Annotated in this window: 99 protein-coding genes (2 of these 99 only partly in view); 30 read left to right on the top strand and 69 right to left on the bottom strand. The window is 65.4% G+C overall.

From position 1 onward, the window contains the following. Window positions 1-221: the beginning of a TetR/AcrR family transcriptional regulator gene (locus tag G370_RS0115120; protein ID WP_019661352.1), read on the bottom strand. Its footprint begins 391 nt before the window's first position; only the first 221 of its 612 coding nucleotides appear in the window; the start codon lies at window positions 219-221; its stop codon lies beyond the left edge, outside the window. Between the two features lie 104 nt (window positions 222-325). On the opposite strand from G370_RS0115120, the gene G370_RS0115115 reads away from it, so the two are divergent. Beyond that, the gene (locus tag G370_RS0115115; RefSeq protein ID WP_019661351.1) at window positions 326-1,402 is read left to right on the top strand and encodes an MBL fold metallo-hydrolase; all 1,077 of its coding nucleotides are present in this window, start codon (window positions 326-328) and stop codon (window positions 1,400-1,402) included. 165 nt (window positions 1,403-1,567) lie between these two features. Next, window positions 1,568-4,687, top strand: coding sequence for a discoidin domain-containing protein (locus tag G370_RS0115110; RefSeq protein WP_019661350.1), 3,120 nt, complete (start codon window positions 1,568-1,570; stop codon window positions 4,685-4,687). Window positions 4,688-4,746: 59 nt separating this feature from the next. On the opposite strand, the gene G370_RS0115105 is transcribed toward G370_RS0115110, so the two are convergent. From G370_RS0115105 to G370_RS0115060, 9 genes are all read right to left on the bottom strand, one after another. Continuing rightward, window positions 4,747-5,724 carry an ABC transporter substrate-binding protein gene (locus G370_RS0115105; RefSeq protein WP_019338456.1) on the bottom strand — a complete coding sequence of 326 codons (978 nt, stop codon included), beginning with the start codon at window positions 5,722-5,724 and terminating at the stop codon, window positions 4,747-4,749. Between the two features lie 16 nt (window positions 5,725-5,740). Next, the gene (locus G370_RS1000000122000) at window positions 5,741-7,486 is read right to left on the bottom strand and encodes an amino acid ABC transporter permease/ATP-binding protein (protein ID WP_019661349.1); all 1,746 of its coding nucleotides are present in this window, start codon (window positions 7,484-7,486) and stop codon (window positions 5,741-5,743) included. Continuing rightward, window positions 7,483-8,034 (bottom strand): GNAT family N-acetyltransferase, encoded by a 552-nt coding sequence (locus tag G370_RS0115090; protein ID WP_019661348.1) that lies wholly within the window; start codon window positions 8,032-8,034, stop codon window positions 7,483-7,485. The genes G370_RS1000000122000 and G370_RS0115090 overlap by 4 nt, the downstream gene beginning before the upstream one ends. Further along, window positions 8,031-9,251 (bottom strand): M20 aminoacylase family protein, encoded by a 1,221-nt coding sequence (locus G370_RS0115085; protein ID WP_019661347.1) that lies wholly within the window; start codon window positions 9,249-9,251, stop codon window positions 8,031-8,033. Before G370_RS0115085 ends, G370_RS0115090 begins: the two co-directional genes overlap by 4 nt. 4 nt (window positions 9,252-9,255) lie before the next feature. Continuing rightward, window positions 9,256-10,599, bottom strand: coding sequence for an LLM class flavin-dependent oxidoreductase (locus G370_RS0115080; RefSeq protein ID WP_019661346.1), 1,344 nt, complete (start codon window positions 10,597-10,599; stop codon window positions 9,256-9,258). Between the two features lie 18 nt (window positions 10,600-10,617). Beyond that, the gene (locus G370_RS0115075) at window positions 10,618-11,595 is read right to left on the bottom strand and encodes an MsnO8 family LLM class oxidoreductase (protein ID WP_019661345.1); all 978 of its coding nucleotides are present in this window, start codon (window positions 11,593-11,595) and stop codon (window positions 10,618-10,620) included. Window positions 11,596-11,609: 14 nt separating this feature from the next. Next, window positions 11,610-11,972: a DUF3088 family protein gene (locus tag G370_RS0115070; RefSeq protein WP_010484654.1), complete on the bottom strand. Its 363-nt coding sequence runs from the start codon at window positions 11,970-11,972 to the stop codon at window positions 11,610-11,612. A gap of 157 nt (window positions 11,973-12,129) precedes the next feature. Then, window positions 12,130-12,711: an FMN reductase gene (msuE, locus tag G370_RS0115065; protein ID WP_019661344.1), complete on the bottom strand. Its 582-nt coding sequence runs from the start codon at window positions 12,709-12,711 to the stop codon at window positions 12,130-12,132. Between the two features lie 81 nt (window positions 12,712-12,792). Continuing rightward, window positions 12,793-15,369: a TonB-dependent receptor plug domain-containing protein gene (locus tag G370_RS0115060; protein WP_019661343.1), complete on the bottom strand. Its 2,577-nt coding sequence runs from the start codon at window positions 15,367-15,369 to the stop codon at window positions 12,793-12,795. A 337-nt stretch (window positions 15,370-15,706) separates the two neighbouring features. Between G370_RS0115060 and G370_RS0115055 the strand changes: the two genes are divergently transcribed. Further along, window positions 15,707-16,708, top strand: coding sequence for a helix-turn-helix domain-containing protein (locus tag G370_RS0115055; protein WP_019661342.1), 1,002 nt, complete (start codon window positions 15,707-15,709; stop codon window positions 16,706-16,708). 94 nt (window positions 16,709-16,802) lie between these two features. Beyond that, window positions 16,803-17,246, top strand: coding sequence for a BLUF domain-containing protein (locus G370_RS0115050; protein WP_019661341.1), 444 nt, complete (start codon window positions 16,803-16,805; stop codon window positions 17,244-17,246). Window positions 17,247-17,331: 85 nt separating this feature from the next. On the opposite strand, the gene G370_RS1000000121930 is transcribed toward G370_RS0115050, so the two are convergent. After that, complete coding sequence (locus G370_RS1000000121930) at window positions 17,332-17,469, bottom strand: hypothetical protein (protein ID WP_245541233.1); 138 nt, start codon at window positions 17,467-17,469, stop codon at window positions 17,332-17,334. On the opposite strand from G370_RS1000000121930, the gene G370_RS0115045 reads away from it, so the two are divergent. Then, window positions 17,419-17,778 carry a chemotaxis protein CheW gene (locus G370_RS0115045; RefSeq protein WP_245541230.1) on the top strand — a complete coding sequence of 120 codons (360 nt, stop codon included), beginning with the start codon at window positions 17,419-17,421 and terminating at the stop codon, window positions 17,776-17,778. The two genes, G370_RS1000000121930 and G370_RS0115045, sit on opposite strands and share 51 nt — an antisense overlap. Window positions 17,779-17,789: 11 nt before the next feature. On the opposite strand, the gene G370_RS0115040 is transcribed toward G370_RS0115045, so the two are convergent. Together G370_RS0115040 and G370_RS0115035 are read right to left on the bottom strand one after the other, a co-directional pair. After that, window positions 17,790-18,290: a hypothetical protein gene (locus G370_RS0115040; protein WP_019661339.1), complete on the bottom strand. Its 501-nt coding sequence runs from the start codon at window positions 18,288-18,290 to the stop codon at window positions 17,790-17,792. A 92-nt stretch (window positions 18,291-18,382) separates the two neighbouring features. Beyond that, window positions 18,383-18,970, bottom strand: a complete 588-nt coding sequence (locus G370_RS0115035; RefSeq protein WP_019661338.1) for a TetR/AcrR family transcriptional regulator — start codon at window positions 18,968-18,970, stop codon at window positions 18,383-18,385. Between the two features lie 235 nt (window positions 18,971-19,205). Here G370_RS0115035 and G370_RS0115030 point away from each other — a divergent pair, with 235 nt between their 5' ends. Genes G370_RS0115030 through G370_RS0115020 form a run of 3 tightly spaced genes read left to right on the top strand, consistent with a single transcriptional unit; the run spans window position 19,206 to window position 20,448 of the window. After that, window positions 19,206-19,661: an SRPBCC family protein gene (locus tag G370_RS0115030; protein WP_019661337.1), complete on the top strand. Its 456-nt coding sequence runs from the start codon at window positions 19,206-19,208 to the stop codon at window positions 19,659-19,661. An 11-nt stretch (window positions 19,662-19,672) separates the two neighbouring features. After that, window positions 19,673-19,987 carry an ArsR/SmtB family transcription factor gene (locus tag G370_RS0115025; protein ID WP_005416268.1) on the top strand — a complete coding sequence of 105 codons (315 nt, stop codon included), beginning with the start codon at window positions 19,673-19,675 and terminating at the stop codon, window positions 19,985-19,987. A 2-nt stretch (window positions 19,988-19,989) separates the two neighbouring features. Beyond that, window positions 19,990-20,448: an SRPBCC family protein gene (locus G370_RS0115020; RefSeq protein ID WP_026347174.1), complete on the top strand. Its 459-nt coding sequence runs from the start codon at window positions 19,990-19,992 to the stop codon at window positions 20,446-20,448. Window positions 20,449-20,559: 111 nt separating this feature from the next. Here G370_RS0115020 and G370_RS0115015 read toward each other — a convergent pair whose 3' ends face one another. After that, window positions 20,560-20,979 carry a hypothetical protein gene (locus tag G370_RS0115015; protein WP_019661335.1) on the bottom strand — a complete coding sequence of 140 codons (420 nt, stop codon included), beginning with the start codon at window positions 20,977-20,979 and terminating at the stop codon, window positions 20,560-20,562. A 103-nt stretch (window positions 20,980-21,082) separates the two neighbouring features. Further along, entirely contained in the window at window positions 21,083-23,311 is a 2,229-nt protein-coding gene (locus G370_RS1000000121660) for an RHS repeat-associated core domain-containing protein (protein WP_154081349.1), read from the bottom strand. Window positions 23,312-23,869: 558 nt separating this feature from the next. Between G370_RS1000000121660 and G370_RS0115010 the strand changes: the two genes are divergently transcribed. Next, window positions 23,870-24,634 carry a COG4705 family protein gene (locus G370_RS0115010; protein WP_026347173.1) on the top strand — a complete coding sequence of 255 codons (765 nt, stop codon included), beginning with the start codon at window positions 23,870-23,872 and terminating at the stop codon, window positions 24,632-24,634. Here the strand turns inward: G370_RS0115010 and G370_RS0115005 are convergent. The 4 genes from G370_RS0115005 to G370_RS0114975 form a co-directional block, all read right to left on the bottom strand. Beyond that, window positions 24,631-25,413 carry a 3-hydroxybutyrate dehydrogenase gene (locus G370_RS0115005; RefSeq protein WP_019661333.1) on the bottom strand — a complete coding sequence of 261 codons (783 nt, stop codon included), beginning with the start codon at window positions 25,411-25,413 and terminating at the stop codon, window positions 24,631-24,633. The two genes, G370_RS0115010 and G370_RS0115005, sit on opposite strands and share 4 nt — an antisense overlap. Window positions 25,414-26,771: 1,358 nt before the next feature. Further along, entirely contained in the window at window positions 26,772-27,251 is a 480-nt protein-coding gene (locus G370_RS0114985) for a hypothetical protein (RefSeq protein ID WP_245541225.1), read from the bottom strand. A 79-nt stretch (window positions 27,252-27,330) separates the two neighbouring features. Next, window positions 27,331-28,062, bottom strand: a complete 732-nt coding sequence (locus G370_RS0114980; RefSeq protein WP_019661328.1) for a hypothetical protein — start codon at window positions 28,060-28,062, stop codon at window positions 27,331-27,333. 98 nt (window positions 28,063-28,160) lie between these two features. After that, window positions 28,161-29,000 (bottom strand): type 1 glutamine amidotransferase domain-containing protein, encoded by an 840-nt coding sequence (locus G370_RS0114975; protein WP_019661327.1) that lies wholly within the window; start codon window positions 28,998-29,000, stop codon window positions 28,161-28,163. A gap of 96 nt (window positions 29,001-29,096) precedes the next feature. Between G370_RS0114975 and G370_RS0114970 the strand changes: the two genes are divergently transcribed. Next, on the top strand, window positions 29,097-30,014 hold the full coding sequence (locus tag G370_RS0114970) for a LysR family transcriptional regulator (protein ID WP_019661326.1): 918 nt from the start codon (window positions 29,097-29,099) through the stop codon (window positions 30,012-30,014). A 552-nt stretch (window positions 30,015-30,566) separates the two neighbouring features. Then, window positions 30,567-30,923: a hypothetical protein gene (locus tag G370_RS0114965; protein WP_026347172.1), complete on the top strand. Its 357-nt coding sequence runs from the start codon at window positions 30,567-30,569 to the stop codon at window positions 30,921-30,923. Between the two features lie 154 nt (window positions 30,924-31,077). Here the strand turns inward: G370_RS0114965 and G370_RS1000000121650 are convergent, their stop codons facing one another. From G370_RS1000000121650 to ndk, 19 genes are all read right to left on the bottom strand, one after another. Beyond that, entirely contained in the window at window positions 31,078-31,380 is a 303-nt protein-coding gene (locus G370_RS1000000121650; RefSeq protein ID WP_154081347.1) for a hypothetical protein, read from the bottom strand. 104 nt (window positions 31,381-31,484) lie between these two features. Next, entirely contained in the window at window positions 31,485-32,549 is a 1,065-nt protein-coding gene (locus tag G370_RS1000000121645; RefSeq protein WP_154081346.1) for a hypothetical protein, read from the bottom strand. Next, window positions 32,549-34,414, bottom strand: coding sequence for a restriction system-associated AAA family ATPase (locus G370_RS0114955; RefSeq protein WP_019661323.1), 1,866 nt, complete (start codon window positions 34,412-34,414; stop codon window positions 32,549-32,551). Before G370_RS0114955 ends, G370_RS1000000121645 begins: the two co-directional genes overlap by 1 nt. Continuing rightward, window positions 34,411-35,940 (bottom strand): restriction endonuclease subunit S, encoded by a 1,530-nt coding sequence (locus tag G370_RS1000000121825; RefSeq protein WP_220095894.1) that lies wholly within the window; start codon window positions 35,938-35,940, stop codon window positions 34,411-34,413. Before G370_RS1000000121825 ends, G370_RS0114955 begins: the two co-directional genes overlap by 4 nt. Continuing rightward, window positions 35,937-37,601, bottom strand: coding sequence for a type I restriction-modification system subunit M (locus G370_RS0114945; protein WP_019661320.1), 1,665 nt, complete (start codon window positions 37,599-37,601; stop codon window positions 35,937-35,939). Before G370_RS0114945 ends, G370_RS1000000121825 begins: the two co-directional genes overlap by 4 nt. Before the next feature lie 15 nt (window positions 37,602-37,616). Further along, on the bottom strand, window positions 37,617-40,415 hold the full coding sequence (locus tag G370_RS0114940) for a type I restriction endonuclease subunit R (protein WP_026347170.1): 2,799 nt from the start codon (window positions 40,413-40,415) through the stop codon (window positions 37,617-37,619). A 153-nt stretch (window positions 40,416-40,568) separates the two neighbouring features. Continuing rightward, window positions 40,569-42,134: a glutamine-hydrolyzing GMP synthase gene (guaA, locus tag G370_RS0114935; RefSeq protein ID WP_019661318.1), complete on the bottom strand. Its 1,566-nt coding sequence runs from the start codon at window positions 42,132-42,134 to the stop codon at window positions 40,569-40,571. Further along, window positions 42,131-42,592 carry a hypothetical protein gene (locus tag G370_RS0114930; RefSeq protein ID WP_019661317.1) on the bottom strand — a complete coding sequence of 154 codons (462 nt, stop codon included), beginning with the start codon at window positions 42,590-42,592 and terminating at the stop codon, window positions 42,131-42,133. Before G370_RS0114930 ends, guaA begins: the two co-directional genes overlap by 4 nt. 107 nt (window positions 42,593-42,699) lie before the next feature. After that, window positions 42,700-44,157 carry an IMP dehydrogenase gene (gene guaB / locus G370_RS0114925; protein WP_026347169.1) on the bottom strand — a complete coding sequence of 486 codons (1,458 nt, stop codon included), beginning with the start codon at window positions 44,155-44,157 and terminating at the stop codon, window positions 42,700-42,702. A gap of 460 nt (window positions 44,158-44,617) precedes the next feature. After that, window positions 44,618-45,493, bottom strand: coding sequence for a bifunctional methylenetetrahydrofolate dehydrogenase/methenyltetrahydrofolate cyclohydrolase FolD (gene folD, locus G370_RS0114920; RefSeq protein WP_019661315.1), 876 nt, complete (start codon window positions 45,491-45,493; stop codon window positions 44,618-44,620). Window positions 45,494-45,661: 168 nt separating this feature from the next. Continuing rightward, a complete protein-coding gene (locus G370_RS0114915; RefSeq protein ID WP_019661314.1) occupies window positions 45,662-47,494 on the bottom strand; it encodes a monovalent cation:proton antiporter-2 (CPA2) family protein in 1,833 nt (610 codons plus the stop codon). 323 nt (window positions 47,495-47,817) lie between these two features. Further along, a complete protein-coding gene (moeB, locus tag G370_RS0114910) occupies window positions 47,818-48,954 on the bottom strand; it encodes a molybdopterin-synthase adenylyltransferase MoeB (RefSeq protein ID WP_026347168.1) in 1,137 nt (378 codons plus the stop codon). Window positions 48,955-49,129: 175 nt separating this feature from the next. Continuing rightward, a complete protein-coding gene (der, locus tag G370_RS0114905; protein ID WP_019661312.1) occupies window positions 49,130-50,527 on the bottom strand; it encodes a ribosome biogenesis GTPase Der in 1,398 nt (465 codons plus the stop codon). Window positions 50,528-50,542: 15 nt separating this feature from the next. Next, window positions 50,543-51,751, bottom strand: coding sequence for an outer membrane protein assembly factor BamB (bamB, locus tag G370_RS0114900; RefSeq protein ID WP_019661311.1), 1,209 nt, complete (start codon window positions 51,749-51,751; stop codon window positions 50,543-50,545). Then, window positions 51,751-52,389 carry a YfgM family protein gene (locus tag G370_RS0114895; RefSeq protein ID WP_019661310.1) on the bottom strand — a complete coding sequence of 213 codons (639 nt, stop codon included), beginning with the start codon at window positions 52,387-52,389 and terminating at the stop codon, window positions 51,751-51,753. Before G370_RS0114895 ends, bamB begins: the two co-directional genes overlap by 1 nt. 65 nt (window positions 52,390-52,454) lie before the next feature. Continuing rightward, window positions 52,455-53,327, bottom strand: a complete 873-nt coding sequence (locus G370_RS0114890) for a RodZ domain-containing protein (protein WP_019661309.1) — start codon at window positions 53,325-53,327, stop codon at window positions 52,455-52,457. 18 nt (window positions 53,328-53,345) lie between these two features. Continuing rightward, window positions 53,346-54,131: a type IV pilus biogenesis/stability protein PilW gene (pilW, locus tag G370_RS0114885; protein WP_019661308.1), complete on the bottom strand. Its 786-nt coding sequence runs from the start codon at window positions 54,129-54,131 to the stop codon at window positions 53,346-53,348. After that, window positions 54,118-55,323 (bottom strand): dual-specificity RNA methyltransferase RlmN, encoded by a 1,206-nt coding sequence (gene rlmN / locus G370_RS0114880; protein WP_019661307.1) that lies wholly within the window; start codon window positions 55,321-55,323, stop codon window positions 54,118-54,120. Before rlmN ends, pilW begins: the two co-directional genes overlap by 14 nt. A 10-nt stretch (window positions 55,324-55,333) precedes the next feature. After that, on the bottom strand, window positions 55,334-55,759 hold the full coding sequence (ndk, locus tag G370_RS0114875) for a nucleoside-diphosphate kinase (protein ID WP_005409295.1): 426 nt from the start codon (window positions 55,757-55,759) through the stop codon (window positions 55,334-55,336). 346 nt (window positions 55,760-56,105) lie between these two features. Between ndk and G370_RS0114870 the strand changes: the two genes are divergently transcribed. The 3 genes from G370_RS0114870 to G370_RS0114860 all read left to right on the top strand — a co-directional run bounded on the left by G370_RS0114870 (window position 56,106) and on the right by G370_RS0114860 (window position 60,454). Beyond that, a complete protein-coding gene (locus tag G370_RS0114870; RefSeq protein ID WP_019661306.1) occupies window positions 56,106-56,759 on the top strand; it encodes a TetR/AcrR family transcriptional regulator in 654 nt (217 codons plus the stop codon). Between the two features lie 39 nt (window positions 56,760-56,798). Beyond that, window positions 56,799-59,171: a 3-hydroxyacyl-CoA dehydrogenase/enoyl-CoA hydratase family protein gene (locus G370_RS0114865; protein WP_019661305.1), complete on the top strand. Its 2,373-nt coding sequence runs from the start codon at window positions 56,799-56,801 to the stop codon at window positions 59,169-59,171. 74 nt (window positions 59,172-59,245) lie between these two features. Then, window positions 59,246-60,454, top strand: coding sequence for an acetyl-CoA C-acyltransferase (locus G370_RS0114860; RefSeq protein WP_019661304.1), 1,209 nt, complete (start codon window positions 59,246-59,248; stop codon window positions 60,452-60,454). Between the two features lie 550 nt (window positions 60,455-61,004). Here G370_RS0114860 and galU read toward each other — a convergent pair. The 8 genes from galU to cmk all read right to left on the bottom strand — a co-directional run bounded on the left by galU (window position 61,005) and on the right by cmk (window position 69,291). Continuing rightward, window positions 61,005-61,883: a UTP--glucose-1-phosphate uridylyltransferase GalU gene (gene galU, locus G370_RS0114855; protein ID WP_019661303.1), complete on the bottom strand. Its 879-nt coding sequence runs from the start codon at window positions 61,881-61,883 to the stop codon at window positions 61,005-61,007. After that, window positions 61,880-63,793: a polysaccharide biosynthesis protein gene (locus tag G370_RS0114850; RefSeq protein ID WP_019661302.1), complete on the bottom strand. Its 1,914-nt coding sequence runs from the start codon at window positions 63,791-63,793 to the stop codon at window positions 61,880-61,882. Before G370_RS0114850 ends, galU begins: the two co-directional genes overlap by 4 nt. A gap of 3 nt (window positions 63,794-63,796) precedes the next feature. Next, a complete protein-coding gene (locus G370_RS0114845) occupies window positions 63,797-64,786 on the bottom strand; it encodes an MraY family glycosyltransferase (protein WP_019661301.1) in 990 nt (329 codons plus the stop codon). A gap of 3 nt (window positions 64,787-64,789) precedes the next feature. Next, window positions 64,790-65,968, bottom strand: a complete 1,179-nt coding sequence (gene lapB / locus G370_RS0114840) for a lipopolysaccharide assembly protein LapB (RefSeq protein ID WP_019661300.1) — start codon at window positions 65,966-65,968, stop codon at window positions 64,790-64,792. Between the two features lie 6 nt (window positions 65,969-65,974). Next, the gene (locus tag G370_RS0114835) at window positions 65,975-66,259 is read right to left on the bottom strand and encodes a LapA family protein (RefSeq protein WP_019661299.1); all 285 of its coding nucleotides are present in this window, start codon (window positions 66,257-66,259) and stop codon (window positions 65,975-65,977) included. Between the two features lie 77 nt (window positions 66,260-66,336). Next, a complete protein-coding gene (locus tag G370_RS0114830) occupies window positions 66,337-66,642 on the bottom strand; it encodes an integration host factor subunit beta (protein WP_005409286.1) in 306 nt (101 codons plus the stop codon). 87 nt (window positions 66,643-66,729) lie between these two features. After that, window positions 66,730-68,415 carry a 30S ribosomal protein S1 gene (gene rpsA, locus G370_RS0114825; protein ID WP_005416230.1) on the bottom strand — a complete coding sequence of 562 codons (1,686 nt, stop codon included), beginning with the start codon at window positions 68,413-68,415 and terminating at the stop codon, window positions 66,730-66,732. A gap of 198 nt (window positions 68,416-68,613) precedes the next feature. Further along, window positions 68,614-69,291 (bottom strand): (d)CMP kinase, encoded by a 678-nt coding sequence (gene cmk, locus G370_RS0114820; RefSeq protein ID WP_019661298.1) that lies wholly within the window; start codon window positions 69,289-69,291, stop codon window positions 68,614-68,616. A 197-nt stretch (window positions 69,292-69,488) separates the two neighbouring features. Between cmk and ykgO the strand changes: the two genes are divergently transcribed. From ykgO to G370_RS0114790, 6 genes are all read left to right on the top strand, one after another. Further along, window positions 69,489-69,614, top strand: a complete 126-nt coding sequence (gene ykgO / locus G370_RS0114815) for a type B 50S ribosomal protein L36 (RefSeq protein WP_005409283.1) — start codon at window positions 69,489-69,491, stop codon at window positions 69,612-69,614. Window positions 69,615-69,789: 175 nt separating this feature from the next. After that, window positions 69,790-70,089, top strand: coding sequence for a hypothetical protein (locus G370_RS0114810; RefSeq protein WP_227837998.1), 300 nt, complete (start codon window positions 69,790-69,792; stop codon window positions 70,087-70,089). Window positions 70,090-70,128: 39 nt separating this feature from the next. Continuing rightward, window positions 70,129-71,166 carry an agmatine deiminase family protein gene (locus G370_RS0114805; protein ID WP_019661297.1) on the top strand — a complete coding sequence of 346 codons (1,038 nt, stop codon included), beginning with the start codon at window positions 70,129-70,131 and terminating at the stop codon, window positions 71,164-71,166. A gap of 164 nt (window positions 71,167-71,330) precedes the next feature. After that, window positions 71,331-72,218: a carbon-nitrogen hydrolase gene (locus G370_RS0114800; RefSeq protein ID WP_019661296.1), complete on the top strand. Its 888-nt coding sequence runs from the start codon at window positions 71,331-71,333 to the stop codon at window positions 72,216-72,218. A gap of 13 nt (window positions 72,219-72,231) precedes the next feature. Next, window positions 72,232-72,762 (top strand): GNAT family N-acetyltransferase, encoded by a 531-nt coding sequence (locus tag G370_RS0114795; RefSeq protein WP_019661295.1) that lies wholly within the window; start codon window positions 72,232-72,234, stop codon window positions 72,760-72,762. Window positions 72,763-72,766: 4 nt separating this feature from the next. Next, window positions 72,767-73,987, top strand: a complete 1,221-nt coding sequence (locus G370_RS0114790; protein ID WP_019661294.1) for a TraB/GumN family protein — start codon at window positions 72,767-72,769, stop codon at window positions 73,985-73,987. 255 nt (window positions 73,988-74,242) lie between these two features. Here G370_RS0114790 and G370_RS0114785 read toward each other — a convergent pair whose 3' ends face one another. From G370_RS0114785 to G370_RS0114775, 3 genes are read right to left on the bottom strand one after another with little or no spacing between them, the layout of a single operon-like run. Beyond that, window positions 74,243-77,329, bottom strand: a complete 3,087-nt coding sequence (locus tag G370_RS0114785) for an efflux RND transporter permease subunit (RefSeq protein WP_019661293.1) — start codon at window positions 77,327-77,329, stop codon at window positions 74,243-74,245. Continuing rightward, the gene (locus G370_RS0114780) at window positions 77,326-80,787 is read right to left on the bottom strand and encodes an efflux RND transporter permease subunit (protein WP_154081354.1); all 3,462 of its coding nucleotides are present in this window, start codon (window positions 80,785-80,787) and stop codon (window positions 77,326-77,328) included. Before G370_RS0114780 ends, G370_RS0114785 begins: the two co-directional genes overlap by 4 nt. Before the next feature lie 56 nt (window positions 80,788-80,843). Then, the gene (locus G370_RS0114775) at window positions 80,844-81,995 is read right to left on the bottom strand and encodes an efflux RND transporter periplasmic adaptor subunit (RefSeq protein WP_019661291.1); all 1,152 of its coding nucleotides are present in this window, start codon (window positions 81,993-81,995) and stop codon (window positions 80,844-80,846) included. A 205-nt stretch (window positions 81,996-82,200) separates the two neighbouring features. On the opposite strand from G370_RS0114775, the gene G370_RS0114770 reads away from it, so the two are divergent. Further along, on the top strand, window positions 82,201-82,596 hold the full coding sequence (locus G370_RS0114770; protein WP_019661290.1) for a c-type cytochrome: 396 nt from the start codon (window positions 82,201-82,203) through the stop codon (window positions 82,594-82,596). A 9-nt stretch (window positions 82,597-82,605) separates the two neighbouring features. Continuing rightward, the gene (locus G370_RS0114765; protein ID WP_019661289.1) at window positions 82,606-83,067 is read left to right on the top strand and encodes a c-type cytochrome; all 462 of its coding nucleotides are present in this window, start codon (window positions 82,606-82,608) and stop codon (window positions 83,065-83,067) included. Window positions 83,068-83,220: 153 nt separating this feature from the next. On the opposite strand, the gene G370_RS0114760 is transcribed toward G370_RS0114765, so the two are convergent. Together G370_RS0114760 and G370_RS0114755 are read right to left on the bottom strand one after the other, a co-directional pair. Next, the gene (locus tag G370_RS0114760) at window positions 83,221-85,104 is read right to left on the bottom strand and encodes an ATP-binding cassette domain-containing protein (protein WP_019661288.1); all 1,884 of its coding nucleotides are present in this window, start codon (window positions 85,102-85,104) and stop codon (window positions 83,221-83,223) included. Window positions 85,105-85,514: 410 nt separating this feature from the next. Beyond that, entirely contained in the window at window positions 85,515-86,390 is an 876-nt protein-coding gene (locus G370_RS0114755) for a LysR family transcriptional regulator (protein WP_019661287.1), read from the bottom strand. 102 nt (window positions 86,391-86,492) lie between these two features. Here G370_RS0114755 and G370_RS0114750 point away from each other — a divergent pair, with 102 nt between their 5' ends. After that, on the top strand, window positions 86,493-87,572 hold the full coding sequence (locus G370_RS0114750) for a YeiH family protein (RefSeq protein WP_019661286.1): 1,080 nt from the start codon (window positions 86,493-86,495) through the stop codon (window positions 87,570-87,572). Between the two features lie 155 nt (window positions 87,573-87,727). Beyond that, window positions 87,728-89,104 (top strand): ATP-dependent RNA helicase DbpA, encoded by a 1,377-nt coding sequence (gene dbpA / locus G370_RS0114745; protein WP_019661285.1) that lies wholly within the window; start codon window positions 87,728-87,730, stop codon window positions 89,102-89,104. 78 nt (window positions 89,105-89,182) lie between these two features. Here the strand turns inward: dbpA and G370_RS0114740 are convergent, their stop codons facing one another. Next, on the bottom strand, window positions 89,183-89,722 hold the full coding sequence (locus G370_RS0114740) for an adenine phosphoribosyltransferase (RefSeq protein ID WP_019661284.1): 540 nt from the start codon (window positions 89,720-89,722) through the stop codon (window positions 89,183-89,185). A 298-nt stretch (window positions 89,723-90,020) separates the two neighbouring features. Between G370_RS0114740 and G370_RS0114735 the strand changes: the two genes are divergently transcribed. Further along, window positions 90,021-92,444, top strand: coding sequence for a membrane-bound PQQ-dependent dehydrogenase, glucose/quinate/shikimate family (locus G370_RS0114735; RefSeq protein WP_019661283.1), 2,424 nt, complete (start codon window positions 90,021-90,023; stop codon window positions 92,442-92,444). A gap of 101 nt (window positions 92,445-92,545) precedes the next feature. Next, the gene (locus tag G370_RS0114730) at window positions 92,546-93,400 is read left to right on the top strand and encodes an IclR family transcriptional regulator domain-containing protein (protein ID WP_026347165.1); all 855 of its coding nucleotides are present in this window, start codon (window positions 92,546-92,548) and stop codon (window positions 93,398-93,400) included. A 76-nt stretch (window positions 93,401-93,476) separates the two neighbouring features. On the opposite strand, the gene pcaC is transcribed toward G370_RS0114730, so the two are convergent. The 15 genes from pcaC to G370_RS0114655 all read right to left on the bottom strand — a co-directional run bounded on the left by pcaC (window position 93,477) and on the right by G370_RS0114655 (window position 108,367). Next, window positions 93,477-93,863: a 4-carboxymuconolactone decarboxylase gene (gene pcaC / locus G370_RS0114725; protein WP_019661281.1), complete on the bottom strand. Its 387-nt coding sequence runs from the start codon at window positions 93,861-93,863 to the stop codon at window positions 93,477-93,479. A gap of 22 nt (window positions 93,864-93,885) precedes the next feature. Next, window positions 93,886-94,671, bottom strand: coding sequence for a 3-oxoadipate enol-lactonase (pcaD, locus tag G370_RS0114720; protein WP_019661280.1), 786 nt, complete (start codon window positions 94,669-94,671; stop codon window positions 93,886-93,888). A 26-nt stretch (window positions 94,672-94,697) separates the two neighbouring features. Continuing rightward, window positions 94,698-96,041, bottom strand: coding sequence for a 3-carboxy-cis,cis-muconate cycloisomerase (locus tag G370_RS0114715; RefSeq protein WP_019661279.1), 1,344 nt, complete (start codon window positions 96,039-96,041; stop codon window positions 94,698-94,700). A gap of 90 nt (window positions 96,042-96,131) precedes the next feature. Then, the gene (gene pcaG / locus G370_RS0114710) at window positions 96,132-96,695 is read right to left on the bottom strand and encodes a protocatechuate 3,4-dioxygenase subunit alpha (RefSeq protein WP_019661278.1); all 564 of its coding nucleotides are present in this window, start codon (window positions 96,693-96,695) and stop codon (window positions 96,132-96,134) included. Window positions 96,696-96,699: 4 nt separating this feature from the next. Then, window positions 96,700-97,410, bottom strand: a complete 711-nt coding sequence (pcaH, locus tag G370_RS0114705) for a protocatechuate 3,4-dioxygenase subunit beta (RefSeq protein WP_019661277.1) — start codon at window positions 97,408-97,410, stop codon at window positions 96,700-96,702. Window positions 97,411-97,479: 69 nt separating this feature from the next. Then, a complete protein-coding gene (pcaF, locus tag G370_RS0114700) occupies window positions 97,480-98,694 on the bottom strand; it encodes a 3-oxoadipyl-CoA thiolase (RefSeq protein ID WP_019661276.1) in 1,215 nt (404 codons plus the stop codon). Window position 98,695: 1 nt separating this feature from the next. Then, entirely contained in the window at window positions 98,696-99,343 is a 648-nt protein-coding gene (locus G370_RS0114695) for a 3-oxoacid CoA-transferase subunit B (RefSeq protein ID WP_019661275.1), read from the bottom strand. Beyond that, on the bottom strand, window positions 99,340-100,020 hold the full coding sequence (locus G370_RS0114690; protein WP_019661274.1) for a 3-oxoacid CoA-transferase subunit A: 681 nt from the start codon (window positions 100,018-100,020) through the stop codon (window positions 99,340-99,342). Before G370_RS0114690 ends, G370_RS0114695 begins: the two co-directional genes overlap by 4 nt. A gap of 172 nt (window positions 100,021-100,192) precedes the next feature. Continuing rightward, a complete protein-coding gene (locus tag G370_RS0114685) occupies window positions 100,193-101,512 on the bottom strand; it encodes an MFS transporter (protein ID WP_026347163.1) in 1,320 nt (439 codons plus the stop codon). Between the two features lie 52 nt (window positions 101,513-101,564). Then, on the bottom strand, window positions 101,565-102,416 hold the full coding sequence (gene aroD, locus G370_RS0114680) for a type I 3-dehydroquinate dehydratase (RefSeq protein WP_245541223.1): 852 nt from the start codon (window positions 102,414-102,416) through the stop codon (window positions 101,565-101,567). Window positions 102,417-102,451: 35 nt separating this feature from the next. Next, complete coding sequence (locus tag G370_RS0114675) at window positions 102,452-103,753, bottom strand: carbohydrate porin (RefSeq protein WP_019661271.1); 1,302 nt, start codon at window positions 103,751-103,753, stop codon at window positions 102,452-102,454. Between the two features lie 22 nt (window positions 103,754-103,775). After that, window positions 103,776-105,287 (bottom strand): right-handed parallel beta-helix repeat-containing protein, encoded by a 1,512-nt coding sequence (locus G370_RS0114670; protein WP_019661270.1) that lies wholly within the window; start codon window positions 105,285-105,287, stop codon window positions 103,776-103,778. A gap of 422 nt (window positions 105,288-105,709) precedes the next feature. Then, entirely contained in the window at window positions 105,710-107,275 is a 1,566-nt protein-coding gene (locus G370_RS0114665; RefSeq protein WP_019661269.1) for a protein adenylyltransferase SelO, read from the bottom strand. A 32-nt stretch (window positions 107,276-107,307) separates the two neighbouring features. Then, a complete protein-coding gene (locus tag G370_RS0114660) occupies window positions 107,308-107,997 on the bottom strand; it encodes a glutathione S-transferase family protein (RefSeq protein WP_019661268.1) in 690 nt (229 codons plus the stop codon). A gap of 160 nt (window positions 107,998-108,157) precedes the next feature. Next, a complete protein-coding gene (locus G370_RS0114655; protein ID WP_004153307.1) occupies window positions 108,158-108,367 on the bottom strand; it encodes a cold-shock protein in 210 nt (69 codons plus the stop codon). Between the two features lie 301 nt (window positions 108,368-108,668). On the opposite strand from G370_RS0114655, the gene G370_RS0114650 reads away from it, so the two are divergent. After that, window positions 108,669-109,157 carry a YaiI/YqxD family protein gene (locus tag G370_RS0114650; RefSeq protein ID WP_019661267.1) on the top strand — a complete coding sequence of 163 codons (489 nt, stop codon included), beginning with the start codon at window positions 108,669-108,671 and terminating at the stop codon, window positions 109,155-109,157. Between the two features lie 6 nt (window positions 109,158-109,163). Here the strand turns inward: G370_RS0114650 and G370_RS0114645 are convergent, their stop codons facing one another. Beyond that, a complete protein-coding gene (locus tag G370_RS0114645) occupies window positions 109,164-110,042 on the bottom strand; it encodes a pseudouridine synthase (RefSeq protein WP_019661266.1) in 879 nt (292 codons plus the stop codon). A 123-nt stretch (window positions 110,043-110,165) separates the two neighbouring features. On the opposite strand from G370_RS0114645, the gene G370_RS0114640 reads away from it, so the two are divergent. The 3 genes from G370_RS0114640 to G370_RS0114630 all read left to right on the top strand — a co-directional run bounded on the left by G370_RS0114640 (window position 110,166) and on the right by G370_RS0114630 (window position 114,056). Beyond that, complete coding sequence (locus tag G370_RS0114640) at window positions 110,166-110,714, top strand: YaeQ family protein (protein WP_019661265.1); 549 nt, start codon at window positions 110,166-110,168, stop codon at window positions 110,712-110,714. Further along, window positions 110,711-111,895: a BaiN/RdsA family NAD(P)/FAD-dependent oxidoreductase gene (locus tag G370_RS0114635; protein ID WP_019661264.1), complete on the top strand. Its 1,185-nt coding sequence runs from the start codon at window positions 110,711-110,713 to the stop codon at window positions 111,893-111,895. Before G370_RS0114640 ends, G370_RS0114635 begins: the two co-directional genes overlap by 4 nt. Window positions 111,896-111,986: 91 nt before the next feature. After that, the gene (locus tag G370_RS0114630; protein ID WP_026347160.1) at window positions 111,987-114,056 is read left to right on the top strand and encodes an EAL domain-containing response regulator; all 2,070 of its coding nucleotides are present in this window, start codon (window positions 111,987-111,989) and stop codon (window positions 114,054-114,056) included. A gap of 113 nt (window positions 114,057-114,169) precedes the next feature. Here G370_RS0114630 and fabV read toward each other — a convergent pair whose 3' ends face one another. Beyond that, window positions 114,170-115,343: the 3' portion of an enoyl-ACP reductase FabV gene (gene fabV, locus G370_RS0114625; protein ID WP_019661262.1), read on the bottom strand. 86 nt of this gene lie beyond the right edge of the window; the window shows 1,174 of its 1,260 coding nt (coding positions 87-1,260); the start codon falls outside the window, past its right edge; its stop codon occupies window positions 114,170-114,172.

Here is a 115,343-nt window from a genome sequence, read left to right as displayed (position 1 = left end):
TCGCTGGCCACGCTGCGTTCCCACAACTCCTCCAGGATCATCGAAAACAACGCTTCCTTGCTCGGGAAATGGTTGTAGACGGTGCGCTTGGAGACCCCCGCCGCCTCTGCAATGCGGTCCATGCTGGTCGCCTCGTAGCCCGATGCACGGAACTCCTCCACCGCCGCGCGCACGATGGCATCGCGTTTACGGTCGGTCAGGCGTTGCGGGGCACGGGGCATGGCGGGAACCGGATAACTGAACGGACGCCACCATTTTACACCCATCAGTGTACTTTTGAAAAAGACGAAACTACACTGTGCAGTGTACCCAGCGGACGTCACCCATGAAGCGCCTGCTCCTTGTCCTCCTGCTTGGAATCCTCGCTGTGACCGCCTACACCTTCTGCAAGTCCTGGTCCCTCCCCGACTTCCCCGATTCGCCGCAGTACCGTGATGGCAAGTTCCGCAATGCCCTGCCCCGTCCGGCGATGGGCCTGCGCGACGGTGCGGAGATCTGGTGGACGTTCCTGTTCAACAAGCCCAAGGGCACCGTCCCGGCCCACCCCATTCCGGTGCAGCCGCTGGACCGCGCCACGCTGGACGCCGCACCGGACCGCAGCCTGTTCCGGCTGGGGCACTCCACGATCCTGCTGAAGCTGCGTGGCCAGTACTGGCTGACCGATCCGGTGTTCTCCGAGCGCGCCTCGCCGGTGCAGTGGTTGGGCCCGGCCCGCTTCCATGCGCCACCGATCAGCATCGACGCGCTGCCGCCGATAGCCGGTGTGATCCTCTCGCACAACCACTATGACCATCTCGACCATGCCGCGGTAATGCAGCTGGCCGGCAAGACCGCGCGCTTCATCGCCCCGCTCGGCGTCGGCGATCAGCTGATTGCCTGGGGTGTGGACGCCAGCAAGGTCGAACAGCTGGACTGGTGGCAATCGACCGAGGCCAGCGGCCTGCGCCTGACCGCCACCCCGGGCCAGCACTTCTCCGGCCGCGGCCTGGGCGACAGCGACCGCAGCCTGTGGGCGTCGTGGGTGATCCAGGACGACGACTTCCGCATCTTCTTCAGCGGCGACACCGGCTACTTCGACGGCTTCAAGGCCATCGGCGAGAAGTACGGCCCGTTCGACCTGACCATGATCGAGACCGGCGCCTATGATCCGCGCTGGGCGTTCGTGCACATGCAGCCGGAACAGACGCTGCAGGCGCACCTCGACCTGCGCGGCAAGTGGCTGCTGCCGATCCACAACGGCACCTTCGACCTGGCCCTGCACGCATGGCAGCAGCCGTTCGAGCGCATCACCGCATTGGCGGCCGCAAAGAACGTGCCGGTGGCTACGCCGATGATGGGCGAAGCGCTGGACATGCAGGCGCCGCAGGCGGGTACGCGCTGGTGGGAGACGGTGGAGTTGTAACGTGCGGTGCGCTTGACCTGCCGGAAACCATGTAGAGCCGAGCCATGCTCGGCTGCGTCAACCACAGAAGCGGCCTGCGACGCTGCAGTGCGTCATGTAACCGATTACATCCCTTGCTAGCGTAGCGCTCGCCCGATACCGGCCGAACCTGCGAGGCTGTACGTAATGACATTGCGCGCCGAACGCTACAAGGTCTCCCGCTCAGCCATTCCATGGCGAGCTGCCGCCACCCTGCTGTTGGCCGCCCTCGCCGCTGCCGCACAGGCACAGCCCCTTCCCCCGCGCAGCCAATGGCAGGCCAGCAGTTCCTCGCAGCAGGTGCCAGCGATGGCGATCAGCCACCTGATCGACGGCGACCCGAAGACCGTCACCGGCGGCGCCTTCAGCCCCGGCCACTGGTTCCAGATCGATCTGGGCACGCCAACCCGGCTGGCTGGTGCACGACTCACCTGGGATGTCTCCAACCCGGAAGGGTATTCACTGCAGACCTCAATGGATGGTAAGCAGTGGCAGACCGCGTACACGATGGCCGATTCACTGGGCGATGTGGAAACGCTGTACTTCGCGCCGCGGCAGGCGCGCTATCTACGACTGGCCAGTCCGCAGCGCACCTCCGACTGGGGTGTGTCGATCTTCGAGATGGAGCCGCTGGACAGCACACTCAGCGCACGCATCGCCGATGTCGATGCAACACAGGCAGCCGCGCTCTGGCAAGGCGGCGGCACCATTGCGGTTCCGACCGGAAAAGGTGGATCCCATGCGCTCGAGATCACGCTGCCGCAGGCTCAATCCTCGGCTGGCCTGGTGGTCGACTGGGCCGATGGCGCGCGCGGCGCTGCACGACTGCAGGCGCAGGATGCACAGGGCCGCTGGCAGGACGTCGCACACGATGCACAGGCGGCCAATCATCGGCAAAGCTGGCTGGCTGCTGACACGGCACAACCCCTGCGTGCGTTCCGGCTGAGCGTGGACGGCCCCGCACCGCAGGTCGCGCGACTGCGCCTGCTCGGGCCAAAGGCGGTAATGACGCCGATGAAGCGATACCAGATCACCGCCAGCGGCGCTCAGCGCGCGTTGTTCCCGGCATCGCTGCAGATGCAGCAGACCTACTGGACCGCCGTCGGTGTGCACGCAGGACGACAGAAATCGATCTTCGACGAATACGGCAATCTGGAAGCCTTCAAGGGCGCGCCGCTGGTGCAGCCGATCTGGCGTGGCGCTGACGGGCGTGCCGCTGGCGCGGCAGGACAGCCGATACAGCACGCGTTGCGGGATGGCTGGAAGCCGATGCCCTCCGCCATCTGGTCACCGCAGCCCGGCCTGGAGCTGCGCAGCGAGGTATTCGCCATCGAGCGCGACGGCCAGCCGGTAACGTTCTTGCGGCATCGCCTGCACAACACGGGCAGCGCCAGGATCGAAGGCACGCTCAGCCTGGTCGTGCGCCCGATGCAGATGAATCCGCCGTGGCAGAACGGCGGGCTGTCACCGATCCGCGATGTGACCATCGATGGGCAGGCGGTGCGCATCAATGGACGCACGCTGCTGCAGTCGCTCACGCCGGTGGCTGCGTCCGGCGCGGCGCCGTTCGGCAAGGATGGCGCAACGGAAATCACCGCGACCCTCGCTGCCGGCCAGCTGCCCTCCACGCAACAGGCGCGCGACGACGAGGGTCTTGCCTCGGCTGCGTTGAACTACCGCGTCTCGTTGGCGCCGGGAACCAGTGATGCCGTCGTGGTCGCGTTCCCGTTGGGCACCGCCCCCGCCGATGCCAATGGCGTGTTGCCCCAAGCGCCTGCGCTGGATCTGACCACGCTGCCCCGCGATGCCAATGCGGCGTTTGATTCACTGGCCACGCAGGCCTCCGCCGACTGGCAGGCACGGCTGGGCCGGGTCGGCCTGCGCCTGCCCGATCCCTCACTGGTCGACATGCTGCGCGCGCAGGCCGCCTACATGCTGATCAACCAGACCGGCCCGGCGATGCAACCCGGCCCGCGCAACTACAACCGTTCCTTCATCCGCGACGGCATGGCCACCTCGGCGGTGCTGCTGCGCATGGGCGAAGCCAAGGTCGCGCGCGACTACCTGGCCTGGTACAGCGAACACGGCGTGCATGCCAACGGCCTGGTCTCGCCTATCCTCAACGACGATGGCAGCGTCAACACCGGCTTTGGTTCGGACATCGAATACGACAGCCAGGGCCAGTACGTGGCGCTGGTGGCCGATGTCGCGCGCCTCGATGGCGGACCCGAATCGGTACGCGCCTATCTGCCGAAAGTGAAGGCAGCGCTGCGCTTCCTGCAGGAACTGCGCGAACGCACGCTGGCGCCCGGCTACAAGGCCGACCAGCCAGCGCCGGAGCGCTTCGCGGGCATTCTTGCGCCGTCGATCAGCCATGAGGGTTATCCGTCTCCCACCCACAGCTACTGGGACGACTATTGGGGCCTGAAGGGCTGGCACGACGGCGCGTGGCTGGCCGAATCGCTGGGCGACCACGAGACCGCAGCGTGGGCACGCGAACAGTACAAACTGCTTTACGACGCGCTGCATGCCTCGATCCGGGCGACGATGGCGTGGAAGGGCATCGACTTCATTCCCTCCTCGGCCGACCTGGGCGATGGCGATCCCACCGGCGTTTCGATCGCACTGGACCCGACCGGCGCACAGAGCGTGTTGCCCGCCGAGGCGCTGCGGACCACCTTCGCGCGCTACCTGGAGGACGTCCGCAAGCGCAGCCAGCCCGGTGCGCTGTACGCGTACACACCGTACGAGATCCGCAATGTGCTGAGCTATGTGCACCTGGGCCAGCCGCAGGTGGCCGATGAGCTGCTGCAGGGACTGCTGCATGATCGGCGCCCGCTTGAGTGGCAGGTGCTGGCTGAGGTCGTGCACTCACGCCTGCGTTTTCCGCGTTACCTGGGCGACATGCCGCATACCTGGATTGGTGCCGAGTACGGCCGCACGCTGTTCGGCATGCTGATGCGCGAGGACGATGATGCCCTCTCACTGCTGCCGGGCACGCCACCGTCTTGGGTGGCTGGCGATGGGTTGGCGGTCGAACGCCTGCCGACAGCGTATGGCACGTTGCAGATGCAGGCGCGGCAACGCGACGGGGTGCTGACGGTGGCGCTTGGTGAGGGGCTGCGCAGCGGGACGGCGGTGAAGGTCTGGTGGCCGGAGCGCACCATGCCGAAGACGGTGCGTGTGGATGGACGTAGCGTTTCCGACTTCGATGCCGAGGGTGTGCGGCTGGTGAAACCGTTCCGGACACTGGAGGCGCGTTGGTAGAGCAGCCGAGCATGGCTCGGCTCTACAAAGACGGAGGTAGCGCCGGGCCACGCCCGGCGTCATTGCAGCGTCGGCAACCCCGGCGGATTGGTCTGCGACTGCGGCACCGCCTCCTCGGCCACATTCCATCGCTTCAGCGCCTGCGCATAGGTGCCGCTGCCGATCTGGGTATTCAGCGCCTGCGTCACCGCGTCGGCCAGGCCGCTGCCCTTACGGGTGGTCACCGAAATCGCCGCAGCGTTCGGCCATCCCCCTGGGAACAGGCCAACACGCCGCACCTTGCCATCGCGTGCCGAATACGCGCCGGTGGCATTGGGCTCGAACGAGACATCGGCGCGGCCGGTGATCACCGCCAAGCGGCCGACCACCGCGTCGTCGAAGTACTGGTACTCCACCGGCTTCAGGCCGGCAGCGATGTTCTGCTGGTCCCACTGGCGCAGGATCTGGTCCTGGTTGGTGCTGGCGCCCACCACCACCTTCAGCCCGGCGACGTCGGCGGGCTTTTCGATCTTCTGTATCGGCCCATCGGCGCGCGTGTAGATGCCCAGCAGGTCGTAGCGATAACTGGAGAAATCGAACTTCTTCTTGCGCTCCTCGGTGACCGTCACATTGGAGAGCACCGCATCGTACTTGCCCGATTCCAGCCCCAGCGGCCAGTCAGGCCAGGCCACCGGTACGATCACCAGCTTCAGGCCCAGCCCATCGGCGATCAGCCGCGCGATGTCCGGCTCGATGCCGACCACGTCCTTGCTGTCGGCACCATAGTCGGCCAGCGGCAGCTGCCCCGGATGAGTGGCCACGGTGAACGTACCGGGGGTGACGAAGCGATAGTCGGCCGGGATCAACGCCTGAGCCTTCGGGTCAAACGTGCCCTTCAGCACGGCCGTGTTCGCACCGGCCAGACTGGTCGCGGCCACGGCGCCGGCATCCGGTGCCTGGCGCACGCGCGAATAGACGATGCCGGCGATGCCGATGACCAGCACGCCCACGATCAACAGGGTGCTGCGCGAGGGGCGACGGGGTGCTGCAGGGCTCATGGTGTTCCTTCCAGGGCTATAGGGTCTTGGCCAGGAAATCGGCGGTGCGTTGCTGGCGCGGGCGCTCGAACAACGCCTCGGGCGTGCCCTGCTCGATCACCCGCCCCTGGTCCATCATCACCACGTGGTCGGCCACGCGGCGGGCGAAACTCAGCTCATGGGTGACGATCACCAGCGTGGTGCCGGAACGGGCCAGCTCCTCGATCACGCTGAGTACTTCAGCCACCAGTTCCGGGTCCAGTGCCGAGGTCGGTTCATCGAACAGCAGCACCTTCGGTTGCAGCGCCAGTGCGCGGGCGATCGCGATGCGCTGCTGCTGGCCACCGGACAGCTGGCGTGGGAAGGCATCGGCCTTGTCGGCCAGGCCGACCCGCTCCAGCAGTGTGCGCGCCTGCTGCTCGGCCTGCGCGCGCGATACACCACGTACCGCGATCGGTGCCTCGATGATGTTCTCCAGCGCGGTCAGATGCGGGAACAGGTTGAAGCCCTGGAACACCATGCCCACCTCGGCACGCCGACGGCGGATCTCGCGCTCGGGAAGTTCGTACAACGTGTCACCCTCGCGGCGGTAACCGATCAGCTGGCCGCCGACATTCACGTAACCACTGTCCGCGCGTTCCAGGTGGTTGATCAACCGCAGCAGCGTGGATTTCCCGGCACCGGACGGGCCGATCAGCACCGTCACGCTGCCGGCGCGCAGGTCCAGGCTCACGTCTTCCAGCACCGGCTGATCGCCGAACACCTTGCCCACGCCATGCAGCGATATCGCCGCACCCTCGCCCGCTTCCACCTGGGTGGCGATGCGCGGGCGGTTGGCCACGCGCGGCGCAGCATCACTGGATGTCCGCACCGGTGACGACACCCGCGACACCGAGCGCTCGCGCTGCAGCTGGCCGCGCGCGAAGCGCTGTTCCACGCGCCGCTGCAGCAGTGAAAGTACGGTCAGGATCACCAGGTACCAGACCGTGGCCACCATCAGCAGCGGCACCACTTCCAGGTTGCGCCGATAGATCACCTGTACGGTGTAGAACAGCTCCGGCAGCGCCAGCACGTAGACCACCGAGGTGCTCTTGGCGAGGCCGATCACATCGTTGAACGCCGCCGGCAGGATCGAACGCATCGCCTGCGGCAGGATGATGCGGCGCACCTGGCGGCCACGCGGCAGGCCGAGCGCGGCCGCGGCCTCGTACTGGCCGTGGTCAACCGAGAGAATGCCACCGCGGATCACCTCGGCCGAGAACGCTGCCTGGTTCAGGGTCAGGCCCAGCACCGCGGCGGTGAACACACCGATCAGCTGCGTGGTCGGGTACGAGAACAGGCTGATGCCGGTGAACGGCACGCCCAGTTCGATGGTGCTGTACAGATAGCCCAGGTTGTTCAACAGCAACAACAGCACGAGTAGCGGAATCGAGCGGAACAACCACACATAGCCCCACGACACCGCCGACAGCAGCGGCGAGCCGGAGACGCGTGCCAGCGCGAGCAGCGTACCCAGCACGAAGCCGAGGCCGGTACCGAGCGCGGTCAGCAGTAGCGTGCGACCCAGGCCTTCCAGCACCGGGCGTGCGAAGAACCACTCGGCGAAGGTGCCCCAGCCCCAGCGCGGATTGCCCAGCACGGACTGCAGCCCGATCAGGATCAGCGCCAGTGCCAGCACCGTGCCGAACACCTGCAGCGGATGCCGGGCCGGCACGATCTTCAGTGCCGGTCCGGGCGCCGGACGAGCGGCGATGCCCTCCAGCGCGGTCGACGGTGTGCTCATGCGTGGGCTCCGTGCAGCGGTACCTGTGCAGGGGTAACGACAGGCGTCGTCGCCCGCAGGTGCTTCTCGAACGGCAGATGCGCAACCGTTTCCGGGTCGGCCTCCAGATCGAACAACGCGGTGTAGCCGTGGCTCAGGTACAGGCCAACAGCTTCAGGCTGGCGGAAGCCGGTCGTCAGGAACACCCTCCGGTACCCTTGCCGCGCCGCCTGCTCTTCCAGCTCCTGCAGCACGCGCCGCGCAATGCCCTGGCGACGCAGCCCGGGCAGTGTCCAGATGCGCTTGAATTCGGCGGTATCCGGATCGCGGTGCGGCATGAACGCACCGCCGGAAATCGCCACCCCGTCGCGCAGCAGCAGCACGAAGGCGCCCACCGGGGCCGCAAAGGCCTGCGCCGGGTAGCGCTGCAGCTCCTCGCGAGCGCTGCCACCGATGCGTCGGCGCACGTCGGCATAGCGGGTGTCGTACTCCTGTTCCAGGCCGTCGAACAGCGGCCGCGCCAGCGGATCATCCACCGAGGTATAGAGGAAGCGTTCGCTGCTGCTCATGCCACGTCCTTCACCAGATAGTCTTCGGCCAGCCGCGCCCACAGGCTGGCGGCGGGGGCAATGGCGGCGTCGTTGAACACATAGCGCGGGCTGTGCAGCGGTGCGCTCTCGCCGTTCCCGACGAACACGAAGCTGCCCGGTCGTGCCTGCAGCAGGAACGCGAAATCCTCGCTGGCCGTGCGCGGTGCGAAGTCGGGCACCACCTGTCCGGCGCCGAAGCCCTGCACGGCCACCTCGCGGATGTAGGCGGTCTGCTGCGGATGGTTGATCACACTGGGGAAGCCGCGCGGGAATTCGATCTCGGCGCGCGCACCGAACGCGGCGGCGGTCTGTTCGGCAATCTCGGTGACCCGGCGCCGCAGGGTATCGCGCACCTCCGGTAGATAGGCGCGCACGGTCAGCTTCAGCTCGACCATGTCCGGAATCACGTTGGCGGCCTGCCCACCGTGGATCGAACCGACGGTCACCACCCCCATCTGCCGCGGATCGACATTGCGCGACACCACGCTCTGCAGCGCAGTGATGATGTGCGCGGCGACCAGAATCGGATCCACGCTGCCCTGTGGTTCGGCGCCATGGCCACCCTTGCCGATCACCTTCAGCCGTGCCCAATCCACCGATGCCATCGCCGGGCCATCGACAAAGCCGAAGTGGCCCACCGGCACGCCCGGCCAGTTGTGCAGCCCATAGATCGCATCCACCGGGAAACGCTCGAACAAGCCATCGGCCATCATCTTCGATGCGCCCGAGCCCGTCTCCTCGGCCGGCTGGAACACCAGCTGCAGGGTGCCGTCGATATTGCCGTGATGGGCCAGATAATGCGCCGCAGACAGCAGGATGGCGGTGTGACCATCATGACCGCAGGCATGCATCAGGCCGTCGGTCTGGCTGGCGTAGGCCAGGCCGGAGTCCTCATGGATCGGCAGTGCGTCGATGTCGGCGCGCAGGCCGAGGCGACGGCTGCCCTGCCCGCGATGCAGCGTGCCGACCACGCCGGTGCCACCGAGGCCGGTGGTCACCTCATAGCCCCATTGCTGCAGCAGCTCGGCCACGCGGGCGCTGGTGCGGTGCTCCTCGAAGGCGAGCTCCGGGTGCTGGTGCAGGTCATGGCGGATCGCGATTGTGGCCTCGGCGCGTGCCGCGATCTCGGGCAATATGCCACTGGTTGGGGAAGTCCGCCGGGCGTGGCCCGGCGCTACCGCGGTTTCTCCGCTCATCGCCTTATCCCGCCTTCCGTGCCGGCTCGGCGTCGGTCGAATAGCGGCTGGCCTTGTACGGCAGACCCAGATGCTCGCGCAGGGTCTGTCCTTCCAGCTCGCGCTGGTGGTAGCCGCGCGCCTGCAGGATCGGCAGCACCTGGGTCACGAAATCGTCCAGGCCCTCGCGCTGCGCGGCGAAGCCGAGAATGAAGCCATCGCTGGCACCGGCATCGAACCAGCGGATCAGCTCATCGGCCACATGCTCCGGTGTGCCGATGAAGTTCGGCCGTGGGCTCACTGCTTCCAGTGCCACCTGGCGCAGGCTCAGGCCCTTCTCACGCGCATCCTGCTTGATGCGGTCGGTGGTGGAACGGAACGAGTTGCTGCCGATGTCACCCAGCTCCGGGAACGGTGCATCCGGATCGTACTGGCTGAAATCGTGGTGATCGAAGAAGCGCCCCAGGTACGCCAGTGCATCCTCCAGCGTGGCCAGTGCGGCAATCGCCTGATACTTGGCTTCGGCTTCCTCGGCGGTGCGGCCGACGATGGGGCCGATGCCCGGAAAGATCTTCACGTCATTGCCGCTGCGGCCGTGCGCGATCGCCGAGTTCTTCACCTTCTGGGTGAATGCACGGGTTTTTTCCAGCGATGGCGAATGGGTGAACACCGCATCGGCGTACTTGCCGGCCAGCGCGATGCCATCGTCAGACGAACCGGCCTGGAAGATTACCGGCTGTCCCTGCGGCGAACGCTGGATGTTGAGCGGGCCTTCCACCTGGAAGAAGCGGCCCTTGTGGTCGAGGCGGCGGAATTTCTCCGGTGCGAAGAAGGTGCCGCTGTCGCGCTCACGCACGAAGGCGTCGTCGTCCCACGAATCCCACAGCCCCTGCACGACGTCCAGGTACTCATCGGCGATCTGGTAGCGCAGCGCGTGATCCGGGTGCGGCCGGCCGTAGTTGCGGCCCGAACCCTCCAGTGGCGAGGTCACCACGTTCCAGCCGGCGCGGCCGCCACTGAGCAAATCCAGTGAAGCGAACTGCCGTGCCACCGTGAACGGATCGCTGTAGGACGTCGACAGCGTGCCCGCCAGGCCGATCTTTTTCGTTGCCGTGGCCAGCGCCGACAGCAGCGAGATCGGCTCGAAGCGGTTGAGGAAATGCGGGATCGACTTCTCGTTGATGTACAGGCCATCGGCCACGAAACCGAAGGCAATGCCGTTGTCCTCGGCGGTGCGCGCAATGTCGATGTAGAACTGCAGGTTGACGCTGGCATCGGCCGGATTGGACGGATGCTTCCAGGCATGCATGTGGCTGCCGGGGCCCTGCAGCATGATGCCGAACGGAATGTGGCGCGGGGTGGTGCTCATGGGAATCGCTCCTGCAGGTCAGGCCACCGCCGCGCGCGGCGCGGGCGACAGCAGTTCAAGGGATGTCAGGCGTGCGTCGAGGTCGGCCACCGGCGCGTCGAGGATGAATTCGCCCACGCCGAAGCGCCGATGCAGCGCATCCAGTTCGTCACGCACGTGCTGCGCATCGCCGGACAGCACGCTCGGACGCGTTTCCTCGATGCGGAAGTCGGCAACGCCCACCTGGCGCGCGTACTCGGCAGCCGCCTCGGGGCTGGGCAGGTTCACCGCCTGCCCGGGACCAAGGTGCAGCTTGTAGACGCGTAGCGCACCGATATGCCGTGCAGCCGCTTCGGCCGTAGGTGCGGCGAAGGCCACCGTGGCCAGCAGCGGGGGCTGCGAGGAGACGCTGCGGTAGGCGTCGAATGCGGCCTCGATGTGCTTCGGATCACCATCGAAGTGCGCGGCGTAGACGAAGCGCCAGCCCAGCTCGGCCGCCTGCTTCGCGCTCTGCGGGCTGGCACCGAGCAGGAAGCGCTCCGGCGCCTGCTGCGGGATCGGGCGCGCCTGCGCTTCGGCGTCGGTACCCGACAGGTAGCCCTCCAGGTCGCGCAGTTGCTGGTCGAAGTCGGCAAACGCCGGCCGCCCTGCTGCCAATGCAGCCGTAGAGGCCGGCAGGCCACCGGGTGCCTTGCCCACGCCCAGATCGACACGCCCCGGCGCCAGCGCCGACAGCAGGTTGAAGTTCTCCGCTACCTTGTACGGCGCATAGTGGCGCAGCATCACCCCGCCGCTGCCGATTCGGATGCGCCGGGTCTGCGCCAGTACCCAGGCCGCGAGCACTTCCGGTGCGGGGCTGGCCAAGGTCGGCGCGGCATGGTGCTCGGCAAACCAGTACCGGTGGTAACCCAGCTGCTCGGCGCGCTGAGCCAGCTGCAGGCTGTTGCGCAGCGCCTGCTCCGGTGAGGCGCCCTCGGCCGCCGGGCTCTTGTCCAATACGCTGATCTGATAGCTCATCGTCGCGTCCTCGCTCAGGGGTGGGCCACGGGAATGCCGAGCAACCCGTTCAGCGCAGCCAGGATCGGTTCGGCACCGGAGATGTACTGGCGGTTCTGGTGCGCACCACTGGCCAGCTCGCTGTGCACGCCCTGCGGCAGCACCAGCTTGGGCAGCGACTGGTCCTGCTCGCCGATCTCGGCGATCACCTCGCGGCGCGGCCGCGCGAAGCCGATGCGGCGCACGTCCAGCTGCGCGTCCAGGCCGTCGATGCTCGACAGCGCCCCTTCCAGCAGCAGGCTGTGCCGACAGAAGAAGCGCTGGCCGGGAATCTGTCCGTCCTCGAACTCGCGGTCGAGCAGGAACAGGATGGGCTTATCGGTTGCGTCCAGACTCACGGGGTCGTCCTCATCGGGGGGCGGCAATGCGATGCCGCTTCGATATCGATGCTAGAGATGACCGCGACCGCGACAGCGATGCCAGGCGACAATCGGCGGTCAGATTCGGCCACGCAGATGCGCCTTGGCCATAAGCAAAGCGCCGCCGGTTATGCCCTCAGGCGATGCGTCGCAGCGGCGCCGCTACCGCCAGCGACTGCGTGGCCAGATGTCCGGCCGCACGCTCGGTCGCCAGCGCGATGCGAGCCTGCAAGGCCACACTGGTGATGTGCTCACCCTCGAAGTCGGCCGGCGTGGCGTACACCCCGATCGGCAGCGTGTGCGCCTGCAGGAAACTGAACAACGGCCGCAGCTGGTGATCGATCACCAGCGCATGGCGCTCACTGCCACCGGTTGCCGCGAGCAGTACCGGCGTATCCACCAGCGCTTCCAGGCCGATGAAGTCGACCAGATGCTTGAACAGCCCCGGATACGATCCCCGATAGACCGGCGCAGCCACTACCAGCAGCCCGGCCGCCTCGATCGTCTGCAGCGCCTGCTCCACGGCGGGCTCCACTTCGTCGCGCGACAACGACTGCCCCAGCGAACGCGCGATCGGTGCCAGCTCCACCAGATCCACACTGGCATGCACCCGCTGCTGCAGCGACGCCAGCAGGTACCGCACCAACAGCAACGTGCGCGACGTCGCCGAACTGGTCGGCGACCCCACCACTGCAACCACCCTCAATGCAGAAGACATGAACTGCTCCTCGATGATGCCGAACTACCGCCGGCCGCCTTTCGCCTTGTGTAGAGCCGAGCCATGCTCGGCTGCTCCACCTCAGAACCGGTAATTGATCCGCCCGTACCAGAACGCCCCGATGCGGCTCAGCACGTCGCCCGAATCCCAGGTCGTCTCGATGCTCGCCACATCGGTGGCACTGCGCGCGTACTCCGGCACCTTGCGGGTGCGCTTGTCGAACACGTTGTTAATGCCCAGCGCCGCACTCCAGCCCGCACCCAGTTCCACGCCACCGGAGAGATTGGTCACCAGCACCGGCGGCTGTTTGTACTCCACGCCGTTGTTCAGGCGCTTGATCGGGCCGTAGTAGGTGAAGTCGACGTTCGAGCGCCAGCGCCCGTTCTGCCAGCCCAACCCCGCCACCTGCGTGTAGCTGGGCGTACGGAAGCGCAGCGCGTACTCGCTGGTCCTGGTCAACAGGTTGATGTTCGGCAGCCCCTGCAGCGCCGCCGGAATGTCGCTGACCTTCTGGATGGTGGTACGCCCCACGTTGGCCGCATAGCTCCAGCGCAGCTTGCCCCACGCGGTTTCCTGGTTGGCCTCCAGGGTCAGCTCGACACCGCGTGTGCGGGTATTGCCCACGTTGGTGAAGTAGCTGGCGTAGAACGCATCACCCGGCAGGATGCTGATGCCGGCCGAGCCCAGCAGCGCATCGATGGTGTTCTTCTGCGCTGCGCTCAGCACCGTGCCGCTGTTGTCGGTGATGCGCGCCGGATCCTGTGCGTTGTAGCCGATCTGGCTGGACTGCCCAAGCTGGCCACGGATATCGATCTGGTACGCATCCACGGCCAGGTGGAACGCCGGGCTCGGGTCCCAGGTCACGCCCAGGCTGTAGTTGGTGGCTTTCTCGGGCTTCAGCGGCGTGGCACCCAGTGCGATCCCCGCCGGCGAAGACACCTGCGCAACCAGCGTGGTGCCGCAGGGGCAGCTGCCCGTGGCCTGGTAGAACTGCGCGCCCAGGCTGGGTGCATGGAAACCGTTGCTGACCGTCGCGCGCACGCCCAGCGCATCGGTGACGTCGAAGCGCGTGGTCAAGCGCCCGGTGGACACGCTGCCGAAGTCGGAATGGTCTTCCCAGCGCGCGGCGGCATCCAGGTACCAGCGCGAGGTGATGTTGGTGGCCGCGCCCACATAGACCGCCTTGCTGTTGCGGGTAGCCTTCACCGCATCGGCAGTCGAATAGCCGACGAACGCCGCAGCACCAAAGCCGGTATACGACTCCCACTGCCCGGCCCCGCGTTCGTACTTTTCGTGCTGGTATTCGGCGCCCGCGCTCACTTCCAGCGGCGAGGCGAATGCCGCCACCTCGAAGCCACGGCGCAGATCGAGGTTGGCGATACCCTGCTGGTAGTCCAGCTTGCCGTCGTAGAAATCGGTGGGCGAGCCGGGGTACTGCAGCGAGTAGTTCACCGAGTTGCGCGTATAGGTGCGCACCGTGCTGCGGTTGCCGGTAAGGCTGGCGTCGTAGTCCCAGCCTGCGATCTGGCCTTTCACGCCCGCGGTGCCGGTGTACTGCTTCTCCTTGGTTTCCAGCACCGGCAGGAAGCCATCGGGAAACACGCTCAGCACGCCTGGAGCCTTGTAAGTGGTGAAGATGGTCGCCGGCAGGCGGAAGTTCTGGATCGCCTGCGCGGTGCGGTCGCTGGCGGTGGCATTGGCGTAGAACTGCGCGCTGTCGCCCAGGCCATGGCCCACGTTCACCGCGAAGGCCTTCAGCGCATACGACGGCGCGCTGAGGATGGTATTGGCCTCGGCGTTGCGGCTGGCTTCGGCCGGGTTCGGCGTTGCACCGGCCGGCAGCCGGTTGTTCGGACGCAGCGCCACCAGATTGCCGCTACCATCCACCGCCGGGTAGCTCAGATAGCCATCGATGTAGCGGCGGGTACGGATCGCGTGGTGCTGCCGCGTGGTCTCGCCGGACAGGTTGACGAAGCCATCGGCACCCCACGGCAGGCCCACGTTGGCACGCACGCTGGTTCGCGAGCCATCGCCATCAATGCTCTGCCCGCTTTCCACGGCGAGCTCGCCACCGTGCGCCTGCGACTTCAGGATCACGTTGACCACACCGGTAATCGCATCGGAGCCATAGATGGCAGACGCACCATCGCGCAGCACTTCCACGTGATCGATGGCCGACACCGGAATCAACGCCAGGTCCGCCCACGCATGGCCTGGGAAGCCGCCCCCATTGGCACCGCTCACATAGGCACTGGCATTGCGGCGCTTGCCGTTCACCAGCACCAGCGTGTAGCCCGGCGACAGGTTGCGCAGCTGGTAGCCACGGATCAGGCTTTCCTGGTCGCTCTGGTAGCCACCGATCTGGCTCAGCGACGGCAGCGCACGCTGCAACGCTTCCAGCAGGTTGCCCTGCCCGGTAGCGGCAAGGTCCTCGGCAGAGATCACATCGATGGGCGTGGAGCTGTTCTTCACCGTGCGCGTGCTGGTGCGCGAACCGGTCACTACCACTGCATCCAGCGTGGACGCTGCCACGTTGGCTGTCGCGGCGGTGGCGGCAGGATCGGCATCGGCTTCGGCCGCATGGGTGGGCGACGCGGCGAGGATAGCAGTGATCAGAACCGCGAGAGTGCTCAGGACAGGGGTGTGGGCGGCAGGCATGGGGGCTCGTGGGGGTGGGCCGGAAACACGCTTCCATTCAAGGGCCTGTTCACCCACGGCAACAGGCGGGATCGCGTCACCCAGCCGTAACATCCGGCCACCCACATGACCGCTGGTAATGACGTTAGGCCGCAGCACCGGTGCCCTGCATTCTGTAGAGCCGAGCCCACGCTCGGCTGCTCCTCGCGACGGCGTCAGATGCATCCCCCTGCCGGTATTGAGCCGAGCGTGGGCTCGGCTCTACAAGAGGGGAGCGACCGCTCCATATGCCTGGTCGGCATCACCTGATGCCCTCGCACCACGCAGCGCCCCGCATCTGCACCCGTAGCATCAAGCCATGCCCAGCCCACCCGCCGATCCCACCGCGCCGCTCGTCGCCATCGTTGCCTGCCACGGCCAGGGCCTGTTCGAGTTCGGCTGTGCGGTTGGCCTGTTCGCGCCGGTGCGGCCGGAACTCGGCGTAGCCTGGTATCGCACCCAGCTGTGCGCGGGTGAACCCGGTGCGCTGCGCATGCTTGGCGGAACGCAGGTGCAGCTTCCCTACGACCTCAGCACAGTTGATGACGCCGACATCATCGTCATTCCCGGTTGGCGCGAGCCCAGCGAGCGCCCGCCACAGGCGCTGCTTGATGCACTCATCCGTGCCCACGGCCGTGGCGCGCGCATCGCTTCGATCTGCTCCGGTGCCTTCGCGCTGGCGTGGGCCGGGCTGCTCGATGGCCGCCAGGCCACCACCCACTGGCGCCTCACCGAAGCGCTCGCACGCGAGTTCCCGCGCATCGATGTGCGCGAAGATGCACTGTATGTAGACACCGGCAGCATCATCACCTCGGCCGGCTCGGCCACCGGCATGGACATGATGCTGCACATGGTGCGCAAGGATTACGGTGCGCGCGTGGCCAACCTGGTGGCCGAGCGACTGGTACTGGCGCCATGGCGTGATGCCGAACGCAGCCAGCGCGTCAGCCGCGCCATTCCCCATGGCGAGCCCTCGCGTCTGGCAAAACTGATGGAATGGATGCGCCGCAACCTGCGCGAGCCGCACTCGCTGGGCAGTCTTGCCGAGCAGGCCGCGCTCAGCCAGCGCACCCTGCAGCGGCAGTTCCTGGAAGCCACCGGCCTGTCACCCATCGACTGGCTGATCCGCGAGCGCGTGGCATTCGCCCGCGAGCTGCTGGAAACCACTGACCGGCCGCTGCAGTGGATTGCCGAGCAGGCCGGCTTTGGTTCGCAGGAGTCGTTCCGCCGGCACTTCCGCGGCCAGGTGGACGCCAGTCCTACCGAATACCGCAGCCAGCATCGCGGCGGAATTGGCGCGGATCGGCTGGTGGGCTGCTGATCCAACGCATCACTCCCAAGTGATGCGTGAGGAAAGGCTCACGGCAGGCTACGGCGCCCCACGTATAGTGACGGGCGTCACAAGAACCCCTTCCATGCTCCACGCATTTGCCTACTCCAGCCACATGTCGGCTGGGCTTTCCGATGAAATCCTCCGGCAGATCGTCTCCTGCTCTGCCACGTTCAACCGTCGCGTGGACGTTACCGGAGCGCTGCTCGTCGACGGTCAGCGGTTTTTCCAGTACGTCGAAGGTCCTCCCGACGGCCTGGAGGCGGTCAAGCGCCGCATCCATGACAGTCGCTCGCATGCTGCCGTCGTTCCGGTACTGGACATGGCCATCAGCGCGCGTGCTGTTCCCTATTGGGCCATGACCCGCATCGACACCGGGCAGATCATGGTGTCCGGCCTGGTCAATGCGCGATGGGACGAATTTGGCCATGCCGTTCCGGGCATGGATCAGCTCGTCGGCCTGCTGCGTCCGCACTTTCCGCGCATCGGCCCGCTCAGTGCGCACCATGCATCCGTCGGATCCAGCTGAACCGCCGCCTTGCGCGCGTAGTCCCACGCGGCCGCGTACTCCCTGCGCACGTCATCATTACAGCATGCCTGTACCTGCTCAACCTTCAACGGAAACACGTGCCTCGCCTGCCGAGTTGTTCGAGGTTGTCGTCCTGCGCGTAGGCACGGCCCTGTTCGCGATCGACGTACAGGTGGCCGTGGAAATACGCGGCCCCGAGACCTTCGGCCCTGCAGATCAGCATGGCAGGCGGAACCTGGAGGTACGAGGGCAGCCGTTGCCGGTAGCCGACCTGCGCAGGCTCAGCGGTCAACCGGCATTCGGTGGCGGCAGCCCTGCCGTGCTCTTGATCAACGCCGGTAGCGCAACCCTGGCGCTGGCGGTGGATGAAGTGCTGGAAATCGAAACACCGGACGCAACGCCAGACGTATCCGCGCCTGCCGAGGGTCGGGTGTTCAACTTCTGCAGCCGGCATGTTCGGGTGGATGCCACACGTTCGGCTGCGCTGATCGAACCGCAGTCGTTGCTGGCTGAAATGGCCATGCGGGACTGAGGTGCCTCTGCTCAAGGGCGCCTGCGAACCGGTTGAGACCGCATGCGCCAGCACTGCGCGGCAAAGCCCAGCACAAACACTGCCGCCAATCCCAGCAACGTATGCAGCACCACCGGGGCCATCGGCGCGGCAGCAATCGGATGCGCTGCCGGCACGCGGGTCAGCGTTTCGTTGACGCCGGGCACCAGCGACAACAGGAAACTGAACGACAGCGCGAAGGTCGACAGGTAACGCGCTGCGCGCCCCAGCCAGCGCAGCCGGGCGGCCAGCACGCCGCCGAAGGCGACCAGCAGCACGATCAACCCGAATGCGTGGCCCGGGTTGATCCCGCCCGTACTGGAGACGGTGAACGAGGTGGCCACCGACAGCACCAGCCCGAGCAGGTACAGCTTGCCCGCGCGCGTGGCGGGATCGATTGCGCGATGACGAATGAAGGCATACAGGCCACTCAACACCGGGATCAGGCTGACAGCGGTATGGATCACGCCAAGCGTGGACAGAGGGTGGGACATGGGACATCTCCAGGGACAGAATGAACCTACTAGTAGGTAGGCGTTAGACTCAAAAAGAAGGCCCGCGTCACCGCAGGCCGACCACACATCTCTCAGGACGCCGCGCTCACCCGTGCGATCGCCAACCGTGCCAGTGCCGCGAAGGTCGCCGCGTCACCAAAACCGCGCGCGGCCAGCATCGCGCCATGCACCGACGACATGAACGCCCTGGCCTCGTCCGCAGGGGAACCCTGCAGGCGCAACTGGCCCAGCGCGGCGCCCTTCTCCAGCGTCACCGTCAGCCACCCGCTCAGATCCTCGAAATGCCCGCGTACTTCTTCGGCAATCTCCGCAGGGATCATCGGTGCCTCTGCCGCCAGCATCGCGCAGATGCAGAACGAAGACGTGCCACCGGCAATACAGCTGGACCAGTAGTCCACATAGGCGTTGAGCTCCTGCAACGGGTCGCCCAGCTGCCGGTCCAGCAGCGCCAAGCCTTCGCGCGCCTCGGCCCGGTACAGCTCAACCACCGTGCGCACCAGATCCGCCTTGCTGGGGAAATGGTGGTGGATGCTGGCCTTGCTGATGTTCACCCGCGCCGACACGTCGGCGTAGCTGAAGCCGTTGTAGCCACCGGCCTCCAGCAGCGAACGGGCGTGGGCCAGGATCTCCTGGGCCTTGGGCGAGAGCGACTCTTTCATGTCGTCAACCTACTAGTAGGTTGACACGCTGTCAACTCCCCGCTGCCGGGTGGGCAGCATCTGGTAGTGCCGGCCGCTGGCCGGCAACTGCACACCCCCAACTCCACCGGGATGCCGGCCAGCGGCCGGCACTACCAGGGCCGGACGTCCGTGGGCCAGATTTGACATGCAGGCATTTACCTGCATATAGTCCACTCGACGGCGGCGCCTGCCTGCCCATCGCGAGGAACCTGCAATGGTGGATATCGCACACCGGGTCGGCATCAAGGCCCCCGCAAGCCAGGTGTATGAAGCACTGGCCACCCCCGAAGGCGTCGCCGCATGGTGGGCTGAAGACACCCACGGCGACCGCGAGACCGGCGGCACGGTCAGGGTGCGCTTCACGAACAACGGCCAGGAGATCGGCGCCATGGAAATGCAACTGGAACAGCTGATTCCCGGCGAGCTGGTGCTCTGGAAGTTCCTGGCCGGCCCCGCCGAATGGATCGGCACGCATGCACGCTTCGCACTGAAACAGGAAGGCGACTACTGCATCGTGCTGTTCACCCACGAAGGCTGGAAGGAACGCGTCGAGTTCACCTTCCACTGCAGCACCAAGTGGGCGGTGTTCCTGATGAGCCTCAAAGCCCTGCTGGAAATCGGCAAGGGCCAGCCCAACCCGCACGACGTCAGGATCGACAACTGGAACTGAAGACGCCCCGCATGAATGCAGACAAGGTGTTCAAGGCCCTGGCCGACCCCACGCGCAGAACGCTGCTGGACCTGCTCTGCGAAGACAACGGCCAGACCCTGGGCCAGCTCTGCGAGCACCTGGACATGGCCCGGCAATCGGTCACCCAGCACCTGGGCCTGCTGGAAGACGCGAACCTGATCAGCACCGTGCGTCGTGGTCGCGAGAAGCTGCACTTCATCAACCCGGTGCCGCTGCATGAAGTCTACGAGCGCTGGGTACGCAAGTTCGAGCAGCAGCGCCTGAGCCTGCTGCATGACCTGAAACGAGAACTGGAAGGAGAATGACGATGTCCGCAGAGACCACCCGCTTCATCCACGTGATCTATATCGCCTCCACGCCACAGAAGGTGTTCGAGGCCATCACCCGCCCCGAGATCGCCAGCCGCTACTGGGGCCATGAGAACGTCTCGGACTGGAAGCCCGGCTCGCGCTGGCAGCACGTGCGCGCCAACGAAACGCGCTCGGTCGAGCTGGTCGGCGAAGTGGTGGAAAGCACCCCGCCCTCGCGTCTGGTCATCACCTGGGCCGCCGCCTCGCAAGCCGACAACCCGGATGCCTACAGCCGGGTGACCTTCGACATCGTGCCCTACCAGGACATGGTGCGGCTGACCGTTACCCACGACGAGCTGGAACCCGGCAGTGGCATGGATACCGGCATCCGCCAGGGCTGGCCGATCGTGCTGTCGAGCCTTAAGTCGCTGCTGGAGACGGGCAAGGGGTTGGATGTGTTTGCGAAGCCGAGTTGAGAAGTGCAGCTGTGCAGGTTGGCTAGGCAACCCGCACAGCTCAGCTATCGCCATCCGATCGAGGACGTGTGAATGCGGTTGCGGCTGCGACAAGAGCGCGAGAAGGCAACGCTACTTGCACACCCCGACCTGTCTTCCCTGCCATACAGCCTGCGAAGGAGTTAGCTTCTCATTGGCAGAACCGGCGGGACTTAGCGCCCCATCAAGATAGGTTGCACGCATGCCGCTTTTCTCCTTTAAAAGAGCGATGGACTCTGTCTTCCCGTTCAGCAAAATAAGTTGATCTCCACGGACCTCGATCTTCATGACCTCGGGGGTACTAACCTCTCCCTCGTATCTTTGTACAAGGACGTAGCCTCGATCTGCGCCGCCGATGAACGACAATTCCAGTCCTAACAGGTCGCCGGATTCGGGATGCCTGCAGACGTTCGAATAAGTAGGTGCAGGAATTTTAGAACCATCGCCTATCGCGACTCCAGGCAAGAGCAACAGAGTCAGCGTGATGATTCGTGACAGTTGCAAGTTGATCATTTCTTAGTCTCCATTCCTTAATGCGCGAACTTGACGGGCCGCTTCATCTATAAGTGGTTGCCTATCTCCACCTGGCGCGGGATCGAAATAGAAGTGAGGCGGATCACTCGGCCTGAAAGCCCCCCCAAGACAATCCTGCATCCGCAGCCGTACTCCTAATTACACTGCGCTGCTCGTCACCAGTAAGGCCTCCCGGAACGTTTCGCAAGCTGGAATAATTCACATCCACAGCAAACCCAGCCGAATGGAGACTCAGGCGCGCCGGCGTAATAGCGTTCGGATCTCCTCTCAGACCTGCCTGCCGTGCCGCATCTTGATATGCAGAGTTGAAACGAAGCTCAACTCCCTGACCAGAAGCTGAGTCCACCCATTCATCAACACGCGCCGCCATACCTGAATCAAGATAGGACGAACCGAGTCCTGATAGCGTCACCCTTTGCATGTGCACGAGTCCTGAAGCCCCAGTCTCAGCAGGAACCCCGCCTGTTACGGTACCAGCAGTTCCTCTGGCAACTCCTGCATCTCCTGATCGAACGCTTGGTGGCGCAACCTGCATCACTGTCAAGTTGCCTACAGCGGACCCACAAATACGGGAACCCGTCTGGACCGCGCATCTGCCGTCAGGATCCGTGAATCGATATGGGTTGTTCGCCGCGTATCTGTAACGATTGAATGCACCGAGTGGATTGCTGTGCGCGGTTACTGGATCCACGCTCAAAAAGGCGCCCAAGGTTGGGTCATAGTAGCGCTGCTGCATATACGAAAGCCCATTAACCGCATCCGATATGTGCCCAGCGTAGCCAACCCCGTCGGCGACAGGCTTATTGAGCACTTCTCCATATGGGTCATAGAAGCTCCGCTCCAGAACCGCCCCGGACGCATCCGTAACAGCGACAGGAGAGCCGATCACGTCCAAGTGCTGATACTTTGGTCGTGTAACTCCATCGCCCCCCGTTTCCAATGTGGCGACGAGCAGCCCACCCAAGTACAGATACTCTCTTGATTTCCCGTCGCGCTCACTCTGCTGGCGGCGCAGCCGACCTTCGCTGTCGTACATCGAAAGAATGGAACCACTACCCTGAAGCCAAGCCAGCACTCGGCGACCTTGGGCATCGTAACGATAGTTTTCCGGACCTGGAGCAGATCTAAGTCGATTCCCGAGATCAAAGACGAAGGCCTGCCCATTGCGCATTGAGAGATTGCCTTGAACATCGTAGGCCAGTCCAATCGTGGTTGCCCCGTCGGCTGAACGAACGTTCGTTAATCGATTGTTCGCGTCATATGTGTAGGCGTGATCTTTACGCCCTGCAACCTTGGCGCTGCGAATATTGTCCAGAGCATCGTAGGTATAGCGAACAATTCCGTCCCCGCCGAATGCCGGAGATACCGCCTGCACCAGGCGACCCTGCCCGTCATACTGCATCTTCCGATCGCGAGAACCATCCAGCGCATCAACAATATCAATGACATTACCGATCGCGTCATACGAATAACTCAAAATACTAACATTCGTCGATGCAGTAATCCGCGAAGGCAGCTGCCTTCCATTCAGCTCCTGCTCGAAACCTACTCCATTACCATATGTGAAAGATCTTGGTGCGCCATTCGGGTGATAGCTCGCGCCGCTTACATAGCTACCAACGCGAGTAGGTTGGCCGAGCGCGTTGGGCTCCAGCGGGATATAGAGCCCGCTTGGATACTGGATACCCGTCCTTGAGCCATTTGCGTCGTAAGCGTACCCAATTGCCCATGAGAACCATCCATGCTGAGAAGTCGACTCACTAGTCAATAGACCACGCTTGTTGTAGGTGTACACATTTGTGGTCTTTGATACACCACCGTCATTGTCGGTCACGATCTGAGTCGGCAGTCCATTGGAAGCATAGCTCCAAATCTGATTCCCATTGCCATCTGGGAACGCCAGTGAAATCAAACGATTGCGGGAGCTATAGGATCTCTCCACACGCCGACCGGACCCGTTGGCGGCCTCCAGATCGCACCTAGACGAATCGGGCAGATTCAGACCGCTGGCCGACCACAGCATGTTGTTCGCGCCATCGTATGCGACAACAGTGCTGCCCGATTCTGGTTCAATCGCTTTGCAGAGCTTGCCTCCTTGCCCGTAGACGAAACTACGGCGCAGCTGCGCAGACCCATCAGTGCTGCGTCGAATGATCGCCGTAGGCCTGCCGTAACGATCGCGTGGAATATCAGTTATTGCTGATTCTGGAGAACTCACGGAAATCGCGCTGGACTGCTCCGGCGTACCGAAGGCCTGGTACTTCTTGATGGAGATAGCGCTCGCTGATACTCCGCTTCCGCGCAGGTTCAACCGGAGGACCGACGTTTCCTGGTATGGATACGTCCGTTGTCCGGAAGCTTAGCTGGCCGTTGAAAAGCGGGATCTTCTCTCCAAAGGTTCCATCGTTCAGCCGTCCCATTTGCTGGGCCTTGCCGACCTTATTTGCATACTCGGTTTCCGGTTGCACCGTTTCCTGAGCTACCGAGGAAAAGCTCGCCACACACAGCACCGCTGTCACAAAGCGCCAGCAACTGGATCCCATGATGCCCCCAGATAGAATGAACGAACCGTTCAGGTTTGCGGAGCGATTCTGCGCCCATTAGCAGCTTTGATGCACAGGGGTTCTGCTTAATTTTCTGTAGGACTTTCCCTACCCGACTGGCCGATCAAGTCCTTCAATGCCCGTGATAGTCATAGGTTGATGGGGCAAGGCTCGCGCACATCCATCCCACGCCTGCAGCCCCTTGATTCGGCTTTTAAGATCCTCGCGTAGAAGCAACGCCAGCTCACCCTCACCGAACCCGGTTCCGACCGCGCTCCGAAGCCCGCCGCCACAGCATCGCCCGCAGGCTCCCCAGGCGACGTTCCATGAGTGCTTCAGACGCAGAGTCCCTGCACAGCAAAGTGGCGGCGGTCACCCTAGGCTTCTGGGTGATGAAGATCTCCGCCACCACGCTCGGCGAGACCGCCGGCGACCTGCTGTCGAAGACACTCAACCTGGGCTACGTGGCCAGCTCGGCCATCCTGCTGGCGATCTTCGCAGCCCTGTTGGCGCTGCAACTGTCGGCGCGGCGCTTCCACCCGGTGCTGTTCTGGTCGGTGGTGCTGGCCACCAGCACCGCCGGCACGACCATGTCGGACCTGATCGACCGCACCCTGGGGCTGGGCTACGCCACCGGCGCCAGCCTGCTGGCCGGCTGCCTGGCGCTGGTGCTGCTGGCCTGGCGCATGTCGGAGAAGTCGATCTCGGTCAGCAACATCGAATCGCGCCGCGCCGAAGGCTTCTACTGGACCGCCGTGCTGTTCTCCAACACGCTCGGCACCGCGCTGGGCGACTTCCTCGCCGACGATTCCGGGCTGGGCTTCACCGGCGGCGCCCTGCTGATCGGCAGCCTCATCGCGCTCACCGCACTGGCCAGCCGCATCAAGGGCATCAACCGGGTCATCCTGTTCTGGATCGCTTTCGTGCTCACCCGCCCGTTCGGCGCCACCTTCGGCGACCTGCTCACCAAGCCGCTGGAGAAGGGTGGCTTGGGCTTCGGCACCGTAGGTTCGTCGCTGGCGCTGTTCGCCCTCCTCGCCACACTGGTGGCACTGCCAATGCTGCAGCGTAAGGCGCAGCCGGCAAGCTAGCGCGCCGTCCAGCCCCCATCCACCGGCAGCGCCGTGCCGGTAATCTGCGCCGCCGCGTCCGAGGCCAGGAAAACCACCATCTCGCCCAGTTGCTCGGGCGTCACAAACTGCAACGACGGCTGCTTCTCAGCCAGCAGCGCACGCGCGGCCGACTCCTGATCCGTACTCTCGCGCTCGGCCAACGCGGTGATCTGCTGCTCGACCAGCGCCGTCCGCACCCAGCCCGGGCAAATGGCATTTGCGGTGATGCCGGTGCCGGCGTTCTCCAGCGCGGTCACCTTGGTGAACCCCACCACGCCATGCTTGGCCGCCACATAGGCCGACTTGTTCACCGAGCCCACCAGCCCGTGCACCGACGCAATGTTGATGATGCGGCCGGCGCCCTGCTGCTTCATGTGCGGCAAGGCCGCTGCCGTGGCATGGAATACCGCCGAGAGATTCAGCGCCAGGATCGCATCCCACTTCTCGACCGGGAACTCCTCGATCGACGCGGTGTGCTGGATGCCGGCATTGTTCACCAGGATGTCGATGCGGCCCACCGTCGCGACGGCATGCTCAATCATCCCGCGCACTGCCTCGCCACGGGAAAGATCGGCGCCGTCATGCGCCACGCGCACGCCGAACTCGGCTTCCAGTTTGGAACGGATGCGTTCGATCTCCGCCGCATCGCCGAAGCCATTCAGCACGATATCGGCGCCTTGCCGCGCCAGCGCTGTGGCAATTCCAAGACCGATACCGCTGCTGGAGCCGGTGACTACTGCAACCTTTCCACTGAACATGGGCGAGTTTCCATTAGGCGTAGGTGGCCAGTGTAGCTTCACCGGCGCGCCCCTTTAAGCGGCGCTACCTTGGTCAATCAACGGTTAAAACGCGTTGGGTACCCGCCGAGGGAAGTGTCCAGCGTTCATTCAAAACGGACGGTACGCCTCAGAGGGGGCGCAGCCGTGGCCTGCTGGCGATGCTGTCCGACTCCCACAAGGGCAATGCATCCATGCTTTGCCCGGCGGATCGAACACGTCCGAAAATAGCTTCTGCGGCCGTTCTACTCCCCCCACCTCCAACCGGGCGGAGCGCCTTTCATCCAGCAGATAAAGACAAGGACCAACACTACGGCCCACGTGTAGAGCTGAAACGCGATGGGCTCGCGAAATGGAGAGAACAGAAACGGACCCGCCAGCAGCAGGCCGAATGCGACTGCGTACACAAGCCAGCCCTGCCACGCGCACGGCATCCCCCAACCCCATCCGTACTTTTTCCTGGTAAACCAGTACTTCTTGTTGATCATTGCAATCTTCCTCGATGGCCGCCGGTCTCACGTACCTGATCCAAGCATGCTTTGAGCTGTTCGTGAAGACGTCGGTCCAGAATCAAGTCAGTATCCCCTCTGGTTGTGACGAGAACAGAGCTACGGTCCGTGCGCAGCACGAAGACGTTGCGACCGTTCTGCATGCGGAACTTGCCAAGTTCAACGCCCCCTGTGCTGGTCCCAAGTTGCCGGTGAGGCAGCGTGATCCTTGAAGCATCGGAAGCGTCCTGCCACGAGACACTGGAAAGCGGGAGCTGCAGTCGGACAAACGCTGCTGACCCAATCAGCTGGCCATCTTTAACGGCGATGTACGCTGTCCGCGCTTGATATACGAGGCCAAAGGCAACTACGACAACAACGGCCAGCGCCGAGCCGAGCGCAATATTCCTGGCTGGCACCCCGCCGGAGCGGGATGCAAACCATATTGCGATCAGAACCACGGCTGCTGCCACGCATATGCCGAGAGGAAGCGCGTAGGCGTGAATCAGGGATACATCCAGCGTCGATCGGCACATCATCAGGAACTACTCCGCAGAGATTGACCGCATGCCATAAACGTAAATCGTCTCGACAATTGTCTCAAATGCGTCTTCGTCACAGGTGACAAGGCCCACGCTTCGCATCGCGCGCAGAAACGAGCGGACCTCGTTCCATGTTACGGGCTTTGCGTGTTCATCGCAGATCATACTTGCACTGCCACGCATGAGAATGCTTCGGCATCAGATACCGCGCAACAAACGCCCATCTCTCATCGATCACATCGGTCGAACATGGGCTGCGCGCTGTGATGCCATTGCAGTGACACTGTTCATACCGAACTTCAAACACGCTCTAGAAGAGAACGCTCGCTCGATCAACGGTCGCGAGCGGGTTGGCCTTCCGCACCGCCTCCAGAAAGAGCAGGAAGTCGCGGTTGAACAGCGACAGGTTGTTGGTGAACGTCACGCACTTTCTACCCGATGCTCTGCTGAAGCACACCTGCCAGACATAGCGCGAATAGATGACGTCGGACGTTCGTGTGACTGAGGTGATCTGCGAAAGCGGAACCGCCGTGGGCACCGGCCCGCGCCGCAGGTAAAAGGACTCCGCATCAAAGAAATAGTGCTCGCGATCCTCTTTGCCATCCACCATCACCAAGGTCATGGATGTTCCGGAGATCCGGCGAGGGGCATGCAAATGCAGCCCCGATTTCACGGACGAGCGAGCAGTTGCTGACATTCGCCGAAGGGTGAACCAGAGGATCACCAACGGAAGTGCCGCGAGGATAATGAAACCTACGGTCTTCAAAACAGTTTCCAGCGTGCTGGGCACACAGATCTCCAGGATGAACGTTCAGGCGATACCCAAGTAGATCCACGCCACGCGTGGATGCTCTGGCTTCAACACCCCATCACTTCCAATGATCCGGCCCCAGAAACGGCAGGCTCAACACAAACACCGGCACCGCCACAGGGATCAACGCCGCGCCCAGCACCTTGCCCGCCGCCGAACCCACACCCGGCTTGTCCTCCCTCTCCGGCAGGATCCGCTGCGCCCGCGCACTGATCGGCTGTGCCAGCTTCCCCTTCTCCGCCAGCGCCGTAGCATCCGGCAACTTCACCCGCTCGCCGTCGCCCTCGAACAGCGCGCTGTAATAGCTGCCACCCTTCTTGGAAAGATTGCAGGCACGGTCAAACGCCAGCGCGTAGGGGGTCCGGTCCATCGGCAGGTAGTAGCGCGCCCGCTCCTCCACGGCCTTGGCCTCGCGCGGGGGGACCTCAATCCGCTCCAGCTTGAACTGCGCGGCCTGCTCCGGCGTCACCTGCTCCGGCCGCAGCAGCAGCGCATAGCTGCCGTGCACCTTGGCCTTGTTGGCCGGGTCGCGCCAGTCTTCATGGAAGTACATCTGCGCGCAGGCCACCGCCTCGCGCAGCGGGCTGTCCATCAGCGCCCGATATTCGCGGAACGGCGCGGCATTGAAGCGCATCGGCGCGTCATAGCGCGGCAGCAGGTACAGCTGGCCGTCGTCGGCCACGAACGCACTGGTGATCTCGCGGCTTGAGGCGTGCTCCTCCGGGCCACTGGCACAGCCGGACAGCAAGCCAAGCCACAGGGCGGAGAGAATGAAAAAAGACGTTCGCATGTCGTGTTGTAGAGCTTCCGTGGAAAACCGGCCCCGCCCGGAAGAACGAGGCCAGTCCGCCATGGTGCCACGGCACCGCATGCGATGCTGAATCCGCCCTACTTCAACCGCTCCACCAACCGCTGCCCCACCTCCAGCGCCGAAGCCGGGTTCTGCCCGGTAATCAGCTCGCGGTCCACCACCACATGCCCGGTCCACGGCGTGGCATTGCTGCTGAACGTCGCGCCCGCCTGCTGCAACGCCGTCTGCGGGTAGAACTTCATCTCACCGCCGCCCAGCAGCGGCTTGGCCTGTTCTTCTTCCTGGTTGCTGATCACCGTCATCCGGTAGCCCCTGTAGATCCACTTCGGCGCGGCCGGCATCGCACCCGCTTCCAACTTCGCCACGAAACCCGCAGCATCTGGCAGCGTGGACAGCAGCGCGATCGGCCCGTGGCAGACCAGCGCGGTGGTCTTGTTGCGCTGGTGGAAGTCGGCCAGCAGCCGGCCCAGCGCCGGGCTCTTCAGCAGGTCCTGCATCGGCGCGTGGCCACCGGGAATATAGACCGCATCGAAACGTGCGTAACCCTGCTGCTCGACGCGCGCCAGGCTGACCACCGGCGAGACCGTCGGCGAGGTCAGCGCCAGCTTCTCCAGCAGATCCTTGTGCAGCGCCAGCTGCGCGGCATCGTTGCCGAAGTACGCCGGCGTCACCGAAGACGCATCCACCGTCGGCGCCCGCCCCTGCGGCGTGGCGAAGGTCACCTCGTGGCCCGCGTCCAGCAGCAGCTTGACCGGCTGCATCAGCTCGTTGAGATAGAAGCCGGTGCACAGCACCTTGCCGTCCTTCAGGTCCAGGTGGCTTTCGTCGGACAGCACCACCAGCACGTTGGCGGCCTGCGCGCCGTTTGCGGCCAGGGTCAGGGCCAGCGCTGCGGCCAGCCGGGTCATCAGGTTCATGGGGAGCTCCTATCGGGGAATGGCCGCCACTTTATTCATCGCCCCAGCGGCGATAAATTGGCCCCATCGCAAAACATCTGTTCCCCGGAGAGCCAAATGAGCCGCAAATTCGACTACCTGGGCGACGTGGAAGTGTTCCTGGCGGTGGTCGAGCACGGCTCGTTCACCGCCGGCGCGGTGGCGCTGTCCACCACGCCCTCGGTGCTGAGCCGCGCGGTCACCCGTCTGGAAGCGAGGCTGGGTCGGCAGCTGCTGCAGCGGACCACCCGCCGCGTGGGCCTGACCGACGCCGGGCGGCTCTACCTGGAACAGGTGCGCACCGCCTTCGGCCTGCTGGACGACGCCGAGCGCGACGTACTGGCCCAGGACGGTGCGCTGGCCGGCCGCGTGCGCCTGAGCGTGCCCACCACCTACGGCCACTACCGGCTGCCGCCCGTGCTGGCGCGCTTTGCGCAGCAGTACCCGCAGGTGCAGGTGGAACTGAACATCACCAACCGCAACGTGGACCTGGTGGCCGAAGGCTTCGACCTGGCCATCCGCCTGGGCCAGCTGCCGGACAGCGGGCTGGTGGCGCGCAAGCTGGAAGACGCCCCTCTGCTGCTGGTGGCCGCGCCGGACTACCTGCAACGCCGCGGCACGCCGCAGACGCTGGACGATCTGCAGCAGCACCTGTGCCTGCCGTTCGTGATGCCGCGTACTGGGCGGTTGGCGCCTTGGATCTTCCGTGACGGCGGGCACGACGTGGACTGGCTGCCGCGCTCGTCCATCGAGACCTCCGACGATGTGCTGGGCGTGGTGTCGCTGGCCGAACAAGGCATTGGCATCTGCCAGAGCTATGCGTTCATCGTGCACGAGCGGTTGCAGCGTGGGGAGCTGGTGGAGGTGTTGCCGCAGCTGAGGGGAAGATCGCGGCCGTTCTCGGTGATCTATGCGCCGCATCGACGACAGTCGGCGGCGGCGCGGGCGATGATTGAGTTGTTGGTGGGGAATTGGGGTGAGGATGGCGTTGGTTGAAGCTGTGAGCTTGTTAACAGTGTCGGGTTTGAACCGATTTTCGGGGTGTGCGGCTGATCGGGCGCCGATGCCTGCCGGACGTGACTAAGAACTGTTGTAAAGAAGGCCGTCGCGCAATGCGCTTGTGGCGCGGGCGATTGCGTCATTCGGAATCGCAATCAACAGAGCAGCTGCGCGAATGCGTCTGGCGGTGTCGCGTGCTGCACGAATGGTGCATGTAACAATAGTTCTTCGCTCTCGGGTTCCGCGATTCCTTCGCGAATTTCTATTGGCATTCGGAGCGGCGGCGTAAACAACATGGCGCGCCACCAAAAAAGGGTGGCAGCGGGTCTGCAAACCCGTGATGAGAGATGCACCTGTAGTTTGCGCTTGCCCGTCGGCACCGTCCTTAACCGGTGCCGGCGGGCAATCCGTCGGCCTTTCTGGCGGGCGGTGCGTGGGGGCCCTCGGGCCCACCGGTCTATGGTGCTATTTCATCCCGGTTTGCAGCCACGCATCGTCCGCCACCTCTTCACGGTGGCGCTGTTAAGCACAGCCACGGAAGCCGACGCCATGAACGAATCCGACACCTTCTCCTCGTACACCGTTGTTGAGCCCATCAACGACGACACCCCCCTGCCCGACCTGAACTCCCTGCTCGGCATCCTCAAGCGCATGCGCGGCTGCGAAGCTGCAGATGGGCATCCCTGGCCAGAAACCGATGTGTCACCCGGCCGACGTGTAAGCCTCGCCAGGAGCGAGCGCGCGATGGTGGGTGCGCTGACGGTTCTGGAGTTGCTGCACGCTGCCGACCGCTGCCGGGTGGCAGCGGAGCCGGAGCGGCATCTGGATGAAGGGGTTGTGGATGGGTTGTTTCTGGCTTGCCGCGGGTTGGTTGAGTGGGCTTGTCGGGAGGTTAGGCCAGAGTAGTTGGATCCACGCGAGCACGCATGCAGAAGATTTGATCAAGCGCGGAATCGGCCGACGTCCACTTCCGAGGATAAACAGTCGTTCTCAGTAAGAACTCAGGCAGAGACTCGAGCGGGTTCGGCTTGAATGCTTGTTAGGCGGTGGGCGCAAAGAACTAATTTATGCGTACCGGGTCGCCTTGGTCCAAAGCATGATTCTGAAGAATATGCTGCAGCGCCTGAGAGCCTGCCGCCAGCCAATCCTTTACGAGCTGGTCAAAGGCCGGCGTGCACTCAATGTCTGGAGCCAGCCGACGAATGTAAGCATCCGCAATGGATTGGTAGTCAACGCCACGTTGCTTTGCGATCTGACGGACTACCCGAACGCTCTCGCTACGAATTGATTCAGGTTTGTCGGGTCGATAGCCACTGCGGATGCTAGCAAGAACCTGAAGAACGTCTTCAATTTTCTGACTCATCGCCACGGCCCCTCTAAGCCATAGTCTATGGCTGCGAAGCTTCTACGGAACCCTGGGGCGATCCAGGAATCCAGCCACCAACTTGTCAGCGCACGAATAAGCTATCAAACCATACCAACCTGTCGGCAGGCGTCGAAAAAAGCACCTTTAAGAAAATTGCTCTCATGCCAAGGGAATCTCCCACATTGCGCCAGCTCTCTACTCAAAGAGTCCTGAGAAAACTGCTGGTAATTTTCACTCTCATCCAGTACACGCTGTAACCAGTATCTCGCACCGGAAGAAGACTTGCATTTCGCCTCATAACGCTTGCGTATTTTGTAAAGCCGGTCCCAGGTTTCGATCTCCTCATCATATCCCACGCAACCTAGAGAAACGCAAATATCCCACTCTTCTTCCGGGAGCTGGACAGCTGATTTGAAATGCACGGACACTTGAATTTTATAACAGTCAGCGGCATACGGGTAAAACGCCCTTCTTTTGACCCCAGCCTCATCTTGCAGAGGGTCTTTTGCACCTTTGTTTTGCGAATTGCATTTATAGCACGCAGGTGCCAAATTTCTTAAATTCACGGAATTGAATGGATATTTGCTAGCAGGCAAATAATGATCATAGGCCTCTCGAGTCGGATCACACTCAGAATCCATTGGCAAAAGTCCACAAAACGGGCAGCAAGGCATGTCGTTCAGAGAAGAAAATTCCTTGTAGTGCTCTTTCAAGCCGGCACCAATATTTTTCTTGACTACTGCCAGCTCAAAGAAGCCGCAACTGTATAGCTTACTGAAAAAATCTTCTACTTTTTTCATCAGTTCATTCTGAGCGCCCGCGATGTAGCGGACAGGTTCCTTTCTACCCTCACAAAGTGCCTGGATATTATTGTTGACCCTGAACATTCTTCGATAAGACCGGATTTCCGCCGGACCAAGCTGCTTGAACTCTTTGAATATTTGGTTAACGCAACGATAGAAGAATGCTCCTGCCCCCTTTTCTGTGCCAGCCAAATCCGCGCGATGTAATTCATCCATGATGGAATATAGGGGTTGCAACCCCTTGAACAGTTCGAGGCTGTACTCCTCATTTGGTGCGCGACACCAGACCTTGGCAAAGACATAAGTGACAAACCCGTGCATGGCCCGCATCGGGTGACGAGGCCGCTTATAAGGAAATAGCATCAGCCCGGCTCCTCGTCGGCTTCTGGCGTCTGTAGCAAGGCATGCACAGCTAACGTACGTTCCACAGAGTCGCCCATGGTATCCATGATCTTGCGGGCAAGGGCATGGGGATCGGCTCTCGACATAGGGTCAGCCAGTAATTGCTCGAGCACTTGTTGAGCCCCACCTCCAATAGTTTCACGCTTGCCGAATGTATTCATGGTGATCTTATTGATCGAAGCGCCCAACGTGTTGTATGGCGGGTGGCTGATGCTGACCTTGCCGCTGGCTCTGTCCTTGGCAAACACCAGCACCTTGTCCGGCTTGCTGTCGGAGATCAAGAATGGGGTATGGGTGGTGATCAGCATTTCCTGCGCGAATTTACCCTGGTCCAACAGGCACTGGCGCAATCGACTGATGAAGTTAGCGCGCCATTCGGGGTTGAAGTGCGTTTCGGGCTCGTCGAGAAGGAACAGGCTGTTCGTCTCCCGAAACAGCAGGCAGAGGCCGAGGCTGTGCAGCAACTGGTGCTCGCCGTCCGACAGCTCCTTGAGCATTATCGGTTCGGCCACGCCCTGCTTGGTGAAGCGCACAAACTTGAAGCGCATGATGCGCTGGTCGGATGCCAGGGTTGGAACCGTCTCGCTGACGTAGTGGCTGGCGGAGGTGTAGAGATCGGCCTTAAGAACATCGCCGACGACATACAGATTTAGCGTCAATAGCACCTGAAACGCCCGGAACAGCGCCAGCGCCGAACCTTCGAAGTTCTTGCGGAATGCCCGCCGGGTCGCCTCATTCACCCAGTAGTCAAGCGCCAGCGTATCGGTGGTGTCGTCTATGTAACTTAGCGTGGCACAACGCTTGAGTGCGCTCACCACCAGCGAGGACTTCTCGTCACCCTCCAGCAGCTGCAGCAAGTTCAGACGATAGCGTGCACTTCCCGGCTCATCGGTTTCCGATAGCGCGGGATTGCCTTTGATGATTTCGCGGCGAACCCAATCATCAACTGATTGGCTGATCTCAGAATCTGAGAGTCCGCGTGCTCGAGCTTCCGCCTGTATTCGATTTCGTCGCTCGCGTTTCTGATCTTCATCAGCGAGATCGAAGGCTTCCAGTTGTACTTCGTCGATGGGAATTCGGCGGCGCAGAATGACGCGGAATTCCCGCAAGGTCTCGATGCCCACATCCTCGCGGAAGGGCTGCAGTGTGGCCTCGTCATGAAACAGCATGTTGCACAGCAGGATGGCCTGGCTGAATCCACTGTCCAGATAGGCCAACCGTGTCTCCGGATGGCCGGGGTAGCTCAGTTGTCGGGTCAGTGCGTTCCAGTACTCGTCGAACTGCACGAATCGCAACTTGAAGAATGGCAGGCTGACGATCTCGTTCTCGCCCGAGGAATAGCCCAGCACATACTGCGGCAGCAGGAAATCGCGCTCTTCATCGGTCAAACGACTAGAAACAAAGTCCTCAGAAGGGAATGCGTCGTGGTTCTCCCAGCGCAGCCAAGGCGACCCTCCCGCCTCCTTGATCACCACTACGTGGGCGAACGGCGGACTGCCGGAAGGTCTGTATTCCTCTGACAGCTTGATCAAGTATTCGAGTTCATAGGCGACGGGTGAAACATCTGGCGCCTCCTCCTGCAAGGCTTCGGGCAAAAAGCTGCGGCGCACCCGCAGCACTTCCAGCTGAAAGAAGATCGCTGCCAGTGCTTCGAGCAGGTTGGATTTGCCGCTGCCATTTGGCCCCGCGCAGACGAAGGGCGCAAAGTCGTTCGCTTGCGCAAGCTCGTCCTGCAGGCTCAACTCAGTGCGGAAGTGATGCTCAAAACCACAGGGCAAGCTACGGAAACCGTCCGGGTCGGTGATCTTCAGGCGTAGCAGCTTCATTGCTGAGCGAGCCTCCTGGCACGCAGAAGAATCTGATTGCCGAACTGCCGCCTACCGTCGATACAAATAATGTCTCGGGTTTGCTTGAGCCTTCTATTTTGAAGCTCATCGAACACCCATGTCTTGATGATCTCGTAGTCGTCGGCGCGCAGTTCGAAATCGTTGTCCGGGTGCAGTTCGCTCAGCCGAGCTTGCGCTGCGGCGGTGAAGCGTTCGATGGAGAAGGCCGCAGGGCCCAACTGCGTGCGATAGGCTTCCAGCCAGCAACGCAACAGCGGCGCAAGCTGCGTTCGATCTTGCAGTGCGGGCAGCAGCAAATCAGTTTCGGGCAGCTCGATCACCGGTAGGGTGATGGGCGTAGGCACGGTAGCGGCCACGGGCATTTCCTCCTTGATGGGGGCGGCAGGCAAGGCCACCCGCGACAAATCCAACTCGTCCTTGAAGGCCTGCTGGCTCAGGGCACCGTAGAGGGCTTCGAGATAAGTGACGCTTTGCTGGTACTGGGATTTGAGGGCTTCCACTCGTTCAACGATTGCGGCGAACTTGTTCTGAAGATCGATAGGAGGCAACGGCAACGGATAGTCCAGTAGCATTGACTGGTTGATGAACGGGAGATCCAGTTGCTTTACACGTTCGCGAATTGGCGCGTAGTGAAACGCCTTCGCTAGATAGATTGTGTTTAGTTGCGAGTGATCCGATATACTCAGGACAATTGCATTGTCGGTAACCCAGCAAGGCGACTTTGACACATGAATAACTCCGCACTGCTGACCGACTCGTCCTGCTATAACAACCGGATCGTCATACAAAGCATATTTCGCCCATCCATTGATACCGTTTCCGCCGTAAATCGGAATTCCCGTATTTGTTTCTGAAGCGACACCCTTGCTGGACTTACCGCTATTTGCCTTGAGATAAGGCCTCAATGCCAGCCAAGGATGGATGGACTTTTTTGTGCGAATATCTCCAAACATTTCCAGAAACACGCTCTTGAGCAGGTCGTCGAGTTGTTGCAGGTATTGTTTGCGCTGGGCGATCAGCTCTTCCACTTTGCCGAGCAGATGGGCAATGCGAATTTGGTCGCCGAGGGGTGGGAACGGAATTTCTAGGTTGAGAAAGTCCGTCTTCGTCAGACTGCGCCGCCGTGCAACGGCACCTTGCATGCGCGAGGCATATGAACCCCTTGCCTGCGGTGATCGCAAATATCGCTCAAGGTAGGGGATGTGGGAATCCACCTCGCTTCGTAGCTTCCAGATGTCATACGCCGGACTAACGATGCCTGCTGGATGTTTAGTCTGGAAACCGAGGACACCCTCATCAATCGGAAAACCGACAACCAGTTCGTTTTTGTATGCAACGCGATAGTTCGAGGTGTCTGAACTGGCAACGCGCTTCTTGAACTTGTCTGCTTGATCGACCAAGCCATGCTTCATGGTGATCGAAAGGACTGGCAGATTCTGATCGCCAGCACGGTGGCGGCCCGACTGTTCCAAGATTTCACCGAGAGGTTTAGGGGTCCAGCTCATCCCACCATCCCCTTCAACTCCAGCAACTCGCGCACTATGCCGCTTCGCACCTTTGCGAGCTCCGCTTCGTCCACATCCCCCACTTCGGCCTGAATCAGACGATCCAGAATCACGCCCGGCGCGTCGTAGTGCAATTCCTCGTAAACGTCCTGCTTGTAGCGCGAGAGCGAGAGGTCGTAGTTGTTTTTCTCATCCGCAATCTCGGTACGCGGCACCATGAAGAATTTGGCGGTGCGGTCGGTGTCAGTAGCGGCATCGCGAGCGCGATATCTGCCAATGATGTCTTGCAGGTCGCCGTAGCCTTCCTGCTTGCTGCGCTTGTCGTCTAGCGAATAGCCGTCGGCAACCATTTCGTAAAACCAGACGTGTTCAGTGGCGGCTTTGCTCACCGTGTCTTTTGGCCCCCAGACCTTGGTGAACAGCAAGATGGCGGTACTGACCCCGGCATAGGGTTTGAACACGCCACTGGGCAGGGTGATCACAGCCTTAAGGTCGCAACGCTCCACCAGCATCTGGCGCAGCGTCTTGAAAGCTCCGCCGGAGCCGAACAGCACGCCCTGCGGCACGATCACGCAGGCTGTGCCACCCTTCTTGAGCAGGCGATAGATGTTCTCTACAAACAGCAGCTCGGTCTTGGTGGTGGGCAGTTGCAGGTGCTCGTTGATGTCGCCCTTGTCGATGCTGCCGGTGAAGGGCGGGTTGGCCATCACGATGTCGTATTCGGCTTCCTCGGCGTAACTCTTGCTGAGGGTGTCCTTGTAGTCGATGTGCGGCTCGTCGATACCATGCATCATCAGGTTCATCAGCCCCAGGCGCACCATGGTCTGATCGATGTCGTAGCCCCACAGCGAGCTGGCCAGAATGGCCTGCGCCTTTTCGGTGAGAGCCGCAGCCACCGAGGTGCGGCTAAAGCCATCTTCATCGGGCTTGGGGTCTTGGGCGCCCGCTTTTTTCGCCAGTTCGGTGACCATGTACTGATACGCGCCGAGCAGAAAGCCGCCTGAACCGCAGGCCGGGTCGGCAATCTTGCGGCCCAGTTGCGGCTGCACCAGATCGGCCATCAGCTTGATGATGTGGCGCGGGGTGCGGAACTGGCCGTTCTTGCCGGCAGTGGCTATCTCGGACAGCAGGAACTCGTAGACATCGCCCTGGATGTCCTGGAAGGCCTGGCCCTTCTCCTTCGAGTCCTTCTCCATCACCTCGAAGATCTCGTCGATGGTCTTCACCGCTTCCACCAGCAGGGCGGGCTTGGGGATGATGAAGACCGCGTTCTTCATGTGGTGTGTGAAGTTGGATTCAGCGCCGTTCAGGTCTTTGAGGAAGGGGAACACCTTGCCCTGCACGTGTTGCAGCATCTCTTCGGCCTGCATGCGCTTGAATTCGCTCCAGCGCAGGCTGCGCTTCTCGATGGCGAATTTCTCGGGCTCAGGCTGGCTGCGGTACTCGGGCGGAATCCACGTGCCCGTGAATTTGGAGATGTAGTTGTCGCCGGTCCACTCAGCATCGGCTTGGCGCTTCTGGTCCAACTCATCAAGCCGCTTCATGAACAGCAGGTAGGTAATCTGCTCGATGGCGGTGAGCGGGTTGCTAATGCCGCCGCTCCAGAACTTGTTCCACAGCTGGTCGATCTTGCTTTTGAGTTCGGGGTTGTTTTGCAGCATGGTGTACCCTGTTATTTAGGCGGCCAACCGTTCGGTCAGCTGCAGGATCTCGTTGATTTCAAGTGGGCTGAAAACGCCACGGATGCCTTGCGGATGGATGACCGTGAAGGGGGCGTTAATCAGGTCTTTCTTCTCCACCTTTTCGCGCTCGATGATGAAGCCCCTCAGCAGATTGAGGAATTCCATCTGCCGACTGCTGAGCGTGGTGTGGGCGCGAATGAACTGGTCAAAGGCGGCGCTGACCTCGTCCGGGAAGCTCTTGAGCATTTCAATTCCCAGAATGTGGCGGATGAACTGGATGAAGCGCGCCTTGCGATTCTTGTAAACCTGACGCAGCAGGTCTTCGGTGATGTGAGGGTGTTCTTCATGCAGCAGTTCGGCTAGTTCTTTGGCCTCTTCGCTGTTCACTGTCTCGCCGTTCTTGATCTTTTGCAGCACCGGATTGTGCGCAGTGAGTTCAGCGATCAGATTCTCCACCATTTCGCGGTAGCGGGTGATGCTAACCGCCTCGTGCTGTGGGCCGAACTCCACCCATTCCTTCTTGTGCAGCTCATCGGCCAGATCGAGATGGGTTTGCTCCTGGCCGCTGGATTGCTCGCGGAATTTCATCAGCGGGCCGAGCTTGGCGACCAGTTCGTCGAAGGCGTCTTCATCCGCCTTGGCCCAGTAGTGGCTGGTTTGCGCGGCGCGGATCAGCGCCTCTTCCTGCTTGACGAAGCCGACCGAGAGTGGCAATTCGCCGATCTGCTCGACGATGCCTTCCTTGAGGGTGTCGGCTTGTTCCTTCTCCTCGCTCAAAACGGCCAGTGAATATTCCAGCAGATCGCGCTCGAAGCGCATAGTCTTGAAATCGGCCTCGGACACGGTGCGGAACAGCGGCTTGATTTCTGCGCGCAGGAACTCAAGGCGCTCGTGGTTGAGGCTAATCCAGAAATTGTCATCGTCCAGCCGCGCCAGCGCGGCGGCGGCCTCCTTGATCACCACCGACTCTTTGGGTAACACGGCAATCTGCAGACGGAGCTTGGCGACTTCACGCCTGGCGATGTCGGCATGGCCGCTGTCATTGGCCTTTTCAATCTTGTCGAGGCGCAGGCCCACCAGCCGCACCGGGAGCGGCAACTGCGGCTTAAGTTCCTTGCCCTTGGGGTTGAGCTTGAAGTATTCGAAATTGTCCCAGCAGTCGAGGATCAGGAACACATCCTTCTCAAGACACCAGGGCTTGGGCTTGCTGGTTTCCAGCAGGCGTGTGCCGCGCCCGACCATCTGCCAGAACTTGGTGTACGAGTAGACCGGCTTGGCGAACACGAGGTTGACGATTTCGCGCACATCGATGCCGGTGTCGAGCATGTCCACGCTAATGGCGATGCGAGGCATGTCGTTGTTAGTGAATTGATCGAGCAGCCCACCTTTGCCGTAGACGCGCGGGTCATCAGACACCAGCACCTTTGCTAGCTCACCGTGGTACTGAGGGTAAAGCTTGTCGAAGATTTCTTCCATGCGCCGGGCATGGGCCTTGGTGGCGCAAAAGAAGATGGTCTTGCCTGGCAGCACGCCGTTAGCATCCTTGATGGCCTCCTCCATGAATTCGCGGACGATCAGGGTGTTGGTGCCCTTGTTGATCACCTGCTTTTCAAGCTGAGTGCCCTCGAAGTTGATGTCTTCAACCTCCTTGCCCTGGAGGATCAGCTTCTTCTGGTCTTCCAGTGAAATGGTGCGCTTGCTGATGCCCTCCATCTGGAACTTGGTCTGAATCTTCATGACCTGGAAGTTGCAAAGGTAGGGTGGCACATTGTTCACAGCTTCTTCATAGGTGTAGGCAAACGTGGGAATGCCATCTTCGCAATGAAAAAGCTGGAAGGTGTTGTGGTCGATGATGTCGGTCGGCGTGGCCGTGAGGCCCAGTGTGATGGTCTTGAAGTAGTCCAGCACTTCGCCAAAGGTGTTGTAGATGGAGCGATGGCTTTCATCGACGACGATAAAATCGAAGAAGTGCGGCGACAGGTGCTGTGCGTCATCCCGAATAATGTTGAGCATCGTCGGGTAGGTTGCAACATACACACGACGATCCGTCGCGATCAGCTTTTCACCTACATTGGGCCAGCGCGGCTCGTTGGGCATGTGCTCCTTGAAGGCGGCCAGTGCCTGTTCACGCAACGCTATACGGTCCACGAGGAACAGCACTTTTTCTGCATGACCAGCCCGCATCAAGGCATCGACCATGGCGATGCAGGTGCGGGTCTTGCCGGTGCCGGTGGCCATCACCAGCAGGAAATCGCGCTTCTTCTGTTCAATGCCTTCGAGCACCGAGCGTATCGCGCGAATCTGGTAATCACGTCCGGCAATCGAAGTGTTGATGAATTCATGCGTCAGCGGCTTGCGATTGCGACGGACGTAGGCTAAGCGTTCGAGATCGTCGCGGGTGGGGAAGCCAGCAACCTTGCGGGGGGGTGCATTCTCCAGATCCCAGAAAAAGGTTTCGAGGCCGTTGGTGTAGAAGCAGAATGGCAGTTCGCTACCCAGTTGCTTCTGAATGTTGTAACAGTACTGCTTGGCTTGCTCACGACCAAGAGCGGCATCTCGGAGGGTTTTTTTGGCCTCGATCACGGCTAGTGGCTTCCCGTCTTTCCCCAGCAGGACGTAATCGCTGAACTGATGACCCTGATACGGGGTACGTGGTTCGGCCACACCCTCTGCTAACGCAGTGAGGATGTCGAATTCTTCGATAACCTGAGTCGGGTCTTTGACGTTCCAGCCTGATAGCGCGAGTTGCTGGTCGATAATGTCGGCTCGCGTCTGTGCTTCGGTCCTATTCATTCCCTTCCCCAAGTTATCCAAAGCCCAGCAAAAACCCTCTGAACAGCGGAGGGATCCTCTCGCCAGCATTGTATCAATCGCTCGCATTTAGCGGCGAACAGCGGCGATCTCAGGCGAAAAAAGGGCGCCTCTCGGCGCCCTCATTCTTTCAACTCATTCCCACTCAATGGTCGCCGGCGGCTTCCCGGAGATGTCATAAACCACCCGCGACACCCCCCGCAATTCATTGATGATCCGGTTGCTCACCGTCCCCAGGAACTCATACGGCAGATGCGCCCAATGCGCCGTCATGAAGTCGATCGTCTCCACCGCACGCAGCGCAATCACCCACTCATAAGCCCGCGCATCACCCACCACGCCCACCGACTTCACCGGCAGGAACACAGCAAACGCCTGGCTGGTCTTGTCGTACAGGTCGGCCTTGCGCAGCTCATCAATGAAGATGGCATCGGCCTTGGCCAGCAGTTCGGCGTATTCGCGCTTCACTTCACCCAGGATACGCACGCCCAGGCCCGGGCCCGGGAACGGATGGCGGTAGACCATGGTGCGCGGCAGGCCCAGCTCAACGCCCAGGCGACGCACTTCGTCCTTGAACAGCTCGCGCAGCGGCTCCACCAGGCCCAGCTTCATGTGCTCCGGAAGGCCGCCCACGTTGTGGTGGCTCTTGATCACATGCGCCTTGCCGGTCTTGCTGCCGGCCGACTCGATCACGTCCGGGTAGATGGTGCCCTGCGCCAGCCACTTGGCGTTCTTCAGCTTGCTCGACTCTTCATCGAAGATCTCAACGAACAGGTTGCCGATGATCTTGCGCTTGGCTTCCGGGTCGCTCACGCCTTCCAGCGCGGCGAAGTAACGGTCGGCGGCGTTCACGCGCACCACCTTCACGCCCATGTGCTCGGCGAACATCGCCATCACCTGGTCGCCTTCCTGCCAGCGCAGCAGGCCGGTATCCACGAACACGCAGGTCAGCTTCTCGCCGATGGCCTTGTGCAGCAGTGCGGCCACCACGGACGAATCGACGCCGCCGGACAGGCCCAGGATCACTTCGTCATCGCCCACCTGTTCGCGCACGCGGGCGATCTGGTCGTCGATGATGTTGGCGGCGGTCCACAGGGTCTGGCAGCCGCACACATCCACCACGAAGCGGCGCAGCAGCGCCTGGCCCTGCAGGGTGTGGGTCACTTCCGGGTGGAACTGCACGCCGTACCAGCGCTTTTCTTCGTTGGCCATGGCGGCCACCGGAATGCGGTCGGTGGTGGCGGTGATGGTGAAGCCCGGCGGCGCAACGGAGACGTGGTCGCCGTGGCTCATCCAGACATTCAGCTTCGGCTCGCCGCCGTGGTCGCTCAGGCCCTTGAACAGCGCATCGGGGTTGATCACGTTCACTTCGGCGTGGCCGAATTCGCGCTGGTCCGCCGCTTCGGTGGCACCGCCCAGCTGCGCGGCCAGGGTCTGCATGCCGTAGCAGATGCCGAAGATCGGCAGGCCGCTGTCGAACACTTCCTGCGGCGCGGCCGGGGCACCGGGCAGCGTGGTCGATTCCGGGCCACCGGACAGGATGATGCCCTTGGCGCCAAACGCGGCGATCTCGGCCGGGTTGTGGTCCCACGCCCAGATTTCGCAGTAGACGCCCAGCTCGCGGATGCGGCGGGCGATCAGCTGCGTGTACTGCGCGCCGAAATCGAGGATGAGGATCTTGTCGTTATGGATATTGGTCATGGTGCCGTTCCAGTGGTGTTTTTCGCAGCGCCCGGCGCTTCAAGGCTCTGCGTCAGCGTGGCGATGAACGCCTCGCGTTGTTGAATATGTGAGGTGTCTTCCTCGTCCCAGCGCAGCATCAGCAGGCCGTGCGGTGCGGCGGGGTTGGCGCGGTCGGCGCGCGGCAGCTCGGCGATTTCCTGCACTTCGGTGCCGGGCACGATGCGCCGTTGCAGCGCCGCCATCGAGGCGCCCCAGGACGCCCATTGCACGCTCATCCGTGCAGGCTCCAGTGCGCCCAGTACCGGTGTCAGCACCGGATCATCCGGCCCGTGCAGCAGCTCGGTAATGCATTGCACGGTGACCTGCAGCGGGCGCTCGCCGGTGCCTTTCAGCAGCCAGCGCTGCTCGCCAGCGGCCTGCACCTGCCAGCCCTTCGGCAGCGAGAACGCGTTCTGGCACGCCTGCACGGCCTGCAATTGCGAAACCGCCGCGCCCGGAGACCCGGAGCGCGGCGGCGGTTCGGACAACGAACAGCCTGCCATCAGCAGGCTGCCCGTAATCGCAAGAGCAGTTCGCAAGCGCATCAGGCGCGGTAGTTCGGCGGCTCTTTGGTGATGGTCACGTCGTGGACGTGGCTCTCACGCTGGCCGGCGCCGCTGATCTTCACGAACTTGGGCTTGCTGCGCATGTCTTCGATGGTGGCGCAGCCCACGTAGCCCATGGTGGCGCGCAGGCCGCCCATCAGCTGGTGGATGATGCCGCCCACCGGGCCGCGGTACGGCACGCGGCCTTCGATGCCTTCCGGCACCAGCTTGTCGGCGGTGGCGGCGTCCTGGAAGTAGCGGTCCTTCGACCCCTTCTCCATGGCAGCCAGCGAACCCATGCCGCGGTAGCTCTTGTACGAACGGCCCTGGTACAGCTCGGTCTCGCCCGGCGATTCCTCGGTACCGGCCAGCAGGCCACCGACCATGATGGTCGAGGCACCGGCGGCCAGCGCCTTGCCGATGTCGCCCGAGTAACGGATGCCACCGTCGGCGATCAGCGGGATGCGGTCCTGCAGCGCTTCGGCCACCAGGTCGATGGCGGTCACCTGCGGCACGCCGACGCCGGCGACGACGCGGGTGGTGCAGATCGAGCCCGGGCCGATGCCGACCTTGACTGCGTCCGCGCCGCTGTCCAGCAGCGCCAGTGCGGCTTCGCCGGTGCAGATGTTGCCACCGATGACCTGCACGTGCGGGAAGTTCTTCTTGACCCAGCTGACGCGGTCCAGCACGCCCTGCGAGTGGCCGTGCGCGGTATCGACCACGATCACGTCCACGCCGGCGGCGACCAGCGCTTCCACGCGGCGATCGGTATCGCCACCCACGCCGACGGCAGCGCCGACCAGCAGGCGGGTCGACAGATCCTTGGCAGCGTTCGGGAAGTCGGTGTTCTTCTGGATGTCCTTGACGGTGATCAGGCCACGCAGTTCGAACGAATCATTGACCACCAGCACCTTCTCGATGCGGTTGCGGTGCAGCAGCTGCAGCACTTCATCAGACGCGGCGCCTTCCTTGACCGTGATCAGGCGATCCTTCTTGGTCATGATGTGGCGGACCGGATCGTCCAGCTCGGTCTCGAAGCGCATGTCGCGGTGGGTCACGATGCCGGCCAGCTGGCCGTCGCTGCCCACCACCGGCACGCCGGAGATGTTGTGCGCCTGGGTCAGGGCCAGCACGTCGCGGATGGTGGTTTCCGGGCCGACGGTGATCGGGTCGCGGATGACACCGGCCTCGAACTTCTTGACCTTGGCCACTTCCGCGGCCTGCTGTTCCAGGCTGAGATTCTTGTGGATGATGCCCATGCCGCCGAGCTGTGCCATGGCGATGGCCAGGCGGGCTTCGGTGACGGTATCCATGGCTGCGGACAGGATCGGAAGCTTCAGCTTCAGGTCTCGGGTCAACCGCGTTTCGAGGTTGACGTCCTTGGGCAGGATGGTCGAGTGAGCGGGGACGAGCGAGACGTCGTCGTAAGTGAGTGCTTCAGCCTGGATGCGCAGCATCGGCATACCCGAGATGTGGGGAAGCGCGACATTTTACCCCTTTTCAGGAGCCAAGAACAGCATTTTGGGTAGCCAGAATTGGAACTTCGCGCGACACAGTGTCGCACCCGCTCACCTGTAGAGCCGAGCCCATGCTCGGCTGCTTTCCGCCAGACCGCGATGAGCCGAGCATGGGCTCGGCTCTACAGGAGGCCCGAGGCCCGGTACCACCAAGCGGTGCCGCAGCGTCGCGCGGGCGGTGATTGGTTCAGGGGGGCTTGGGTGGGTGCCAGATCCGTCCGGCACCGGCACCCCAGATGGGCCGATGGCTCCGATGGATGTGTGCCAACCAAGGTTGGCACCTACCAGGAGCGGGTCGCCGGGAATCGCGGGGCATCAATGCAACCCCGGTAGCGCCGGGCCATGCCCGGCGAGCGCAGCGGCGCCGCAAACATCCGCCGGGCATGGCCCGGCGCTACCCTCAGGAGGCTTCCGCCGCTTCCAGGGTGTTCTGCATCAACGTGGCCACGGTCATCGGTCCCACGCCGCCCGGCACCGGGGTGATCCAGCTCGCCCGCTGGGCGGCCGCTTCAAACCCCACGTCGCCCACCAGGCGGCCGTCGTCCAGGCGATTGATACCGACGTCGATCACCACCGCGCCCGGCTTCACCCACTCACCCGGCACGATGCCGGGGCGGCCCACCGCCACCACCAGGATGTCGGCGTTGCGCACGGCCTGTTCCAGCACGCCCTTGGGGGTGAACTTGTGGCAGCTGGTCACGGTGCAGCCGGCAATCAGCAGCTCCAGGCCCATCGGGCGGCCGACGTGGTTGCTCACGCCCACGATGGTGGCATTGCGGCCGCGCACCGGCTGGTCGGTGTGGCCCAGCAGCGTGGTGATGCCGCGCGGGGTGCACGGGCGCAGGCCGAACTCGCGCAGGGCCAGGTGGCCGACGTTTTCCGGGTGGAAACCGTCCACGTCCTTGCGCGGGTCAATGCGCTGGATCAGGCGGCGCGCGTCGGGGATGCCCGGCAGCGGCAGCTGGATCAGGATGCCGTTGATCTTCGGATCGGCGTTGAGCTGGTCGATGAGGTCGAGCAGCTCGGCCTCGGTGGTACCGGCCGGCAGATCGTAGTCATGCGCCTCGATGCCGACCTTCTCGGCGGCACGGCGCTTGTTGCGCACGTACACGGTCGAGGCCGGGTCGCCACCGACCAGCACCACGGCCAGGCCCGGGCGGCTGCCGCCGGCGGCCACGCGGGCGTCGACGCGCACCTTCAGGCTGTCGAGCAGGTCCTCGGCGATGCGGCGGCCATCAAGGATGCGGGCAGGATGCTGGGGGGCGGAATCGGTCATCGGAGGCAGGCGTGGGGCGGCGGGGACGCTATTGTCCCCGATTCAGGCCCCCTCGCCCACCGCCAATCCGGGCGGCCGCTGCGCTCGCCGGGCATGGCCCGGCGCTACCCCACCCGTGCGCACCACGGTAGCGCCGGGCCACGCCCGGCGAGCGCGGTGCGCGGCACCTCATTCTTCCTCTTCCGGCACATCCTGCGGGTTCAGTGTCTTGCTCTCCCGCTTCGGCGCGGTGAACGGCGTCGGCGTCGGCACGCCCTGCGGACTGTTGCCATAGATCATCCGCGCGCCGGCATTCAAACCACCACCGGCAATTTCCAGCTCGAAGCGCTCGGCATCGCGGCGACGGATCTGCTCGGCAATCTCCACCGCATCGTCTTCGTCCGCACCCAGCTCCACCAGCGCGGCCTGGCCGAACAGCACCGCCGACTCGAACGTCTCGCGGATCTGGAAATCGACACCGGCATGGATCAGCCGCAGCGAATGCTCGCGGTCGAACGAGCGCACCATGAGCTTGGCCTGCGGGAACTCGTGCGACACCAGCTCAACAATGCGATCAGCCGCCTCGGCCTTGTCCACGCACACCGCAATCGCACGCGCGGTGGCCGCGCCCGAGGCATGCAGCACGTCCAGTCGCGTACCGTCGCCGTAGTAGATCTTGAAACCGAAGCGCGCCGCGCTCTGGATCATCTCCACATCGTTGTCGATGATGGTCACGTCCACGTCGCGCGCCAGCAGCGACTGGCTGGCGACCTGGCCGAAGCGGCCGAAGCCGATCAGCAGCACGCTGCCGGACAGGCCCTCGGCCTCGTCCACGCCGTCCATGTTCACCGTCGGCTTCGGCGCGATGCGCTTGTAGACCAGCACCACCAGCGGGGTCAGCGCCATCGACAGCACCACCACGGCGGTGAAGTTGGCATTGATCTCCATGTTGATCACGCCGGCCGATGCCGCAGCGGAGAACAGCACGAAGGCGAACTCGCCGCCCTGCGCCATCAGCACGCCACGGTCCAGCGCCTGCGCGTGGTCGCTGCCCATGATGCGCGCGACCACGTAGATGCACAGCGCCTTGGCCGCCATCAACGCCAGCACCAGGCCCAGGATCAGCTGCCAGTTGCCCGCCACCACGCCCAGGTCCAGCGCCATGCCCACGCTGAGGAAGAACAGGCCGAGCAGGATGCCACGGAACGGTTCGATGTCCGCTTCGATCTGGTGGCGGAAGGTCGATTCGCTCAGCAGCACGCCGGCCAGGAACGCGCCCATCGCCATCGACAGGCCGGACAGCTGCATCAGCAGCGCCGCGCCCAGCACCACCAGCAGCGCGGCGGCGGTCATCACCTCGCGTGCCTTCGATTCGGCCAGTACGCGGAACAACGGGTTGAGCAGGAAGCGGCCGACCAGCACCAGGCCGACGATGGCACCCACGCCGATCGCCACCGACAGCCAGCGCGAACCCTCGCCATCGGCACTGCCCGCGCTCGGGCCCATCCAGGCCACCAGCGCCAGCAACGGGACGATCAGCAGGTCTTCGAACAGCAGGATGGAGACGATCTTCTGCCCCGACGGCAGCGCGATGTCACCGCGCTCGGCCAGCAGCTGCATCACCACCGCAGTGGAGGTGAGCACGAAGCCGGTGGCGCCGATGAAGGCCACCTGCCACGGCAGGCCGAACAGCTTGGCGATGCTGGTCAGCACCAGCGCACAGGTGACGATCTGCAGCGTGCCCAGCCCGAAGATTTCCTTGCGCAGGCTCCACAGGTGCGAGGGCCGCATTTCCAGGCCGATCACGAACAGGAACATCACCACGCCGAGTTCGGCGGTATGCAGGATCGCCTGCGGATCGGAGAACCAGCCCAGCCCGAACGGTCCGATCGCCAGGCCAGCGGCGAAGTAGCCCAGCACCGAGCCCAGACCGGCCCGGCGGAACAAAGGCACCATCACCACCGCCGCGCCCAACAGGGCCACGACCTTGACCAGCTCGCTGGTCGCTGCTTCTACCGCCATGCGGTGTTTTCCCCAAGATCCAGAATCGGGTTCAACAATAGAGCAATGCCGATGACGGCAATAGCACGCATGTTGCGCCGGATTGTCTTGGCGATGGAACGATGCAGAGAGTGAGCCCCGGCATCATCCCGAAACCATGCACATGCTTGGGTGGGCGCCATTACCTGTAGAGCCGAGCCCACGCTCGGCTGCTCTTCGTGCCGAGGCCAGAAGCAGCCGAGCATGGGCTCGGCTCTACAGTAGATCCACGCCATGCGTGGATGGACGCCCAGCCGTCATGCCCCGGTAGATCCACGCCACGCGTGGATGCCGCCCGGTCGGATTCACCCGCCCCGGCAGAACGCGGCGTAATCGATATACCCCGGGAACGGCACGCCCGGCGCGCACACCGGGCACTGCGGGTCCGGCCGGATGCCGGTCTCGCGGAAGCGCATGCCCAGCGCATCGAAGCGCAGCAGCCGCCCCACCAGCGGTTCGCCGATGCCCAGCAGCAGCTTCAGCACCTCGGTGGCCTGCAGCACCCCGGCCAAGCCGGGCAACACGCCCAGCACACCGGCCTCGGAACAGTTCGGCGCAAACTCCGGCGGCGGCGGTTCGGGGAACAGGCAGCGGTAGCACGGCGCCACGCCACGCTGGCGGCCGGCATCAAACACGCTGACCTGGCCATCAAAGCGCTCAATGGCGGCATACACCAACGGCTTGGCATGCTTGATGCAGGCGTCGTTGAGCAGGTAGCGCAGCGGGAAGTTGTCCGAGCCGTCCAGCACCACGTCCACGCCGTCCAGCAGCGCATCCACGTTCTCGGAGGTGACCCGCTCGGGCACGGCCTCGACCTCGATCGACGGGTTCAGTGCCAGCAGCCGCTCGCGCGCCGAATCGACCTTGAGCTGGCCGACGCTGGCTTCGGTATGCACGATCTGCCGGTGCAGGTTGCTGCGCTCCACGCGGTCGTGGTCGGCGAAGCGCAGGTGCCCTACCCCCGCGGCGGCCAGGTAGAAGCCGGCCGGGGCACCCAGCCCGCCCGCGCCCAGCACCAGCACGCGCGACTGCTGCAACCGGCGCTGGCCGGCCTCGCCGACTTGCGGCAGCAACAGATGGCGCGAATAGCGATCAAAGAAATCGCGGTCGGCGGCGCTGGCCAGCGGCTGCACCAGCGGTAGCGACTGCTCGCGCCAGGCCACGGTGCCGCCCGTCACGGAAGCGACGTTTGTGTAGCCGGCCTCCAGCAGGAACTGCGCGGCATCGGCCGAGCGCTTGCCGCTCTGGCAGATCAGCAGGATTTCCTGGTCGTGCCGCGGCAGGTGCGCGGCCGGGTCGGCCTGCAGCTCGCCCTTGGCCACGCCGCGCGCGCCCTCGGCCATCCCGCCGGCCCGCTCGTGCGCCTCGCGCACATCGATCAGCACCGCGCCATGGGCCAGGCGCTCGCGTGCCTGCGCGGGGGAAAGCTCTTGGATGCTCATGGCCGCATTATCGCGCACGTGGCGGCAGGCCGCCTTGACCGATACCTGCAAACATGGGGTAGTGCCGGCCGCTGGCCGGCATGGCCATGAACGCACCGGACGACGCGAGGTTGCCGGCCAGCGGCCGGCACTACCACAGACAAGAAAGGCGGCCCTGCGGCCGCCTTTCTCTGAATCACTTGCCCTTGACGTGCTTCATCAAGCGCCGCTTGGACTTGATCTGCCGCTCGGTGAGGACGTTCTTCTTGCCCTCGTACGGGTTGGTACCCTCGCGGAAGATGAAGCTCACTGGCGTGCCGATCAGCTTGAAGCGCTTGCGGAAGAAGTTCTCCAGGTAGCGCTTGTACGACTCCTGCAGCTCCTTCAGGCGGGTGCCGTGCACGATGAAGGTCGGCGGGTTGGAACCGGCCGGATGCACGTAGCGCAGCTTGGAGACATGGCCGCGGATGGTCGGCGGCGGGTTGGTCTCGTAGGCCACTTCCAAGGCCTTGTTCACTTCGCTGGTGGTGAAAGTCTTGTTGGCCGACTCGTGCGCACGGTGCACCGCACGGAACAGCTCGCGCAGGCCCGAGCCGTGCTTGGCCGAAATGCGCACCGATTCGGCCCAGGGCACGAAGCCCAGCTTGAGCGACAGCATGGTTTCAGCCTGTTCGCGCTGGTACTCGGTCAGGCCATCCCACTTGTTGATGGCGATCACCAGCGCGCGGCCGGCGTCGAGCACGGCACCGAGCACGGTGGCGTCCTGGTCGGTCACGCCTTCGGTGGCGTCGAGCATCAGCACGGCCACCTGGCACTGCTCGATCGACTGCATGGTCTTGACCACCGAGAACTTCTCGACGACCTCGTCCACGCGCGAGCGACGGCGCAGGCCGGCGGTATCGATCAGGCGGTATTCGCGACCGTCGCGCTCCAGGTCCACTGCGATCGAGTCGCGGGTGGTGCCCGGCACGTCGGAGGCGATCATGCGCTCCTCGCCGAGGATGCGGTTGACCAGGGTCGACTTGCCCACGTTCGGGCGGCCGACGAAGGCGATGCGGATGCGGTTTGGATCGTTGTCCAGCTCTTCGCCGCTACCTTCTTCCGGCAGGCGCTGGATCACTTCGTCCAGCAGGTCGTCCAGGCCCTGGCGATGCGCGGCCGAGACGGTCAGCATTTCGCCGAAACCGTAGCGGGCGAACTCGGAGCGGACGCTGTCCTCGTCGGTACCGTCGATCTTGTTGATCAGCAGCAACGTCGGGCGCGACAGCTTGCGCAGCCACGCCAGGATCTCGTCGTCCAGCGCCGAGGTGCCCTCGCGGGCATCGACGACGAACAGGATCAGGTCCGCTTCGGCAGCCGCCGCACGCGCCTGGCGGGTGGTGGCACCGGCCAGGCCTTCGTCCTCACCGGCAATACCGCCGGTATCCACGACGAGGAAATGATTGTCCTCGTCGAGGCGGCAGACGCCGTAGTTGCGATCACGGGTGACGCCGGGCTGGTCATGGACCAGGGCGTCACGGGTGCGGGTCAACGCATTGAAAATGGTCGACTTGCCGACATTCGGCCGTCCAACCAGGGCGACCAAAGGCAGCATCGCGAGTACTCCGTATTAATTTGCCAACCGGAAGGCGGTCAGCTTGCCATCCACGTTCTGCACCAGCAGCACCCCGTCTGCGACGACCGGCTGGGCCAGCAGGGCGTCACCGCCACTCTTTGCCCGTGCCGCCATCGCACCATCGGAGGCCTGCAACCAGTGCACGTATCCCTTGTAGTCGCCGACCACGACGTAGTCGCCATGCAGCGCCGGGCCGGTCAGCGAGCGACGGGCCAGTGCGGTCTGCGACCACATGGCTGCGCCGCTGGCCTTGTCCAGGCCGAACACGCCGCCCTTGTTGTCGGTCACGAACACATTGCCCGACGACACCGCCACGCCACCCGCACCGCCATGGTCGCGCGCCCACAGCGGGCGACCGGTCGGGCCTTCGATGGCCATCGTCTGGTTCTTGAAGCTGCTCACGAACAGGGTGTTGCCATCCAGCACCGGCGCGCCGTCCACATCGGCCATGCGCTCCAGCTCGGTACGGCCTTCACCGTTGCCCACGTTCTGTTCCCACAGGGTGCGGCCATCCTGCTGGGCCAGGGCGGCAACCGCGCCCTCGTCCTTGCCGATGAACAGCACGCCCGGGCCGGTCACCACCGGTGCGTTGCCACGCACGGTCAGCGCCGGCAGCTCGCTCGGGTTGAACCACTTCTGGGTGCCGTTGCCGGCATCGAACGCAGTGATACGGCCGTCGTTGCTGCGCACGTAGACCGCGCCCTGGGCAATGGCCGGCGCGGCGATGACTTCACCCGGAACACGGGCGCGCCACTTTTCGCTGCCGTCGTTGATGTCCAGCGCGATGACCTGGCCATCGAGCGTGCCGATCACGACCAGGTTCTCACCGACACCCGGGCCACCGGACAGGCGCAGCTTGGCCTTCTTCTTTTCCTTCTGCGGCTCCCAGGTCCAGACCTTCTTGCCGGTCTGCAGGTCGATGGCGTGCACGCCACCGGTGATCGCCGCAGCGAACACGTGGCCGTTGGCCACGGCCGGGCCCTGGCGCACGCCGATGCGGCGCTCACCCTTGCCGAGGTTGACCGACCAGGCCTTGTTGACCTTCAGGGTCGGCTCGAACTTGACCAGCTCAGCCGGTTCCTGTGCCTTCTTCGCGGCCGCGTCCTTGCCGGCGAACCAGCCCTTCATGGTGCTGCAGCCGGTCAGGGCCATGCCCATCAGGAGCACGGTGGCGACGCGGGTGATCATGACCTTCTGACTCATCAAACCGACTCCGCAGGGGCGGCGACGGTGCCGCCGGCGTCCATAACCTTGGTTTCCAGCAGGCGCCGCTGCGGCGCTGCCACGTCCAGCGTCTTCAGCGCCTTCTCGTACTGTGCGCGGGCCTCATCGCGCTTGCCCTGCGCCATCAGCGCATCGCCATGGATTTCCAGGCTGCTGCTGTCGGTGGCGCTGCCCAGCAGCTTGATCGCCTCGTCGCTCTTGCCGGTGGCCACCAGCAGGCGGGCCACGCGCTGGTCGACCACGCGCTGCAGGTCACCTTCAACCTTCACGCCGCGCAGGGTAGCCAGGGCTTCTTCGTTCTTGCCGGCATCGACCTGGGCCTTGGCCAGCTGCAGCGCCGCCAGGTCGCCGTAGATGCTGGACGGGCCGGCTTCGAGCGCCTTGACCGCCTTGGCGGCGTCGTCGAGCTTGTTCTGCTGCAGGCCAACGAGCGCCTTCTGGTACTCGACATTGGCCGAGGCCAGCTTGCCGCCCTGATCCTTCTGGTACCACTGCCAGCCGGCAATGGCACCGATGGCGATGACCACGCCACCGAGGATGCTGGCGCCATTCTTCCGCAGCCAGCTGCGGACGCGTTCACTTTGTTCGTGCTCGTCGAGCAGATCGTCGATCGCCATGCGTACTCTCGCCCCGCCCATCGGGAGGGACCATTGGAATTAATCGAAGGTGGTGAAACCGCGCCTCAGTGCGAAACCGGGACTACGGAGCCTTCAGAGGATACCTGAAAGCGTGCCACGTTGGCTCGCTGGTAGGGGGTCAGATCGACGATAGCGCCGTTCTGCTGAACCTGGACCGCCGAGGCGTTGCCCAGGGTCACCCGGGTCACCTGGCCCGGCGTGAAGCTGCGGCTCTCGCCGGATTTGATCAGCGCCTTCTCGACAGTGCTGCCGTCCGGGCCGCCGATATCGACCCAGCTGTCGCCACTGAACTGCATGTCCAGCGTATTGGCGGCAGCGGCCGGTGCCGGGGCTGGACGCGGCACCGGGGCCAGCGAGGCCACGTACGGAGTGGCGGCCGGCTTGCTGGCCGGAGCGCTCGCCACTTCAGCCGGCGCCGAGGGCTCGACACCCGCAGCGGACGGGGTCACCGGCACGGCGGCCGGAATCGCGTCCAGCGAGGCGGTGTTCGGCGACGGCGTCGCACTGCCATCGAAATGACCACGGGTGGCGAACCACACCGGCACTGCCAGCACCGCGGTGATACCGACGTACAGCACGCGACGGCCGAGATTCTCGGCAATGCGGCGCGCACGCGGGGTATGGGTATGGCTGACCAGGGTAGGCGGCACCACCGGGCCGACCTGGGCCTGCTCCAGCAGCTCTCCCACGTCCACGTCCAGAAGCCGCGCATAGCTGCGCAGCTGGCCGCGCACGAACACCGGCGCGCCAAGCTTCTGCCATTGTTCTTCTTCCAGCGACCTGACCACCTGGACCGGCATGCGCAGGCGCGAGCCGACATCTTCGAGGGTCAGTCCGGCCGCCTCGCGGGCCTGGCGCAGGCGGGTGCCGCAGCCGGCCGCAGTCTCGAGAGCGCTCACAGTCTGGTCATCAATCACAATGCATCAACCCTGGAGTTAGGAGCCCGCTTCCTGCGGAAATTCCTGTCGAATCCGCTGAAGATAGCGATCAGATGCCGCCCGATCACCCAGCCGCGCTTCGATTTGAGACGCAAGTTGTAACACGGAACGCGTTGCGGGTGCAGCCGCAATCCTACGTTCGGCGAAGGCCCGCGCCTCCATGAAGCGGCCCTGGCGGAAGCTGAGCTGGGCCATCGCCTCCAGCGCGACCGGGTTTCCCGGCAGCACCGACAGCGCCGCGCGCAGGTCGCCTTCGGCACGTTCAAGTTGGCCAGCGTCCAGTGCACAGCTGCCCGCATTGGCCTGGGATTCGGCCGGTGTGGCGTAGCCCGGCGCCTGCAGCGCTCGATCGAACCACGCCAGCGACTCGGCCGGCCGCCCCTGCTGGCACAGCCACGCCCCGTAATTGTTGAGGATGTCACCGCGCTGCGGCGCCTGTTCGGCCGCCCTGCGGAAGCTCTCGCCCGCTTGCTGGCTCCGGCCACGGCGCTCATCGATGCCGGCCAGCAGCACCAGCGCATCCGGCGAGTCGGGCGCCAGCTTCAGCGCCTCGCGCGCCTTGCGTTCGGCCGCATCTAGGTTGCCGACCTGCATGTCACGGGCAGCCAGCGCCAGCAGATCCTGCAGGCGCACCTGGCGCCGCACGCTGTCCGGATCGCGCACCGAATAGACCGGCGCTTCGCTGGGGCCCAGCTTGGCCTTGGGTTGGGATTTGCAGCCACCGACCGCAACGGCCAGCACGCCTGCGAACAGAGCCAGCCAGAGGCGGTCAGGCCGCGGCATCGCTCCCCTTCCCCGCCTGCAGCGTCTTGTTGAACTCCGCCTGGCGGCGGGTGCGGTCCATCACCTGGCCCTTGAGCTGGCCACAGGCGGCGTCAATGTCGTCGCCACGGGTGCGGCGGACCATCGTCAGCACGTTGCTGTCGAGCAGGATCTTCTGGAAGGCGCGGATGTTGGCCTCCTCGGAACGCTCGTAGCGGGTGCCCGGGAACGGATTGAACGGGATCAGGTTGACCTTGCCCGAATCCTTGGCCTGCACCGCGTTGTCGAACTGGCGCATCAGGCGGGCCAGTTCGCGGGCATGCTCGGGCTTGTCGTTGATGCCCTTCATCAGGGTGTATTCAAAGGTGACCGATTCGCGGCGCTTGTTGGCGCGCAGGTAGCGTGCGCACGAGGCCATCAGCTCGGCGATCGGGTACTTCTTGTTGAGCGGCACCAGCGTCTCGCGCAGTGCGTCGTTCGGCGCATGCAGCGACACCGCCAGCGACACGTCGCTTTCGGCAGACAGGCGGTCGATCTGCGGCACCAGGCCGGAGGTCGACAGGGTCACGCGCTTGTTGGCCAGGCCGTAGCCCAGGTCGTCGCGCATCACGCTCATGGCGCGCACGACGTTGTCGAAATTCATCAGCGGCTCGCCCATGCCCATCATCACCACGTTGGTGAGGCGGCGCATCTGGTGCGGCACGTTGCCCAGGTGGCGTGCGGCAACCCACACCTGGCCGATGATCTCGGCGGTGGTCAGGTTACGGTTGAAGCCCTGGGTGGCGGTGGAGCAGAACGTGCAGTTCAGGCCGCAACCGACCTGCGAGGACACGCACAACGTGCCGCGGGTCTTGTCCGGGATGTACACGGTCTCGATGGCGTTCTTGCCATCCACGCCCATCGCCAGCAGCCACTTGTGGGTGCCGTCGGCGGAGGGCTTGTCGAACACGATGTTCGGAACCAGCACCTCGGCATGGGCCTGCAGCTTGGCGCGCAGGACCTTGCCGAGGTCGGTCATTTCATCGAAATCGGTGACGTAGCGATGGTGGATCCACTTCATCACCTGATGGGCACGGAACTTCTTCTCGCCGAGAACCTCGACGAAAAACTTCTCCAGGCCCGCGCGATCGAGGTCGAGCAGGTTCTGCTTGCCAGCCGTGGGTGCCGACTTCGGCAGCGGCTGGATGGCGGGGGACTGTACGACCTCGTTCACGGCATTACTCTCAGCGCGAGACGACTTCGGTGGCGGCGAAGAAGTAGGCGATCTCAATCGCGGCATTCTCGACCGAGTCCGAGCCGTGTGCGGCGTTGGCATCGATGGATTCGGCGAAGTCGGCGCGGATGGTGCCCGGCGCGGCTTCCTTCGGGTTGGTGGCGCCCAGCAGGTCGCGGTGGGCCAGGACGGCGTTCTCGCCTTCCAGGGCCTGGATCATCACCGGGCCGGAGATCATGAACTCGACCAGCGCGTTGAAGAACGGACGCTCGCGGTGCACGGCATAGAAGCCTTCGGCTTCACGGCGCGACAGCTGCTTGTACTTGGCGGCCACGACCTTCAGGCCGGCCTTCTCGAAGCGGGCGTAGATTTCGCCGATGACGTTCTTGGCAACGGCGTCCGGCTTGATGATCGAAAGGGTGCGCTCCAGCGCCATGGGATGTCTCCAATGGAATCGGGCCGCTGATGGCCCGAAGGGTAACATGAAAAAAACCCGCGTCGGGACGCGGGCTTAGCCTGATAAACGTAGGCGAATTGTAAAAGATAACGTGGCCGGGTGGTAGAGGGCCATGTGGCCCTGTTGTAGCGCCGAGCCCATGCTCGGCTGGCCTTTGGGCCGAAGAGCAGCCGAGCGCGGGCTCGGCTCTACAGGTTCAGGTCCACCCATTCACCCACCTGAGTGAAATCTGACCGGAGCGGCCGATTTTGCTGCACTGCAAAATGCCATACGCTACCGTCTGGTCCTAGTATCAAACAATCGTTTGATTAAGGTCTGCCCGCCGATGGCCAAACCCGCCCACTTCTCGACCAAGGACCGGATCCTCGGCGCGGCCGAGGAGCTGTTCGCCCAGCACGGCTTCGCCGGCACCTCGCTGCGCCAGGTGACCAGCCAGGCCGACGTCAACATTGCCGCGGTCAACTACCACTTCGGTTCCAAGGAAAACCTGGTCAATGAGGTCTTCCGCCGCCGCATGGACGAGATGACAGGCGCGCGCCTGGCGCAGCTGGAGCGGGCCCGCAGCGAACACCCCGGCGAACTGCGCCCGGTGCTGGCCGCCTTCGTCGAACCGGCGCTGGCGCTGGCCCAGGACCGCCAGAACGGCGGCGCCTTCGTGCGCGTGATCGCCCGCGCCTACGCCGAGAAGAACGACAACCTGCGCAAGTTCCTGTCCGACCACTACGGCCACGTGCTGCGTGCGTTCGGCAAGGCCATCGGCGAGTGCGTGCCCGGCCTGAGCAAGGAAGAGCTGTACTGGCGCCTGGACTTCCTGGCCGGCTCGCTCACCTATGCCATGGCCGACTTCGGGCTGATCAAGCGTCCCGCCGGTGTCACCGAAGCGGCGCATCGTGCCCATGCCGCCCACGAACTGATCCATTTCGCCGAAGCCGGGTTCCGCGCCGCCGCACGTGCCAGCGCCCTGCCCGCTTCCCGTTGATTCCACCCAGTAACTGCTGACCAACAAAGGCCCTACACCATGTCCAATTCCCTGCTAGTCCGCCGCGCCGCCGTGCTGGGTGCCGGCGTCATGGGTGCCCAGATCGCCGCCCACCTCACCAACGCCGGCGTCGACACCGTGCTGTTCGACCTGCCTGCGAAGGAAGGTCCGGCCGATGGCATCGTGCTGAAGGCGATCGCCAACCTGGGCAAGCTGAGCCCGGCGCCGCTGGCCAGCAAGTCGCTGGCCGAAGCCATCACCCCGGCCAATTACGACTCCGGCCTGGAGCAGCTGAAGGACTGCGACCTGATCATCGAGGCCATCGCCGAGCGCATGGACTGGAAGCAGGACCTGTACAAGAAGATTGCGCCGTTCGTGGCCGACCACGCGGTGCTGGCCTCCAACACCTCGGGCCTGGGCATCAACAAGCTGGCCGACGTGCTGCCCGAACAGCTGCGCCACCGCTTCTGCGGCGTGCACTTCTTCAACCCGCCGCGCTACATGCACCTGGCCGAGCTGATCCCGGCCACCACCACCGACGCCGCCGTGCTGGAAGGCCTGGAAGCCTTCCTGGTCACCACCCTGGGCAAGGGCGTGGTGTACGCCAAGGACACCCCGAACTTCATCGGCAACCGCATCGGCGTGTTCTCGATCCTGTCCACCATCCACCACACCCAGCAGTTCGGCCTGGGTTTCGATGAAGTGGACGGCCTGACCGGTCCGCTGGTCGGCCGCCCGAAGTCGGCCACTTACCGCACCTCCGACGTGGTCGGCCTGGACACCATGGCCCACGTCATCAAGACCATGGGCGACACCCTGCCGAATGACCCGTGGCATGAATTCTTCAAGTCGCCGAAGTGGCTGGACGCGCTGATTTCCAAGGGCGCGCTGGGCCAGAAGACCGGCGCCGGCATCTTCCGCAAAGTCGGCAAGGACATCGTGGTACTGGATCTGGAGAAGCAGGACTACCGTCCGGCCGACCGCACCGCCGCACCGGAAGTGGTCGAGATCCTGAAGATCAAGAACCCGGCCGAGAAGTTCGCCAAGCTGCGCGAGAGCCAGCACCCGCAGGCGCAGTTCCTGTGGGCGACCTTCCGCGACCTGTTCCACTACAGCGCCTACCACCTGGCCGACATCGCCGAGACCGCGCGCGACGTCGATCTGGCCATCCGCTGGGGTTACGGCTGGTCGCTGGGCCCGTTCGAGACCTGGCAGGCTGCCGGCTGGAAGCAGGTGGCACAGTGGATCGCCGATGACATCGTGGCCGGCAAGAGCATGAGCAGCGCCCCGCTGCCGGATTGGGTGTTCGATGGCCGCGACGGTGTGCACGCCGCCGAAGGCAGCTACAGCCCGTCGCGCAACGCCAAGCTGCCGCGTTCGTCGCTGCCGGTGTACCAGCGCCAGCGGTTCCCGGATCCGCTGCTGGGCGAGCAGTTCGCTCCGGGCGAAACCGTGTTCGAGAACGACGGCCTGCGCATGTGGCACGACGGTGACGGCATCGCCGTGGTCAGCTTCAAGACCAAGATGAACACCGTGTCCGACCAGGTGCTGGATGGCCTGCAGGAATGCGTGAGCCGCGCCGAGAAGGACTTCCAGGGCCTGGTGATCTGGCAGCAGAAGGAACCCTTCTCCGCCGGTGCCGACCTGGCCGGTGCGCTCGGCCTGCTGCAGGCCGGCAAAGTCGACCAGTTCGAGGAAATGGTCGCCAACTTCCAGCGCACCAGCCAGCGCATCAAGTACTCGCTGGTGCCGGTGGTGGCAGCGGTGCGTGGCCTGGCCCTGGGTGGCGGCTGCGAGTTCCAGATGCACAGCGCCAAGACCGTGGCCTTCCTGGAAAGCTACATCGGCCTGGTCGAGGCCGGTGTCGGCCTGCTGCCGGCCGGTGGCGGCCTGAAGGAACTGGCCGTGCGTGCCTCGCAGGCCGCGGGCCCGGGCGGCGACGTGTTCGCCGAACTGAAGAAGACCTTCGAGACCGTGGCGATGGCCAAGGTGTCCAACTCGGCGGTCAACGCCAAGGAACTGGGCCTGCTGCGCAGCACCGACAAGGTGGTGTTCAACAGCTACGAGGCGCTGTACATCGCCAAGGCCGAAGCACGCGCCCTGGCCGAAGCCGGCTACCGCCCGCCGCTGCCGGCACGCCGCATCCAGGTCGCCGGTGACGTGGGCATCGCCACCTTCAAGATGATGCTGGTCAACATGCTGGAAGGCCGCTTCATCAGCCCGTACGACTACGAGATCGCCGAGCGCATCGCCACCGTGCTGTGCGGCGGCAAGGTCGACCGCGGCACCCTGGTCGACGAAGAGTGGCTGCTGACCCTGGAGCGCAAGCACTTCGTCGAACTGGCCCAGCAGGAAAAGACCCAGGCCCGCATCGCGCACATGCTGAAGACCGGCAAGCCGCTGCGTAACTGATCGCCCATCCCTGCTTCCGGTGGGTGCCGACCGTTGGTCGGCACTCCGGCTAAAAAATTCAAGAGATCACTGCAATGACCAAGCAAATCCAGGACGCCTACATCGTCGCCGCCACCCGCACCCCGGTTGGCAAGGCGCCCAAGGGCATGTTCCGCAACACCCGCCCCGACGACATGCTTGCGCACGTGCTGCGCAGCGTCGTCGCCCAGGCCCCGGGCGTGGACGTCAACCGCATCGATGACGCGATCATCGGCTGCGCCATGCCGGAAGCCGAGCAGGGCATGAACGTGGCGCGCATCGGCGTGCTGCTGGCTGGCCTGCCAAACACCATCGCCGCGCAGACCGTGAACCGCTTCTGCTCCTCCGGCCTGCAGGCCGTGGCGCAGGCCGCCGACGCGATCCGCCTGGGCAACGCCGACCTGATGCTGGCCGGTGGCACCGAGTCGATGTCGATGGTGCCGATGATGGGCAACAAGATCGCCATGGCACCGAGCGTGTTCGACAACGACCACGTGGCCATCGCCTACGGCATGGGCATCACCGCCGAGAAGGTGGCCGAAGAGTGGAAGGTCTCGCGCGAAGACCAGGACGCCTTCGCCCTCGCCTCGCACCAGAAGGCCATGGCGGCGATCCAGAACGGCGAGTTCAAGGACGAGATCAGCCCGTACGAGATCGTCTCGCACCTGCCGGACCTGGCCGACGGCCAGCGCATCATCACCCGCAACAAGATCGCCGACACCGACGAAGGCCCGCGCCCGGATTCCTCGGCTGAAGGCCTGGCCAAGCTGCGCCCGGTGTTCCGCAACGGCCAGTTCGGCGGCACCGTCACTGCTGGCAACTCGTCGCAGATGAGCGATGGCGCCGGTGCCGTGCTGCTGGCCTCGGAACAGGCGATCAAGGACTACGGCCTGACCCCGCTGGCCCGTTTCGTCAGCTTCTCGGTGGCCGGGGTGCGCCCGGAAGTGATGGGCATCGGCCCGATCGCCGCGATCCCGAAGGCACTGAAGCAGGCCGGCCTGACCCAGGACCAGCTGGATTGGATCGAGCTCAACGAAGCGTTCGCCGCGCAGTCGCTGGCGGTGATCCGCGATTGCGGCCTGGACCCGGCCAAGGTCAACCCGCTGGGCGGCGCGATTGCCTTGGGCCACCCGCTGGGTGCAACCGGCGCGATCCGTACCGCGACCCTGCTGCACGGCCTGCGTCGTCGCCAGCAGAAGTACGGCATGGTGACGATGTGCATCGGCACCGGCATGGGCGCGGCGGGTATTTTCGAAGCGCTGTAAGGTTCAAAGCGTTGCCGGCTGATTGTTGGTTGGCTGTGGGGCCCGGGTGGGTGAGGCTGCCCGGGACACGCCGTAAACCCGTCCCTGGGGGCTTGGCAGCGGCATCCATGCCGCTGACAGTCCCGGTTCACCCACCCGCGCCACCCAACATTCCGCGCGGCGGAGGGATGAGCAAAGCAAGAGCCGGGGTCAGAGCCCTTTGCTGCGCAAAGGGATCTGACCCCGACCCACGAAAAAAGGCAGCCATTGGCTGCCTTTTTTTTGCTTTTGCCCCTGCCCTTGATTCCGCCCTTCCCGTCCGCGCCGCACGGAAACTGTCGAGAGGGGGCGGATGGCCCTCTCCAAAACCGTTGGCGCCATGGGCCCGAGGCATGCCTCGGGCGGGTTGGGCAGGACGCCCAACCCCGGTCTTGCCGTGTGCGCAGGACAGCGCACACGAGCAAGGCGCCATCGAGCCGCCATGGACGGGTTTACGGCGTGTCCTGCAACGGCCCACCCGTCCCGCCCATCACGTATCAATCAAGGCGCTGCACGGAACGCTTGATAAACCTTATTCCGCCAACATCGCCGTCAGCTTCTCCCGCGCCGGCCCTGCCAGCTTCGGGTTGTCCAGCGCAAAGCGGATCGTCGCCTCCACCAGCCCCAGGTGCGTGCCGCAGTCGAAGCGGGTGCCCTCGAAACGATAGGCATCGACTTCTTCGGTCTTCAGCAGCTGCGCGATCGCATCGGTCAGCTGGATCTCGCCACCGGCACCACTGCCGGTCTGCTCCAGCAGCTCAAAGATCTTCGGGCTCAGCACATAGCGGCCGACCACAGCCAGGTCGCTGGGCGCGTCCTCCGGCTTCGGCTTCTCCACGATCTGCGAAATGCGGCCCTTGCGGCCATCGAACGCCTCGGTGGCAACGATGCCGTAGCTGGCGGTCTTGTCATGCGGCACGTCTTCAACAGCGATGACGCTGGCGCCACTGGCCTCGTTGAGGTCGGCCATCTGCTTCAGTGCGCCGTCGCCGCGGTTCCAGATCAGGTCATCCGGCAGCAGCACCGCGAACGGTTCGTCGCCGATCACGGCCTTGGCGCACAGCACTGCATGGCCCAGGCCCAGTGCTTCGGCCTGGGTCACGAAAATCGCGCGCACGCCATTGGGCAGCACATGACGGATCATCTCCAGCTGCTCCTGCTTGCCGGCGCGCTCGAGCTTCTGCTCCAGCTCGTAAGCCTTGTCGAAGTAGTCGGCCACGGCATGCTTGTAGCGGTTGGTGATGAACACCAGCGTGTCGCAACCAGCTTCGATTGCCTCATCGACCGCGTACTGGATCAGCGGACGATCAATGATCGGCAACATTTCCTTCGGAACCGTCTTGGTTGCCGGCAAGAAGCGCGTCCCGAGCCCTGCCACTGGAAAAACTGCCTTGCGAATTCGCTTGCTCATTGGTGCCTGTTGGCCTCACGTGCCGGAAAGGGCACGACTTTAGCGGATGAAATGTAAGCATCCTGTTCGATTGGCGAGAACTCCGGCATTGTCGCGAACAGGATCTCCTGGATGCTGGTGGTGTCGTAACCAGCCACGGCATCGCGCAGGCGCGGAACATTGCCCAGCACCAGGTCACGTGAGAACGCGCGCACACCGGCCTCGAGAATCTTCGGGTGCGCGGTGGAACGGTAGTCCTCGTCCGAATAGAACAGCGTCTCGTGCAGCTTCTCGCCCGGACGCAGCCCGGTGTAGATGATCGGAATGTCCTTGTAAGGCTGCTTGCCGGCCAGGCGGATCATCTGCTCGGCCAGTACGCGGATCGGCACCGGCTCGCCCATGTCGAGGGTATAGATCGCACCGTGCGACGCCGAGGCGGCGGCCTGCAGGATCAGCTGGCAGGCCTCCGGGATGGTCATGAAGTAGCGGCTGACTTCCGGGTCGGTGACGGTCACCGGCCCACCCCTCAGGATCTGTTCGCGGAACAGTGGCACCACGCTGCCGGCCGAGGCCAGCACGTTGCCGAAGCGCACCGTGACGAAACGGGTATGCGTGGACTTCTGGTCCAGGCTCTGGCAGATCATTTCCGCATAGCGCTTGCTGGCGCCCAGCGCATTGACCGGGTCGACGGCCTTGTCGGTGGAAATGAACACGAAGTGCTCGACGCGCGCTTCCAGGCAGGCGCGGGCCACGTTCTCTGTGGCCAGGATGTTGTTGCGCACCGCCTCGCGCAGCTGCCGCTCCAGCACCGGTACATGCTTGTAGGCGGCGGCATGGAAGGCGGTGTCGACGGGATGCAGCGACAGCGCATGGCGGATCACCGCCGGGTCGCCGCAATCGCCCAGCACTGCTTCAACCTCGACGTCCGGGAAGCTGCGTCGCAGCTCACCCTCGATGGTCAGCAACAGCAGCTCGCTGATCTCGAGCAGGATGATGCGACCGGCACCGTGACGCGCGCACTGGCGGCACAGCTCGGAGCCGATCGAGCCGCCAGCGCCGGTGACCATCACCGTACGCCCGCCCAACCAGCCACGGATCAGGTTCCAGTCCGGCATGATCGGCTTGCGGCCGAGCAGATCCTCGATTGCCACTTCCTTCAACTGCCCCGGCAGCGACTGGCCCTGCAGGATGTCGCTGAGCTTGGGCACGGTGCGGAACGGCACGCCGGTGCTTTCGCAGATGGCCACGATCCGCTGCATGCCTGCGGCGTCCAGCGAGGGGATGGCGATCACCAGCAGCTTGGCCGCCGTCTCACGGACCACGGTCGGCGCATCGTCCAGGGTGCCGAGGATCGGCAGGCCCTGCAGCTTGGCACCGCGCAGGTGCGGCGCATCGTCCAGCAGGCCGACCGGCTCGAAATTGCCTGAACGGCGCAGGTCACGGACCAGGGTCTCGGCGGCCTGGCCGGCACCCAGGATCAGCACGCGACGCGCGGATGAGTCCGACTGCAGCGCCTGGTAGTCCTTCCAGGCCCGGTACAGCAGGCGCGGCGCGCCCAGCAGCGCCGACAGCGCGAACGGATAGATCACCAGCACCGACATCGGCACGCCATCGAAGCGCTTCCACATCAGCACCAGCACGATGGCCACCATGCCGATGAAGCTGGCCTTGAAGATGTTCAGCAGGTCGCTGACGCTGGCGAACCGCCACAGCCCCCGATAGAGGCCCACGCGCCAGAACACCAGGCCCTGCAGCAGCAGCACCAGCGTGGTGTCGACGTTCCAGAGAGGGAGCTCGGGGGCGTTGGCCAGGATCGAGTACCGCCCTGCATGCAGCAGCTGCCAGCATGCCCAGACCATGAACAGGTCGTGGCAGACGATGGCCGAACGCGGCATCAGGCCGAGGATTCTGTCCCGCCAGGGTGAAGCCATAAGTCAGGTATTTCCTTTTCGGTGGCGCAATCCATTGCGCAGGAGGAGCCAGAGGACGCTCAGCGCAATGAACCACGCGATCGCCACGGCAGCCTCCCACCTCGGCTGCAAGTTGGAGCAGACATTAAGCACTGTAATACTGAACAGGCCTAAAGCAAAGTACATCCCTGTTACCCGGGCGTGACTGGCTCCTGCCTGCACCGCGCGCTGGTAGACATGCTGGGTATGGGGTTCCATCCAGCGTTGTCCTGAAATGATGCGCGCCAGCAGTGTGAAGCCCGCGTCCACAAGGAACGGCGATGCCGACACAAGCAGCAGTATCCAGTTGATGTCGGTCTTGACACTGGCCATTGCCAGCACCGCCGCAACCGCATAACCCAGCGCGCCACTTCCGACATCGCCCATGAAGATCCGGGCCCGTGGGAAGTTGAACGGCAGGAAGCCCAGGCACACCAGGCCCAACGCGATGGCCGCCAGCGAGTACGGCCAGGGCAGCAACGGCGCCAGCCCCAGGGCCACCACAACGGCCTGGCTGGCCGCGATGCCGTTGATCCCATCCATGAAATTCCAGATGTTGATCAGAGAGGCAGTGAACAGCAGGACCAACACGGCCAGCAGCCAGCTGCCACCATGCACCCTGACCAGCGCGGCCAGCAGCGCGGCGGCGATGAAATGCACCATCAGGCGGCGCATGGCCGGAAGCGGCCGATGGTCATCCCACCAGCCGATACCCGCCACCAGCGCCAGGCCAAGGGCGGCCACGAGCAGGCTCGGAAGCGCTGCGGGCCAGGCCCACATGGCAACACCGGCGGTCACCAGCAGGCTGATGACGATGGCGATGCCGCCACCTCGAGGGGTCGCTACGCTGTGACTGCGGCGCTCGCCCGGCTGGTCAAACAGTTGCCGGCGCAGCGCATAGCCCCGCGCCGCCCAGGTCAGTGCCGCACTCAGCAGGGCCAGGCCCAGCAGCGCGCCCATCACGAGCCACGGCATGGATCAGAGCACCGCGTAATTCAACAGCGGCTTGACCGTACCCCACTCCTTGCAGCTCGGGCACTGCCAGTGATGGGTGCGCGCCCCGAAACCACAGCGGGTGCAGCGATAGGCCGGGTTGCGTACCAGCAACTGGTCGGTGATGTGCTTGAGGTCGTGCAGGGTCGCCGTGGAATCAGCGCCTTCAGCAAGGGTCAGGTCGATCAGCGCGGACTCGCCACGCACCGACGGGCGGTCCTTGAGCTGGCGGCCCAGGTAGGCACGGGCCGGGGCCACGCCCTCCTGCTCTTCCATCAGGCGGGTCAGCGCCAGCACCGGGGCAATGCCACGGTAATGCTCGGTCATCTCCGACAGGAAAGCGCGCGCGCCTGCCAGATCACCCACCTTGCGGTAGTTCTGCATCAGCGCCGGCAGCAGCTCCGGCAGGTACTCCGGATCATTGCGCGCAGCACGCTCGAACGCGCGTACGGCCGCTTCCGGATTGCCCGCGTCGGTTTCCAGGCGCCCTTCGATGATGCCGGCACGCACCGACATCGCATCGGCCTGGTAGGCCCGGGCGATCGCCGCCCTCGCCTCTTCCAGCTTGCCGGCACCGCGGAAGCGTTCGGCCAGTTCGCACTCGAACTGCCCGATCAGCTTGCCCATCGGCTCGCCGGTGACGTCCTCGAAACGGGTCGCGTTGTCGATCGCCTTTTCCCAGTCACGCTCGGCCTGGTAGATGCCGATCAGGTGCTTGAGTGCCTGCGGGGCACGCTGGTCCAGCTGCGCCAGTTCGGTGAACACGGTCTCGGCACGGTCCAGCAGGCCGGACTTCATGTAGTCCTCGCCCAGCGCCAGCAGCGCCTGCACGCGTTGCGCATCGCTGAGGTCGTGTCGGTTGACCAGGCCCTGGTGCAGGCGGATGGCGCGATCGACTTCGCCGCGGCGGCGGAACAGGTGGCCCAGCGCGACCTGGGTCTCGAAGGTTTCCTTGTCCAGCTCGGCGATGTGCAGGAACAGCTCGATGGCCTTGTCCGGCTGCTCGTTGAGCAGGTAGTTCAGGCCACGGAAGTAGGTGCTGGACAGGCGGCTGACCTGGTTGTCACCGTGGCGTTGACCACCACGCCGTCCGATCACCCACCCGGCCAGTGCGGCCAGCGGAACGAACAGGAAGAACCAGAACCACTCGGTGACGAAATCCATCTTCGATCAGCGTCCATCAAAAGATTGAGGGGAGGCAACCGGTGCCGGCGTGGCGGCAGCGGACTTGTTGGCGCGGCGCAGCTGGCTGTAGAGCGGAATGACCACGCTCACCAGCACCAGGCCAGCACCAACGATGACGCCGATCAGCAACGCGGCAATGATGGCCACGCCGACCGAGGTCTTGAGCTGGGTGAACAGCAGGTTGATGGTCATCTCGTCCATGTTCATGGCACCGATGATCAACCCAACAATGAGTACCGCCAGCAGGACCAGCAGACGAAAAACCTTCATGCGACAGCTCCAGTGGCAGGAGTCCGTAGCTTATCCGACTCGCGGCTGGATTCGCACGCGGTGGCGCGACGGGAGGCTCAGGCCGGATCGGCGTCCAGCGGCAGCACACTGCTGACACGCTCGCGCAGTTCCTTGCCCGGCTTGAAATGTGGGACGTGCTTGCCCGGCAGGGCAACCGACTCGCCGGTCTTCGGGTTGCGACCCAGGCGCGGCGGCCGATAGTGCAGCGAGAAGCTGCCAAAACCACGAATTTCGATGCGATCCCCGGCGGACAGCGATCCGCCCATCATTTCCAGCAACGACTTCACCGCCAGATCGACATCATCGGCCTTCAGGTGCGCCTGGCGGCGCGCAAGGATTTCGATCAGTTCGGATTTGGTCATTACCGGCTCACATCAGGGGTATCTCAGCCTGAAACGGCCCGGGCAAGGCCCGGGCCGTCCAGGAAACAACGAACAGCCTAAGGCCGATTACTCGGACTTGTTGCCGTTCAGCTGTGCACGCAGCAGTGCACCCAGCTGGGTGGTGCCGCTGGAAGCCGAAGAGGACTGGTATTCCTCCAGCACTTCGCGCATTTCCGCGTCGTCCTTGGCCTTGATCGACAGCTGCAGGGTACGGCCCTTGCGGTCCATGCCCACGAACTTGGCTTCGACCTTGTCGCCGACCTTCAGGTGCTGGGTGGCGTCGTCAACGCGCTCGTTGGCGATGTCGCGGGCCGAGACGTAACCTTCGATGCCGTCAGCCAGCTCGATGATCGCGCCCTTGGCGTCGACTTCCTTCACCACGCCTTCGACCTTGGAGCCCTTCGGATTGGCAGCCATGTACTGGCCGAACGGATCCTGCTCCAGCTGCTTCACGCCCAGGGAGATGCGCTCGCGCTCCGGATCGACAGCCAGGACGACGGCGTCCAGGGTATCGCCCTTCTTGAAGTTGCGAACGACGTCTTCGCCGGTGGTGTTCCAGCTGATGTCGGACAGGTGGACCAGGCCGTCGATGCCGCCGTCCAGGCCGATGAAGATGCCGAAGTCGGTGATCGACTTGATCTGGCCCGACACCTTGTCACCCTTCTTGTGGGTGGCAGCGAAGGTTTCCCACGGGTTGGCGGCAACCTGCTTCATGCCCAGCGAGATGCGGCGACGCTCTTCATCGACGTCCAGCACCATCACTTCGACTTCATCACCAACCTGCACAACCTTGGACGGGTTGACGTTCTTGTTGGTCCAATCCATCTCCGAGACGTGCACCAGGCCTTCGACGCCCGGCTCGATCTCAACGAACGCACCGTAATCGGTGACGTTGGAGACCTTGCCGAAGACGCGGCTGTTGGCCGGGTAACGACGGCCGATGTTGTCCCACGGATCCTCGCCCAGCTGCTTCAGGCCCAGCGAAACGCGGTTGCGCTCGCGGTCGAACTTCAGCACGCGGACGTCCAGCTCGTCGCCGACGTTCACGACTTCCGACGGGTGACGCACGCGCTTCCACGCCATGTCGGTGATGTGCAGCAGGCCGTCGATACCGCCCAGGTCCACGAACGCGCCGTAATCGGTCAGGTTCTTGACGACACCCTTCAGGATCGCGCCTTCCTGCAGCTTGTCCATCAGCTGCTCGCGCTCTTCCGAGTGCTCGCTTTCGACGACAGCGCGGCGCGAGACCACGACGTTGTTACGCTTGCGGTCCAGCTTGATGAGCTTGAACTCGAGCTCCTTGCCTTCCAGGTAGGCCGGATCGCGCACCGGGCGCACATCGACCAGGGAACCCGGCAGGAAGGCGCGGACATCCTTGATGTCCACGGTGAAACCACCCTTGACCTTGCCGCTGATGCGGCCGGTGATGGTTTCGTTCTTTTCCAACGCTTCTTCCAGCTCGTCCCACACCATCGCGCGCTTGGCCTTCTCGCGCGACAGGACGGTTTCGCCGAAGCCGTTCTCGATCGAGTCGAGGGCGACCTTGACGATGTCGCCTTCGGCGACGTCGATTTCGCCAGCGTCGTTACGGAACTGTTCGATCGGCACGATGCCTTCGGACTTCAGGCCAGCGTTGATCACCACGACGTCGCCGCGGACTTCAACAACGGTACCGCTGACGATGGCGCCCGGCTTCAGCTTGGCCAGGTTGGCCTGGCTGGCTTCAAACAGTTCGGCAAATGATTCGGTCATTAGATTTACTCTGTTGGACACATGGGTCGGTGGCGTCCCCTTCAGGGGAATGGCGACCGCCCGCCTGTTGGTCGACCCCGGAAACGCAGGTCGTGTGTAGTAGGAAAACCGCCACGCATCAGTGCGCGACGGAGCGGGTACAGCACTGCTTTGCGCGACCACTGCCGATGCGGCTGGCAGTGCTCCCGCGCGAACGGATCAGGCAGCCGGAACCGGAAGCAGATCCATCACTCGGGCAACGACATCATCGATGCCGATGCCTGTGGTGTCGATGAGGACAGCATCGTCTGCCGGCTTCAGGGGCGCCACGGTACGCTGGGCATCACGGGCGTCGCGGGCCATGATCTCGCGCAGGAGGTCATCAAAGTTAACAGAAACCCCCTTGTCTTTCAACTGCTTATGCCGGCGCTCGGCGCGCTCCTCGGCGCTGGCGGTCAGGAAGACCTTGTGGGGGGCATCCGGGAAGATCACCGTGCCCATGTCGCGGCCGTCGGCGACCAGGCCCGGCAGCTCCCTGAATGCGCGCTGCCGCTCCTTCAGGGCGGCCCGGACCTCGGGGATGGCGGCGATGGCAGAGGCCAGGGCGCCGGTGGTCTCCAGGCGCAGCTCGTCGGTGGCATCGGTGCCGTTGACCATGACCCGCATGGCATCGCCCTGCTCGACAAACTGAACATGGGTATCGAAGGTGCAGCGCACCAGCGCCGAGGCGTCGGAGGTGTCGATGTCGGCCCAGCTTGCGGCCACGCCCACCGCCCGGTACAGCGCACCCGAATCCAGGTAATGCCAGCCCATGCGGCGCGCGATGATGCGGCTGATGGTACCCTTGCCGGCCCCGGATGGGCCGTCGATGGTCAGGACGGGAGCGAGTGGATTCATGGGGGTCCCAGAGCGTGTGAAGGGGTCATTCTAGCCCCTGCCAGACGCCCCCAGCGGGGTCTTTTGTGCAACCACTTGAAACCACGAGGAAAAGCCCGGTAGAATGGCGGGCTTGAACGAGCGTCAACTGCCGATTGTCTTTCGCATATCGCGGCCACGCTCCACCCGAACAACTACTGTTTACGCCGAGGTATGCCATGAAAGTCCTGTCCTCCCTGAAGTCGGCGAAGGCCCGTCACCGCGACTGCAAGGTCGTCCGTCGTCGCGGCAAGATCTTCGTCATCTGCAAGTCGAACCCGCGTTTCAAGGCGCGTCAGCGCTAAGCCTCACAGCCTTCCGGCTGCGGCTGGCCCTACGCGGGGCCGACCCGATGCAAGAAACCGCCTTCGGGCGGTTTTTTGTTTATGCGGCTTTTTCCTGCCGTTTTTGCTGTAATCGCCTTTCTTGACCACTGGGGAGTAGATCGAGATGAAGCGTTACCTGTCCGCCCTGGCCGTAATGGCCACCCTGGCCGCCGCCACGCCGGCGCTGGCCGATACCCTGCTTGTCGACCGCGCCCGCGAGAAGCCGGCCGGTGCCCTGCCCGTGCGCGGCCAGAGCATGCAGCAGGTACAGGCGCAGTTCGGCGCGCCGAGCGAACAGCTGCAGCCACGCGGTGGGCAGAAGCGGCAATGGCCGACCATCAACCGCTGGGTGTACCCGCAGTTCACCGTCTACTTCGAGAAGCAGAAGGTGATCGACGTGGTGGCCAACCAGGCGGACCCGAACGAAATCGGCCCGAAACCGCCGATCCGCTGATCCCCTTACCCGCCGTGGGCGGGCCTGTGTAGCGAGACCATGAACCAGACCCTTCGTTTTCCTGCCGAGTGGGAAGCCCAGAGCGGCGTCCTGATTGCCTGGCCCACCGCCGATACCGACTGGGCTGACCGCCTGGGCCAGGTGGAAGAGACCTACATTGCCCTGGTCGCGGCCATCACCCGCTTCCAGCCGGTGCTGATCTGCGTGGCCGACGACGATGTGGAGACCTACGCCGAGATGCGGCTGCGCTCCAACCGCATCGACATGGACAAGGTCCACTTCACCACGGCGGCCTACGACGATACCTGGCTGCGTGACTCCGGCCCGATCACCCTGCGCCGTGCCGACGGCGGTTTCCAGCTGCTGGATTTCCGCTTCACCGGCTGGGGCGGCAAGTTCGACGCCACCCTGGATGACCAGCTGGTGGGCGTGCTGGACCAGGCCGGCGTGTTCAACGACGCGCCGGTGCGCAGCATTCCGTTCGCGCTGGAAGGCGGCGGCATCGAGACCGACGGCGAAGGGACCCTGCTGACCACCTGGAAGTGCCTGCACGAGCGCCACCCGGACCGCGACCGGGCAAGCCTGAGCGCCGACCTGGCCAACTGGCTGCAGCAGGACCGCGTGCTGTGGCTGGACCACGGCTACCTGGAAGGCGACGACACCGACGCCCACATCGACACCCTGGCCCGTTTCGCCTCGCCTGACAGCATCGTCTACCAGGCCTGCGACGACGCGAGCGACTCGCACTACGCCGAACTGCAGGCGATGGGCAACGAACTGGCCGCGCTGCGTACCAAGGATGGGAAGCCGTACCGCCTGTTCCCGCTGCCGTGGGCACAGCCGGTGATCGACGAAGGCCGCCGCCTGGCGGCGTCGTACGCCAATTACCTGATCATCAACGGCGCGGTGCTGATGCCGGCCTACGGCGATCCGGCTGATGACCTGGCCCGCGACGTGCTGGCCCAGGCCCATCCGGGCCGCGAGATCGTGCAGGTGCCCTGCCGCTCGCTGATCTGGCAGAACGGCAGCCTGCACTGCATCACCATGCAGCTGCCGGAAGGGCTGTTGAAGGCATAAGCCGGACCGGTAGCGCCGGGCCAAGCCCGGCGAGCGCAGCGACGACCTGAAAATCCGCCGGGCATGGCCCGGCGCTACCGTGTGCGGACGCCATTCAGCGCGCAACACGCTGCGGCCGCCCATCCGCGCTAACATGCAGGTTTTCTCCCGCAGGAACGCCCCGCATGAACTCGCGCAGCCCCCTTACCGTCGCCCTGGTCCAGGAGCGCAACCACGGTGATGCCGCCGCCAACCTGGCGGTGATCGAAGCACGCGTGGCCGAGGCGGCTGCGCAGGGTGCCAAGCTGGTGCTGCTGCAGGAACTGCACAACGGTCCGTATTTCTGCCAGCACGAATCGGTCGATGAGTTCGACCTGGCCGAACCGATTCCGGGCCCGAGCACCGAGCGCCTGGGCGCGCTGGCGAAGAAGCATGGCGTGGTGCTGGTGGGCTCGCTGTTCGAGCGCCGCGCTGCCGGCCTGTACCACAACACCGCCGTCGTCTTCGAGAAGGACGGCACGTTGCTGGGCAAGTACCGCAAGATGCATATCCCGGACGACCCGGGCTTCTACGAGAAGTTCTACTTCACCCCGGGCGACATCGGCTTCAAGCCGATCGACACCTCGGTGGGCCGCCTTGGCGTGCTGGTGTGCTGGGACCAGTGGTACCCGGAAGCGGCACGCCTGATGGCGCTGGCCAGTGCCGAACTGCTGCTCTACCCGACCGCGATCGGCTGGGACCCGGACGACGTGCAGGACGAGAAGACCCGCCAGCGCGACGCCTGGGTGCTGAGCCACCGCGGCCACGCCGTGGCCAACGGCCTGCCGGTGCTGAGCTGCAACCGCGTCGGCCACGAGGCTTCGCCGCTGGGCGCGTCGGGCATCCAGTTCTGGGGCAACAGCCACGTGCTCGGCCCGCAGGGTGAGTTCCTGGCCGAAGCCGGCACCGACGCCACCGTGCTGCTATGCGATGTCGACCTGCAGCGCAGCGAGCACGTGCGCCGCATCTGGCCGTTCCTGCGCGACCGTCGCATCGACGCGTACGGTGACCTGCTCAAGCGCTACATCGACTGAGCCGGAGCCGCGCATGGCCGTCCTCATCCGTGATGTCGGCCCGGCCGACATCGCCGCGATCACCGCGATCTATGCGGTGGAAGTGACCGACTTCGTCAACACCTACGAGTACGACATTCCGGACGCGACCGAGATGCTGCGCCGCATGCGCGACATTGTTGATCGCGGCTTTCCCTACCTGGTCGCCGAAATCGACGGCCAGGTGGCCGGCTACGCCTACGCCAACACCTACCGCACCCGCATTGCCTACCAGTGGACCGTGGAGAACTCGGTCTACGTCAATGCCGCGTTCCAGGGCAAGGGCGTCGGCACCAGCCTGCTGCAGGCCCTGATCGATGCCTGCGTGGCGCGTGGCTACCGGCAGATGGTGGCCGTGATCGGCGAACCGACCAACACCGCCTCGATCAAGCTGCACGAACGCTTCGGCTTCGAGCTGGTGGGCGTGTTCCGTGGCCTCGGCCGCAAGCATGGCCGCTGGCTGGACACCGTGCAGATGCAGCGCGCGCTCGGCGATGGCGCCGAAACCGCACCTTTCAATGAATGAACCCATGACCGAAACCCTTCCCGAGACCGGCGACGATCTGTTCGCCGGCCAGCCGGTGCGCGTCGTCGAACGCGACGGCGTGCGCTACACCCTGCTGGGCACCGCCCACGTTTCGCGCGCCAGCGTCGAAGCAGTGGAGAAAGCCATCGACAGCGGCCGCTTCGATGCCGTTGCCGTTGAACTGGACCCGCAGCGCCTGCAGGCGCTGAGCGACCCGGATACGCTGGCCAAGCTCGACCTGGTCGAGGTGATCCGCAAGGGCCGCGTCGCCCTGTTCGCCGCCAACCTGGCCCTGTCCGCCTACCAGCGCCGCCTGGCCGAACAGCTCGACATCGAGCCCGGTGCCGAGCTGAAGCGCGCGGTGGACCTGGCGCGCGAGCGCAACCTGCCGGTGCACCTGATCGACCGCGAGGTCGGCCTGACCTTCCGTCGTGCGTCGCAACGGCTGGGCTTGTTCGGCAAGCTGAAGCTGGTTGCCGGGCTGGGCGCGGGCCTGTTCTCGTCGGAAGAAGTGGGCGAGAACGAGATCGAGAAGCTCAAGCAGGGCGACATGCTGGAATCGAGCTTCGGCGAGTTCGCCAGCGAGAGCCCGGCACTGTACGAGACCATCATCGGCGAGCGCGACCGCTACATGGCCACGCGCCTGCGCGAGGAACACGACCCGCAGCAGCGCGAAGTGCTGGCGGTTGTGGGTGCAGGTCACCTTGCAGGCCTGGCACGCCACCTGGAAACCGACACCGAGGCACCGGCACCGCTGCGCGCCGAGCTGGAGGCGGTGCCGAAGAAGCGCAACATTCCGTGGTTCACGCTCGGCATTCTGGCCATCGTGGCGACCGGCATCGGCGTGGGCTTCTACCGCGGTGGTCTGGGCGTGGGCACCGAACTGCTGGCGACCTGGGCGATGTATACCGGCGGCTTGGCGGGCCTGGGCTGCCTGCTGGCAGGCGGTCACCCGCTGAGCATCCTCACCGCCATCGCGGTGGCCCCGTTCAAGCCGTTCCGCCTGAGCATCCCGACCGGCGCATTCTCGGCGCTGGTGGAAGCGCGCCTGCGCAAGCCGGCGTACGAAGACTTCCTCAAGCTGCGCGACGACGCGCAGAGCCTGAAAGGCTGGTACCGCAATCGGGTCACGCGCGTGGTGCTGACGTTCATGCTGACCAACATCGGCAGCATGCTCGGCCTGTGGCTGACCACGTTCAAGGTGTGGGGCAAGGTGGCGGGGTAAACCCCTCAACCGGCCACAGAATCTGTAGCGCCCGAGCCCACGCTCGGGCGACGCGGCGACGCGGCGAACAGCAGCCGAGCATGGCTATGCCGGCCGTCCTGGCCGACACCCTCCGGGCCGTCGCAAGCGACGTTGGCAGCGGCTCCTGCCGCTGCCTTCGGTTCTACAGAGACAAACAGACGCGGCGAGCCAAAAAAAGGGGGAGGCCGCCCCACTACGACCGGCCTCCCCCACACCACAACACGTTGTCGCGCATTACGGCCGGGCAGCGCCCGGCTCTACCCTCTCCACACCTCGGGCACGGCGGATCAGCCGCGTCACCGCACTGCGCAGGTCATCCAGCACTGCATAGATGGTCGGCAGGAACAGCAGGCTGACCACGGTGGAGAACGCAAGCCCGCCGGCAATCGCGCGCGCCATCGGCGCGTACTCCGGACCATTGCCGAACATCTGCGTGTTGGTCAGCGAGATCGGCACCATCGCCAGGATCGCCGTGCCCATCGTCATCATGATCGGGCGCAATCGCTCGCGTGAGCCCTCCACCAGCGCCTGGGTACGGCCCATGCCGCTGCGCCGCAGGTTGTTGATGTGCTCGATCATCACGATGCCGTTGTTCACCACCACCCCCATCAGCACAAGGATGCCGATGAAGGACATGATCCCGAACGAGGTGCCGGTGATCCAGAACAGCCAGAACACGCCGAAGATCGAGAACAGCACGCCGCTCATGATCGCCGCCGGGAACAGCAGCGACTCGAACACCGCTGCCATCACCACGTAGATCATCACCAGCGCGATCAGCAGGTTGAACACCATCTGCTGCATGGCTTCGTCATCGTTGCCGTAGTCGCCGCCATCGAAGGTGAAGCCATAGCCGGCCGGGAAATTCATCGGCTTGAGCACCGACTCCATCGCCTTGCGGCCATCCGGCGCGGTGACCTTCTCGGCCAGGTTGGCCTTGATGGTCAGCGTGGTCTGGCGGTTGGTGCGGCCGATCTGGGTGGCCGACGAACCGACGTCAACGGTGACCAGGCTCAGCAGTGGCACGCTGCGGCCGTCGCCGGTGCGCACGCTGAAACCGGCCAGGTCTTCCGGGCTGCTCTGCTCGGCACCCGCGAAACGCACCCACACCGGCACTTCGTTGTCACCACGGCGGAACTCGCGCATCGGTGCACCACGCAGGGCCAGGCCGACGAAGCTGGCCACCTGCTCGGCATTGAAACCGAACGCCGCAGCACGCTCGCGGTCAACGCGCACCTTCAGCTCGCCGCCCTTCTCACCATTGTCGATGCGCACATCGCGCAGCTCGGCACGCTGGGCCAGCAGCGGCACCACTTCCTGGCCGATCTCCTGCAGCATCGAACTGGAGTCGCCGACCAGCTGCACCTGCACGCCCTGGTTGCCGCCACCGCCGCCATCACCGCCCTGGTTGCCGACAAAGTAGTCGGTGCGCGCCGACTTCGGCAGGCCCTTGCGCAGCTCTTCCTGCAGCGCCTTGATGTCCTTGGCGTACTTCTCGTCCAGGGTGACCACCGTCGAGCTGCCTTCCTGCTCGCTGTACCAGGAGTACACCTGCTTGACGTGCAGGCGCTCGCGGTTGGCGTCGATCCAGTTCTCCACGCGCGCCACCTCCTCGGACATCTGCCGATAGGTATAGGCGCCCTTCCACATGTAGCCGATGAAGATGTCCTTGCCGCCATCACCGCCGAACATGTCGACCTTGGTCAGCTTCATCGGCACCAGGCTGACCAGCACCACCAGCACGATGCCGAGCAGGCTCCAACCGCGATGGTGCAGCGACCAGTCCAGCAGTCTGGCGTAGCGGCGCTGCAGCCGCGCGATCAGGCCGGTCTGCGAGTGCACCAGCTTGGGCGTGGCCATGCGCGCGGACAGCATCGGGATCAGGCTGACCGCGACCAGCCACGAGGCCAGCAGCGAGACCGAGATGGTGATCGCGATCTGCGCCATGAAGATGCTGATGTTGTTGGTCTCGCCGAACAGGTTCGGCACGAACACGATGCAGTGGCACAGCGTGCCGGCGCTGAGCGCGATGGCCACGTTGCGGGTGCCGATGATCGAGGCCAGGCGCGGCTGTCCCGGCATGCGCTCGCGCTCCTGGTAGATGCTCTCCACCACCACCACGGCGTTGTCGACCAGCATGCCCACCGCCAACAGCAGGCCCATCATGGTCAGGATGTTCAGCGTCACCCCGACGAAGTACATGAAACCCAGGGTGATGGTGAAGCAGATCGGAATGGCCAGGGTCACCATCAGCGTGGACGGCCAATGGCGCAGGAAGAAGAACAGCACCGTCACCGACAGGATCAGGCCGACCGCACCGGCCTCGGCCAGTTCCAGCAGCGAGGAGGTCACCGCCTTGCCCTGGTTGTCGATCACCTTGATCTGCACGTCGCGCATCGATGCTTCGGCACGGATCGATTCGACCTCGGCCAGCGCCGCGCGCGAGACTTCCACCAGGTTGGCGCTGCGCTCCTTGAAGATGTCCAGGCCGACGGCCGGGTTGCCGTCCAGGCGGCGCCCGTAGTTCATCCGCGCCGGCTTCAGGCGCACGTCGGCGATGTCGCCCAGGCGCAGGCCCTTGGCGTTGATCACCAGGTCGCGCATTTCCTGCAGGTCGGTGATCTCGCCCACCGGCTGCACGCGCACGCGCTGGCCGTTGTCGTCGATCTGCCCGGCCGAGATCGAGAAGTTCAGCGTGCGCAGGCGCTCGCTCAGCTCGTTGATGCTCAGCCCATGCGCGTTGAGCCGGTTCGGATCGATGGCGATCTCCACCTCGTTCGGCGGCGCGCCGGTGATGTCGACGCGGGCCACGCCGGGGATGCGCTCGATGCGCCGCTTGAACTCGCGGTCGAGCATGTCGTAAGCGGTGGTCAGGTCGGTGGTGCTGGCCAGGCGCACCTTCAGCACCGGCTGGTCGCTGCTGGACCACTTGAACACGTTGTAGCGCTGCAGGTCATCGGGCAGGTCGCTGCGGATCGCATCGATGCGCTCGCGTGCATCGGACGCGGCGATGGCGATGTCCCGGTCCCAGTCGCTGAACTCGATGAAGATCAGCGCCGCCTCGGAGGTCGCCGACGAGCGCATCCGCTTGATGCCGGTCATCGTCGCCAGCGATTCCTCCACCGGGCGGATGATGGTCCGCTCCACTTCCTCCGGGGTTGAACCGGTGTACGGAATCTGCACGAACAGGAACGGCGCGGAGATGTCCGGCAGCGCTTCCAGCGGCAGCCGGAACGAGGCGATCAGGCCGATCACCACCAGTGACACGAAACACATGATGGTGGTGACCGGACGGCGGATGGAGAACTCGGCAACACTCATGCCGGTTCCTCCGCACCCGCCGCGCTGCCTGCTGCACCCGGCTCGATCTCGCCGGCGTGCTTGCGGCCACGCTCGCGGTAGTAGGCGTCACCGCGCCGATCCATCAGGTCGTATACCACCGGGATCACCAGCAGGGTGAGCAGGGTTGACACCAGCAGGCCACCGATCACGGTGATCGCCATCGGTGCACGCACTTCAGCGCCCTCGCCCATCGCCACCGCCAGCGGCAGGAAGCCGAACAGCGTGCACAGGGTGGTCATGATGATCGGCCGCAGGCGCGAGCGCGCCCCTTCCACCAGGGCCTCGTGCTTGGCCACGCCGGCCTCGCGCAGCTGGTTGACCTTGTCGATCAGGATGATCGCGTTCTTGGTGACCAGCCCGACCAGCAGGATCAGGCCGATGAACACCACCACCGAGATGGGCTTGCCGGTCAGTGCCAGCGCCAGGATGGCACCGACCAGCGCCAGCGGAATGGTGAACAGGATCACGAACGGGTGCAGGAGCGATTCGAACTGCGAGGCCATCACCAGGTAGACCAGGAAGATGGCCAGGCCGAAGGCGAAGATCAGCGACTTCGCCGCCTGCGCCAGCTCCTCACCCTGGCCACCGATGTGCAGGCCGACACCCGCGCCCAGCGGTTGCTCGGCGACCATCTGCTGCACTTCACGCATGGCCGCACCCAGATCGATGTCGCGCAGGTTGGCCGAGACCACCGCAACGCGGGTCTGGTCGGCACGATGGATCTCGCTGGGGCCAGTGGTGGCAACCACGTCGGCAACCGCGTCCAGCGTCACCGGACGGGTACTGCCGGGATTGACGATCAGGCGGCGGATGCTTTCCACGCTGGCACGATCACCTTCCTGTGCACGCACCAGCACGTCGATCTTGCGGTCGCGGAAGCTGTAGCGGGTCGCCACGTCGCCGCGCACCTTCTTCACCACCACATCGGCGATCTGGCGGGTGGTCAGGCCCAGCGCACCGGCACGCTCCTGGTCGAAGCGGATCTGGATTTCCGGGAAGCCCTCTTCCACCGTCGACTTCACGTCAGCGTAGTGCGCATTGCCACGCAGCATCGCCGCCAGGCGCTGGCCAGCCACTTCCAGTGTCGCCATGTCCTGCCCGCGCAGCTCGATTTCCAGCGGCGTGGAGAAGCTGAACAACGCCGGCCGCGCGAAGTCGACCTGTGCGCCTGGATGCTGGCCCATGGTGTCACGCAGGCGCTCGGTGATCTCCGCCTCGGTACGCGCGTTGCCGCCGCCTTCCATCACCACGGTCAGCTTGCCGATGTTCTCGCCGCTCTCGGTCGGGCTGGCATCCAGGCGGGTGCCGCTGCCGCTGACGCCATACAGCGAGGCCACGCCCTCGCCGTTGCCGTGGGCCAGCTGCAGCTCGCGCACCAGCGCATCGGTCTGCTTCAGCGGCGTGCCGGCCGGCAGCTTCACCGTCATTTCGAAACGGTCCTGCGCCAGCTGCGGGATCAGGTCGGCACCAAGCATCGGCACCAGCGCTATGGTCGCCACGAAGATGATCGTGGCCACGCCCAGCACCTTGCCCGGATGGGCCAGCGCGCTCGGCAGCAGGCGCAGGTAGCCGCGCTCGGCACCGGCATAGGGCTTCATCGCCAGATCGCTGGCCTTGCGCATCACCGGGCCAACCACGGCCACCACGCCACGCCACGCCCGCACGACCAGCCAGGCCAGTGCATAGAAGCTCCAGCGCGCGGTCGCCACGGCACCACGGCGACCCAGCGCCACCGGCTTCTGCCAACGGTTCTGCGGCTGCCACGGTTCGTTCGGTGCCTCTTCCGGGAACGCCAGCGGCGGCCGTCCCTTCAGCGAGCTCAGCATCGGGATCAGGGTCATCGACACCAGCAGCGAGATCGCAATGGCGATCGCCACGGTCAGTGCCTGGTCGCGGAACAGCTGGCCGGCGATGCCATCGACGAACACCAGCGGCAGGAACACCGCGATGGTGGTCAGGGTCGAGGCGACCACCGCCATGCTCACTTCGCGGGTACCGACGATGGCCGCCTGCAGGATACCCAGGCCACGCTCACGCGCCTTGGCGATGCTCTCCAGCACCACGATCGAGTCGTCCACCACCAGGCCGGTAGCCAATGCCAAACCGCCCAGCGACATCACGTTCAAGCTGAGGCCGAGCTGGCCCATGAAGAAGAACGTGGCGATGATCGAGACCGGCAACGACAGGCTGATCACGAAGGTGCTCCAGCCATCGCGCAGGAACAGGAAGATGATCAGTATCGCCAGCAGGCCACCGATCACCGCATCCTTCTTGACGTCGGCGATGGCGTGCTCGATGAAGCGCGACTGGTCCTCGATGGTGGTCATCTCGACATCGGACGGGAACGTGCCCTTGATCTGCTCCAGGCGCTTGCGCAGCGCTTCGGCGGTGGACACGGTATTGGCGTCGCCTTCCTTGTAGATCGCCAGTTCCACCGATTCCTTGCCGCCCAGGCGGATCACCGCTTCACGCTCCTTGTAGCCCTGGCGCACGGTGGCCACGTCCTTCAGGCGCACCGGCACGCCGTTGGCGACCACGCTGGAGCCACTACCGGACGATGCGCTCTGTGCCGCCGACGCCGCCGCGATGGCCGCCGCCGACCCGGTCGACGCGGCGATGTTGAACATCTGCTGCAACGCCGAGTCGGCCGCGCTGCCGTTCGAGCCCTGGGTGGTGACCAGCAGGTTGCGGATTTCCTCCAGGTCGGCGAACTGGTTGACGGTACGCACCAGGAAGCGCTGCGAGCCCTCCTCCAGGCGGCCACCGGAGATGTTGATGTTCTCGTCCTTCAGGCGCTTGATGACGGTGTCGATCGGCAGGTTCAGCTGGGCCAGCTTCTGCTGGTCGATGTCGACCTGGATCTCGTCCTCGAGGCCGCCACCGACCTTGACCGCTGCCACGCCGGTGACCGGCTCCAGCTTCTTCTTCAGGTCTTCATCGGCATAGCGGCGCAGGCCGGTCAGCTCGCGGATCGCATCGGCATCGGTGGCTGGCGCGTCCTTGCTCGACAGCACCAGGCGCATGATCGGCTCGGTGGATGGATTGAACCGCAGCAGTACCGGGGCCTTGGCCTCCAGCGGCAGGTTCAGCGCTTCCATCTTGTCGCGCACCTCCAGGCTGGCCTGGTCCATGTTGGTGCCCCAGGCGAACTCCAGCACCACATCGCTCTGGCCGGTGCGCGAGACCGACTTCAGCTTGCGCAGGTTCTTGACCACGCCCACCGCTTCTTCGACCGGCTGGGTGATCAGGGTTTCGATTTCAGTCGGCGCCGCACCGGTGTACTCGGTGCGCACGGTCAGCGTCGGGTAGCTCAGGTCGGGCAGCAGGTTGACCTTGAGGTTGCCCAGCGCGATCAGCCCGAACAGCAGCAGGGTGACCGTGCACATGGCAATGGTCACGCGGCGGCGGGTAGCGAACTCCACCAGGCCGCCGCGCATGCCGGCGGCGGCACCGTCGCTCTCCGGCGAGGCACCGTGGTCGTGGCCCTGGGCGGTCATTGCTTGCTCCCGGCCTTGTCTGCCGGCTTGGCTGCCGCTGCGACCGTCTTCGCCTTTGCCTTCGGATCGGCGATCACCTGCACTGCGGTACCGTCGCGCAGCGCGACCTTGCCGGCGGTGACCACCTGATCACCGGCCGCCAGGCCATCACGGATCTCCACCCACGGGCCCTCGGCGTAACCCAGCTTGACCGGAACGCGTGCGACCTTGCCTTCGCGCACCCGGAACACCGCCGGCTCACCGTCGTCGAGCAGCGCCAGGCGCGGCACCACGAGCGCATCGGCACGCTGGTCGTAATCGATGCGGATGCGCCCGAACATGCCGGGCTGCAGCGCGTGCGCGGCGCCATCGAAGGCGCTGACCACGCGAAACGTGCCGCTGCCCGAATCCACCACCGGCGCGATGCGGTCGACGGTGCCGGTGAAGCTCTGGCCCGGCAACGCGTCGGCGGCCAGGGTTACCGGCTGACCGGCACGCAGCGTGGCCAGCTCGCGTTCGGGCACGTTGAGGGTGGCTTCCAGGCGCGAGTTGTCGACGATGCGGAAGATCGGCGTGTTGATCTGGACGAAGTTGCCGGTCTTGATCGAGCGCGATGCGATCACGCCGGAAATCGGCGCCACCACCGTGGTGTAGGACAGTTCCAGCGTGGCCAGGCGGTACTGCGCGCGGACGTTCTCCAAGTCGAAACGCAGCTGATCGACATCGGCCGCACTGACCATCTGCTGACCAACCAGTTTCTGTGCACGCTGGTAGTTGTTTTCCAGCTTGCGCATCTGCGCTTCGCTCTGGGCTACGGCCAGGCGTGCGCGGTCCGGGTCCAGGCGCACCAGCGGCTGGCCGGCGGTGACCCGCTGGCCTTCCTCGACCAGCACCGCCAGCGCCACACCGGAGGTCTTGGCCACCACCTGCGACTCGGCGCGTGGTTCCAGCGCGGCGGTGCCTGTGTAACTGGCCGCGACCGCGCGATGGCTGGCCACGGCCACTTCGACCGGGACCGCATCGACCTTCTTCTCCTCCTTGGTGTCGGCGGCCTTGGCTTCGGAATTGGGCCCTGCGGCGCAACCGCCCAGCAGCAGGGAGGTGGAGATCAGCAGTGCGGCAGCGCAGATTCCGCTGCGACGGCCGGACGGGAAGGTTGGGTGCGACATCGTCAGGTCCCTGGAGGATGCGTGGACAGGTGTGGTAGCAAAGTAATGCACCACTTCACGGCCACACCATATCCCAAAGGTCATGGTGCCTTCACGCCACCGGTCGGACCGACCCCATTTCAGCTAGATGAAACCTGAGGCTATACTCGGGTCGTTCCGTACCCCACGCCGGAACGACCAGACCCGAATCCCCGGAAACGACACCATGCGCCCGCAGCCGCTCGCCGCTTGTCTCGCTCTGGCCGTCCTCCTGCCCCTTGGGGCCGCCGCACAGCCCGCTCCTGCTTCTGCTCCCGCCACACCTGCCCCGGCCCCGGCTCCCGCCGCCGCGCCGGCGCCTGCCGCGCCCACCGGCAACTTCGACAATGGCCGCGTGCTGGCCTACACCTGCCAGGGCTGCCACGGCATCACTGGCTACAAGAACGCCTACCCCAGCTACCGGGTGCCGAAGATCGGCGGCCAGACCCAGCAGTACCTGGCCCAGGCCCTGGCCGAGTACCGCCAGGGCAAGCGCCGGCATCCGACGATGCAGGCGCAGTCGATGAGCTTCAGCGAACAGGAGATCGCCGATCTCTCTGTTTACCTGTCCACCGTCAAGTAAGGCCCGCCCATGTCGAAAGCCGCGCATCCGATGCGTCATGCCATCGCCCTGTCCGTTGCCCTGCTGCTGGCCGCCTGTTCGCAGTCGCAGGTGGAAAACAGCGAGAAGTCTGCCGCCGACCCGGGCCACGCCAGCGGCGAACACGGCTCTTCGTCTTCGGCCGGCCTGCCCGCAGGCCGCGAGGCCGCCGGTGAAGCCCGCGCCAAGGTGAAGGGCAAGGCCACCAACCAGAGCTGCATCGACTGCCACGGGGCCGACGGCAATGCGCCGATCGATCCGACCTACCCGAAGCTGGGTGGGCAGTACGGTGACTACCTGGCGCACGCGCTGCAGGCCTACCGCGCCGGTGACCGCCAGCACATGTTGATGACGCCACAGGCGAAGGACCTCAGCGATCAGGACATCGCCGATCTGGCGGCGTATTTCGGCAGCCGGCCGAGCCAGCTGCGGGATCTGCACGGGGTCAAATGACCGCAGGCCCCCGGTGGGTGCGGACCGTCGGTTGGTAGGTGCGGACCGTTGGTCCGCACAGATTCCGGATATCCACGCATGGCGTGGATCTGCTGAGCCGAGCGTGGGCTCGGCTCTACATCAATCGGCGCGATCGCTGGTGCCGGTCAACGCTCAGCCTTCCAGCTCTTCCCAGCGCGCGTAAGCGGCATCCAGTTCGGCCTGCACCTTGGCCAGCTGCTGGGTGTGCGCCGTCACTTCAGCACTGCTGCGGGTGTAGAACGACGGGTCGTTCATCGCCGAGGTCAGGCCTTCGACATCGCCTTCCAGCTTCTCGATGGTCTTCGGCAGCTGCTCCAGTTCGCGCGCTTCCTTGTAGGCCAGCTTGCGCTTGGGTGCGGCCGGAGCTGCGGTAGCCGGGGTGGCCGGCGCAGCGGCCGCCGGCTTGGCCGCAGGGGCCGCGGCAGGCGCTGCGATGCTGGCCGCATAACGCTGCCAGTCGCTGTAACCGCCCACGTACTCGCCGATCACGCCATCGCCCTCCATCACCAGCGTGGAGGTGACCACGTTGTCGATGAAGTCACGGTCGTGGCTGACCAGCAGCAGGGTGCCGGTGTATTCGCCCAGCAGCTCTTCCAGCAGCTCCAGGGTTTCCACGTCCAGGTCGTTGGTCGGTTCGTCCATCACCAGCAGGTTGGACGGCTGCGCGAACAGCTTGGCCAGCAGCAGGCGGTTGCGCTCGCCACCGGACAGGCGGGTAATCGGCGCACGCGCACGTTCCGGGGTGAACATGAAGTCCTGCAGGTAGGCATGCACGTGCTTGCGCTTGCCGTTGAACTCGAGGAAATCGCGGCCTTCGGCGACGTTCTCGATCGCGCTCCAGTCTTCGCGGAGCACCGCGCGGTACTGGTCGAAATACGCGATCTGCAGGTTGGTGCCGGCATTGACTTCGCCCTTGGCCGGCTGCAGCTCGCCCAGCAGGAGCTTCAACAGCGTGGTCTTGCCGCTGCCGTTGGGGCCGATCAGGCCGATGCGGTCGCCGCGCAGAATGGTCGTGGTGAAATCGCGGACCATGGTGCGCTCGCCGAAGGCGAACGAAATGTCCTTGACGTCGATGACCTTCTTGCCGGAGCTGATGCCCTGCGCCGCTTCCATCTTGACGTTGCCGCTGAGATCACGGCGCTGCGAACGCTCCACGCGCATCGCCTTCAGGCGGCGCACGCGGCCCTCGTCGCGGGTGCGACGGGCCTTGATGCCCTGCCGGATCCAGACTTCTTCCTGCGCCAGCAGCTTGTCGAAGCGGGCGTTTTCCTGCGCCTGCGCATTGAGGCGTTCCTCGCGGCGGCGCTCGTAGTTGGCCCAGTCGCCTGGCCAGCTGGTGACCTGGCCGCGGTCGATCTCGACGATGCGGGTGGCCAGGGCACGCAGGAATCGACGGTCATGGGTGACGAACACCACGCTGCCGCTCCAGCCCTTCAGGAACGCTTCGAGCCAGTCGATGGCCTCGATGTCCAGGTGGTTGGTCGGTTCGTCCAGCAGCAGCACATCGGGGCTGGACACCAGCGCGCGGGCGAGCAGCACGCGGCGCTTCATGCCGCCGGACAGGCGGCCGAACTCGGCCTCGCCATCCAGGTCGAGCTTGGTCAGGGTTTCGCTGACGCGCTGGTCCAGGCCCCAGCCGTTGGCGGCATCGATCTTGGCCTGCACGTTGCCGAGGGCTTCGCCATCGAAGACTTCGGCATGGCTGAGGTGGTGGAATTCGGCCAGCCACTGGCCCAGCTCGCCGAGGCCATCGGCGACGACGTCGAACACCGAGCCGGCGGCGCCGTGCGGCACTTCCTGCTCCAGGCGGGTGACGCGCACGCCCTGCTGCACGCGGACTTCGCCGTCATCGGGCTTGTGGTCGCCGGACAGCAGCTTGAGCAGGGTGGATTTGCCGGCGCCGTTGCGGCCGATCAGGGCGATGCGTTCGCCCGGCTCGATCGACAGTTCGGCTTTTTCCAGCAACAACGGGCCGCCGACGCTGAAGTCGACGTTCTGCAGAGTAATCAGAGGCATCCGGATATTGTACGGGTTGGGGGCGTCGGCCGGGTTGCACCCGGCACCCGCGGTAGTGCCGGCCGCTGGCCGGCAACGTCAACGGCAACGTCAAAAGCTGGTTTCCTGTGGGATGCCGGGGCGGTGCGGGTCTGCAGGACACGCCGTAAACCCCTCCTTGGGGGCTCGATGGCGCCATCCATGGCGCCAACGGTCCTGCAGACCCACACCGCCCCGCCTCTGACAGTTTCCCGCGATCTGTCGGAACGGCATTCTGCGCGGGTGGGTGTCGACCTTGGTCGACACGGCAGATCCAGGCCACGCGTGGATGAGCGCTGCAAGGCCTGTCGATCTGTCGGGGTCGGATCCCGTTGCTGCGCAACGGGCTCTGACCCCTTCGTGGAATTCGCGCAGTGCAAGACCGATCCCTGCTACTCCACGTCCCCCAGCAACGCCTGCAACCCCGGCAGCCACTGCTTGCCGGGATGCCGTACCAACCACAGGGTGCGCTGCAGGGGCGGCAGCGGGGTCTCCAGCACGCGCAGCCGGCCCAGGGCCAGCGGCTCTTCCAGCGCGTGGCGGGAAAGGCAGGCCAGGCCGAGGCCGGCGATGGCGGCCTGCTTGATCGCCTCGGTATTGCCCAGCTGCAGGGTCTGGGCGAAGCCGCGCAGGTGCGGCAACAACGCCTGCTCCACCGCTTCGCGGGTACCCGAGCCGGGCTCGCGCAGCAGCCAGCGTGCACGGCGCAGTTCGTCCAGCGTCCAGCATGCGGGGGCGTCGGCGGCGGCGACGATCACCAGCGGGTCCTGCTGCCAGGCCGTGACCTGGAGGCCACGCTCGTGGCACGGGCCTTCGATCAAGCCGGCGTCGACGTCCAGGCGCTGCACGGCGGCGACCACGCCAGCACTGTTGTCGATGCGCAGATCAACCTCGGCCTGCGGCGCCTGTCGCAGCAGCTCGGCGATGCGCGGCGGCAACAGGTAGTTGCCGATGGTGGTACTGGCGGCCAGCACCAGCCGCAGCGGCGCGCCCTGCCCCGGATCGCCGCCGGCGGCCAGCTGCCGCTCCAGGTCGGCGGCGTTGACCAGCAGCGTGCGGGCCGGCTCCAGCAGCGCGCGGCCGTGGCCGTTCAGGGCCAAGCGGCGGCCGATGCGGTCGAACAACGGGGTACCGAAGTGTGCCTCCAGTTCCTGCAGCGCAGCACTGCTGGCCGACTGCGATAGCGCGATGGCTTGGCCAGCGGCGGTGGTGCTGCCGTGATCGGCGATGGCGACGAAGACCTGAAGCTGGCGCAAGGTCAGGCGCATGTCATTTACCCGCTTGATAGGTAGATTTCACCCATATTATTCGTTTTACAGGTCAGCCATGCAGGCGCACGCTTGCCTGGCCATTCCAGACCTGCCGTTGCCATGAACGCCCCCGCTCTCTCCCCCTGGTCCCTGCCCGCTCTGCGCCAACGCTGGCTGCCGCGCCTGCCCGGCCTGCTGCTGGTCGGCCTGGTCGCGGCGGCGTCGCTGTACCTGGCCGAGCTGCCCTGGCTGCAGGCACACGGCTTGAGCGCGCTGACCGTGGCCATCGTGGCCGGCATCGTGGTCGGCAACACCTTCTACCCGCGGCTGGCACCGAGCAGCGCGGCGGGCGTGGGCTTTTCCAAGCACTGGCTGCTGCGTGCCGGCATCGTGCTGTACGGCCTGCGCCTGACCTTCCAGGACATCGGCCACGTCGGCGTCAGTGGCGTGCTGATGGACGTGCTGGTAGTGGCCAGCACCTTCGGCCTGGCCTGCTGGCTGGGCGTGCGCGTGTTCAAGATGGAACGCGAGGCGGCGATGTTGATCGGCGCCGGCAGCGCAATCTGCGGTGCAGCGGCAGTGATGGCCGCCGAACCGGTAGTGCGTGGCCGTGCGGCGCAGGTCACGGTGGCGGTCTCTACGGTGGTGGTGTTCGGCACGCTGGCGATGTTCCTGTACCCGGCGCTGTATGCGCTGGTGCAGTCGCACGGCTGGCTGGCGATGGACGCGCGGCAGTACGGCCTGTTCACCGGTGCGACGGTGCATGAAGTGGCACAGGTGGTGGCGGCCGGCCGTGCGGTCAACGAAGCTGCGGCTGATACTGCCGTGATCACCAAGATGGTGAGGGTGATGCTGCTGGCACCGTTCCTGGTCGCCCTGTCGCTGTGGCTGGCGCGTGGCGGCGAGGCCAGCGCCGACGGCAGCAAGGCACGCATCGTGGTGCCGTGGTTTGCGTTCGGTTTCGTGGCGGTGGCCGGGTTCAACTCGCTGCACCTGCTGCCGGCCGGCCTGCAGGCCGGGCTGGTGCAGCTGGATACCGTGCTGCTGGCGATGGCGATGGCCGCGCTGGGCCTGACCACCCACGTCTCGGCGCTGCGCCAGGCGGGCCTGAGGCCGCTGCTGCTGGCGCTGATCCTGTTCGCCTGGCTGCTGTTCGGTGGCCTGGCGATTCATCAGGGCGTGCTGGCGGTGCTGGGCTGAGCAGGAGCGTGCCGACCAGCCGTCGGCACCCACCCGTAGATCCACGCCATGCGTGAATGGCGGGCCCAGTTGGGGGTCAGAGCCCTTTCCTGCGGAAAGGAGGCCGACCCCACCCCATCAGGCGGGACCGGCCGCGCAGGCAGGTACAATGCGCCATGACTGACTTCTCGACCCTGCCGCTGAGCCCGGCCCTGCAGCCCGGCCTGGATGCCCTCGGCTACACCACTCTTACCCCTGTGCAGGCGCAGAGCCTGCCGGCCATCCTCGATGGCCGCGATGTGATCGCACAGGCGCCGACCGGCAGCGGCAAGACCGCCGCCTTCGGCCTGGGCCTGCTGCAGGCCATCGATCCCAGCCTGATCCGCGTGCAGGCACTGGTGCTGTGCCCGACCCGCGAACTGGCCGACCAGGTCGGCAAGCAGATCCGCAAGCTGGCTACCGGCATCCCCAACCTGAAGCTGTTGCTGCTGGTGGGCGGCGTGCCGCTGGGCCCGCAGCTGGCGTCGCTGGAAGGCCACGACCCGCACGTGGTGGTCGGGACGCCCGGCCGCGTGCAGGAGCTGGCGCGCAAGCGCGCGCTGAATCTTGGCGCGGTGCGCACGCTGGTGCTGGACGAAGCCGACCGCATGCTCGACATGGGCTTCGAGGAACCGATCCGCGAGATCGCCGGCCGTACCCACAAGGATCGACAGAGCCTGCTGTTCTCGGCCACCTTCCCCGACAGCATCCGTGCCATGGCACGCGACCTGCTGCGCGACGCGGTGGAAGTGACCGTGGAAGGCGCCGACCAGGCCCCGGCCATCCGCCATATGTTCTGCGAAGTGGAACCGGCGCACCGGCAGAAGGCGCTGGCCGGCCTGCTGCTGAAGTACACGCCGGAATCGGCGGTGGTGTTCTGCAACACCCGCAAGGACGTGGACGAAGTGGCGAACTCGCTGCAGCAGTTCGGCTTCTCGGCACTGGCCCTGCACGGCGACATGGAGCAGCGCGACCGCGAGGAAGTGCTGCTGCTGCTGGCCAACCGCAGCTGCAACGTGCTGGTCGCCAGCGACGTGGCCGCGCGCGGCCTGGACGTGGAAGAGCTGGCCGCGGTGATCAACTACGAGCTGCCGACCGACGTGGAGAGCTACCAGCACCGCGTGGGCCGTACCGGCCGTGCCGGTGCCAGTGGCCTGGCGATCAGCCTGGTGGCCGGCCGCGAGAAGACCCGCGCCGAAGCGATCGAAGCACAGATGGGGCAACCGCTGGATTGGCAGAAGACGCCGCTGGCGACGGCGCGCCCGGCCGAGCTGCCGCAGGCATCGATGCGCACGCTGCGCATCGATGGCGGCAAGACCGACAAGCTGCGCCCGGGTGACATTCTCGGCGCATTGACCGGCGACGCCGGCCTGTCAGCCAAGTTCATCGGCAAGATTGCGATCTTCCCGACCCGCTCCTACGTGGCGATCGCCCGTGAGCAGGCCAACAAGGCCGTGGCCAAGCTGGAAGCCGGCAAGATCAAGGGCCGTCGTTTCCGCGTGCGGATGATGTAAGGAACAGGGTGGTCGCCGGGCGTGGCCCGGCGCTACCGGCATGCCGTGTGTAGCGCCGGGCCACGCCCGGCGACACGCTCAGAACACCAGTTCGGTGTGCAGCGGCAGGTCCGCTTCCCAGCGCGCGCGGCCGCCGAGTCCGTCCAGTTCGACCAACACGCCGGCACCCACCACCTCGACACCCAGGCGGCGCACCAGCGACAAGGCAGCGACCAGCGTACCGCCGGTGGCCAGCACGTCATCGATGATTGCTACGCGGGCACCGGCCGGCAGTGCATCGGCATGCACCTCGATGCAGTCGCTGCGGTATTCGAGCGTGTATTCCTCGCGCAGCACCTGGCCCGGCAGCTTGCCCGGCTTGCGCACCGGCACGAAGCCCACCCCCAGTTCCAGCGCCATCGCGGCGCCGAGGATGAAGCCGCGCGATTCGATGCCCACCACGGCATCCAGCTTCTGGTCGCGCCAGCGGTCGGCCATCGCGGTGATCGCGCCGTGGAAATCCCCGCCGTGGGCGAGCAGCGGCATGATGTCCTTGAACAGGATGCCAGGCTTGGGGAAGTCGGCGATGTCGCGCAGGCGGGAGGACCAGGCGGGGAGGGCCATGGTGGCGTCGGTCATTGCAGCTACCAGCGTGTATGGCGGCATAGGGTAACCGGTTCGCCTGCGCCCTGCCCGTTCCCGGTACCTGCGCGCCAATGCGTTCCATCAATGGCGACGCGCCGTCACGTCAAAATCGCACACTAGTGCGATAATCGCCACAACCGGTCATTCACCCAGCCTGCGCCATAAGCAGGCCGACGCCTGCCCGCCTTCACCGGCCCGCAGCCGCCCGGGATGCCGACGGCCCCCGCCACGCCTGGCGCGCGCGGGGCTTCCCCGCCTCCGCGCGGGTTTTTCGCAATGAGGTTCATGCAACGTGGACGAGACGACGGAGGTTCCGGCCCTGTGCCGTGTGCTGGTGGTCCTGCTCGGCATCCTGGTGACCCTGTTCGGCCTGGCTCTGCTGGTCGGTGGTGTTCGCCTGGTAATGCTGGGGGGCAGTTGGTATTTCCTGCTGATGGGTGCTGTGTCGGCGGTCGCCGGGGTGCTGCTGGTGATGCGTCGGCCGAACGGTGCGCTGCTGTACGGCCTGGCCTTCGTGGCCACGCTGGTCTGGGCGCTGGTGGATGCGGGCTGGGAGTTCTGGCCGCTGGTCTCGCGCCTGGTGATGCCGGCCGTGCTGGCCCTGCTGGTCGCGCTGGCTTGGCCGGTACTGCGCCGCAGCCGCGGCCAAGTGGCCGGTCGTGGCGCCTATGGCGTAGCCGTGGTGCTGCTGGTCGGCCTGCTGGGCACGGCCTTCTCCGCCTTCCAGCCGCGCCCGGTGCAGACCGCACAGGGCACGACGCCGCCGGTGGTACCGGTGGCCAAGGGCGCTGAACAGCGCGACTGGATGCATTGGGGCAACACCACCGCCGGCACCCGCTTCGCTGCACTGGACCAGATCACCCCGGCCAACGTGAAGGAGCTGCAGGTCGCCTGGACCGCGCACACCGGCGACGTGCCGGAAAGCAACGGCTTCGGTGCCGAGGACCAGAACACCCCGCTGCAGATCGGCGACACCCTGTACCTGTGCACCCCGCACAACCAGGTGATCGCCATCGACGCCGACTCCGGCAAGCAGCGCTGGGCCTTCGACCCCAAGGCCACCGCGCCGAACTGGCAGCGCTGCCGTGGCCTGGGCTACTTCGATGCGGCCACCGCAGCGGCAGCCACAAAGACCGCTGCGCCAGCACCCGCACCGCAGCCGGCCACTGACACCGCCAGCGCCGGCCCGGCCCTGTGCGAAAAGCGCATCCTGATGACCTCCATCGATGCGCGCCTGTTCGCGCTCGATGCCAGGACAGGCGCGCTGTGCCCGGACTTCGGCAGCAACGGCGTGGTCGACCTGAAGACCGGCATGGGCGAGATCAAGCCCGGCTTCTACACCCTCACCGCCGCGCCGCTGGTGGCAGGCGACCTGGTCGTGGTCGGTGGCCGTGTGGCCGACAACATCGAAGTGGGTGAACCGTCCGGCGTGGTGCGTGCGTACAACGTGCGCACCGGTGCGCTGGCCTGGGTCTGGGACCTGTCGAAGGAAACCCCGGATGTGCCGCTGGATCCGTCGATCCACTACACGCGCGCCACGCCGAACGTGTGGACCTCGATGGCCTACGATCCGCAGCTGGGCCTGGTCTATCTGCCCACCGGCAACACCACGCCGGACCAGTGGGCCGGTGAACGCACCCCGCAGGACGACAAGTACAGCTCGGCCGTGGTCGCGCTGGATGTCGCCACCGGCAAGGAGCGCTGGGTGTATCAGACCGTCCACCATGACCTGTGGGACTACGATCTGCCCGCACAACCGACCCTGGTCGACGTGCCCGACGGCAAGGGCGGCACCTTGCCGGCACTGCTGCAGGTCACCAAGGCAGGCCAGATCTTCATGCTCAACCGGCAGACTGGCGTACCGATCAGCGAAGTACGCGACATCCCGGCGCCGCAGGGTAACGCTGAGGGCGAGCGCTACGCCGCCACCCAGCCGCTGTCGGTGGGCCTGCCGCAGATCGGCGCGGAAACGCTGACCGAGTCGGACATGTGGGGGGCGACTCCGATCGATCAGATGCTGTGCCGGATCCAGTTCAAGCAGTTCCGCTACGACGGCATGTACACCCCGCCGGGCGAGGATCTGGCGCTGCAGTGGCCGGGCTCGCTGGGAGGCATGAACTGGGGCAGCGCTTCGGTCGACCCGACCACGGGCTACCTGTTCGTCAATGACATGCGCCTGGGCCTGTGGACCAAGCTGATCCCGCGCGCACAGATGACCAGCGGCGCCGGGGGCGTGGAAATGGGTGCGGCGTCGCAGACCGGCACGCCCTACGGCTCGCTGCGCGACCGCTTCCTGTCCAAGCTGGGCATTCCCTGCCAGAAGCCGCCGTTCGGTACGATGTCGGCGATCAACCTGGCCACCCGCCAGCTTGTCTGGCAGGTGCCGGTGGGCACGGTGAAGGACACCGGGCCGATGGGCATCAAGATGGGCCTGCCGATTCCGATCGGCATGCCGACCCTGGGCGGTTCGCTGGCCACGCAGTCGGGCCTGCTGTTCTTCGCCGGTACGCAGGATTACTACCTGCGCGCCTACGACAGCCGCACCGGTGAGGAAGTGTGGAAGGCCCGCATGCCTGTCGGCAGCCAGGGCACGCCGATGACCTACGTTTCGCCGAAAACCGGTCGCCAGTACGTGGTGATTTCCGCCGGTGGTGCCCGCCAGTCGCCGGACCGTGGCGACTACGTGATCGCCTACGCGCTGCCCGAGCGCAGGTGACCCACGCCACGCGGTGCAGCCTGCCAGGCTGCCCCGCGTGGGTACCGGTTGCCGGTTCCAGCGCTTACCATGCAAGGTCGAACCTGATGAAAGCTGCTGCCATGCCTGCCGTTCCTCCCAGCCGTCGTCCCAAGCGCCCGCCCGCGCCGCCGCAGGATCGTGGCTTGGCCCATGAGCTGATGCAGCAGATCCAGGACAACCAGGGCGATCCGGATTTCATGACCTCGCTCGGCCGCGGCCTGGCCGTGCTGAGCGTGTTCTCGCAGCATCCGCGCGAAGTGACCATGTCGCAGATCAGCACTGATACCGGCATCTCGCGCGCTGCAGTACGGCGCGTGCTGTACACGCTGGAAAAGCTGGGTTATGTGGGCGAACAGGGCCGTGGCTACGTGCTGCTGCCGCGCGTGCTGGGCATGGGCGGCGCCTATGTGGCGTCGTCGTCGATGACCGCTGCCGCGCAGCCGGTGCTGGATGCCCTGCGCGATGATGTGCACGAATCCTGCTCGCTGGGCGTGCTGGACGGCGATGACATCCTGTATGTGGCGCGCGCGGAAACCGTGCGCATCATGTCCATCGGCCTGCGCGCGGGCAGCCGCCTGCCGGCCTACTGCACCTCGATGGGCCGCGTGCTGCTGGCCGCGTTGCCGCGTGACACGCTGGAAGGCTACCTGGAACGCAATCCATTGCGGCCGCGCACCGAGCGCACCATCACCCGCATGGATGTTTTCCTGGACGCCCTGGAAAAAGTGCGACGCGACGGCATGTCGCTGGTCGACCAGGAGCTGGAGATCGGCCTGCGTTCGATCGCCGTGCCGGTGCGCTCGCGCAGCGGCGATGTGGTCGGCGCGTTGAACATCGGCACCCAGGCAGGCCGCATCGGCCTGGGGGTGATGCAGACCCAGCTGCTGCCTCGCCTGCGCGAAGCCGCGCAGCGCTTGGGTACGCTGTTGAACTGAAATGTACTGAATCTGGTAGTGCCGGCCGCTGGCCGGCATTGCCGATGTGCAGGAGGTTGCTGGCCAGCCGACGGCACTACCGTTCCGAAGCCTGCTCTTCCAGGATTGGCTTGGCCAGTGCGAACGCGTGGTTCGCCGCCGGGACGCCACAGTAGATCGCTGCCTGCAGCAGCACTTCCTTGATCTGCTCCGGCGTCACCCCGTTGTTGCGGGCCGCGCGGATGTGCAGCTTGAACTCCTCGTCATGGCCCAGCGCAACCATCATCACGATGGTCAACAGCGAGCGCGTATGCCGCGGCAGTCCGTCGCGTGTCCACACCGTGCCCCATGCGGTGCGGGTGATGAATTCCTGGAATTCGGTGGTGAACTCGGTGCGTGCCTGCAGAGAACGTTCCACATGCGCCTCGCCCAGCACCTCACGGCGCACCGCCAGCCCGGCTTCGTAGCGTTCCTGTTCGTCCATCGTCGTAACCCTGTTGAGTGATTCAGTACTGCGCGGAAAGCTGCGCGGCGAGTGCCGCAGTGAACGCCTGCGGCGATTCCAGATTGCAGATATGCCGGCCCGCAACGGCGGCATATCGCCCGTGCGCCACGCCCTCGGCGATCGCCTGCAGTTCGGCCGGCACGCAGACCGGATCGTCATCACCGGCAATGGCCAGCAGCGGCACGCCGATGAGGTCCAGTGCATCACGGAAGTCAGCCGTGCCCACCGCATTGCAGCAGCCAGCGTAGCCTTCGACGCTGGTGGCGAGGAAACGTTGCAGGATGTCCTCTACTAGGCTGGCGTGGGTCTGCGCGAAGCCCGCGGTGAACCAGCGCTCGCGTGTGCCATCCACCAGCGACAGCAGGCCATCATGCTGGACCTGGGCGATGCGTGCCTGCCAGCCGTCCAGCGTGCCGATCTTCGCAGCGGTAGCCGCCACGGTGAGCGTGTGCAGACGGTTGCCGGCGTGCACGCCCAGCCACTGCCCGGTCAGGCCGCCGATCGACAGGCCGCAGAAGTGGCTGCGCTCGATGCCGAGGTGATCCCACAGGGCCAGCACGTCGGCGCCCAGCTCGGCCACGGTGTACAGCCCCGGCGGCGCACTGGACTGGCCATGGCCACGGCGGTCATAGCGCAGGATACGGTACTGCGAGGCCAGTGCATCCACCTGCGGCTGCCACATGCCCAGGTCGGTACCGAGCGAGTTGCAGAAGGTCAGCCACGGGCCATCGGCGCGGCCTTCGGTCTGGTAATGCAGGCGATGCTGCGGAAGGTCGAGGAAAGACATGGGGGCTCCAGCGTTGAACGTAGGAATCAGCCGCGCGCCAGCACGCGGTCGATCCACGTATCGGCCATGCCGCGCCAGCTGTCGGCGGCGAACAGGGCATCCAGTTGTGCGGGCGACAGCTGCGCGGTGATCTCCGGCGTCTGCGCCAGCACGTCGCGCAGGTGCAGCGACTGCGCCAACGACTGCCTGGCCGCCTGTTCCGCCAGCGCATGTGCGGCCGGCTTGCCGATGCGCTCGCCCAGGGTGACCGCCACGGCTTCGGCATAGAGCAGGCCGCCATGGCTGTCCAGGTGCTGGCGCATGCGCGCGCGATCCAGCTGCAGCCCCTGCACCACCACGGTCACCTGGGCCAGGCTGCCGGCGCACAGGCGCACGATCTCCGGCACGGTGTCCCACTCGGCATGCCACTGCCCGGCGGCGCGTTCATGCGGCTGCGGCATGGCCGTGAACAACGTGGACAGCAGGCCAGGCACGCGCGTGGCCGCAGCGATGGCGGCCACGCAGCCGACCGGGTTGCGCTTGTGCGGCATCGCCGACGAGCCACCCTTGCCCTCGCCCGCCGGCTCGAAAGCTTCAGCAACCTCGGACTGCATCAGCAGCACGATGTCGGTGGCGATCTTGCCCAGGCTACCGGTCAGCAATGCGAACACGCTGCCGAACTCGGCGATGCGGTCCCGTGCGGTGTGCCAGGGCAGCGCCGGCAACGGCAGCTGCAGCTCGGCGGCCAGCGCTTCGGCCACGTCCAGCCCACGCGTCTGCAGCGAAGCCAGGGTGCCAGCGGCCCCACCGAACTGCAGGACCAGGGTGTCGTCGGCCAGCGCATCGAGACGCCGCTGGCTGCGCTGCAGGGCATCGAGCCAGCCGGCGGCTTTCAGGCCGAAGGTGACCGGCACCGCCTGCTGCAGCAGCGTGCGCCCGGGCAGGCCGGTGCCGCGCTCGGCCTCGGCCAACCGCGCCAGCGCGGTACACAGCAGCTGAAGGCGCGCCTGCACGTGACTGACCGCCGCGCGCAGCTGCAGCACCGCGCCGCTGTCGATGATGTCCTGGCTGGTGGCGCCCCAGTGCACCCAGCGCGCGGCCTCGGCATCGCTCGCCCTGACCTGCGCGGTGAGTGCCTTGACCAGCGGAATGGCCGGGTTGCCGGCCAGTGCGGTCGCCGCCGACAGCGTCGGAAGCGCATACAGATCGGCGCTGCACGCCGCTTCGATCGGGGCCAGTGCAGCGGCGGGGATCACCCCGCACTGTACCTGCGCGCGCGCCAGGGCGCGTTCGACATCCAGCATCGCCTGCAGGCGTGCTTCATCACTGAACACGGCGTCGACGGCGGGGTCGCCGAACAGACCGCCCAGCAGCGTTGGGGAGTGGCTCATCGGTGCAGTCCATCCGGGGTGGCCACAGCTTACCCGCGCCCGCTGCACGCGGGCGTGGAGTGGCCGGAAGGCGCGTTGGCCGCGCCGCGATCAGTAAGCGAAGAACACGGTCTCGTCCGGACCCTGCATGCGCACGTCCCAGCGGTACAGGCCCTTGCCCTGCGCCTGCGCGACCAGGGTATGGCGGCGCTCGGCCGGCACCAACGCGAGGATGCCGTCCTCGCCATTGCTGGCTTCGTCACTGAAATAGATGCGGGCACGGGTGGCCTGCAGCAGGCCGCGCATGAACACCAGCACCATCAGGTGCGGTGCCTGCGCCTCCCCACGCAGGCCCGGCACGCGGCCCGGCTTGACGGTGCTGAAGGCGAAGCGGCCCTGGTCGTCGGTCGGTACGCGGCCCCAGCCATCGAAGGCCGGATCGTGGTCATCACGGCGCGGGTCCTCGCCATGGGCGTAGATGCCCTGCGCGTCGGCCTGCCAGATTTCCAGCACGGCATCGGACACCGGCACGCCATTGCCATCGAATACCTGCCCCTGCACTTCGATGCGATCACCCTGCGCGGTGGCCGGGGCGATCTCGGTGCGGTACAGCGGTTCCAGGCCCAGGCGGTAGTACGGGCCTACGGTCTGCCACGGAGTGGATTGGAAACTCATGGTCTTACTCCCAGACGGTCATCTTGCGACCGCGCAACACGATGTCGAAGCGGTAGCCGAGTGCGAATTCGTTGGCGGTGTTTTCCCAGTCGAACGAGGAGACCATGCGCTCGCGCGCCTTGGCGTCGTCCGTGCAGTTGTAGATCGGGTCGAACGCCAGCAGCGGGTCGTTGGGGAAGTACATCTGGGTGACCAGGCGCTGGCCGATGCCATCGCCGTGCAGCGAGAAATGGATATGCGCCGGGCGCCAGGCGTTGTAGTGGTTGCGCCACGGGTACGCACCCGGCTTGATGGTGGTGAAGCGGTAGCGGCCTTCGCTGTCGGTCAGCACCTGGCCGGTGCCCTTGAAGTTCGGGTCCAGCGGCGCATCGTGCTGGTCGCCCTTGTGCAGGTAGCGGCCGGCGGCGTTGCACTGCCAGACCTCGACCACGGTGTTGCGCACTGGGCGGCCATTCTCGTCCAGCACGCGGCCGCTGACGATGATGCGCTCGCCCTGCGGCTGGCCGGGGAAGCCGGCGGTCAGGTCGGCGGCATGCTCACCCAGGGTGATGCGGTTGATGCTCGGCCCGGTCACCTCCGAGAGCGTCACCGGGATCGCGATCGGGTCGGTACCCGGTCCACGCAGCGCGGTGGAGGCATACGGCAGATGGATGCGCGGCGGCTGGCTGCCGGGGTACGGCTTGCGATAGCCGCGCAGTTCGGTGGGATCGCTCATGGCGTGCTCCTGTTGGCGAGCGGCCCGAAGGCCGCGGCTTTCTTGCAGATCATGGATACGGGGGAAGGCTTACACGCGTTCGATGGCCAGCGCCACGCCCTGCCCCACGCCGATGCACATCGTCGCCAGGCCGCGGCGGCCGCCACTGGCTTCCAGCTGGCGCAGCAGGGTCAGCGCCAGGCGCGCGCCGCTCATGCCCAGCGGGTGGCCCAGGGCGATGGCGCCGCCGTTGGGGTTCACGTGCGCGGCATCGTCGGCCAGGCCAAGCTGGCGCATGCAGGCCAGGCCCTGCGAGGCGAAGGCTTCATTCAGTTCGATGGCATCGAAATCGGTGATCGACAGGCCCAGGCGTGCCATCAGCTTCTGGCTGGCCGGCACCGGGCCCATGCCCATGATCGCCGGCTCGACGCCGGCGCTGGCGAAGCCGAGGATGCGCGCGCGCGGGGTCAGCCCCAGCGCCTTCACCTGCGCGCCCGACGCGAGCAGCAGCGCGGCGGCGCCGTCATTGATGCCCGAAGCGTTGCCGGCGGTGACCGTGCCCGGCTGGCGGAACAGCGGCTTCAGCCTGGCCAGTGCCTCGGCGGTGGTATCGCCGCGCGGGTGTTCATCGCGGTCCACGGTCACGGTCTCACCGCGCCTGCGGCCCGGTACGTCCACCGCCACGATCTCGCCGTCAAAGAAGCCGTGCGCCTGCGCAGCGGCGGTGCGCTGCTGGCTGCGCAGGGCGAACGCATCCTGGTCCTCGCGGCTGATACCGTAGCGCTCGGCCACGTTCTCGGCGGTCTGGCCCATGGTCTCCACGCCGTGCAGTTCGCGCAGGCGCGGGTTGATGAAGCGCCAGCCCATGGTGGTGTCTTCGATCTGCTGGTCGCGGGCGAACGGCGAAGTCGCCTTGCCCATCACGAACGGCGCGCGCGACATCGATTCAACGCCACCGGCAATGGCCAGGCCCAGCTCGCCGGCGGCGATGCCACGGGCCACGGTGCCGATCGCATCCAGGCCCGAACCGCACAGGCGATTGATCGTGCTGCCCGGCACCGTCACCGGCAGCCCGGCCAGCAGCAGGCTCATCCGGGCGACGTTGCGGTTGTCTTCACCGGCCTGGTTGGCACAGCCGAGGTAGACATCCTCGACCCGCGCCGGGTCCAGCTGCGGGTGGCGCGCGAGCAGCGCCTTCAACGGGATCGCGCCAAGATCATCGGCGCGCACGCCGGACAGCGCGCCGCCGTAACGGCCGATCGGGGTGCGGATGCCATCGACGATGTAGGTCTCGTGCAGGCTCATCTCAGGCTCCCTTGGCCTGTGCCAGCGGCAGGCCGGTCAGTTCACGCAGTTGTTCGATGTCCATGCCCTCGACCATTTCCAGCACGGTCGCGCCGTCGGCGCCAAGGTCAAACACCGCCACATCGGTATAAACCCGTGACACACAGCGCAGGCCGGTCAGCGGGTAGCTGCATTCGGCCACCAGCTTGCTCTCACCCTTCTTGGTGAACAGGTCCATCATCACGAAGACCTGCTTGGCACCGATGGCCAGGTCCATCGCGCCGCCCACGGCGGGAATCGCGTCGGGCGCACCGGTGCTCCAGTTGGCCAGATCGCCGTGTGCCGACACCTGGAAGGCACCCAGCACGCAGATGTCGAGGTGGCCGCCGCGCATCATCGCGAACGAATCGGCATGGTGGAAATAGCAGCCACCGGTAAGCAGGGTGACCGGCTGCTTGCCGGCGTTGATCAGGTCCGGATCTTCCTGGCCAGGGACCGGCGCCGGGCCCATGCCGAGCAGACCGTTTTCCGACTGCAGGAAGATCTCCTTGTCGGCCGGCAGGAAGTTGGCCACCGTGGTCGGCAGGCCGATACCCAGGTTGACGTAGGCGCCTTCGGGAATATCACGCGCCACGCGAGCGGCCATCTGTTCGCGGCTGAGCCTGTTCATGCCTGCACTCCTTCTGCGGCCACCTGCACCACGCGCTGCACGAAGATGCCCGGGGTCACCACGGCCTCCGGATCCAGTTCGCCCAGCGCCACCACCTCACGCACCTGCACGATGGCGCAGCGTGCGGCCATCGCCATCAGCGGGCCGAAGTTGCGCGCGGTCTTGCGGTACACCAGGTTGCCCCAGCGGTCGCCACGGTCGGCCTTGATCAGCGCGAAGTCGGCATGCAGCGGGTACTCGAGCACGTAGTGGCGCCCATCGATCTCGCGCGTTTCCTTGCCCTGCGCCAGCTCGGTGCCGTAGCCGGTGGGGGTGAAGATCGCGCCCAGGCCGGAACCGGCGGCGTGGATGCGTGCGGCCAGGTTGCCCTGCGGCACCAGCTCCAGTTCGATCTCACCGGCGCGGTAGGCCGCATCGAAGTGCTGCGAATCGGCCTGGCGCGGGAAGGAGCAGACGATGCGGCGCACGCGCTTGTGCTTGATCAGCGCGGCCAGGCCGGTATCGCCGTTGCCGGCATTGTTGTTGATGATGGTCAGTTCGCGCGCGCCCTGTGCAATGAGCGCATCGATCAGCTCATCGGGCATGCCGGCGGTACCAAAGCCGCCGATCATCACGGTGGCGCCATCATGGATGTCGGCCACCGCTGCTTCCACGCTGGCCACGGACTTGTCGATCACTGCATTGCTCCTTGCCCTGCCTGCCGGCGGTCATCGCCGCCACGCTGCAGGGCCACTGCGAAGGGAAAACGCGACCCGGACATGGTCGCCATGGCGCCCTGTCCGGTCAATGCGATATTCGGACATGTGCGTCGATAATCGCACATTGCATGACGTGCCTTGGGCATGGGGTTCAGCGCGTTTTCTGTCCCACGCCTACACGTAAGCCAAGGCATGCCCAAGCCGCGAGCAGAAGCGGCAAGGCGCACAGCACGTACAGCGCAGACGGCTGCCAGCGGCCGTCCACCAGCACGCCCACGGTGAGCGGCGAGAGAATCGCGCCGACGCGGCCGATGCCGATCGCCCAGCCCAGGCCCGTGGTGCGCACCTCGGCGGCGAACACCACCGGCGCCGCCGCATACAGGCCGGCCATCGCTGCAAACAGGGCCGCGCCGATCACGAAGGCCAACGGGAAGGCCACGCCCAGCTGCGTGTTGAAGGCGGCGAAGCCCAGCATCGACACCATCGCCAGCAGCAGCGCACCGGCAGTCAGCTTCGACAGCGACCAGCGCGATGCCAGCCAGCCGAACAGGCTGCCGCCGACGATGCCACCCAGGTTCAGCAGCACGCCGCCGGTGATGCCCTGCTGTGCCGACACACCGGCAGACACCAGCAGCTTCGGTGTCCAGCTCAAGACGAAATAGAAGGCGAACATGTGCAGGAAGAAGGCCAGCGCGATCAGCAGCGCGACGCGGCGCAGGTCACCCACGAACAGCGCCGCGTAGCCCTGGCGCTGGCCATTGCTCGCCGGCACGGGTGGCAGCGCCTGCAGTTCCGGCATGCGCATGCGCGACAGCAGCACGTTGAGCCGAGTCAAGGCATTGGCCGGGCGCCGCGCGACCAGGAAATCCAACGACTCGGGCAGGCACTTGAGCACGAGCGGGATGCAGACCAGCGAGGCGCCGGCGCCGATCAGGAACACGCTGTGCCAGGACCAGTGTTCCAGCATCCACGCCGCCAGCAGGCCACCGGCGGTGGCGCCGATGGGATAGCCGGTGGCCTGCAGCGCCACCGCCGTGCTGCGCCACTTGGCGTTGGCGTACTCGGCGGTGATCACGCCCACCCCGGCCAGCATGCCGCCGATACCGATGCCGGTGTACACGCGCAGCGCGCCCAGCTGCCACGCGTTGGCGGCCAGCGCCGACAGCGCCATGCCGCTGGTGAGGATCAGCAGGCAGCAGATGATCATCGGCCGCCGGCCCCAGCGATCCGCCAGCGGCGCCAGCAGGAACGAACCCAGCGCCATGCCGACCAGGCCGGCACTGAGCATCAGCCCCAGCACCTTGCCCGACAGTTCCCAGTCCGCCGACACATGCGGCGCGGTGAAGGCCATGACCATCACATCGAAGCCATCGAGCATGTTCAACAGTACGCAGATGGCGATGGCGGTCCACTGGAAGGGACTCATCCGCTCAAGGACAAGCGGCGGTGCAGCGGCGGAGGCGTGGCTCATGGTGCGGTTTCCTGCAACAGCGTGAGGCGGTGGAACGTCCAGCGGGGTGGTCTCAGTGACCGGCCTGGCTGGATGCGTGGATGACCTGCAGGACGTCCTGCAGGCGATCGACCTCGACCTGGCCCGGCGCCGACGGGGTGCCGATCATGCCGAAGGTCAGGGCCTGGCCGAAGGTCTCGCCGGCCAGCCGGGAGACCACGCCGGTGCCGCCCATCGACATGGTCAGCAGCGGCTTGTCGCTCTGCTGGCGCACCTGCCAGGTGGCGTCGAGCAGGGCCAGCACATCGCCGGCGTCGCGCGGCATCACCGCGATCTTCAGTACGTCCGCGCCCAGCGCCTGCTGCTTCAGCAGGCGCGCGACGATTTCCTCGCGCGGCGGCGTGGCATGGAAGTCATGGTTGGACATCACCACCTTCACTCCGGCTTTGTGCGCCTGCGCCACCAGCGCCTGCACCACCTTCGGGTCGCGGAACATCTCCACGTCGATCAGCTGTGCAACGCCGCCGCGCAGCAGGGTGGCGTAGAGCGCGCCGTAGTCGGCATCGCTGATCGCCTTGGCACCGCCTTCGGCCTTGGTGCGGAAGGTGACGATGACGGGCTTGCCGCCGAGCATGGCCTGGATGCGCTTGCCGAGCGCGACCAGTGCCTTTCCATCGGTGGCGATATCCAGGTAGTCGATGCGCCACTCGGCGATGTCGGTGGCCTTGCTGGCAGCGATGGCTGCAGCCTGCTGCAGGGCGACGTCGGCAGTGGCACCGGTGATTGGCACGATGGTGCGGGGGCTGCCCTCGCCGATGCGCAGCGATCCCACCTGCAGTACCGTCGGCGGTGGCGCGGCCATGGCCGGTACGGACCCGTTGCACAGCGCACCAGCAAGGACGACCGAGGCAAACGGAATCTTCATGGCAGTCACCAGAGCGGGAATGGAGCGCGCGACCATCAGAAGGTCACCTTGGCCTGGACGCCCACGGCCCAGGCGTTGTCGGTGCCGCTGTAGTTGAACGTGCCCGGGTTGACGATGTACTGCACGTCCGGGCGGATCATCAGCCATGGGTTCACCTGGACGCTGTAGGACAGTTCGAACAGTTCTTCGGCCTGGCTGAGGTTGTACAGCGGCGAATCGACGGGCACGCCGCCGGCGGCCAACGTGGCGCGCCGCGCATCGACCAGCCGGTTGTTGATGTCCGCGCCCACGTAGCCCAGCGCAATGCTGTCCTGCGCGCGCGAGCCGATGCCCTGGTAGACACCACCCAGCGCGTACCAGCGCTTGATCTGCGCGGTATCGGTGTCGGACACCATGTATTGCGCGAAGGCGGTGAGGCCGCGGCTCGGGTCGGCCGATTCCTGGGTCAGGCGCTGCTCTGCCAGCACGTAGGCGCCGTGGCGGCCGGTGGTCGGGGTGGTGTCCAGCCCGCGCTTGTCCACGCGCGAGGTGTCGTAGTAACCACCGAACTTGTAGACGCCGGCATGGCGGCCACCCTTGGCCGGGGTCCAGGTCACTTCCACCGGGAACAGCGAACCGGTGGTGCCCGAGACGAACGGACGGAACGCATTGCGCTCGATGTTGCCACCCAGGTTTGGGTTGACCTGGAACCAGCCGGTGCGCACGTTCACCGCCGGGCTGATCTGCTGCGCGAACTCACCGCCCCAGCGCGCCATCGGGTAGTTGTACCAGCCGCTGTTGCCGGACATCGCCAGCGGATGCGCGCAGAAGGCGGCGTTGACGAAGTGGGTCAGCAGGCTGTGCAGGCCGAACTGGTTGCCCATCGCGTAGTAACCCAGCTTGTAGTACGACTGGCCTGCGTTGAAGGTCTGGTCGTAGCTCAGCTCGGTCAGGCGCGTGTACTGGCCGCCGTACGCTTCCTGGATCGGGAAGCGATTGCCGACGAAGTCCACCGACGTGCTGCGGCCGCGACGGTCGTTGAGGGTGAAGTGGAACGCACCGCCGTCCCAGCCCGCCAGCTTGCCCATGTCCAGGTCCATGCCCACGCGCACCTGCTGTGCATAGCGCGCGCCGGTCTCGCCGTAGCCACCATCGACCACGCCCATGGCCTCGCCCACATAATCGCCGCGGAAGGCGATGCCACGCTCGAACAGCTCGGTGCGGGTGCCGCCCCAGTCGCCGGTGAGCGTCTTGCCTTCATAGCGGTTGCTGGACTGCGCGCTGGCCAGGGCCGGCAGCAGCGCGGTGGCCAGGATGCCCAGGGACAGGCCCAGTGACGGGGATTTCGCAGGATTCATGATCGCGGTCTCGTGGAGGTGATCAGCGCAGCGACAGCGGCGCGCTCAGGGGGGAGGTGGCGCCCTGCGCCGAGGTGACGGTAGCGGTCAGGCTGCCGGCAGCGGCAGCATCTGCCCCGGTACCGAGCGGGAAGGTGAAGCTGCCCTGCCCCTGCGCATCGGTGCGGGCTTCGACGCTGCCCAGCACCCACTCGGCCTCGCGGCCGTTGGTGGCGCGGTTGCCGAACACTTCCACCTGGTAGTGGGAATCCGGCACACCCTTGAAACGACCGTTGAGCTGGCGCTGCGCGCCCTTGCCCTGCACGGCGGTCAGCTGCGGCGCGGCCTGGCCGAGGTTCGGCAGCGGCTGGCAGTCGGCCTGGCCGGCAGCGGTGCAGATGTGCGCACGCTTGGACGGATCGTTGTCGACGCCACGGCCGCGCGAGCCGACGAAGCTGGCGTGCTCCAGGCCCGGCACACCGAACACGATGGCACCGCGCGGCTGGCCCTTCATGCAGGCGCCGCCGGCTTCGCAGCGCTCGATCAGCAGGCCGTTGCCGTAGATGCGGTTGGCAGTGAAGCGGTTCGGCGCGCTGACCGGCTGCGGGCGCACACCAATCCCGATGCCGTTGCCGGTGATGGTGTTGCCATCGACCACGTTGCCGCTGCCGGTGATGCTGAGCCCGATCGAATTGCCGGTGAAGGTGTTGGCAGCGATGTAGTTGCGGTTGCCCCAGTTGATCTGCAGGCCATCGGAATAATCGACGAAGCGGTTGCGGACCACGCTGTTGTCGTTGCCCCACAGGATCTCGATGCCCTGCGAGGGTTCCGGATTGGCGGGGGTGGACTGGAACAGGTTGTCGGCCACCAGGTTCCAGGCCGCGCCACGGGTCAGCTCCAGGCCGTCGCCGTTGTCGAGGAATTCGTTGCGCACGATACGGTTGTGCATGGTAGTGGTGGCGGTGGACTGGCCCTTGCCATCGTCGCCGGTGAGCATGATGCCGGCACCGCCCTTGTTGGCGACGATGCGGTTGTCATGGATCTCGTTGTGACTGGAACGGTTGACCAGCACGCCGATGCAGAAGTTGCGGATCTCCAGGCCGACCAGCTCCACGCCCTGCGTATCGCGCAGGACCAGGCCCGGCAGCGTGGTGGTGCGCACATTGGTGCCGGACTGCCCCGGCTCGGCGCCCGGGCAGGCATCGGTACCGGTACCGGTGACGTAGGCCGAGCCATCGATGGCGATGTACTGGCCATCGCGCGCCCAGGACGTACCGATGATCTGCACCGGCCCCTTGATCTCCGGCAGCGGCGAGGCCGGCCTGATGACGTAGGGCGCAACGCCGACGGCGTCAATCTCGATGCGGTAGCGGCCCGGAGCGGCATTGGCGGTGGTGATCGCCCAGCGCAGCGAACCGGCGTTGGCGTCGTCGGTATAGCGATCCACGCGAAGCACTTGCAGCGGCGCGCGCGGCGGCTCGGCCTGGTAAGCCAGCGCCAGCGTCGGCAACACGGCAAGCAGGGACAGGGCAACAACGGACAGACAACGGGACATGCGAACACTCCGCACAGGTGAAGGGAAATCCTGCGGCCTTCCCCTGCACCTGGCTTCAGCACCGGACCGGCTGCTGCCCTCGCCCCGCCAGGGGTGGATCGCTTGGACTGCTACGAAACTGTGGAGTGAAATTAGGTTTATCGCACTGCACCATTCAAGTGCGGTAATCGACTGCGCGTGCGAATATCGCACTGAATGGGTGATACCATCGTTGTAGGGGAGGTTCGGCAGGGCCGCCGCCCTGTACCAGCTACGAGCCGAAGCAACGTCAAAGGCGGCGTTCTGTGGGATAGCGGGGCACTGTGGATTCGCGGGGACGCCGTGAACCGGACCCACCCCGCCATCCCACGGAATGCCGCACTGGGTTTTGACGTTGACGTTGACTCTGAGGGTGCAGGGCTGCAAGCCCTGCAGAGAAACCCCTACGAACTGCAGGACAGCATCGAGCAGCCGGCGCGGTTGTCGGCCCACGCCGGACGCTTGCCGGCAAAGTGCTCCAGCCCGGCGCGTTCGGTATACGGGTCACGCAGTACGTCCTGCAATGCGTGAACACCGCCCAGGTCGCCCTGCTCGGCGCGATCGATGGCCTCCTGGGCCAGCCAGTTGCGTAGCACGTACAGCGGATTGGCCGCGGCCATTTTCGCCGTGCGCTCGCTGGCCGACAGCGGATCCACGCGCAGTCGCGCCGCGTAGTCCTGCAACCACTGCTGCAGCGGTGCCTGCACCGACTGCTGGCGCGCCTCGTCGTAGTACACCGCGTCAAGCACGCCCACATCGGGCGACGTTGGATCAACGCGCATCAGCGCGCGCCAGGCCAGCGTCATGTCCATGCTGCCCTCCTGCATCAGCTGCTGCCAGCGCAGGTAGAGCTGCAGGTCCTCATCATCCGCCGCTGCCAGGCCGAGCTTGGCCGCTGCATCGCGACGGGTGCAGGCAACGAACGTGGACTGGTACGCCGCCAGTCCCGCTTGCAACGGTTCGACATCGGCAAACAATGGCGACAACGCCTGCGCCAGTCGGCTCAGGTTCCAGTACGCCACCTGCGGTTGGGTGCCGAAACGATAGCGCCGGCCTTGGGCATCGGTGGTGTTCGGCGTCCAGTCCGGATCGAAGTCCTCGACCCATCCATAGGGACCGTAATCCAGCGTCAGGCCTAGCACGGACAGGTTGTCGGTGTTCATCACGCCATGCACGAAGCCGACGCGCATCCAGTGCGCGATCATCTCGGCAGTGCGCACCGCGATCTGCGCGAACCAGTCACCGTACAGCGGCTCGCCCTGCCCTTCGAGCTCCGGAAAGTCGCGGGCGATGCACGCGTCGACCAGCTGCCGCAACAAGCCAGTTTCACCACGCGAGGCCGGCAGTTCGAATGAGCCGAAGCGCAGGAACGACGGCGATACACGGCACACGATGGCGCCGGGTTCGGCGCGGGGATGACCGTCGTAGAACATGTCACGCACCACGTCTTCGCCGGTGCCGACCAGCGACAACGCGCGCGTGGTCGGCACGCCCAGGTGATGCATCGCCTCGCTGCACAGGAATTCGCGGATGGACGAGCGCAGCACCGCGCGGCCATCGGCACCCCGCGAATACGGGGTGGGGCCGGCACCCTTCAGCTGCAGCTCCCAATGACACCCATCGGGTGCGACCAGTTCGCCCAGCGAGATCGCGCGGCCATCACCCAGCTGCCCCGCCCAGTGGCCGAACTGATGCCCGCCATAATTGGCCGCCCACGGCTGCATGCCGGGGTACAGCGCATTGCCACCGAACACATCGGCGAAGCCATCGCTCTCCACTTCATCGGCATCGAAGCCGAGCATCGCCGCCACCTCCGGCGACCAGGCCAACAGCGTGGGCGCCGCCACGGGCGTCGGCATCACCGGCGACCAGGCGGCGCCCAGCACTTCACGCCTGCGCGGGCCGGACTCTGGGTCACCCGGCAGGGCATTCAGCAGGCGATTGTCGAAACGGGGGCTGTCGTTATCCATGGAGTTGAAGATGGGGGCGACGGCCGACGGCCTCAATTGCCGCTCAGCGCCTGCAGATGTCCACCGTGGGCCTCGGCGCGCTGGTAGGCCGGGCGCTCGCCAATGCGCTTGAGAAAGCCGCGCAGCGCCGGCTTGTCGTCGAGGCCACCGCCGCGCGCGGCCGCAGCCTGGATCGGAAAGCTCATCTGGATGTCGGCTGCGCTGAACCGATCACCCGCGAACCAGGGGCTTTCGGCCAGGCGGCGCTCCATCCAGTCCAGGTGCAGGCGCCGCTGCGGACCAATGAAGCCGCGCTCGGCCTTGTCGGCAACGCTGCGCGCGATCGGGCGGGCGAAGAACGGCATCGGCGCGTTGCGGATGCGGCCCATCACCAGGGTCAACAGCAGCGGCGGCATCGCTGAGCCTTCGGCGTAGTGCAGCCAGTAACGGTAGGCGATGCGCTCGGCACCATCGGCCGGCATCGGTGACGGCGACAGCTGGCGCTGCGTGTCGTAGCGGTCAGCGAGGTAGTCGAGGATCGCGCCGGACTCGGCCAGTACCAGCTCGCCATCCTGCAGCACCGGCGACTTGCCCAGCGGATGCACGTTGCGCAGCTCCGGCGGCGCCAGCAGCGTCTTCGGATCACGCGGATAGCGGCGCAGTTCGTAGTCCAGCCCGAGCTCCTCCAGCATCCACAGCACGCGCAGGGAACGGGAGTTTTCAAGGTGGTGGACGATGCGCATGGGTGGTTCCGCGACGGAAGGAGTCGCCCGATGTTAGCGCGCCCGGCTGCATGCCTTTTGTAGAGTCGAGCCATGCTCGACGTTACAGAACAGCGGGCAAAAAAAAAACGCCGGAAGCTTTCGCTTCCGGCGTTCTGGCTACCAAACGGCAGCAGACGGATTAGACCGCCTGCACCTGGTCAGCCTGCATACCCTTCTGACCCTGGACGGCGATGAAGGTAACCTTCTGGCCTTCCTGCAGGGTCTTGAAGCCGGTGCCCTGGATGGCACGGAAGTGCACAAACAGGTCCGGGCCGCTTTCCGGGGTGATGAAGCCGAAGCCCTTGGCGTCGTTGAACCACTTGACGGTGCCGGTCTGACGATCAGACATTTGACTAACTCCTGAAACACATGTTGAAAAAATCGCAGCCACCGGGTATCGGGGCCGAGACTGAGTTGCAGGCGTTGGTAAAGCGGATCGATGAGCGGATCGTGAGATCAACTGCACCAGGCCACGATTCACGGTGACCCTAGCAAACACAGTGGGGCCAACGATACGCGTGTTTTCTGCAAAAAGCGATAGCCGGGGCGTTCATGGGCTGGCCCCGCCCGCTAGACGTGGCAAGGGTTGGCAGCCGGTCGAGGCTAACCCTGAGCCCCCATTCAGGATTTTCCTACCCTACACTGGGTAAATGACTGAAGCTGAAACCCAAGCTGAACTGGCCCTCCCCCGTATCTGGGTGGACGCGGACGCCTGCCCCGCCGTCATTCGCGACATCCTGTTCCGGGCCGCTGAACGGGTCGGGATCGAACTGACCCTGGTCGCCAACCAGTGGATCCGCACCCCGCCCTCGCGCTGGTTGCGCTCGATCCAGGTGCCGCAGGGCCTCGACGTGGCCGACAGTGCCATCGTCGAACGGGTGGCCCCCGGTGACCTGGTGGTCACCCAGGACATCCCGCTGGCCGCACTGGTGCTGGAGAAGAAGGCCGTAGCGCTGAACCCGCGCGGCCAGCTGTACACCCCGAACAACATGGCCGAGCGGCTGTCGATGCGCAATTTCATGGAGGAACTGCGCGGCGCCGGGGTGCAGACCGGCGGCCCGCCGCCGCTGGGCCCGCGCGACCGGCAGCTGTTCGCCGCCGAGCTGGACCGCTGGCTGGCGCGGCGACCGGCCCGCTGAACGGGCCTAGTCGCCCTGACCCGGCAGCACCAAGCGGTGCTGGCTGCGGAAGCGCCGTCGCTCCCCGCTCAACGGATCATTGAAGGCCAAGCCCTGCGCCAGCAGCTGCAGGGGCGGCTCGTCCGCCCCCTCCGGGCGCACTCTGAGCTGCGGATACAGGTCGTCGCCCACGATGGGCCCACCCAGCATCGCCATGTGCACCCGCAGCTGGTGCTTGCGGCCGGTTTCCGGCAGCAGCCGGTAGCGCCAGATCGCCCCCTCGGCTTCGACCAGTTCGACCCGGCTGCGCGCATTGGGCTCGCCCGGCACTTCAGCCATGCGGAAGAACGGCTCGTCTGGCGCCAGCCGGCTGTGCCGCAGCAGCGGGAACGCCAGCCCAGGCAGCGCCGGTGCCAGCGCCTCGTAGGTCTTTTCAATGCGGCGCTCGCGGAACAAGCGCTGATAGGCATCGCGTGTCGCCGGCTGGGTCGAAAACAACACCAGCCCCGCCGTGAGCCGGTCCAGGCGGTGCAGTGGTACCAGATCCGTGTTGCCGGTGCGGGCGACCAGGCGCGCCAGCAGGGTTTCGCGCACGTAGCTGCCGGCTGGCGCCACCGGCAGGAAGTGCGGCTTGTCGGCCACCAGCAGGTGCTCATCCAGATGCAGGAGGGTTTCGGCGAAGGGAATCACCGGTTCGTCGGCCACTTCGCGGAAGTACCGGATCTCCAGCCCCACCTGCCAGGGCATGTCCGGCGACAGCGCCCTGCCCTGCACATCCTGCACGCGGCCACGCGCGAACCGGTCCTGCCATTGCGCACGGTCGATGCGCGGGAACCGTGCGCACAGGCCATCAAGCAGGCTGGGCCAGTGGCCGGGTGGCAGCTGCAGGCGGCTGGGCAGGGTCATCGCATCCACTTCCGCGGCTGGAAAGCGTGCAAGCGTGCCACGTTGACGTCCCGCAGACAGCCCGGCAACGGACACCCTTGGAGCAAACCTCTATCATTGACGTCTTTAGTCCACGGATCCCCCATGGCTCTTACCGCCACCATCCGCAAGGCCGAACTGCAGATCAGCGACATGGATCGCGGCTACTACGCGACCCACAACCTGACCCTGGCCCAGCACCCGTCCGAGACCGACGAACGATTGATGGTGCGCCTGCTCGCCTTCGCGCTGAACGCCGGCGACCGCCTGGAATTCGGCCGCGGCCTGAGTACCGACGATGAGCCGGACCTGTGGGAACACGACTACACCGGCGACATCCTGCAATGGATCGACCTGGGCCATCCCGACGAAACCCGCATCCGCAAGGCCAGCAACCGCAGCCGACAGGTGCAGGTGGTCAATTACGGCGGCAACGCCTCGGAAATCTGGTGGGGCAAGCAGGGCAAGGGCCTGGCGCGCTTCGACAACCTGTCGGTGGTTGACCTCGATGGTGCCTTCGTCGAACTGTGGGGCCAGCAGATCCAGCGCGCGATGCGCTGGAGCGTGCTGATCCAGGACGGTGAAGTGCAGCTGCTCAACGATCAGATGCAGCTCGACGTGATCCCGAACTGGCGCAAGCGCGCCAAGGCATGAGCACGATCCGTTGCGACGTGGTGGTCATCGGCGCCGGCGCGGCCGGGCTGATGACCGCGATCACGGCTGGCCAGCGCGGCCGCCAGGTGCAGGTGATCGACCATGCCAACAAGGTCGGCAAGAAGATCCTGATGTCCGGCGGCGGCCGCTGCAACTTCACCAACACCGGCACCACCCCGGCCAACTTCCTGTCGGCCAACCCGCACTTCTGCAAGTCCGCGCTGGCGCGCTACACGCCCTGGCACTTCATCGAGCTGGTCAGCAAGCACGGCATCGCCTATCACGAAAAGGAACTGGGCCAGCTGTTCTGCGACATCTCGTCCAAGCAGATCGTGAAGATGCTGGTGGACGAATGCCAGGCGGCCGGTGCCCAGATCCGCACCGAATGCAGCGTGCAGCGCATCGAGCACGGCAGCGATGGTTTCCGCGTGCACACCACGCAGGGCCTGTTCCATTGCGCCTCGCTGGTGGTTGCCACCGGCGGCCTGTCGATTCCGAGCATGGGCGCCACCGGCTTCGGCTACGAAATTGCCCGCCAGTTCGGCCACCAGGTGCTGCCGACCCGCGCCGGGCTGGTCCCGCTGACGCTGAGCGGCAAGCACCAGGAGCGGCTGGCCGACCTCAGCGGCGTCGCACTGCCGGTCGAGGCGCGCTGCAACGGAAAGAGTTTCCAGAACTTCATGCTGCTGACCCACCGCGGCGTGAGCGGCCCGGCCATCCTGCAGATTTCGTCGTTCTGGCAGCCCGGCGATGCGCTGGAGCTGGACCTGTTGCCGGGCCAGGATGCGGGCGAGTGGCTGCGCCAGATGAAGCGCGAGCGGCCCGCCGCCGAGCTGCGCACCGTGCTGGGCGACGTGATGCCCAAGCGGCTGGCGCAGCGCCTGTGCGAGCACTGGCTGCCGGACCGCCCGGTGCGTCAGCTGGACGAGCCGGTGCTGCGCCAGGCCGCGCAGCTGCTGGGCGCGTTCCCGCTGGTGGCCAGCGGCACCGAGGGCTATCGCACCGCCGAAGTCACCCTGGGCGGCGTGGATACCGCCGAGGTGTCGTCCTCGACAATGGAATCCAAGCGCGTACCCGGCCTGCATTTCGTCGGCGAGGTGCTGGATGTGACCGGCTGGCTGGGCGGCTACAACTTCCAGTGGGCCTGGGCCAGCGGCCACGCGGCCGGTGGCGTGGTGTGAACCACATCGCCGTTCGTTGCGCGCAAGGGGTGCGCGCATGGACGGTTCGGCGCGCATCGTGTATCTAGATTTGCAGATTGGGGAGCAGTGCATGCAGAACGCGAACGACATCACCATCCGCCTGCTGATCGTCGATGACAGCGGCGAGAATGCCGAAGCCATCGTCAGCACCCTGCGCAACAGCGGCATCGCGGTGCGTCCGTGGCGCCCGCAGGATGCTGCCGAGCTGGCCCAGGTGCTGGCCAGCCAGGCCATCGACCTGGTGCTGGCCTCGCCTTCGCAGGGCATTCCGCTGCCGCTGGTGGCCCAGCATATTGCCGCCAGCGGCAAGGATATTCCGCTGGTACTGCTGGCCGAGCGCATCGACGAAGACGAACTGGTACAGGCCAGCAGCCATGGCATCCGTGCCCTCGCCCTGCGCCAGCGTTCCGAGCACCTGCTGGCCGTGGTCCGTGACCAGTGGGTGGACCTGCAGGCACGGCGTGGCCTGCGCCGCATCGAGGCGCAGATGCGTGAGACCGAGCGCCGCTGCGATGCGCTGATTGCCTCCTCGCGCGATCCCATCGCCTACGTGCATGAAGGCATGCACATCCGTGCCAACGACGCTTACCTGGAGATGTTCGGTTACGAGCATTTCGACGATATCGAAGGCATCTCGCTGCTGGACATGGTTGCCGCGCAGCACGTGGAAGGCTTCAAGCAGCTGCTGAAGGGCCTCAGCCGCGGCGAAGCGCCGCCGCCGCAGTACCAGCTCGACGCGCGCCACCAGGATGGCAGTGCGTTCCCGGCGACGATGGAATTCACCGCCGCCACCTACGAGGGCGAATCCTGCCTGCAGGTGGTGCTCCGCCGCCGCATGGAGTTCGATCCCGAGTTGGCACGCGAGGTCGAGGACCTGCGCCAGCGTGACCAGGTGACCGGCCTGCTCAACCGACCGACCTTCATGCTGCAGTTGGAAAGCGCAGTGGCCCAGGCCGGGCGCAGCGAGGGCCAGTTCGGACTGCTGCTGATCGAGCCGGACCACTATGCGCGCCTGCTGCCGGACATCGGCCTGGCCTCGGCCGATACGCTGATCGGCGCCCTCGCCGCCCTGCTGGCCGAAGTAGTTGGCGCGGACGCGCAACTGGCCCGCTTCGGCGAACACAATTTCGCCGTGTTGCAGGCCGGGCCCTACGCGCAGACCGTGGCGCTGGCCGAGCGCATCCGCGAAGCCTACGCCGCACACGTCTTCAGCATCGGCGCGCGTTCGGCCACGGTAACGGTCAGCATCGGTGGCGTGCAGGTGGGCGAGAAGATCGCCAGCATCGGCCAGGTGCTGGCACGCGCGAGCGAATGCACGCAGGCCGCCGCCGAACTGGGCAACACCTGCCGCATCTTCGACCCGGCCGCCGCCGACCGGGTCGAGGAAGAGCGCGTGCTGCGCTGGGTCGCCCGCATCCGCGAGGCGCTGGCTGGCGACGGCTTCCAGCTGCACTACCAGCCGGTGCTGAACCTGCAGGGCGAGCCACTGGAGCTTTACGAGGCCTACCTGCGCCTGGAACACAATGGCGAACTGCTGAGCCCGACCGCGTTCCTGGGCATCGCCGAAGAACACGGGCTGCTGGCCGACATCAACCGCTGGGTGGTCTCGCAGGCGATCGCGGTGCTGGGTGAACGCGCGCGTGCGGGTCATGCCACCCAGGTGCTGGTGAAGGTCACGCCGGAATCGTTCGATGACCCGCAGATGATCGCCACCCTGCGCCGCGAGCTGCAGGCGCAGGGTGTACCCGGCGAACGGCTGTGGCTGCATGCGCCGGAAGCCAAGGTGTTCACCCACCTGCGCAGTGCGCAGCAGTTCCTTGCTGAAGTGGCGCCCCTGGGCTGCCGCATCGGCCTGGAACAGTTCGGTTCCGGACTGGATTCGTTCCAGCTGCTCGCCCACTTCCAGCCGCAGTTCCTCAAGCTGGACCGCGGTTTCACCAGCGATCTGGCGGCCACCCGCGAGAACATCGACCGCATCAGCCAGATTACCGCACGCGCGCAGGAGGCCGGTATCCGCACCATCGCCGAGTTCGTCAGCGACGCCAATTCGATGACCCTGCTGTTCAGTGCCGGCGTGGATTACGTGCAGGGCGATTTCGTCGGCCCGGCGTTGCCGGAGATGGGGTTCGAATTCGGGTGATGCCTCTCTGTAGAGCCGAGCCATGCTCGGCTGCGGGACTCAAGCGAAGAGCAGCCGAGCATGGCTCGGCTCTACACAAAGAGAAGGCCGGCTTTCGCCGGCCTTTTCGTTGATCAGGTCATGTCGACCAGGTTGTCGATCTTCACGTCCGGATTGACGTCGGCCTCGTAGTCGACGCCCTCCACGCCAAAACCGAACAGGCGCAGGAAGTCGGCCTTGTAACCGGCCAGGTCGCTGATTTCGTACAGGTTCTCGTTGGTCACCTGCGGCCACAGCGCGACCACCTTGCCCTGCACGTCCGCCGCCATTTCCTTGTAGTCGGCACGCAGGCGGCCTTCCTCGTCGACCAGCGCAACGGTGTGGCCATCGCCATCGACGAGATCGTGGCGCAGGCGGTCGACCGCCGTGCCATCGGCCCTGCCGCCGTAAAGGATGTCGTACAGCACGTCGAGCTGCTCGATGCAGCCTTCGTGAGTACCCTTTTCCTTCATCACCTTGAACAGCAGCGACAGGTACAGCGGCATGGTCGGAATGGCCGAGCTGGCCTGGGTCACCACGGCCTTCAGCACCGACACGCGCGCGTCGCCGCCGATTTTCGCCAGCTTCTCGCGCAGGCCCAGCACCTTGGTGTCCAGGTCCTTCTTGGCGGCGCCGATCGAGCCGTTCCAGTAAATCGCCTGGGTGATCTCTTCGCCCACGTAGGTGAAGGCCGTGGTGGTGCAGCCGTTGGCCAGCACGCCGGCATCGGCCAGCGCGTCGATCCACATCTGCCAGTCTTCGCCACCCATCACCGCAACGGTGCCGGCGATCTCTTCCGGCGTGGCAGGCTGCAGAGTGGTCTCGGTGATCACTTCCTTGTCGGTATCCAGGCCACGCAGGGTGATCGGCTCGCCGATCGGCTTCAGCGTGGAGCTGATGATCTCGCCGGTCTTGGGGTGCTTGCGGCGCGGTGCAGCCAGGCTGTACACGACCTGGTCGACCTGGCCGAGATCGGCCTTGATCATCTCGATGGTTTTCGCCTTCACCTCATCGGAGAAGGCATCGCCGTTGATGCTCTTGGCATACAGGCCGGCTTCGTCGGCGTACTTGTGGAACGCGGCCGAGTTGTACCAGCCGGCGGTACCCGGCTTGGATTCACTGCCCGGGCGTTCGAAGAAGATGCCCAGCGTTGCCGCGCCACTGCCGAACGCGGCGGTAATGCGTGCGGCCAGGCCGTAGCCGGTGGAGGCGCCGATCACCAGCACGCGCTTGGGGCCGTTCTGGATCGGCGGGCGGGCGCGGATGTAG

Source organism: Stenotrophomonas hibiscicola ATCC 19867 (assembly GCF_000382065.1).
Classification (GTDB): Bacteria; Pseudomonadota; Gammaproteobacteria; order Xanthomonadales; family Xanthomonadaceae; genus Stenotrophomonas; species Stenotrophomonas hibiscicola.
This window is presented reverse-complemented; position numbering and strand designations above follow the sequence as displayed.

Bases quoted from the DNA above. Each gene is read 5' to 3' on its own strand.
- G370_RS1000000121645 (WP_154081346.1), bottom strand. From the start codon at position 32,549: ATGCTATTTCCTTATAAGCGGCCTCGTCACCCGATGCGGGCCATGCAC.
- G370_RS0114650 (WP_019661267.1), top strand. From the start codon at position 108,669: ATGACTGAAGCTGAAACCCAAGCTGAACTGGCCCTCCCCCGTATCTGG.
- G370_RS0114740 (WP_019661284.1), bottom strand. From the start codon at position 89,722: ATGACCGACGCCACCATGGCCCTCCCCGCCTGGTCCTCCCGCCTGCGC.
- G370_RS0114965 (WP_026347172.1), top strand. From the start codon at position 30,567: ATGAACGAATCCGACACCTTCTCCTCGTACACCGTTGTTGAGCCCATC.
- G370_RS1000000121825 (WP_220095894.1), bottom strand. From the start codon at position 35,940: ATGAGCTGGACCCCTAAACCTCTCGGTGAAATCTTGGAACAGTCGGGC.
- dbpA (WP_019661285.1), top strand. From the start codon at position 87,728: ATGACTGACTTCTCGACCCTGCCGCTGAGCCCGGCCCTGCAGCCCGGC.
- cmk (WP_019661298.1), bottom strand. From the start codon at position 69,291: ATGAATCCACTCGCTCCCGTCCTGACCATCGACGGCCCATCCGGGGCC.
- G370_RS0114760 (WP_019661288.1), bottom strand. From the start codon at position 85,104: ATGCCTCTGATTACTCTGCAGAACGTCGACTTCAGCGTCGGCGGCCCG.
- G370_RS0115055 (WP_019661342.1), top strand. From the start codon at position 15,707: ATGCCCAGCCCACCCGCCGATCCCACCGCGCCGCTCGTCGCCATCGTT.
- der (WP_019661312.1), bottom strand. From the start codon at position 50,527: ATGCTGCCTTTGGTCGCCCTGGTTGGACGGCCGAATGTCGGCAAGTCG.
- aroD (WP_245541223.1), bottom strand. From the start codon at position 102,416: ATGAAGATTCCGTTTGCCTCGGTCGTCCTTGCTGGTGCGCTGTGCAAC.
- G370_RS0115060 (WP_019661343.1), bottom strand. From the start codon at position 15,369: ATGCCTGCCGCCCACACCCCTGTCCTGAGCACTCTCGCGGTTCTGATC.
- G370_RS0115025 (WP_005416268.1), top strand. From the start codon at position 19,673: ATGAATGCAGACAAGGTGTTCAAGGCCCTGGCCGACCCCACGCGCAGA.
- G370_RS0114805 (WP_019661297.1), top strand. From the start codon at position 70,129: ATGAACCAGACCCTTCGTTTTCCTGCCGAGTGGGAAGCCCAGAGCGGC.
- G370_RS0115005 (WP_019661333.1), bottom strand. From the start codon at position 25,413: ATGTTCAGTGGAAAGGTTGCAGTAGTCACCGGCTCCAGCAGCGGTATC.
- G370_RS0114790 (WP_019661294.1), top strand. From the start codon at position 72,767: ATGACCGAAACCCTTCCCGAGACCGGCGACGATCTGTTCGCCGGCCAG.
- G370_RS1000000121650 (WP_154081347.1), bottom strand. From the start codon at position 31,380: ATGAGTCAGAAAATTGAAGACGTTCTTCAGGTTCTTGCTAGCATCCGC.
- G370_RS0114645 (WP_019661266.1), bottom strand. From the start codon at position 110,042: ATGACCCTGCCCAGCCGCCTGCAGCTGCCACCCGGCCACTGGCCCAGC.
- G370_RS0114785 (WP_019661293.1), bottom strand. From the start codon at position 77,329: ATGAGTGTTGCCGAGTTCTCCATCCGCCGTCCGGTCACCACCATCATG.
- pilW (WP_019661308.1), bottom strand. From the start codon at position 54,131: ATGCCGCGGCCTGACCGCCTCTGGCTGGCTCTGTTCGCAGGCGTGCTG.
- G370_RS0114755 (WP_019661287.1), bottom strand. From the start codon at position 86,390: ATGCGCCTGACCTTGCGCCAGCTTCAGGTCTTCGTCGCCATCGCCGAT.
- ykgO (WP_005409283.1), top strand. From the start codon at position 69,489: ATGAAAGTCCTGTCCTCCCTGAAGTCGGCGAAGGCCCGTCACCGCGAC.
- G370_RS1000000122000 (WP_019661349.1), bottom strand. From the start codon at position 7,486: ATGAGCACACCGTCGACCGCGCTGGAGGGCATCGCCGCTCGTCCGGCG.
- G370_RS0114635 (WP_019661264.1), top strand. From the start codon at position 110,711: ATGAGCACGATCCGTTGCGACGTGGTGGTCATCGGCGCCGGCGCGGCC.
- G370_RS0115085 (WP_019661347.1), bottom strand. From the start codon at position 9,251: ATGAGCGGAGAAACCGCGGTAGCGCCGGGCCACGCCCGGCGGACTTCC.
- G370_RS0114945 (WP_019661320.1), bottom strand. From the start codon at position 37,601: ATGCTGCAAAACAACCCCGAACTCAAAAGCAAGATCGACCAGCTGTGG.
- G370_RS0114975 (WP_019661327.1), bottom strand. From the start codon at position 29,000: ATGAACCTGATGACCCGGCTGGCCGCAGCGCTGGCCCTGACCCTGGCC.
- galU (WP_019661303.1), bottom strand. From the start codon at position 61,883: ATGAGCAAGCGAATTCGCAAGGCAGTTTTTCCAGTGGCAGGGCTCGGG.
- G370_RS0114970 (WP_019661326.1), top strand. From the start codon at position 29,097: ATGAGCCGCAAATTCGACTACCTGGGCGACGTGGAAGTGTTCCTGGCG.
- G370_RS0114730 (WP_026347165.1), top strand. From the start codon at position 92,546: ATGCCTGCCGTTCCTCCCAGCCGTCGTCCCAAGCGCCCGCCCGCGCCG.
- G370_RS0114665 (WP_019661269.1), bottom strand. From the start codon at position 107,275: ATGGATAACGACAGCCCCCGTTTCGACAATCGCCTGCTGAATGCCCTG.
- pcaH (WP_019661277.1), bottom strand. From the start codon at position 97,410: ATGAGCGATCCCACCGAACTGCGCGGCTATCGCAAGCCGTACCCCGGC.
- G370_RS0114810 (WP_227837998.1), top strand. From the start codon at position 69,790: ATGGCCACCCTGGCCGCCGCCACGCCGGCGCTGGCCGATACCCTGCTT.
- G370_RS0115020 (WP_026347174.1), top strand. From the start codon at position 19,990: ATGTCCGCAGAGACCACCCGCTTCATCCACGTGATCTATATCGCCTCC.
- G370_RS0114775 (WP_019661291.1), bottom strand. From the start codon at position 81,995: ATGTCGCACCCAACCTTCCCGTCCGGCCGTCGCAGCGGAATCTGCGCT.
- G370_RS0115090 (WP_019661348.1), bottom strand. From the start codon at position 8,034: ATGAGCAGCAGCGAACGCTTCCTCTATACCTCGGTGGATGATCCGCTG.
- G370_RS0114940 (WP_026347170.1), bottom strand. From the start codon at position 40,415: ATGAATAGGACCGAAGCACAGACGCGAGCCGACATTATCGACCAGCAA.
- ndk (WP_005409295.1), bottom strand. From the start codon at position 55,759: ATGGCGCTGGAGCGCACCCTTTCGATCATCAAGCCGGACGCCGTTGCC.
- G370_RS0114915 (WP_019661314.1), bottom strand. From the start codon at position 47,494: ATGGCGGTAGAAGCAGCGACCAGCGAGCTGGTCAAGGTCGTGGCCCTG.
- G370_RS0114980 (WP_019661328.1), bottom strand. From the start codon at position 28,062: ATGCGAACGTCTTTTTTCATTCTCTCCGCCCTGTGGCTTGGCTTGCTG.
- G370_RS0114770 (WP_019661290.1), top strand. From the start codon at position 82,201: ATGCGCCCGCAGCCGCTCGCCGCTTGTCTCGCTCTGGCCGTCCTCCTG.
- G370_RS0114685 (WP_026347163.1), bottom strand. From the start codon at position 101,512: ATGAGCCACGCCTCCGCCGCTGCACCGCCGCTTGTCCTTGAGCGGATG.
- G370_RS0114655 (WP_004153307.1), bottom strand. From the start codon at position 108,367: ATGTCTGATCGTCAGACCGGCACCGTCAAGTGGTTCAACGACGCCAAG.
- G370_RS0115015 (WP_019661335.1), bottom strand. From the start codon at position 20,979: ATGATCAACTTGCAACTGTCACGAATCATCACGCTGACTCTGTTGCTC.
- G370_RS0114830 (WP_005409286.1), bottom strand. From the start codon at position 66,642: ATGACCAAATCCGAACTGATCGAAATCCTTGCGCGCCGCCAGGCGCAC.
- G370_RS0114865 (WP_019661305.1), top strand. From the start codon at position 56,799: ATGTCCAATTCCCTGCTAGTCCGCCGCGCCGCCGTGCTGGGTGCCGGC.
- G370_RS0114660 (WP_019661268.1), bottom strand. From the start codon at position 107,997: ATGCGCATCGTCCACCACCTTGAAAACTCCCGTTCCCTGCGCGTGCTG.
- pcaD (WP_019661280.1), bottom strand. From the start codon at position 94,671: ATGTCTTTCCTCGACCTTCCGCAGCATCGCCTGCATTACCAGACCGAA.
- G370_RS0114695 (WP_019661275.1), bottom strand. From the start codon at position 99,343: ATGAACAGGCTCAGCCGCGAACAGATGGCCGCTCGCGTGGCGCGTGAT.
- moeB (WP_026347168.1), bottom strand. From the start codon at position 48,954: ATGAGCATCCAAGAGCTTTCCCCCGCGCAGGCACGCGAGCGCCTGGCC.
- G370_RS0114675 (WP_019661271.1), bottom strand. From the start codon at position 103,753: ATGAATCCTGCGAAATCCCCGTCACTGGGCCTGTCCCTGGGCATCCTG.
- G370_RS0114795 (WP_019661295.1), top strand. From the start codon at position 72,232: ATGGCCGTCCTCATCCGTGATGTCGGCCCGGCCGACATCGCCGCGATC.
- G370_RS0114670 (WP_019661270.1), bottom strand. From the start codon at position 105,287: ATGTCCCGTTGTCTGTCCGTTGTTGCCCTGTCCCTGCTTGCCGTGTTG.
- rpsA (WP_005416230.1), bottom strand. From the start codon at position 68,415: ATGACCGAATCATTTGCCGAACTGTTTGAAGCCAGCCAGGCCAACCTG.
- G370_RS0114870 (WP_019661306.1), top strand. From the start codon at position 56,106: ATGGCCAAACCCGCCCACTTCTCGACCAAGGACCGGATCCTCGGCGCG.
- guaB (WP_026347169.1), bottom strand. From the start codon at position 44,157: ATGCTGCGCATCCAGGCTGAAGCACTCACTTACGACGACGTCTCGCTC.
- folD (WP_019661315.1), bottom strand. From the start codon at position 45,493: ATGACCGATTCCGCCCCCCAGCATCCTGCCCGCATCCTTGATGGCCGC.
- G370_RS1000000121930 (WP_245541233.1), bottom strand. From the start codon at position 17,469: ATGCTGATCTGCAGGGCCGAAGGTCTCGGGGCCGCGTATTTCCACGGC.
- G370_RS0114630 (WP_026347160.1), top strand. From the start codon at position 111,987: ATGCAGAACGCGAACGACATCACCATCCGCCTGCTGATCGTCGATGAC.
- pcaG (WP_019661278.1), bottom strand. From the start codon at position 96,695: ATGAGTTTCCAATCCACTCCGTGGCAGACCGTAGGCCCGTACTACCGC.
- G370_RS0114850 (WP_019661302.1), bottom strand. From the start codon at position 63,793: ATGGCTTCACCCTGGCGGGACAGAATCCTCGGCCTGATGCCGCGTTCG.
- G370_RS0114750 (WP_019661286.1), top strand. From the start codon at position 86,493: ATGAACGCCCCCGCTCTCTCCCCCTGGTCCCTGCCCGCTCTGCGCCAA.
- G370_RS0115080 (WP_019661346.1), bottom strand. From the start codon at position 10,599: ATGAGCACCACCCCGCGCCACATTCCGTTCGGCATCATGCTGCAGGGC.
- pcaC (WP_019661281.1), bottom strand. From the start codon at position 93,863: ATGGACGAACAGGAACGCTACGAAGCCGGGCTGGCGGTGCGCCGTGAG.
- G370_RS0115115 (WP_019661351.1), top strand. From the start codon at position 326: ATGAAGCGCCTGCTCCTTGTCCTCCTGCTTGGAATCCTCGCTGTGACC.
- G370_RS0114860 (WP_019661304.1), top strand. From the start codon at position 59,246: ATGACCAAGCAAATCCAGGACGCCTACATCGTCGCCGCCACCCGCACC.
- G370_RS0114895 (WP_019661310.1), bottom strand. From the start codon at position 52,389: ATGGCGATCGACGATCTGCTCGACGAGCACGAACAAAGTGAACGCGTC.
- G370_RS0115105 (WP_019338456.1), bottom strand. From the start codon at position 5,724: ATGAGCCCTGCAGCACCCCGTCGCCCCTCGCGCAGCACCCTGTTGATC.
- G370_RS0114845 (WP_019661301.1), bottom strand. From the start codon at position 64,786: ATGCCGTGGCTCGTGATGGGCGCGCTGCTGGGCCTGGCCCTGCTGAGT.
- pcaF (WP_019661276.1), bottom strand. From the start codon at position 98,694: ATGAGCCTGCACGAGACCTACATCGTCGATGGCATCCGCACCCCGATC.
- G370_RS0114800 (WP_019661296.1), top strand. From the start codon at position 71,331: ATGAACTCGCGCAGCCCCCTTACCGTCGCCCTGGTCCAGGAGCGCAAC.
- G370_RS0114780 (WP_154081354.1), bottom strand. From the start codon at position 80,787: ATGCGCGGCGGCCTGGTGGAGTTCGCTACCCGCCGCCGCGTGACCATT.
- G370_RS0115050 (WP_019661341.1), top strand. From the start codon at position 16,803: ATGCTCCACGCATTTGCCTACTCCAGCCACATGTCGGCTGGGCTTTCC.
- G370_RS0114765 (WP_019661289.1), top strand. From the start codon at position 82,606: ATGTCGAAAGCCGCGCATCCGATGCGTCATGCCATCGCCCTGTCCGTT.
- msuE (WP_019661344.1), bottom strand. From the start codon at position 12,711: ATGTCTTCTGCATTGAGGGTGGTTGCAGTGGTGGGGTCGCCGACCAGT.
- G370_RS0115110 (WP_019661350.1), top strand. From the start codon at position 1,568: ATGACATTGCGCGCCGAACGCTACAAGGTCTCCCGCTCAGCCATTCCA.
- G370_RS0115030 (WP_019661337.1), top strand. From the start codon at position 19,206: ATGGTGGATATCGCACACCGGGTCGGCATCAAGGCCCCCGCAAGCCAG.
- G370_RS0115010 (WP_026347173.1), top strand. From the start codon at position 23,870: ATGAGTGCTTCAGACGCAGAGTCCCTGCACAGCAAAGTGGCGGCGGTC.
- G370_RS0114955 (WP_019661323.1), bottom strand. From the start codon at position 34,414: ATGAAGCTGCTACGCCTGAAGATCACCGACCCGGACGGTTTCCGTAGC.
- G370_RS0114715 (WP_019661279.1), bottom strand. From the start codon at position 96,041: ATGAGCCACTCCCCAACGCTGCTGGGCGGTCTGTTCGGCGACCCCGCC.
- G370_RS0114640 (WP_019661265.1), top strand. From the start codon at position 110,166: ATGGCTCTTACCGCCACCATCCGCAAGGCCGAACTGCAGATCAGCGAC.
- G370_RS0115040 (WP_019661339.1), bottom strand. From the start codon at position 18,290: ATGTCCCACCCTCTGTCCACGCTTGGCGTGATCCATACCGCTGTCAGC.
- lapB (WP_019661300.1), bottom strand. From the start codon at position 65,968: ATGGATTTCGTCACCGAGTGGTTCTGGTTCTTCCTGTTCGTTCCGCTG.
- G370_RS0115075 (WP_019661345.1), bottom strand. From the start codon at position 11,595: ATGAGCTATCAGATCAGCGTATTGGACAAGAGCCCGGCGGCCGAGGGC.
- G370_RS0114835 (WP_019661299.1), bottom strand. From the start codon at position 66,259: ATGAAGGTTTTTCGTCTGCTGGTCCTGCTGGCGGTACTCATTGTTGGG.
- G370_RS0115035 (WP_019661338.1), bottom strand. From the start codon at position 18,970: ATGAAAGAGTCGCTCTCGCCCAAGGCCCAGGAGATCCTGGCCCACGCC.
- guaA (WP_019661318.1), bottom strand. From the start codon at position 42,134: ATGACCAATATCCATAACGACAAGATCCTCATCCTCGATTTCGGCGCG.
- bamB (WP_019661311.1), bottom strand. From the start codon at position 51,751: ATGAGTCAGAAGGTCATGATCACCCGCGTCGCCACCGTGCTCCTGATG.